The following is a 95,490-nucleotide window of genomic DNA, read 5'->3' on the forward strand; positions in this document are numbered from 1 at the left end:
TTGTGTACAATTCATCTGAAGTCCTCCTTGGCATGATGGTAGGTATTGTTTGACACCCCTGCATCATACCAAGAGGGCTTTTTTTGATCAAGTCCCCGGAAAAGCTCCTAACGGGAATGCTCCTTTTTTTGCTCGTTATGTATGCATGAAAACTTGTCCGCCGGCTGACGGCGGACAAGACAATCTTATTTTAGCATGTTCGCCCAGGATGCGCTACTTATGGAATGGCATTTTTTCACGTCTCGACCAAAAAACCCTCTTGCCGATTCGGCAAGAGGGGGGGTTTAGTCGAATTTATTCGGATCGCCGTCAAACGGCTCGTCCGCGACCTTAATCGACTCGGTCGGACAGCCTTCAAACGCGTCCATCATATCGTCAATTAAAATATCCGGCACTTCGACAATTCCTTGGTTGTCATCAAGGGTGACGTAGGCAATGCCGTCTTCGTCATAGTCGTAAATATCCGGAGCTGCTGCGCCGCACGCTCCGCAGGCGATGCATGTTTCTTTATCGACGATCGTATACTTTGGCATAAAGATCTAACCTCCCCAAGTTTATTGGAAACGGACGGGCCATCTCCGTGTTGCCTGCTCGGAAATGAACTTTCACTTTTATAATAAGACCGTTCGCCTCGCTTTTCAACTAAAAAATTGTTCTCCCGTATTTTTACACATATGCATGCCGTTTATTTTCGTTACAGAGGGCGGCTGCCAACCTCATATTTTTCGTGCCGACCAACCGGATAATTTTTGTTACAATAGAGGTGAGGGAGGAACAAGGATGCGGCAAGGCTATGCCCTAGTTTTGCTGGCGCACTGTTTGCGCCGGTTCGATGGCGAACGGACGCTGGCGGCGGTGTACCATTTATTTTCTGGAAAAAAGTCGGCTCAAACGTTGCAAGACAGCAGATGGTTTCGGCTTGAGCCGTTTTTTGGCACATGGAAAAATGTGACGATGGCCGAACTTGAGACGGCTGTACGGGAGCTCACTGAACGGCGGTTGGCCGCGCCGGGGGGCAACCGAACGTACAGGCTGACAGAGGCCGGAAAGCAATGGCTTGACGGGCGGGAAATGTCGCTTCCTCGCCATTTGAACGGCTGGCGTTATCACGACATAGACCGGCTGTTTTGGCAGCGGCTCTCTCTTGTTGGCCAGACGCTGTCCAATCTCGTTTACGGGCGGCGCTTTACGCCGATTTGCCGTGACGAGCGGACGCTTGAGTGGGTAAAGCAATATTTGCTCGCGAACGGCTCACGCCAAACGCTCACGGCCTCGTTCTACGAGGAGCTCATCCGGCTGCTTGAAGCCGTCTCCGAGGAAGAGGCGACAGTGTTTACGCTGCGGCTTACAAGCGCCGCGCGCATCGGCTGGACGGCGGAACAAATCGCTGCCTATTTGCAAACAGATGCGCTCTATGTGCAGTTCCAATTTCGCAACGTTCTTCATTATATGATGACGGAGGCTGAGGCTGGTCGCGCTCCGCTGATGGCGGAGCTGATGGCCGGGCTGGCGCCGGTGCAGCTGACGCAATCGGCGCGAAAAACGTACGAATGGCTGCAGAAAGGGAAAACAGTGGAAGAAATCGCGAAATTTCGCCGCCTGAAGCGGAGTACGGTTGAGGACCATATTGTCGAAATTGCTGCCAATGTGCCGGGCTTTTCGATCGCTCCGTTTGTGGCAGACGGGAAGGCGGTTTCGATCCAAGCGGCGGCGCGGGCGCTGGGGACGCGCAAGTTAAAGGATATTCGTGAGGCGCTCGGCGGTGCAGCGAGTTATTTTGAGATTCGTCTCGTTTTAGCAAAGGAAGTGGGACGTTGGATGAATTAATCAAAATATTGCGTGCGCAGTTTGGACATGCTTCATTCCGTCCGGGGCAACGGGAAGTGGTTGAAGACGTGCTTGCCGGACGTGATGTGTTGGCGATGCTGCCGACTGGAAGCGGCAAGTCGCTTTGCTACCAGCTGCCGGCGTATTTGCTCCCCGGAAGCGTGCTTATTGTCTCACCGCTCGTCTCGCTCATGGAAGACCAAGTCGAACAGTTGCGCCGTCGTGGGGAAAAACGGGTGATTGCTTTCCATAGCCTGCTCGATGCGGAAGAAAAATGGCAGGCGCTCGCCTCGCTGTCCGGTTTTCGCTTCATTTACACTTCGCCGGAAATGCTGCAATCAGCGAAGTTTTTAGCTGCGCTTGGACGCGCACACATTTCCCTGTTCGTCGTCGATGAGGCGCATTGTATTTCTCAATGGGGTTATGATTTCCGCCCGGACTTTTTAAAGCTGGGGGCGGTCCGGCGTGCCCTCGGCTTTCCACCGTGTCTGGCGCTGACGGCGACAGCGCCGCCGGAGGTGCGGAGCGATATCGTCCGCACGCTCGGGATGAAAAACGCCTGCTGCCATATTTATTCTGTTGATCGCCCGAACATCGCTTTAAAGGTCGAACATTGCCTGTCGACTGAGGAAAAAGCGGTGCGCTTAGCCAAATACGCGCAGCGGCTTGAGGGGCCGGGGATCGTTTACTTTTCGAGCCGTCAATGGGCGGAAGAAATGGCGCGCCGGCTTGAACAGAGCGGGGCGGGGCGGGTGGCGTATTACCATGCCGGCATGGACGGGGAGCAACGGCTGCTTGTGCAGCAACAATTTTTATATGGCCAGCTTGATCTCGTTTGTTGCACGAGCGCGTTTGGGATGGGTGTGAACAAAGAAAACGTCCGGTTCGTGCTCCATTTTCATATGCCGGCCCAGCTTGAGGCGTATGTGCAGGAAATCGGACGGGCTGGACGCGACGGGAAGCCAAGCCTGGCGGTGTTGTTTTATGCTGATGGCGATCGGGCTATCGCCCAGGCGGTGGCTGAAGCGGAGCTTCCCAACCTGAGCGCGCTGCGGGAATGGTTCCAGCGGCTGCCGGCGGACGCGGAGCGATGGAAGGCCGCCCTCGAAACGAGTGGATTTACGGACATACAAAAACGGCTCGTGGCGTATTTCTTAGAATGGGGACAAACGGCGGCGCCGAAACGCCCCGTCGTTGAGACGAAGGAACAGCTGTATGAAAGAGTGGCCGCCGCCATGGAGGCGCGGCGGCAATGGAAGCGAAAAAAGCTGCATGAAATGGACGGTTGGGTGCACACCTCTTCCTGCCGCCGCGCGGCAATGGTTCTTCCGTTCGGGGAGAAGCTGGCGGACAGGCCGGACGCTTGCTGCGACCATTGCGGTTTGCAGCCTGATGCCTATATGCGTGCCACCCGCCGCCTCGATGCGGCGCCGGTCCGCTACTGGCGTGAAGAGCTATGGCAGATGTTTTTCACCGGGAGGCGGCAAAATGAGGCGGCAAAGTGAACAAATTCGACAGATGACGGACCGTGAAGTGCTTTTTCATCTTTATTTGACGCAAGGGTTGTTGCTCGCTGTTGCCGGCGGCCTCTCGCCATTTTTGTTCGATTGGGCCGGGTGGCGCCGGCTTTGGCAGTTTCATCTGACCGATGTGCTGTTATACGGTGTGGGTGCGGCAGCGCTTGTGTTGGCGGTTGATTTTTTGGCCATGCGTTATTTGCCGAGAGACTGGCATGATGACGGCGGAGTGAACGAAAAAATTTTTCGCTCCCGCTCCATTCCTCATCTCTTTTTTTTATGCGGGCTGATTGCCGTCACCGAAGAATGGCTGTTTCGCGGCATCGTGCAAACACATTGGGGGCTTTGGGCAGCGAGTGTGATCTTTGCTGCGTTGCATATCCGGTATTTGGAAAAATGGTTTTTATTCTTTATGGTTATGGTGCTTAGCCTGTTTCTTGGCGTACTTTACGAACAGACCAACAGTTTATGGGTGACAGTGACCGCCCATTTTTTGATCGATTTTGTGCTTGCTTTACATATTCGATTAAACCGGAAGACGGAGGAGGAAAGGGAGTGAGGCGATGGAAGGAACGCCAAGACGCTTGGCGCGGAAAAAGCGGCCGACGTCCGATGCCGATGCGTCGCCATCACGCCTAAACAGGCGGCGGCAAAAAGAAGAACAAAAGCGAAAATACATACCGGCCCGCTTGTTGGCGCTTTTGTTTTTGGCGCTGCCGGCAGCGGTGCTGGCCATCCATCACGCCCGATCGGAGTCCGGGACGGTTACAGTCGTCCGCCACGAGGAAACTAGCAGCCGGGAAACGGTGCGCGTCATTCGGGCCGACGACGTCGAGGCAGCCGGACAAATGCCGAAACGGGAGCGACCGGCGGGCGAAAAGAATGTTGGCGAAGCGGACAGCAAGACGATCACACACATTGTTGCGCCGAACGAGACGCTATATAGCATCGCCATGAAATATTACGGCACGCCAAGCGCTATGGATATCATCAAAAAGGAAAACGGTTTGTCGACCAACCGGCTTGAGCCGGGGCAAATGCTGCGCATCCCGCTTCACGAAGAAAACTGAGCACAGACGCCCCTGTCATTCAAAAAATTGGTGGCCGGTGCTTCCCCTTTTGTTCTAACACCGCTGGCAACAGCATATGATGGGCAATAGAACAGGACAAGGGGGAGAGCACGATGGCCCATTTTCCAAGCGAATTTTCCCTCGATGAAGTGACAAAAGAAATGTTGCTTGCCGTTATTGAAAAAAAGAAAAAATGGGAGCGGCTCGAAAAGCGGACCACCCTTTTGCAAGCCGCCTCATTTGTCGGCCTGGCCGCTTTTCTTCTTTATGTTATGGTCCATGCGGCGGCCATTGCGACGTGGAGCGAGCGGTTTGCCTGGTTTTTTGCCGCGCCTGTCCACATTTTGATCCTGCTCCTGTTATGCACTGTGTATTGGGCGGCTGTTTATTACAAAGGAAAAAGCGAAAAGGCGGAAGATGATTTCCACGCTCTCCGCTGCGAAATTATTCAAAAAAGCATTGATTTATGGAAAGAAGAAGAGCAGTGGAACGGGCGTCATCGACTGTTTGAGTGGCTGAGGCGGGAGTACGACATTAACTTATATTATGAACACAGCTGAATGGGGACTCCATCCAGCTGTGTTCTGTTTAGAAAAATTTTTTCCGGTCCCGCTCCTCTTTTAAAATTTCGACCGCCTCGCGGAATCGTTGTGAATGGACGATCTCCCGCTCGCGCAAAAAGCGGAGTCCGTCATTTAAGTCCGGGTCGTCGCTCATATTGATAATCCATTGATAAGTCGCGCGCGCCTTCTCTTCGGCGGCGATGTCTTCGTACAAGTCAGTGATCGGGTCGCCTTTCGCTTGAATATACGTCGCCGTAAACGGGTTGCCGGCGGCGTTATGGTAAAAGAGGGCGCGCTCATGGTCGACATAATGGGGCTCAAGTCCGGCTTCCTTCAGCTGTTCCGGCGTCGCGTCTTTCGTCAGTTTGTACACCATCGTCGCGATCATTTCGAGATGGGCGAGCTCTTCGGTGCCGATATCGTTTAGCAATCCGATTACTTTCGATGGCAGCGTATAACGCTGGTTTAAGTAACGGAGCGCAGCGGCCAGCTCCCCGTCCGCTCCACCGTATTGTTCAATCAAATATTTGGCCAGCCGCGGGTTGCACGTGCTGACGCGGACCGGGTACTGTAATTTTTTTTCATAAATCCACATGATCCGTTCCTCCTTGCGCTCGTGATGGGTCGGCTACACTTGCCAAGGCCAAGGCGTGTCGTCCCAATTCCACGGGTAGTTCGAATAGCTATGGCCGAACTGCTCAAGCGGGCCGTAGGCGGCTTCAAACTGTTTTTTCAGTTGTTTCCGTCTTTGGGCGAGTTGGTTAAATTGTTGAATCGCTTGATAATCGGTTGGGTGGGTGTCTAAATAAAGCGTCAGCTCAACGAGGGCAAAGTCGACGGCTTGCAGCTCCTCAAGCTGCTCGTAATACTCCTTTGGCATTTGTTTCATGAGCCATCACCTTTTGTCTTCGTTTCGTAAGGGCTGTAATACGGGTCGTAAAACACTTGCCAGAGCGTTCCTTTCATTAACGCTTCACGCAGCGGAAACTGCGGCAAATTCGGCGGTTGGAAGCCGATGTATAAGTTTGGCGCAGTGACGTACGTTTTGACGCGGATCGGCGGACACGGGTCAAACGGGCTGATGTACGGCTCGTATTGTTTGCGCGTCGTAAACATAAAACCCCCCCTTTTTTTGGCAAAGTTCAGTCTATATGTATGACGGAGCCGTGTCGTTCATGCCTGTTTGTCATGACGAATAAGGAGAATAAAGCGAAGGAGGAAAACATGGGCCGCCTATCCATGACCGCTATGGCCGCTGTTTTATGCACGTATTTGTTTTTTCGTTGGTTGCCGCCGCTCGAACCGTTTTCACCGGCGCCGTTTTTGACAGAGCTGCTCTTTTCCCCGCTGCGGACATGGCTTGCGATCGCTTGTTTTTTGCTTGGCAGTGCCGCCAATGGGGCACTCATCCGTATGGTGATCATCGGGAGTATACGTCTGCTGTCCGGCCGTCGGTTCCGCGTTGGTGAATGGTTCGTGAGTATAGCGGCCCTTAGCCATTTTTATTGGGCGTTTCAGTTTCATTGGCAAACAGCGGCACTTTTTTTCGTTTTTTCCTTTCTTTATGGTATGATGACATTGAGAGATCGCCGGTTGACCGAAGGCGGCCGGCTTTAGCAGGAGGAAGTATGTTCATCGGGGGAGCGATCACGAGTTTTCTGTTTTTGCTTGGCTATATGTGGAAAGAAGCGCACAGCAACCGGGTCCGCCATGTGACGCTGTCGTTTCCTCATTTTCCTGACAATTGGCCGCAGCTTACGATTTTCTTTATTTCGGATATTCATCGGCGAATCGTTTCCTGTCGCATGCTTGAGACGGTGAAAGGAAAAGCCGATCTCGTCGTGATTGGCGGGGATTTGGCTGAAAAAGGGGTGCCGGCTGCGCGCGTCCGCGAAAACGTGCGCCGACTGCAGGCGGTCGCTCCCGTTTATTTTGTTTGGGGAAATAATGATGACGAAGTCCACTACGATCTTCAATCATTGCTCGAGGAAGAACGCGTCCATGTGCTCAAAAACAAAGCGGAAGTATGGGAGCGCGGCGGTGTGCCGGTCGCGCTCATCGGCGTCGGCGACGTAAGCCGGAAGGAGGCGGATATCGATCGGGCGCTTGAACACGTCCCGCCTCAATCATTTCGTATTTTGGTCTGCCATAATCCGGCGATCATGGCCCGTCTCGGAGAGGAACAGCACATTTCGCTTGTGTTGAGCGGCCATACACATGGTGGGCAAATCCGGTTGTTTTCGTTTGGGTTGTATGAGAAAGGGGGGATCAAATGGCACGGCAATACCGCGCTGTTTACGAGTAACGGCTACGGTACGACCGGGGTGCCGCTTCGCCTCGGAGCGCCTGCGGAGACCCATCTCATCACGATTGCCCCCGGAAAACCGACAACCGAGAAAAAATGCTTGTCTAAAACCGGGGAAACGATGTAAACTCATTAATAATAACAAACGAACCAATTGCGAGTTGCAACATACAATAACGGTAAGAGATGGCTCTGTAGGTAAGGAGGGGTGCCGATGCGTCTTGAGCGCTTAACCCACAACAAAATTAAAATCTTCTTGACGTTTGACGATTTGCTGGACCGCGGGTTGACGAAAGACGATTTATGGAAGGACACGTTTAAAGTCCATCAGTTGTTCCGCGATATGATCGAGGAGGCGAGCGAAGAGCTCGGCTTTGAGGTGAACGGGTCGATCGCGGTCGAAGTGTACTCTTTACCGGCACAGGGCATGGTCGTTATCGTCACGAACGAAGGCGACTACGACGACATCGAAGAAGAATTCGCCGACGATTACATTGAAATGCAAGTAACGCTCGATGAGAGCGATGACATATTTTACGAATTCCAAACGTTCGAAGATGTCATCCAGCTCGCCCATCGTTTGTATGCGGTCGGCTGCCTCGACGGCACGCTCTATTCGTACCAAGGCCGCTTTTACTTGCATGTTGCTGAAGAACCGCCGATTCCGCTCGACAACTTTGTCGCCTTGCTGGCCGAGTTCGGCAACCCGGCCACGATAACGATACACCGTGTGCAAGAATACGGGAAACAGTTGATCGAACGGCGCGCCATTAGGCAACTCGTTCATTATTTCCGGGCTAACTAGGGCGCAGCCAAGACTCCTTTCCATGGACAAGGAGTCTATTTTTTCGTGTGAAATGCTCCCCCCTGTAAGACGGTTTGCGTGTTTCATCATTTTCCTTTGCAGACGCCGACAGAAGGTGTATACTATGACATGGAAGGCGACAAACTATTATAGCGAGCTTATAGGAGGTTTACGTATGGCAGCCGATAAGCATACGGAAGAGAAGGGCCAACAATACGACGTGCTGGCGTCGACACAAATTGTTATACATAGAGCGTTGGAAAAGCTCGGCTATCCGGAAGAAGTGTATGAACTGTTAAAAGAGCCGATCCGCGTGCTGACCGTCCGCATTCCGGTGCGCATGGACGACGGGTCGGTGAAAATTTTTACCGGCTACCGGGCGCAGCATAACGATGCCGTCGGCCCGACGAAAGGCGGGGTGCGCTTCCATCCTGATGTCACCGAGCGTGAGGTGAAAGCGCTGTCGATTTGGATGAGCCTAAAATGCGGCATCGTCGATTTGCCGTATGGCGGCGGCAAAGGCGGCATTGTCTGCGACCCGCGCACGATGTCATTCCGCGAGCTTGAGCGCTTAAGCCGCGGTTATGTGCGCGCCATCAGCCAAATCGTCGGACCGTCCAAAGACATTCCGGCGCCGGATGTGTTTACGAACTCGCAAATTATGGCGTGGATGATGGATGAGTACAGCCGCATCCGCGAGTTCGATTCACCGGGCTTTATTACTGGAAAGCCGCTTGTCCTCGGCGGTTCGCACGGCCGGGAAACGGCGACGGCCAAAGGGGTGACGATTTGCATCCGGGAGGCGGCGAAAAAACGCGGCCTGTCGCTCGAAGGGGCGCGTGTCGTCGTCCAAGGGTTCGGCAACGCCGGCAGTTATTTGGCGAAGTTTATGCACGACGCCGGGGCGAAAGTTGTCGGCATTTCCGATGTATACGGCGCGCTGTACGACCCGAACGGGCTTGATATCGACTATTTGCTTGAGCGGCGCGACAGCTTTGGCACGGTGACGAAGCTGTTTAAAAATACGATTTCGAACAAAGAGCTGCTTGAACTTGAGTGCGACATTTTAGTGCCGGCGGCCATCGAAAACCAAATTACGGCCGAAAACGCCTCGCGCATTAAGGCAAGCATTGTCGTTGAGGCGGCAAACGGCCCGACGACGCTCGAAGCGACGGAAATTTTAACGCAACGCGGCATTTTGCTCGTCCCGGATGTGCTCGCAAGCGCCGGCGGCGTAACGGTGTCGTACTTTGAATGGGTGCAAAACAACCAAGGGTACTATTGGACGGAAGAGGAAGTCGAACAGCGGCTTGAAAAAGTGATGGTCAAGGCGTTTAACAATGTATATGACATGGCGCAAACGCGCCGCGTTGACATGCGTCTTGCCGCGTACATGGTCGGCGTCCGCAAAATGGCGGAAGCATGCCGGTTCCGCGGCTGGGTGTGAACGCAGCAAGCAGTGACGTTTGCAAGCTTGGGCGAAATCCCCTATCATAAGATAGGGGATTTTTTGCTTCGTGCGAGGTGACAAGAAACATGAAAGAAGAAAAAATTATTATCGTCGGCGGCGGGCCGTGCGGGTTGGCGGCGGCAATTGCCTTGCAGGACGTCGGATTTTCGCCGCTTGTGATCGAAAAAGGCAACATCGTCCATGCGATTTACCGCTTTCCGACCCATCAGACGTTTTTCAGCACGAGCGATCGGTTGGAAATCGGCGGGGTGCCGTTTATTACCGAAAACCGGAAGCCGACGAGAAACCAGGCGCTTGCGTATTATCGCGAAGTCGTCGTCCGTAAACAAGTGCGCGTCAACACGTTTGAAGAAGTGAAAACCGTTGAGCGGCAAGAAGGCGGGGCGTTTGTTGTTGAAACGACAAAAGGCGAGTATCGCGCCCAATACATCGTGGTTGCCACCGGGTATTACGACCATCCAAATTATATGAATGTGCCGGGGGAAGAACTGCCGAAAGTGATGCATTATTTCAAAGAAGCGCACCCGTACTTCAACACTGACTGCGTCGTGATCGGCGGGAAAAATTCGAGCGTCGACGCGGCGATGGAGCTTGTGAAGGCCGGGGCGCGCGTCACGGTGCTATATCGCGGGAGCGAATATTCCAAAAGCATCAAACCGTGGATTTTGCCAGAGTTTGATGCATTGGTGCGCAAGGGCGTCATTCGGATGGAATTTCACGCCCATGTGAAAGAAATTACGGAAGATGCCGTCGTTTACGAAGTCAACGGGGAAACAAAAACGATCAAAAACGATTTTGTGTTCGCCATGACCGGTTATCACCCGGACCATCGCTTTTTGATGAACATCGGCGTCCGCGTTGACCCGGAAAGCGGTCGGCCACATTATGACCCGGAAACGATGGAAACGAACGTGCCGGGGGTGTTTATCGCGGGAGTACTCGCCGCCGGCAATAATGCAAATGAAATCTTTATCGAAAACGGCCGTTTTCACGGAGATCATATCGCCGCCTGCATCGCCCGACGCGAACGCGGTACATCGGTTCGGAAACCGTTGTAGCGCACCGTTTCGGTGCGGCAGAAATCGCCGGGCATCATGTTTGAAACGAGAAAGCGAAGGTGACGAATGCGATGAAACGAAAAGTAGTGCTGCTGACGACCGGCGGCACGATCGCCAGCAAGCGGAATGAACGGTCCGGCCGCTTGCGTGCCGGGGCGTTAAGCGGGGAAGAACTTGCCGCCATGTGCCATTTGCCGAAAGAAATCGAGGTCAAAGTCGAAAGCGTGTTTCAGCTGCCGAGCATGCATTTGACGTTTGCGCATTGGCTTGAATTGAAAAAGCGGATTGAGGCGCATTTCGCTGATCCGTCTGTCGATGGCATCGTCGTCACCCACGGGACCGATGCGCTTGAGGAAACGGCGTACTTTCTAGATTTGACTGTGAATGACCCGCGAACGATTGTTGTTACCGGCTCGCAGCGGGCGCCGACGGATTTGGGAAGCGATGTGTATATCAACATCCGTCACGCCATTTATGCCGCGTGCGCCGAAACGCTGCGCGGGGCGGGGACGGTCGTTGTGTTTAACGAGCGCATTTTTGCCGCGAAATATGTGAAAAAAGAGCATGCTTCCAACATTCAAGGGTTTAACGCCTTTGGATTCGGTTATTTAGGCATTATTGACAACGACGAAGTGCACGTGTACCAAAAGCCAATCCGGCGTGAATATTACAACCTTGTGCGCCCACTTCCGCCCGTCGATATTGTGAAATGTTATGTGGAGGCGGATGGAAAATTTATTAAGGCGGCCCGCGAAAGCGGCGTTGCCGGCATCGTGCTTGAAGGAGTCGGCCGCGGGCAAGTGGCGCCAAACATGGTTGGTGAAATCGTCAAGGCGATCGAAGCCGGCATTCAAGTGGTCGTGACGACGAGCGCTGAGGAAGGGGCGGTGTATACGACGTACGACTACTTAGGAAGCGCGTATGACTTACATAAAAAAGGCGTGATTCTCGGCAGCGACTATGATGCCAAAAAGGCGCGCATCAAACTTGCCGTCGCCCTCGCTTCCGACGCAGCCATCGACGGCTTGTTTGCTTATTAGACAGGAAACTGTCTGGAAAATTCTCTTTTTTCCTCCTCGGTTTCATGGTACGATAGAGGTAAAACGATAGAGAAACGGGGATCGGGATGTTTTCGCTCATTTCCGCCGGCGTCGCCCCCGGGGTGGCGCTGCTCAGCTATTTTTATTTAAAGGACGAATATGAGGCCGAACCGTTGTCCTTTGTGTTGCGCATGTTTTTTTTCGGTGTTCTTCTCGTTTTTCCGATTATGTTCATTCAGTATGTGTTAGTGGAAGAAGAGATCATTTCGTCGCCGATGGCGGAGGCGTTTTTATCGGCGGCGCTGCTTGAAGAGTTTGTGAAATGGTTTATCATCTATTTTTTTGTGTACGACCATGATGAATTTGATGAGCCGTATGACGGCATTGTGTATAGCGCCAGCGTTTCGTTAGGATTTGCGACGCTCGAAAACATTTTGTATTTATTGGCCAACGGAGTGGAGACAGCTGTCAGCCGGGCGCTGTTGCCGGTGTCAAGCCATGCGTTGTTTGCCGTCATCATGGGATTTTATTTCGGCAAAGCGAAATTTGCTGTTCAAAAGCGTTGTTATTATTTGTGGGCGTCGTTTTTACTGCCGTTTTTCCTTCATGGCATGTATGACTGGATTTTGCTGGCCAAGAAGCAATGGGGCTATTACATTGGACCGTTTATGCTCGCTTTATGGTGGGTGGCGCTGCGCAAAGTGAAGCAGGCAAAAGGATACGCCCGCTGCCAGGCGACGCCGTCAGCGAGAGGAGCCGTTCGAAACGTAGAACTCCCTTAAAAAGGGGAGATAGTTGATATAGCAAAAAGTTGCAACGTGAAAAGGGGCGTCCGGAAGTCGAACAGGCGGCTTTCCGGACAGCCCCTTTTTCTTTTTTCTGCATAAAGAGGGAAAATCGGAGGAAAATAAGGATAAAAACGGCGATGGTCGACGGGAGGTTTGCATATGGTAAGGAAACTAATCATGTTCACCTTAATAGGCGCGTGGGTATGCCTGCATCCAGCGAGCCATGCCGCCGCCTTTTCCCCGCAGGTGATTCAGCGCGGGGCAGTTGGTGATGATGTCATTGAGTTGCAGGCGCGGTTGCAATATCTCGGTTTTTACAACGGCAAAATTGACGGCGTATTCGGTTGGCGCACGTATTGGGCGCTGCGCAACTTCCAATACGAATACGGCCTGCCGGTCGACGGATTGGCCGGGGAAGAAACAAAGCGGAAGCTTGTCAATGCATCCAAATATTATGAGGACTTCGTCAAAGAGCAAATCCGCCAAGGAAATGATTTCACCCATTATGGCGGCATCCCGCTCAGCCAGCAAGTGAAAAAACGCGGCGGCGGAGGGGGACGGACGGCGAAAACAACGGCGTCCAATGTGCCGAAAGGATTTTCGCAAAACGATATTCAGCTGATGGCGAACGCCGTTTACGGTGAAGCGCGGGGCGAGCCGTACATCGGGCAAGTGGCCGTGGCTGCGGTCATTTTAAACCGGCTTGAGCATCCGTCGTTCCCGGACACGGTCGCCGGCGTCATTTTTCAACCGGGCGCGTTCACCGCAGTCGCTGACGGCCAAATTTGGCTGACGCCGAACGAAACGGCGAGAAAAGCGGTGCTTGATGCCATCAACGGCTGGGATCCGAGCGGCGGGGCCATTTATTATTTCAACCCGGCGACAGCGACTAGCGATTGGATTTGGAGCCGGCCGCAAATCAAACGGATCGGCGACCATATTTTTTGCAAATAAAGGAGGGGACGGATATGCTGCGAACGATCTTAATTGCCGTGCTTGCCGTGGCGGTCATCGGCACCGGCTACTGGGGCTACCGCGAGCACTTGGAGAAAAACGCGATTTTAATCCACGCGGAAAACAACTACCAGCGCGCGTTCCACGATTTGGCCTATCAAATCGACTTGCTTCATGATAAGCTCGGCGCAACGCTGGCGATGAACTCGCATGCGTCATTGTCGCCGGCGCTTGCCGAGGTGTGGAAAATCGCATCGGAAGCCCACTCAGACGTCGGTCAGCTGCCGTTGTCGCTCTTGCCGTTTAACAAGACGCAAGAGTTTTTATCACAAATCGGCGAGTTCAGCTATCGGACAGCGGTGCGCGATTTGGAAGAGGAGCCGTTGACAAAGGAAGAGTACAAGACGCTGCAGGCGCTGTACAAAAACGCCGGCGCCATCCGCCAAGAGCTGCGCAATGTGCAACATTTAGTGCTTGAAAACAATTTGCGCTGGATGGACGTCGAGCTGGCGCTGGCAACAAATGACGAGAAAGGTGATAACATTATTATTGACGGCTTTAAGGCGGTCGAAAAAAATGTCGATACGTTCTCGAGTTCGTCAGAGTTTGGTCCGTCGTTTGTTGGTCTTGCCAATGAAGAAAAAGGGTTTGTCCGGGCGCAAGGCCGTCCGGTTTCCAAAGCCGAAGCGAAACGAATCGCCCGCGATTTCCTTGGCCTAAAGGGGACGGAGGAAATCAAGGTGACGGAAAGCGGCAAAGGGGCGGACGACCGCTTTTACAGTTTAACGATTCACGATCCGAAAACAAAAGGCGACATTTACATGGACATTACGAAAAACGGCGGCTACCCGATTTGGGCATTGAACAGCCGGCCGGTCGGCAAACCGAAGATCAGCCTGCATGAGGCGGCCAACCGCGGAATGGCATTTTTAAAACGGCATCAATTTACCGGATTTGAGCTGTACGACAGCACGCAATACGATAATGTCGCCGTGCTTACATTTGTTAAAAGTGAAAACGGCATCCGCATTTATCCGGAAGCCATCCAAATGAAAGTGGCGCTCGATAATGGTCGCATCGTCGGTTTTTCGGCGCGCGATTATTTGTCATCGTCGATCCCGCGCCCGTTGCCAAAACCGAAACTCACCGTCGAAGCGGCGAAGAAAAAGGTAAACCCGCAGTTAAAAGTGATGGAGCAACGCCAGGCGGTGATTATGAACGACTTGCAAAAACCGGTGCTTTGCTACGAGTTTTTAGGAACGCTTGACGGCGAGACGTACCAGCTGTTTATTAATGCGTCAACCGGTCTCGAAGAAAAAGTGGAAAGACTCGAAAGTGTCGAACCGAACTACGGGTGAGAGCAAAGGGAGGAAAGGCCAAGCATGGAGCCTTTCCTCTTTTTCATTCCCGCCGACCCGCAGGAAGATTGTATGGTATAATAGTCGTATGAAACGATATAGGTCGGCGGCATCATGGACGATTCGGCCGCTGGTCAAAAAGGGGCAAAATGGAAAAATGATGATGAAGATCGGGGATCGGATCCGGCTTGAGCCGCTCGACGGTTCGCCGCGGCAATATCGGAGCAAGACGCTTGCCATCGCTGACGGGGCGATCCATATTAGTTATCCTGTCGACGAACAAAGCGGAAAAACGGTGTATTTGTTAAACGGCATGCAATTTAAAGCGAGTTTTGTCGGTCAAGATGGGGGGTTATACATATTTGAGACGGAAGTGAAAGGGAAAGTGCGCGACCCGCTGCCAATGGTTGTCTTGGCTTATCCGGGCGACGAATATGTCATCCGCATCCAGCGCCGCCGTTATGTGCGGGTGAAGGCGAACGTCGATGCCGCCGTCCATCCGCTTGACGGTGAGTTCGCTCCATTTGTGACGATGACGGTCGATATTAGCGCGGGCGGAGCCGCGCTTCTCATTCCGCCGGCGCACGCACCGCTTCTTCACCCCGGCATGACGGTTGAGCTTTGGCTTGTGCTAACGATGCGCTCCGGTGAGTATCATTATATGAAAACGGAAGCAACGATCGTTCGCATGACCGCTCATGAGCAGGGCATCGCCAAAATGTCGGTCGAGTTCACCGCGCTCTCTCCCCAGGACCGTGCCCGGCTCATCCGCTACAGCTTCGAGCGGCAGCTTGACGAAAGGGGAAAACGATGGGAATAAATGAGCGGGCCATGTGGAATACTGCTAGAAAAAACGGAAGGCAGGATGGTTCGCCATGAAGCGGATCGAAGAGCTGTTATGGAAGCTTGTTGTGATCCAGGCGATTTGTCTCCTGATTGCCCAATGGCTTGTCTTGCACACGCCGGTGGCGCTCTATATCGGCAAAGTGTACGAATATGAAGGAGTCGCCAAGCCGGAAAAAACAGAAATGATCGAAACGGCCGTCGACCGCTGACGGCAAATATGGTACAATAAACACGAGAACATGCAGGGTTTTCCTGCATTTTTCTTTGTGCCGCCATTACATGATTCGATGAAGCAGGAGGAGTTATGGAACGACCAATTAGCATTGCGATCGATGGACCTGCGGCAGCAGGGAAAAGCACGGTCGCCAAACTTATTGCCAACCGCCTTTCTTATGTATATATCGATACCGGGGCGATGTATCGCGCGTTAACGTACCGGGCGCTTCAATGCGGCGTTGACGTTCACGATGAACAGGCGTTGCTGTCTTTGCTCCGTGATACATCTATTGAACTGAAGCCATCGCCGCAAGGGCAGCTCGTGTTCGTCAACGGCGAAGACATCACAGATATCATCCGCGGCGAGGCGGTGACGAATGCGGTATCGTTTGTCGCTCAGCATCCGCTCGTGCGTGAGGAGATGGTCGCCCGCCAGCGCGCCATGGCCAAAGGAGGCGGCGTTGTCATGGACGGACGCGACATCGGAACGAACGTGCTGCCGAATGCCGAAGTGAAAATTTTCTTAAAAGCTTCCGTTGAGGAACGGGCGCGGCGCCGTCACGAGGAAAATATCGCCCGCGGGTTTCCGTCTGACCTTGAAACGTTGAAAGAAGAAATTGCCCGCCGCGACCGGCTTGACTCGGAGCGGGAAACGGCACCGCTGCGCAAGGCGCCGGATGCCGTGGAAATCGACACGACGTCATTGTCGGTTGAGGAAGTGGCGGCGCGCATTATGGAAGTCGTCAACGAAAGGATTGGATGAGGGTGGATTTTTATTCGGTGGCCAGGGGAGCGGTAAAAAGCATATTAACTCCTTTGTACCGCATTCAAGTTACAGGGCTTGAACAATTTCCAAAAGAAGGCGCGGTGCTTCTTTGCACCAACCATATCAGCAACTTGGATCCGCCGGTCGTCGGCATTACAGCACCGCGGCCGATCCGGTTTATGGCGAAAGAGGAGCTGTTTCGCACCCCAGTTGTGAAAACGCTTGTGAAACACTTGCGCGCTTTTCCGGTTAAGCGCGGCATGAACGACCGCCAAGCGCTGCGCACGGGGCTTGAAGTGCTGAAACAAGGGGAGGTGCTCGGCATTTTTCCCGAAGGGACGCGCAGCAAGGACGGCCGGCTGAAGAAGGCGCTGCCTGGCGTCGGCTTTTTCGCCTTGCGCACCGATGCCGCCGTCGTTCCGTGTGCGATCATTGGCCCGTACCGCCCGTTTGTGCCGCTCAAAGTCGTGTACGGGGCGCCGATTGATATGACGCCGCTGCGCGAGCGGAAGGCGAGCCCGGAAGAAGCGGCCGATTACATTATGGACCATATCCGCCAGCTGCTTGAACAACATCAGCAAGCATTATAGTACATGTTGATTGAGAAAATATGGTATACTAATTAGAAAAGCGTCCTTATTTTGCCGACAGCCGGCCGCGGCCTCGGCGCGAGGCGCGCTTTTGCAGGATCGTCAGTCGATGAAGGAGGGGTTTTACGATGACAGAAGAGATGAATGTGCAAGTGAATGTGTACGAGGTGGGCGATACCGTCCGCGGCAAAGTGGTGAAGCTCGAAGACAAGCAAGTGCTTGTCGAAATCGAAAACAGCAAGCAAAGCGGCATCATTCCGATCAGCGAGCTGTCAAACTTGCATATTGAGAAGCCGAGCGATGCTGTCGCGGTCGGCGATGAAGTGACGGCCAGAGTAAAAAAAGTGGAAGAAGGCAAAGACGGGGAAGAAGGGCTGCTCATTTTATCTAAAAAAGCCGTCGACGCCGAGCGGGCGTGGGAAGAGCTTGAACGCAAATTTACAAGCGGCGAGACGTTCGAAACGGTCATTAAAGACATCGTCAAAGGCGGGCTTGTCGCCGATGTCGGCGTGCGCGGCTTCATCCCGGCCTCGCTTGTCGAGCCTCACTATGTCGAAGACTTTTCCGATTATAAAGGAAAAGCACTCGCCGTCAAAGTCGTTGAACTCGACCGCGAGAAAAACCGTGTCATTTTATCGCACCGGGCGGTCGTCGAGGAGGAGCAAGAGCGGCAACAAAAAGAGTTGCTTTCCCGTCTTGAGCCGGGGCAAGTGCTGGATGGCGTCGTCCGCCGCATTGCCGATTTCGGCGTCTTCGTCGATGTCGGCGGGTTTGACGGACTCGTACATATTTCCCAGCTTTCTCATACGCGTGTCGCCCATCCGTCCGAAGCGGTGAAAGAAGGCGATGCCGTAAAAGTGAAAGTGTTGGCTGTCGACCCGGAACAAGGCCGTCTGTCGCTGTCGATTAAAGAAGCGCTGCCGGGTCCGTGGGAAGGCATCAGTGAAAAAGTAAAACCCGGTGATGTCGTCACGGGAACCGTGAAGCGGCTCGCTTCATTCGGCGCGTTTGTGGAGATTTTTCCAGGAGTCGAAGGGTTGGTTCACGTATCGCAAATCGCCAACCGCCGCATCGGTTCGCCGCATGAAGTGCTGAAAGAAGGCGATGAAGTGAAGGCGAAAGTGCTCGATGTCAACGAGGCCGAGCACCGCATTTCCCTCAGCATCCGCGCGTTGCTTGAGGAGGAAACAGCCGCTCCGGCGGAAGATTACAGCCAATACACGAAAGCGGTGGAAACGCGCGGCTTCCAGCTCGGTGAAGTGATCGGCGAACAGTTGAAAAAATTAAAATAATGGACCGTCAAGCAACCCCGTCGTGGTGGCGCCTGCCATCACGACGGGGTTTTTGTTTTGTTCTCCCGACACTAGCAAAACTATACGGTTTTCCAGCGCCACGCTGTGGATCACCATAGCCGTGAAGCCCCTTACTTCCAAGCAAAATGAAAGGAGGGAGCCAACTGGGCTTTAAAGCGGCCATTATATTTTCCTTTGAAAACGGTCATTCTATAAAAGAGCAAGGAAAATACCCGTTTCGCGTCAATCCGTGCCCCCCGAAGCACGACAGGAAACAAAGTTCACCAGATTGCCTAACTTGAAAAATACTGATCTTAGTCCGGAGTCGCTGCTCCATGACCAGTTTGATCCATCAACGTGCACACGGCGAGGAAGAGGGGAAATGGCATGCGTTTTTTTCAAAGAAGAAAAAAAGGCAATCTGCCGCAGCTGGCGGCGGCAAAGCCCGGCGGCACACAAGACGCCCTAACGGCCGGCATCCATGATAATGTACAAAAGATAAAGAATATTTATAGAGATTGCATTGATGTCGTCTTCCGGTCTTTTCAAATCGCCGGAAATACAAGCGCGGTTTTGATTTATATTAACGGGCTCGTGAACATGGAAGAAATCAATGAAAATGTCCTCCGCCCGCTGATGAATCAACACTCGTCCGGCGGACAAGGTGCAACGCCCGCCGGGCAACTGTCTGTGACGGGCCTTCTCGAGCAACAATTGACCGTCGCGAAAGTCAACAAGGTGCAAACGATTGACGAGTGCATTCAGTCAATCGCCTCTGGCAACCCGGTGTTGCTCGTTGACGGACAAAGCGAAGGATTCGCCTTAGGGTTGTCCAAATGGGAAAAGCGAGCCATTGAAGAGCCCGTTGCCGAATCGGTGATTAGGGGTCCGCGCGAAGGATTCATTGAATCGTTGGAAACGAATCTTTCCTTATTGCGGCGTCGCATTCGCAGCCCGCTATTAAAAACGAAATCGGTCACCTTAGGCAAGTACACGAAAACAGAAGTCGTCATTTGTTATATGGAAGGCATTGCACCGGAGGCATTTGTCGCCGAAACGGAAAAAAGACTCGGGCGCATTGAATTGGACGGGGTGCTTGAAACCGGCTATCTTGAAGAGCTGATTGAAGATCATCCATACTCGCCGTTTCCACAAGTGTTAAATACAGAACGGTCGGATGTGGCGATTGCCAGTTTGCTTGAGGGACGCATTGTGATTGTACAAGATGGCAGCCCGTTCGTGTTAGTGATGCCGGTTTCGTTTTATTCTTTGCTCCAATCGAGCGAAGATTACTATCAGCGCACGTTGATCAGCACGCTCATTCGCTGGCTCAGGTATTTGTTTTTGTTGATTTCGTTGTTATTGCCATCAATATATATTGCGATTTTGACGTTTCACCAAGAAATGATTCCGACGAGCCTTTTATTAACGGTGGCGGCCTCGCGGGAACGGGTTCCGTTTCCGGCGCTCGTGGAAGCACTGATTATGGAAATCGTATTTGAAGCGTTGCGCGAAGCCGGTGTGCGGCTTCCGAAACAGACGGGGGCGGCGGTGAGCATCGTCGGGGCGCTTGTCATCGGCCAAGCGGCTGTTCAGGCCGGCCTTGTCTCCGCGCCGATGATTATGATTGTGGCGCTGACAGGGATTGCTTCGTTTGCGGTTCCGCGGTTTACAGCCGGGATTGCTTTGAGAATGTTGCGCTTTCCGATGATGTTTTTAGCCGGGTCGCTCGGGTTGCTTGGCATTATGCTCGGGGTGTTGCTAATTCTCATCCACATGGCCTCCCTTCGCTCCCTTGGCGTTCCGTATTTGAATGCCCATGTTCCGAACACGGACCATAAAGCGAAAGATGTGCTTGCCCGCACCCCGTGGTGGAAGCTGAACGCCTCCCCGCGCGTGAACGAGCGGCGGAATGAACGTCAAGGCTAAGGAGTGAAAAAGGATGGGAAATGGAAAAATCACGTCCGTGCAGATGATGTTGTTGTTGTATGCAACCGTTACTCCAACCGCTATTCTTCTCGTTCCGCAGGCGACCGCCCAGCATGCGAAACAAGATATGTGGCTGTCGCCGCTTTGGGCTTCAGTCATCGGTTTTTTAACCATATATGTTGTCGTTGAGTTGCACCGCCTTTATCCGAATAAAACGCTTATTGAATACAGTGTTGATATTGCCGGAACGTTTTTCGGCAAAATGATCGGACTGATGTTTATTTTGGTCCACATCCACGGAGCGGGGTTGGTCATTCGAGCTTATGGGGAGTTTATTGTCGGCCACTTTTTGTTTCATACACCGCTCAGTTTTGTGATGGGAACGATGGTGTTCGTTTGTGCTGTCGCCGTCCGCAGCGGAATGGAGGTGCTCGGGTGGCTGGCGAAAATCTTTGTGCCTCTTACGGTCGTTTGGTTTGTCATTATCGTGCTATTGTTGTTCCCGGATATGGATGGAAAAAATATGCTGCCGGTGTTTGAGAAAGGACTGTGGCCATCGATCAAAGGCTCAATTGTTCCGCAAGGATGGTTTAGCCAATGCGTGTTGGCCGCCTTTTTTCTCCCGTATCTTTTAGATCAGCGCAACGGGCGAAAATGGGGGCATATAGCCGTCGCATGTATTGCCGTGACATTGCTAATTACGAATGTGACAGCTTTATTCGTTTTAGGAAATGTGGTGGAAGACTTTATTTATCCGGTGATGACCGCTGCCCGTTACATCAGCGTCGCCGGCTTTCTCGAGCATGTTGAAGTCATCATCATGGCCATTTGGGTTGCCGGTGCGTTTTTAAAAATCGCTGTCTTTTATTATGCCGTCGTCCTGTCGCTAGCCCAGTGGCTCCGTATGGACGAATACAAACCGCTCGTTTTTGCCGTTGGCTTTTTCTTGTTTTTCGTTTCGATTTGGTCGGCGCGCGATGTCATGGAGCTCGGTCGGTTTGTCGGGACGGCTAACGCGTTTTACATCATGTTCACCGATACGGCAATCCCGTTGCTTCTGTTGTTGATGGCCAAATGGCGAAAACGGTCGGTTTTCCGTGTCACTGCCGCACAAGGGAAAAAAGAGCATCATGATCAGACCGGAGAAAAGGGAGGACAGCCATGATGATCGGAGGCAAAGCGCAACGGGCGGTTGCCCTTCTTCTCATCAGCATCAATCTCATCGTGCTGGGCGGCTGTTGGGATCGCAAGGAAGTGAATGATATCGCTCTCGTGCTTGGAATCGGCATTGATCAAGTGAAAAACGGCAAGATCAGGCTGACGGTAGAGATCGCTGTGCCGCGGGTCATCGGCGGGGGACAAGGGGCAGGCGGAGGCGGAGGAGGGGGCGGGCAAGGGGAAACGATCGTCCGGTCAGGGACGGGAATCACGATTGCCGACGCCATTGCCCAATTGCAGGAGCGGCTGCCCCGTCGCCTGTTTTGGGGGCATATGAAAGTGATCGTGTTTGGGGAAAGGATAGCGAAAGCCGGTATTCGTGAGCATCTTGACTTTTTAGTTCGCCATCCGCAAACCCGCATTCGTTCCAATGTGTTAGTCAGCAAAGGAACGGCGAAAGGTGTGCTTGAGCTGATTCCGCCCATTGAGCAAAGCTCATCGGAAGTGTTGCGGGAGATGGCTGAGTCAAGGACGCTGTTGCGCAAAACCGTGAAAGAAACGCTGCAAATGCTTAGCGGCGAAGCGGAAGCCGCCTTGCTCCCGATGGTGAAAGTGCTGCCGCCGGAAAAGGGGAAGAAAGAAATAGAGACGGTCGCGTTTATTTATGGTACAGCCATTTTTAAGAAAGATCGGATGGTTGGGCAAATTGATGATTATGCAACGCGCGGTGTGCTTTGGATCCGCAATGAAATCAAACAGGCTCATGTAACGGTGAAGATCCCCGGGGAAAAAGGAAGCATTACGTCGAGAATGATCCGTTCGCATACGGATATAGTGCCGAAATATGAGAAAGGGAGATGGAAAATCGTCGTCAATGTGACAACGGAAGATGACATTGTATTAAATGGAACAAAGTTGAACTTATTAAGCGAGAAGAACGTGAAGCGGGTGGAAAAACAGCTCGAGAAAGACATCGACCGGCGGATGCGGCACGCTCTAAATCAAGTGCAAAAAGAGATGAACGTCGATGTGTTCGGCTTTGCTGAGGCCATTCATAAAAAATATCCATGGCAATGGCGGCATCTGAAAAAGCGTTGGGACGATCTGTTTCCTGACTTGCCTGTCGAATTGAACACAACCGTGAGAGTGCGTCGGCCGGGAATGAACTTCCCTCCGCAAGGCTTGCCTGAACAAGAGGTGAAAACATCGTGAAAATTTGGCTGATGATCGGCATGGCGCTCATCGTGATCTTGATTTGGTGGTACGAATGGTCCCGGCTTGGCCGGGAGAAAAAAAAGGAGAAGGCGGCTGTCGCCGTTTTGCTTTGCCTGACCATGCTGCTGGGGGTCATATTGATCATCAATCCAGAACTTCCTGGACCGACGCAGGCGGTAAACTGGTTGTTCCGCCCTCTTGGAAAAATGTTAGAAAAGTAAAGGCGCTGCCTGTGCGGAACAAATAGGAGACGGCAAGGGAGTGGACGGTCATTGGAAAAAGGGAAAATCACATCCACACAAATGATGCTGCTGCTCTATCCGGCCATTGTGGCCACCGCTATTTTGCTCGTCCCGGGAGTGACGGCCCAGCACGCCGAGCAAGATATGTGGCTGTCACCGTTTTGGGCTTCGCTTATCGGCTTTTTGACCGTGCATCTGTCGGTTCAGCTGCACGGTCTTTATCCGAAAAAAACGCCGATTGAATACAGTGTGGAAATTTTGGGCTGGTTTTTCGGAAAACTAGTCGGGCTGCTTTTTTTGTTGTTTTATTTTCATGTTACGAGCATTATCATCCGCGAATATGGAGAGTTTGTCGTCGGCAACTTTTTGTTTCACACGCCCATTCAGTTTGTGATGGGAACGATGGTGTTCGTTTGCGCTGTCGCCGTCCGCAGCGGGGTGGAAGTGCTCGGCCGGCTGGCACAAATTCTTGTGCCCGTCGTCATTGTGTTGTTGGTCATTATTGTGCTCTTGTTGCTTCCGGATATCGACCCGGAAACGATGTTGCCGATGTTTGAAAACGGGCTTTGGCCGTCGATCATGGGGGCGGCCACTCCGCAAAGCTGGTTTAGTGAATGTTTTTTGATGGCGTTTTTGCTCCCGCATGTGATTGATGAAGATCATGGGCGAAAATGGGGAAATATCGGGGTCATCGCGGTCATGCTTACACTCTTTTTCACCAATTTAGTGACCCTTTTTGTGTTTGGAAACACTACCGGGCAGTTCGTATATCCGGTGATGAGCGTTGTCCGCTATATTAGCATCGCTGATTTTCTCGAACATGTCGAGGCGGTCGTCATGGCGCTTTGGGTTGTCGGTGTCTTTTTGAAAATTTGCGTCTTTTACTATGTGTCTGTGTCCGCTATGGCTCTTTGGCTCGGGCTGTCGCAATACAAGCCGCTCGTATTTGCGGCGGGATGTATGTTATGGCTTTGTTCCATCTGGTCGGCGCGAGATTTAATAGAGATGACCCATTTTTTAGGGACGAGCGGCTCATTTTATTTGACGTCTGTGCAGACAGTTATTCCGTTCATTCTTCTAGTCATCGCGAAATGGCGGAAACGGGCGGCTTCTTCTTCAACGGCCGCCTCGAACGGGCAAGAAAAGTAGCGCTTGCCGTCTTTTTAGCCATGAATGTAAAGCCGGCCGCATTCCTAAGCGGCCGGACTTTTTTTAGGATCTGTTCCGCCCGCGCGCTTCGTCCGGCGTATCAAGCCGGGCTGCGCCTTTGTAGGCGAACGACTGGTCGCGGTCTGACTCAACGCGCCGCGATTGTTTCAGCTTTTTCTCTTGCCGGTCTTTTCCCACCGCACCCCGCTCCTTTCTCTATGAATGTCATTTTTACTATGGCCGGGCGCTCTTTTTTCTATGCATGAATGAACGGTCGTAAAAGATGACATAATGGACATAATAAGGGGTGGAAAATGTGGAAGGGATTTATTTTTACTTCTTTTTTTGGTTCATATGGATTGTTGCCACCTTTTTTATGAAAAAGACGGGCGAACGGACGAAGCTGGCGGCGTTTGCCCTTGTGATGATCAGTTCCGCATCCTTGACGGTGGAAATCGGTGTTGTCCGCGCCCCACTGGCGTTTTTCATTCTTTTTTTATGTTCTTGTTATGCGGCCATTGAGCGGCGGCCGTGCAGTCTGCCGTTTCTGGCGCTGTCGGCGTCCGGCTTGGCGTTTGCCTACGCTGCTTTCCGCCTGCTCGCCTTGTTTGATCCGGTTTGGATTTGGCTTGACGGCCAGTGGATGCTCGCCTGGTGGCTCGTTATCGTCAGCGGCTTGTTTCACCGCCGTCTTGCCGCCCGCCTTCTTTGTTTGGCGCTTGGCGGCTGCCAAGGGGAAGCGGTATACGCCATCGCCATTCACCGCATGGCGCCCGGTTATGTGCTCGGTTCGTTCTCGTTTTTCGATGCAGCAGCCATCAGTGCGTCATGCTTGCTCATTTGGGAAATGATCCGTTTTCTGTCGCTCCAGCTTGAGGAAAAACGGCCTGTAAGGGGGACGAGACAGCCGTGAATGAATATACGTTTCCGATTTTATACGGCGTTGCTGTCGGGGTGCTAACGCGTCTTTATTTGTTGCGCACCGATTATCGGCAATATCCGACATACTTGCACGGGCGGACAATTCATATCGCGTTAGGGGCCATCGCCGCCGGCTTAGGGACAGTCGCTGTGCCGGCGATTATGGAGAAGGAGTTTGCGGCGATTACGTTTTTGGCCCTCGCGGCTTCGCAGTTTCGCGACGTGCGCAATATGGAGCGCAATACGTTAAATGAACTTGATCAGTACGAATTAGTGCCGCGCGGAAAAACATACATTGAAGGCATTGCCATTGTGTTTGAAGGGCGGAACTATTTAGTCATTTTCGTCTCCTTTTTATCGACGCTCTTTTATTTAGTGTGGAACGTTTGGGCGGCGCTCGCGGCCAGCGCCATCGGCATGATGGTGGCGCGACAGTTTATGAGCGGAAGCCGGCTGAAAGACATCGCCGATGTCAAGTATGTGAAGCCCCATTTTGAGGGGGCGGGTTTGTATGTCGACGACATTTATATTATGAACATCGGCTTGCCGGCGAGGAGGGAAGAAATTTTGCGCTATGGGATGGGCTTTATTTTAACACCGAAAAATTTCAACGCCCGTACGACGATCGCCAACCTTGGCCAGCGGCAGGCGATTTTGCACGATGTGTCGACGGCCCTCGGCATTTACCGCGATTCCGGGACGCCGGCGCTTGTGCCGCTGGCTAAACGTGATTTAAACGACGGGCGCGTCGGCATTTTCGTTTTGCCCCAAGTCGAGGATGTCGAGAAGGCGAAGGCGGTCATCGAGAACGTCCCGGTGTTGGAAAACGCCATCCGCATGCCGGGTGAGCGGCGCTGGAAGCGGAGAGGAGGGCGCGGTCATGACACATGAAAAAATGATTTTGGCGGTCATTACGATGAACGGTGAAACGGTCGCCGGGGGTGCGCCGATCTTTGTTTGCCGCACGAAGGAGGAAATGGAGCGAATCGCTGCCAATTTGGAGGCGATTTTGGACGGCATCGCCCATGAACTCGGCGACGGGCTGCTTGTGATCGTCAAGCATTAGGCGGTTGTTGGGCGGTCTGCTTTTTGATAAAATAAAGCAGTTGTAGCACGTTTTGGTTCCCCGCCCAGCACCTCCCCACATGTTGAAAGATGATGGGCGATAAAGGAGGATAATGCTGTGTGCCGGATGGCAAAGGCACGGATCGCCGGGCCTGCTTGACGGGAATGAACCTCTGTCTTGAAAAGAGGGTGTTTTGGCAAGAGCAAGCGAAGCAAAACTGAGAATAAAAGGGTGATAGCATGGCAAATCCAGTTGTGGCGATTGTCGGCCGGCCGAATGTGGGAAAATCAACGATTTTCAACCGCATTGTCGGAGAGCGCATTTCCATTGTCGAAGACGTGCCCGGTGTGACGCGCGACCGCATTTACAGCAGCGCCGAATGGCTGAACCATACGTTTTACTTAATCGACACCGGCGGCATTGACATCGGCGATGAGCCGCTGCTCGTACAAATTCGCCAGCAGGCGGAAATAGCCATTGATGAAGCCGATGTCATTATTTTTATGACGAACGGCCGCGACGGTGTGACAGCCGCCGATGAGGAAGTGGCGAAGCTATTGCGCCGGTCGAACAAGCCGGTCGTGCTCGCCGTGAACAAAATCGACAACCCGGAGATGCGTGAGTTAATTTACGATTTTTATGCGCTCGGCTTCGGGGAGCCGTACCCGATTTCCGGAGCGCATGGGACGGGGCTTGGCGATTTGCTTGACGCCGTCGCCCGCCATTTTCCAAAAGGGGCCGCCGAGGAGTATGAAGAGGACGTGATTAAGTTTTGCCTCATCGGCCGTCCGAACGTCGGCAAATCGTCGCTCGTCAACGCCATTTTAGGAGAAGAGCGGGTCATTGTCAGCGACATTGCCGGCACGACGAGGGACGCGGTGGACACGTCGTTTGTGCGCGAGGGCCAAGAATATGTTATGATTGATACGGCAGGAATGCGCAAGCGCGGAAAAATTTACGAAAGCACGGAAAAATATAGCGTGTTGCGTGCGCTAAGAGCCATTGAGCGTTCTGATGTTGTGCTCGTTGTCTTAAACGCGGAGGAAGGCATTATCGAACAAGATAAAAAAATCGCCGGATATGCGCATGAAGCCGGGCGCGGGGTGATTCTCGTCGTCAATAAATGGGACGCCGTCGAAAAAGACGACAAAACAATGGTCGAATTTGAACGGAAAATCCGCGATCATTTTCCGTTTTTGGACTATGCGCCGATTTTATTTGTGTCGGCGAAGACGAAACAGCGGCTCCATAAGCTGTTGCCGCTCGTGCAGCTTGTCAGCGACAACCATGCGATGCGCGTCCAGACGAACGTGCTCAATGAAGTCATTATGGATGCGGTGGCGATGAACCCGACGCCGACACATAACGGGCGGCGCCTCAAAATTTATTACATGACGCAAGTCGCCGTTAAGCCGCCGACGTTCGTCGCCTTTGTCAATGATCCGGACTTGATGCATTTTTCATACGAACGGTTTTTGGAAAACCGCATCCGCGATGCGTTTGGCTTCGAGGGCACACCGATCAAAATCATCGCCCGCCCGCGGAAATAAGAAACGCGGAGGCCGCGACAATCGGATAAAGGAAGTGGGAAACGATGGAAAACATCGCTGTATTGGGCGCCGGAAGCTGGGGGACGGCGCTGGCGCTCGTTCTGGCTGACAACGGGCACCGCGTTCGGCTTTGGGGGCAGCGGGCTGAACAGATCGAGGAAATCAACGAACAGCGGACAAATGAAAAGTATTTGCCGGGCGTTCGCCTGCCGGAAGCGATCGACGGCTATCATGATCTTTGCGCTGCGCTTGACGGCGTGTCCGTAGCGGTGCTCGCTGTGCCGACAAAAGCGATCCGCGACGTGCTGCAAAAAGCGCGCGTGTGCTTGGCGGCGCCGGTCACCGTGGTCGCCGTCAGCAAAGGAATCGAGCCGGGGACGCATAAGCGCGTGTCGGAAATGGTCGTCGAAGAAATGGGCGAATGGCTCGAGGACGTCGTTGTCCTTTCCGGGCCGAGCCATGCTGAGGAAGTGGTGCTCCGCCACCCGACGACGGTGGCGGTGTCATCGCCGAATATGGAGGCGGCGCGGCGCATTCAAGATTTATTTATGAACCGCCACTATTTTCGCGTGTATACGAATCCTGACTTAGTCGGCGTCGAAGTCGGCGGGGCGCTGAAAAATATTATCGCCTTGGCGGCCGGCATCAGCGACGGGCTCGGCTATGGGGATAATGCGAAAGCGGCGCTCATCACAAGAGGGCTCGCCGAGATTGCCCGCCTCGGCTGCGCGCTTGGTGCCAATCCGCTCACGTTTTCCGGGCTGGCCGGGGTCGGCGATTTGATTGTCACATGCACAAGCGTCCATTCCCGCAACTGGCGGGCCGGCCATATGCTTGGACAAGGGAAAAAACTGGATGATGTACTCGAAAGCATGGGGATGGCTGTCGAAGGGGTGCGGACAACAAAAGCAGCTTACGAGCTGGCGAAAAAACTCGGTGTGAAAATGCCGATTACCGAAGTGCTCTATGAAGTGCTGTTTGCCGGAAAAGATCCGAAGGAAGCGGTCGATTCGCTTATGGCGCGCGGAAAAAAGCAGGAAATGGACGATTTAATGAACATTTTTGCCGAACAGTAACGCCGAAAATAGGCGGATGGCGGTACAAGTCGTCCGTGTTTTGCATACAATATGACGAACCATCATCGGCTTGAGCTTCCGGAAGGGTATAAGGTGATGCTGAAGTAAAGAAAGCCCCGCTTTACTTCAGCTTTTTTTATGGCGATGCTATAATAATTGTTGTCGAAAAAAGGAGGAGCGTGTATGTCACCGGCTTTAGCAAAAATGTGGATCGCCATCGCCTCAATGGTGTTTATGTTTATTTCTGTCGGTTTCATTTATTTGAGCCGCTACAAAATCAACATTCGCTGGCTTCGCTTTTTGCTGGCGCTTGTCGCCTACGTCTTGTTGATTCTCGCCGGCATCATCATTATTTTTGTCGTGTTTAGTGGCCCGACACCGCAATAGGCAAAGGATGGAGGAGGTTATGAAACAAATCGCTTATTTGCTGTTGACTTGCTTGTTTCTCGTCCCGCTTTCCGGGTGTTTGTATCCGCAGGAACGGCTGAAACAAAATCAAATCCCTTACAAAGATCAAGTGGCGGCCGTCCAATCGGCGGTCGACGAATACCGGAAGGCGACCGGCGGACTGTTGCCGATTAAAACACGCGATATGAAAACACCAGTTTACTTAAAGTACCCAATTGATTTCCAAAAACTCGTTCCGCGCTACATGCAGGAACCGCCGGGAAACGCCTATGAAAGCGGGGGTGTCTTTCAATATGTGATTATTGATGCGGAAACGAACCCGACGGTCAAGCTCCTTGATTTGCGCTTGGCCGAGCGCATCCGCGATTTGAAGCTGCGGCTGAGGATGTATACGGACGAGCACCGTTATCCGCCATTTCAAGATGTCGCTGCGCCAGGTGTATTTACACTTGATTACAAAAAACTCGGCTACAAAGAGCCGCCGTATGCCGTCAGCCCGTTTTCCGGCAACAATTTGCCGTTTGTCATCGATGGCAGCGGGGAAATTTACATTGATTACCGTTCCGACCTGTACGCTGCCTTAAAAAAGTATCCACACCATTACAAGCCTGGCGATGACATTCGTGCCCTTTTGACAGATCATTCTCTCTTTGTACCGGCGTACTCCCTTCCGTATACCATCGATGCCAAAACGAACGAGCCGATTTTTTTCACGAAATGAGTCATCATCCCTTCTCTAGGAAAATACATTCTAGAGAAGGGATTTTTCATCGCTTTTTAGTCATAACCGAATAGGACAACATCATATGCATATAGTGTCCTATCATACTAGTTAATTCAGTTGTTTCTGATAACGACCGAAGGACTGGAGGGGAGTCATTTGGAAAAGGTCGATATTTTTAAAGATATCGCCGAGAGGACCGGCGGCGACATTTATCTAGGGGTTGTCGGCGCTGTCCGTACCGGAAAATCGACGTTTATTAAGCGGTTTATGGAGCTTGTTGTCATTCCGAACATTAAAAACGAAGCCGATAAAGCGCGCGCCCAAGACGAACTGCCGCAAAGCGCTGCCGGTAAAACAATTATGACGACGGAACCGAAATTCGTGCCAAACCAGGCGGTGACGGTGAAAGTCGATGACGGGCTTGAAGTCAACATTCGTCTTGTCGACTGCGTCGGCTATGCTGTGCCTGGCGCGAAAGGGTACGAAGATGAAAACGGCCCGCGGATGATCCATACCCCTTGGTATGAAGAGCCGATTCCGTTCCAAGAGGCGGCGGAAATCGGGACAAGGAAAGTCATCCAAGAACATTCAACGATCGGGGTCGTCATTACGACAGACGGCTCGATCGGGGAAATTCCGCGCCACGATTACGTAGAAGCCGAGGAGCGGGTCATTGGTGAGCTGAAGGAAGTCGGCAAGCCGTTTATTATGGTCGTCAACACTGTTCGGCCGCACCATCCGGAAACGGAAGCGCTCCGCCGCGAGCTTGCTGAAAAGTACGACATTCCGGTGCTCGCCATGAGTGTGGAGAGCATGCGCGAGGCCGATGTGTATAGCGTGCTTCGTGAAGCATTGTATGAATTCCCGGTGCTTGAGGTGAACGTTAACTTGCCGAGCTGGGTGATGGTGCTTCGTGAAGACCATTGGCTGCGTGAAAGTTATCAAGAGGCCGTGCGCGATACGGTGAAAGACATTAAGCGGCTGCGCGACGTCGACCGGGTCGTCCAGCAGTTTGCCGAGTATGACTTTATCGAAAAGGCGCAGCTTGCCGGCATTGAAATGGGGCAAGGGATTGCTGAAATCGACTTGTATGCGCCGGATGAGCTGTACGACCAAATTTTAAAAGAGATCGTCGGCGTCGAGATTCGCGGCAAAGACCATCTGCTTCAGCTTATGCAAGACTTCGCCCATGCAAAAGCGGAGTACGACCAAATTGCTGACGCGTTGAAGATGGTCAAACAAACAGGTTACGGCATTGCCGCGCCGGCGCTGTCCGACATGAGTCTTGACGAGCCGGAGATCATCCGTCAAGGGTCGCGCTTTGGCGTCCGCCTCAAGGCGGTCGCACCATCGATCCATATGATCAAAGTCGACGTCGAATCGGAATTTGCTCCGATTATCGGAACGGAAAAACAGAGCGAGGAGCTCGTCCGCTATTTAATGCAAGATTTTGAAGACGATCCGCTGTCGATTTGGAACTCCGACATTTTCGGCCGCTCGCTCAGCTCGATCGTCCGTGAAGGCATTCAGGCGAAACTCGCGCTCATGCCGGAAAACGCCCGCTACAAGCTGAAAGAAACGCTCGAACGCATCATCAACGAAGGTTCCGGCGGTCTCATCGCCATTATTTTATAGAAAAGCGGAGGCGCCGAGGTCAGCTCCCCAATCGGGGGGCTTTTTTTTGTCCGTTGATCTTTCACGGGAGAAAAAATCGCTGAAACCCTTGAGAAATAAGGATTGGCACTTGATTATGCGCATGGCGTTATGGTAATCTTTTATCTGAAATCGTTGTTTTGGTGAAATATGCCTAAACTTGGCCGTTTTGGCGAAAAAAATGTTGAATTATCGCGGTAAATTGGTTAAGATTAGGCATGTCACCGCATCTTGGCGGAAGGAAGCCAGTTCCTCCGCTTCCTCGGCCCCATGTTGAAGGGTCGGCGTTGAACGGCCAAGGGGGCGCCTCAACCGGCGGCGCAGGCGCATTTCCCGTCAGTCTTTCTGAACGAAAGTAGAATGATTGGCTGCACCGGTGCGGCGCTTGTTCTTTCATGCGCCAACCTTTTCGCCGCCAGAGCTGTTAACGTCTATGTATAGAAAGGCAGAAAAGTGTGCACAAATGGTAGTAAACAAGATGAACTCCCTTGGGAGGAGGTGAATGGCATGAACAAGACGGAATTGATCAACGCGGTAGCTGAAACAAGCGGTCTTTCCAAAAAGGATGCAACAAAAGCCGTTGATGCGGTATTTGATTCGATTACAGAAGCGCTGCGAAAAGGCGATAAAGTACAATTAATCGGCTTTGGGAACTTTGAAGTGCGCGAGCGCGCCGCCCGGAAAGGACGCAACCCGCAAACGGGCGAAGAAATGGAAATTCCGGCAAGCAAAGTTCCTGCATTCAAACCGGGCAAAGCATTAAAAGATGCTGTAAAATAAGCCTACATAGCCAAAGCAGGAGCTCAGGAGGGAAGGGCAGGTGATCACCCGCCCTTCTTTTTTGTTTTTTTTTGCTCCCTATGCTAGAATCGGATTACATGCAGCTTTTATGACGCAGGAGGATGTTGTTTGTATGCCAGAGATCAATTATGAGCAAATTGAATATGCAGTCCGCCTCATCCTAGAAGCGATCGGTGAGAATCCAAACCGCGAAGGGTTGATCGATACGCCGAAACGGGTGGCGAAAATGTATGCCGAAGTGTTCGCCGGGTTGCAGGAAGACCCGAAGCAGCATTTTCAAACGGTATTCAGCGAGGAGCACGAGGAGCTCGTGCTCGTCAAAGATATCCCGTTTTATTCGATGTGCGAACATCATTTAGTGCCGTTTTTCGGTGTTGCCCATGTCGCCTATATTCCGCGGGAAGGAAAAGTGACCGGGTTAAGTAAGCTCGCCCGGGCTGTCGAAGCGGTGGCGCGCCGCCCGCAACTGCAAGAGCGCATCACGGCGACGGTCGCCGATTCGATCGTCGAAGCGCTCGAACCGCACGGGGTCATGGTTGTGGTGGAGGCCGAGCATATGTGTATGACGATGCGCGGCGTAAAAAAACCGGGGGCGAAAACGGTCACAACAGCGGTGCGCGGCGTATTTGAAACGGACGCTAACGCCCGGTCCGAAATCCTTTCGTTAATTAAAGTGTAAGGAGGACAAACGATGTATACGAACACGGATTTTGTCGTCATTAAAGCGCTCGAAGACGGGGTGAACGTCATTGGGCTGACGCGCGGCGCGGATACAAGGTTTCACCATTCAGAAAAGCTCGATAAAGGCGAAGTGTTGATCGCCCAGTTCACGGAGCATACATCGGCGATTAAAGTGCGGGGCAAGGCGTATATTCAAACGCGTCATGGCACAATCGAATCGGAAGGGAAAAAGTAACCCGGCAAATTTCTAGCAAACTAGAGCGTTTTCGACAAAATTATGTTATAATTAAGTCCGTTATTGCGGTGCGGATATTTTTCGGGGACAAGGGTGATTCGTGTGAATGACATCATGGTGAAATTGGCGTCATTAAAGGAAGAAATCGAACAGCTGCTTGACCATCCGTATTTGCGCGAGCATATGCCGGCGCCGATTGTCGATGAAGACCGGCTGCTGTTGGCGCTGTCGATGCTTGCCGACGCTCCGGCGGCGCCGAACGAGGCGGATCGGTACATCATCGCCATGATGATTGTGCAGATCGCCCTTGATACCCATGACGAGGTGACGGATGGCGGCAATGACTTGCGGACGCGACAGCTTGTCGCCCTCGCCGGCGACTTGTACAGCGGGCTGTATTACGATTTGCTGGCGCGTTCGGGCGATATCGCGCTCATCCGTTCGTTCGCCGAGGCGATCCGCGACATTAACGAACAAAAAGTGCGTCTTTATGAAAAAAAGGCGGAGCGAATCGAGGCGCTGTTTGCGGCGGTCGGCACGATCGAATCAGCGTTGCTTGCAAAATTTGCCGACCGCATGGCGGTGCCGCAATGGGGGCAGTTTGCCTATCATTACTTGCTGCTGCGGCGCCTGCTCCCGGAGCGGGAAGCGTTCGTCCGTACCGGAACATCGGCGTTCTTTGAGCAAATGGCGCATATTGCGTTTCCGCGGGCGAAGGTGAGGACGAACGAGCAGCAGCGGTATTTGCTTCGCCTTTGCAACCGCTATATCGATCATTGCAAGGAAGCGCTGTTCGCGGCGAAATTGTCGCCGAACGGCCTGCTGCAGCTCCGTGTGACCGAGCTTTCCGGCGGATTTTCAGCCATCGCCAAAAAGACGGTGGAAGAAGGGTAGAATGATGCATCAATCAAAGGAAGAGCGAGTCCATCGTGTGTTTGAAAAAATTTCCGCTCATTATGATCGGATGAACTCTGTCATCAGCTTTCGCCGCCATTTAAAATGGCGCGAAGATGTGATGAGGCGGATGAATGTGCAAAAAGGGAAAAAAGCGCTCGATGTGTGCTGCGGGACGGCCGACTGGGCGATCGCTTTAGCCGAAGCGGTCGGACCGGAGGGGGAAGTGTACGGTCTTGATTTCAGCGAAAACATGTTAAAAGTCGGCGAGCAAAAGGTGAAAGAGCGAGGCTTGCGCAACGTGAAGCTCATTCATGGCAACGCCATGCAGCTGCCGTTTCCTGACAATTCGTTCGATTACGTGACAATTGGCTTCGGTTTGCGCAACGTCCCTGATTACATGACGGTGCTGAAAGAAATGCACCGCGTCACGAAGCCGGGCGGCATGACCGTCTGTTTGGAAACGTCGCAGCCGACGCTGTTCGGCTTCCGCGAGTTTTACTATTTTTATTTCCGGTTTATTATGCCGCTGTTCGGCAAGCTGTTGGCGAAAAGCTATGAGGAGTACTCATGGCTGCAAGAGTCGGCGCGTGAATTTCCAGGCCGGGATGAGTTGGCGGACATGTTTCGCGCCGCCGGCTTTGTCGATGTCGAAGTCAAACCGTACACGTTCGGCGTGGCGGCGATGCATTTAGGCTATAAACGATGAGTTAAGGTGAACATCATGAAGTTAAAGGCGATGTATTCGTTTTTAAGCGATGATTTGGCGGCGGTCGAACGAGAGCTCGAGCAGACCGTTCGGTCGGAATACGGGCCGCTTGGGGAGGCGTCGCTGCATTTATTGCAAGCGGGCGGAAAGCGGATCCGTCCCGTTTTTGTCTTGCTGGCCGCCCGTTTTGGCCATTATGATCCCGAGCGGATCAAACATGTAGCGGTAGCGCTCGAACTGATTCATATGGCATCGCTCGTCCATGACGATGTGATCGACGATGCCGACTTGCGCCGCGGTCGGCCGACGATCAAGGCGAAATGGAGCAACCGGTTTGCCATGTATGCGGGCGATTATTTGTTTGCCCGTTCGCTTGAACGAATGGCGAAACTTGACGACCCACGCGCTCACCAAGTGCTCGCGAAAACGATTGTCGAAGTATGCCGCGGAGAAATTGAACAAATTAAGGACAAATACCGGTTTGACCAGCCGCTTCGTACATATTTGCGGCGCATCCGCCGAAAAACGGCGCTGTTAATCGCTGCCAGTTGTCAGCTTGGAGCGCTTGCCGCCGGCGCTCCGGAATCGGTGGCCAAACGGCTGTATTGGTTTGGCCATTACGTCGGCATGTCGTTTCAAATTACGGATGACATCCTCGATTTTACCGGCACGGAAGAGCAGCTTGGCAAGCCGGCGGGAAGCGACTTGCAGCAAGGAAACATCACCCTCCCGGTGCTGTATGCGCTTTGTGATGAACGGATGAAAGCGGTGATCACCGCCGTCGGTCCGGAAACAGGGGCCGATGAAATGGCGGCTGTCATTTCCGCCATTAAGCGGACGGACGCCATTGACCGGTCGTACGCGCTAAGCGACCGCTACCTTGAAAAAGCGCTCCGTCTGCTCGGCGAATTGCCTGCCAATCAAGCGCGCACCCTGTTGCATGATCTTGCCCTCTACATCGGGAAAAGGGAGTATTAACGCTTTCAAGGACATTGTTGCCAATGGCGTGAAACAATGATACTATGGTGAAGGGGAACCCGTTTCCTCGTACATACGACAGTAGGGGTGGAGAGTCAATGACAGAACGGACATTTTTAATGGTAAAGCCAGACGGGGTTCAGCGCAATTTGATCGGCGAAATTGTCTCCCGCTTTGAAAAAAAGGGCTTTCAGCTTGTCGGCGCAAAGCTGATGCAAGTGTCGCGCGATCTGGCTGAACAGCATTACGCCGAACATAAAGAGCGCCCGTTTTTCGGCGAGCTAGTTGATTTTATTACATCGGGGCCGGTGTTTGCGATGGTGTGGGAAGGTGAAAACGTGATCGCCGCCGCCCGGCAAATGATGGGGAAAACGAACCCGCAAGACGCCGCACCGGGCACGATCCGCGGCGACTTCGGCTTGACGGTCGGCAAAAACGTCATTCACGGTTCCGACTCGCCGCAAAGCGCGGAGCGCGAAATCAACTTGTTCTTCAAAGAAGAAGAACTCGTTACGTATACGAAACTGATGAACGAATGGCTATATTAATTGCGAAGACCGGCCACAATCTGGCCGGTTTTTGCCATTTTATAGAGCAAGATGACATGATGAACGGGAGAGGGACAACGGTGATGGATGATTATGCGCAATTTATGGCGAAAGTGAAGCGAAAAACCGGTATCGATCTTTCACTGTACAAAGAGGCGCAAATGAAGCGGCGGCTGGCGTCGCTGTATACAAAAAAGGGGATGAGCAGTTTTGCTGAGCTGTTCGCCGCGATGGAAAAAAATCCGGAGCTATGGCATGAATGTTTAGATCGGATGACCATTAACGTATCCGAATTTTACCGCAATGCCAAACGGTGGGAGGTGCTCGAGCGCATCATTTTGCCGCGGCTGTTGGCGGAAAATCCGCGCCCAAAAGTATGGAGCGCCGCCTGCTCAACCGGCGAGGAGCCGTATACGCTCGCGATGGTGCTTGCGAAACACGTGCCGCTTCACCGTGTGTCGGTGTTGGCGACCGACATTGACGAAAATGCGCTCGCCCGTGCACGCTTCGGACTGTACAGCGAACGGTCGCTCGCCGAGCTGCCGGAGGAGATGAGAAAAAAGTTTTTTACGAAAGACGGGCAGTATTATAAAATAGATGAAAAGATCAAACAAACGGTCACGTTCCAAAAGCATAATTTGCTCGCCGATCCGTTTCCGCAACGATTGGATTTGATCGTTTGCCGCAATGTGCTCATTTATTTCACCGAAGAGGCGAAACGGGGGCTGTACCAAAAATTCCATGATGCGCTTCGGCCGGGCGGCGTGCTGTTTGTCGGCAGCACGGAGCAAATTTTCAATCCCGGTCTCTATGGGTTTGAAGTCGAGGAAACGTTTTTTTACCGGAGAAAATAGCGGGTTTCCCGCCTTTTTTTACAGAAACTATTTTCATTTTTTAAATTTATGATATATTTTTACATAAACGCGTTAAAGAACTGAAGGGAGAGACACACATGCGTTATTTGACGGCAGGGGAGTCGCACGGGCCGCAATTGACGGCTATTTTGGAGGGGGTGCCGGCCGGGCTCGAGCTTCGGGCTGAGCATATTAATAAAGAGCTGGCGCGTCGACAGAAAGGGTATGGGCGCGGCCGGCGCATGCAAATTGAAAAAGATGAGGTCAAAATCGTCGGCGGCGTCCGGCACGGCCAAACGCTCGGCTCGCCGATTGCCCTCGTTGTCGAGAACCGCGATTTTCAACATTGGCAAACGATTATGGCCGTCGGGCCGATTGATGACGAGACGGAAGTAAAGCGGAAAGTGACGCGCCCGCGCCCGGGCCACGCTGATTTAAACGGGGCTTTGAAATACGGGCATCGCGATATGCGCAATGTGCTCGAGCGCTCGTCAGCAAGGGAAACGACGGTGCGCGTAGCCGCCGGAGCGGTGGCGAAACGCATTTTGGAAGAGGTCGGCATCCGCGTCGCCGGACATGTGCTAGAAATCGGCGGGGTGCGCGCCGAGAAGCTTGATTACCGCTCGCTTGATGAATTGCAGGCAGTGACGGAGGAATCACCGGTGCGCTGTTTTGATGCCGAGGCGGGGCAAAAAATGATGGAAGCAATCGATTTGGCGAAGAAAAACGGCGATTCGATCGGCGGCATCGTTGAAGTGATCGTCGAAGGCGTTCCGGCCGGGGTCGGCAGCTACGTCCATTACGACCGGAAGCTCGATGCGAAAATCGCTGCGGCCATCGTCAGCATTAACGCCTTTAAAGGCGTCGAGTTCGGAATCGGATTTGAAGCGGCGCATCGCCCGGGAAGCGAAGTGCACGATGAAATTATTTGGAGCCCGGACCAAGGTTTTTCGCGCCGGACGAATCGGGCGGGCGGCTTTGAAGGCGGGATGACGACCGGGATGCCAATCGTCGTGCGCGGGGTGATGAAGCCGATTCCGACGTTGTACAAGCCGCTTGAGAGCGTCGACATCGACACGAAAGAACCGTTTACGGCGAGCATTGAGCGCTCGGACAGCTGCGCGGTGCCGGCGGCGAGCGTCGTCGCTGAGGCGGTCGTCGCCTGGGAAGTGGCGGCAGCGATCGTCAGTCAGTTCGGGCAAGACCGGATCGACTTGATCAAAGAAAACATTGAGCGCGCCCGCCGCTACGCAAGGGAGTTTTAATGATGATCGAACGGACGATTGAAACGGCAACAAAGCAATATCCGCTCCTTTTAGGCGACGGGGCGGCCCGCGCATTGCCGCGCCTCCTCCGGGCGCTTGCCTGCCCGCCGGGGACGAAACTGTTTATTGTCACCGACGATGCAGTGGCGCCTCTTTATTTGGATGAGGTGCGTGCCATGCTTGCCGCCGCTGATTATGACGTGTACGCCTACATCATTCCAAGCGGCGAGGCGGCGAAGTCGTTTGACAACTATTACGCCTGCCAGACGGCGGCGCTTCAGTGCGGCCTTGACCGCCGCTCGGTCATGATTGCGCTTGGCGGCGGCGTCGTCGGCGATTTAGCCGGCTTTGTCGCGGCCACTTATATGCGCGGCATCCGCTACATTCAAATGCCGACGACACTTTTGGCTCATGACAGCGCCGTCGGCGGCAAAGTAGCGATCAACCATCCGCTTGGCAAAAATATGATCGGCGCCTTCCATCAACCGGAAGCGGTTGTGTATGATACGGCTTTTTTGCGCACGCTGCCTGAGCGCGAGCTCCGGTCGGGATTTGCCGAAGTCATCAAGCATGCGCTCATCCGCGACCGCCGCTTTTACGACTGGCTGCGGGCGGAAGTGAAGACGCTCGCCGATTTGCAAGGGGAGAAACTCGCTTACTGCATTGAAAAAGGCATCGACATTAAGGCGTCCGTCGTGCGCGAAGATGAAAAAGAAACCGGGGTGCGCGCCCATTTGAATTTCGGCCATACGCTCGGTCATGCGCTTGAAAGTGAACTCGGCTACGGCACGCTTACGCACGGCGAGGCGGTTGCGATCGGCATGCTGTTTGCCGTGTTTGTCAGCGAACGGCTTTATGGCCGCTCGTTTGCCGAGCACCGCTTCGCCGACTGGTTTGCCGGGTACGGGTTTCCGGTGTCGCTGCCGGCAACGGTGGAAGCCGGCCGGCTGCTTGAGAAAATGAAAGGCGACAAAAAAGCGTACGCCGGGACGGTGCGAATGGTGCTCTTGCGCGAGATCGGCGATGTCGAAGTCGTGGAACTCGAAGACGACAAGCTGCTCGCGTGGTTGGAGAAGTTTGCCGGACAGGGGGGAGGACGATGATTCGCGGCATTCGCGGAGCAATTACGGTTGAGCGAAATGAGGCTGAAGAGATTGTGGCCGCAACGGAAGCGCTCGTGCGCGAAATGATTCAGGCGAACGGGGTCGTCGCCGACGACGTTTCGTTTGTGCTCATTTCCGTTACCGATGACATCACCGCCGCGTTTCCGGCGCAAGCGCTGCGCCGGATTGACGGCTGGACGTACGTGCCGGTCATGTGCACAAGAGAAATTCCGGTGCCCGGCTCATTGCCGCGCTGCATTCGCGTCATGATGACGGTGGCGACAGAGAAAAAGCAAGAGGAGATTTGCCATGTGTACTTAAAGGATGCGGCCGTGCTGCGCCCGGATTTATCGTTGACAAAAAAAACAGAAATGTAATATAGTTAAAATAACTTCTTTGCCCGCCGACGGATGGGGCTGGAAGAAGCAGAGCAAGAGCTGAGAACGAGTGTAGGGTAGATGAGAATGAGCGAGTTTAGCTGAGGTGAGCGTTGGTTTCCATTCGCTGACATCTGCCCAAAGACGGCTGTCTTTGGGCGTTTTCTTTCCCCATTTCCGCCTCATAAACCCTCATTCTCCGCCCATTGATCATGAGGGGAGGAGAAGGGATGTCCATCGATAGGCTGGCCGCTTTTTTAGCGGATGCCAACGAGTTTCGCACCATCCCGATTGTGCGCAAATTTTTAGCCGATGTTATTGAACCGCTTGGAGTATTTGCCAACTTGCATGATGAGGCTGTGTTTTTGCTTGAAAGCAAAGATGACGAGTCGCCGTGGGCGCGCTATTCGTTTATCGGCGTAGCGCCGTTTTTGACGCTTGAGAGCGAGACAGGGGAAACGTTTTTGCTCAAAGACGAAAACGGAAACGAGCAAATGGCGGCGTCGACGTTGAAAGAGGCGTTTCAAGCGGTTGAGCAGACGCTTCGCGTCAAGCCGCTCGCCGAAACGGTGCCGTTTACGGGCGGTGCAGTCGGCTTTTTAGGCTATGACTTTATTTCCGCCATTGAAAAAGTTCCCCGTCATCGTGCTCGCGATCTAGCTGTGAAAGCCGGGTATTTCGTATTTTGTGAGTCGCTGTTCGCTTTTGACCACGAAAAGCGTGAGTTGTCGCTCATCCATTATATCCGGTTGAAGGGTCATGAAACGGTGCATGAGAAAATAGAGATGTACCGCGCTGCCGAGCAACGCCTCGCCGCACTGGCGGCGAAGGCGGTGCGCCCTCGAATCGAGCAGCCGCTGCTGCCGGCAGAGGGGGAAGCCGGGCGGATCGTCTCGTTTGCCGAAGCTGTGTCAAATTATGAAAAAGAACAATTTTTGCAAGACGTAGAAACGGCAAAACAGTATATTGCGGCCGGTGATGTGTTTCAAGTGGTCTTGTCGCAGCGCTTTTGCATGCCGGTTCGCGCGGGCGGCTTTGCCGTCTATCGGCTGCTTCGCCATATTAATCCGTCGCCATACATGTTTTATTTCCGGTTTGATGATATCGAAATTGTCGGCAGTTCTCCGGAAAAGCTCATCCAAGTGCGCAACCGACGTGTTGAAATCGATCCGATCGCCGGAACGAGGCGGCGCGGGCGGTCGCCGGAAGAGGACGAGAAGCTTGCCGATGAGCTGTCCAATGACCCGAAGGAACGGGCCGAGCATTATATGCTCGTCGATTTGGCACGCAATGATATCGGCCGCGTAGCAAAATATGGAACTGTCAAGACGCCGGTCTTAATGGAAATCGGAAAATTTTCCCACGTGATGCATTTAATTTCGAAAGTCGTCGGCGAGCTCAATGATGACGTCCACCCGATCGATGCGCTGCTCGCCGCTTTCCCGGCCGGGACGGTGAGCGGAGCACCGAAAGTGCGGGCAATGCAAATTTTACAAGAGCTTGAGCCGACCGCCCGCGGGTTGTACGCCGGGGCGATCGCGTACATCGGCTTTGACGGCAATATTGATTCGTGCATCGCCATTCGGACGGCGGTTCTCAAAGATGGCTATGTATACGTGCAGGCCGGCGCCGGCATCGTCGCCGACTCCGTCCCGGAACTTGAGTGGAAAGAGACGCGCAATAAAGCAAGCGCCTTAATGAACGCCATTGAACAAGCGGAACGATTATTGGCTAAAGGGGAGAGGATCGTATGTTAAAACGGCTGCTTTCCAAATGTGCAGAAGGGAAAACGTTGACAGAAGAAGAAGCATATGAGGCGATGGCCGCCGTCATGGATGGAGAGGCGACAGACAGCCAAATCGCGAGTTTGTTGTCGATGCTGCGCCTGCGTGGGGAGACAATCGATGAACTGACAGGGTTTGTGCGGGCAATGCGTGACCGGATGATGGCGATTGATGTCGGCAATGATGTGATTGACACGTGTGGCACAGGCGGCGACGGAGCGGCGACGTTCAACGTTTCAACAGCCGCGGCGATCGTTATTTCCTCGCTCGGCGTCAAAGTTGCCAAACACGGCAACCGCGCTGTCTCGTCAAAAAGCGGCAGCGCTGACGTGCTTGAGCGGCTCGGCATTGACATTCAATCGTCGCCGGACGCTGCCAAACAGGCGTTGGAAACGAAAGGGTTAACGTTTTTGTTCGCCCCCTTGTATCATGCAGCCATGAAACATGCCAGCGGGCCGCGAAAAGAAATCGGCTTTCGCACCGTTTTTAACTTGATCGGTCCGCTCGCCAATCCGGCGCGTTGCAAGCGGCAAGTCGTCGGTGTCTATTCGACCCGCTACGCCGAGAAATTGGCGGAAACGATGCGCCGTCTCGGTTCGGAACATGTGCTGTTCGTCACCGGCCGCGACGGGCTTGATGAGTGCAGCATTGCTGCAGAAACCGATGTTGTTGAATTGAAAGGTGGGGAGATCCGCCGCTTTGTGATCACACCGGAAGAAGTCGGGTTGCCGCGCGGTGAGCTCGCTGATGTGCAAGTGCGTAATCCGGAAGAAAGCGCCGCATTGCTTGAAGCGGTCATGACCGCAACGGCGCCGGCGAGCGCCATGAATATCGTCGCCTTAAACGCCGGCGTCGCCTTGTACGCGGCCGGCAAGGCCGGGACGATCGCCGATGGGGTGGCGATGGCGAAGGACGCCATTTTGTCCAAAACGGCGTACGAACAGCTGCAGCGTCTGCGTGTAAAGGAAGTGATCCACGGTGCTTGAGCAAATTTTAGCAACCAAACGGGAAGAGATGGAAACGTTGACCATGCCTGAACCGTTGCCGGAGCCGAAGCGTCGTCCGTTTGCCGCGGCGCTACGCCGGCCGCGGCGGGCGCTCGGCCTGATCGCTGAAGTGAAAAAAGCGTCGCCGTCAAAAGGTCTCATCCGCGCTGATTTTGATCCGGCGGCCATCGCTAAGGCGTACGAGCGCGCCGGGGCCGATGCGATCAGCGTGTTGACGGATGAACGCTATTTTCAAGGGCACCGCGACTATTTGCGCCTCGTGAAAGAAACCGTAAACATTCCGGTGCTGCGCAAAGATTTCATCATTGACCGCCGGCAAGTGGAAGAAAGCGCCCGGCTTGGGGCGGATGCGATTTTATTGATCGGCGAAGCGCTGCCGACGGAAACGCTCAAAGCGCTCTACGACGAGGCGTACAGCATCGGGCTTGAATGCTTAGTAGAAGTGCATGCGAAAGAGACACTAGAGCGCGTGTTAGATCGGTTTACGCCGGAAGTAGTCGGCATTAACAACCGCGATTTGCACACGTTTATTACAACACTTGAGGCGACAAAAACACTCGCTTCCCTCATTCCGCCGTCGTGCGTCATCGTCAGCGAAAGCGGGATCGGTTCATACAGTGATGTGCAGACGGTCCGTTCATATGGGGCACAGGCGATGCTTGTCGGCGAGTCGCTCATGCGCCAAGCCGATGTTGAGCGGGCGGTATACCGGCTGTTCGGAGAGGATGATGGCAATGGTCCGGCTTAAATATTGCGGCAACCGCTCGGCAGATGATGTGCAAATCGCGCTCGCGAGTGGAGCTGATTATCTTGGCTTTATTTTCGCTGAAAGCAAGCGGCGCGTCTCGCCCGCTGAGGTGAAGCGCTGGCTGGCGTCAGCGCCGCTTGGCGGCAAACAGCTTGTCGGAGTGTTCGTCAATGCCGCGGCGGAGCAAATCGCTGCTGTGGCCGCTGCCGTGCCGCTTCATATCATCCAATGCCATGGCCGGGAAACGCCAGCGGAGCTGCAAGCGGTCAAAGAGGTGACCGGCCTGCCGGCTTGGAAGGCGATTCATCACGGCAGCGGGGCGCTTGACGCCATGCGGCAATACGCCGGAATTGTTGACGGCTACGTTGTCGACAGTCGCGTCGCCGGCGCGTGGGGAGGGACAGGTGTCTCCTTTGACTGGGAGGCGGTGCCGCGCTATTTGGAAGAGGCGGCGCGCCAAGGCGTGCCGTGCTTTATCGCCGGCGGCATCACGCCGGACAATGTCGAACGGCTGCTCGCCTATCGTCCCACCGGCATCGACATTAGCAGCGGCATTGAAACGGACGGGCGCAAAGACCCGGCCAAGATGAAGCAGATTGAAGCAAAAATCAAACAATGTTCTCAAGAAACAGCATGGGAAGGGCGTTAAAAGGTGTGACGTGCCTCGGCGGCGCAGCGACGCTGCACCGCCAACGGACAAGCACATGCCGCCCTTCCTCCGCCCTGAATGCGTAATATTATGTTGATTCTCGGAAAAAGAAGGTGGCTTTGATGATGGAACACGTTCCGAATGAGCGCGGCCGATTTGGTGATTTCGGCGGCAAGTTTGTCCCGGAGACGCTCATGCTTCCGCTTGAGGAAATTGAAACCGAACTGGACAAAGCGCTCGCTGATGAGTCGTTCAGGCAGGAATATATTCATATTTTGCAGCATTACTCCGGACGGCCGACCCCGCTGACGTTTGCGCCGAATTTGACACGGCAGCTCGGCGGCGCGAAAATTTATTTAAAGCGCGAAGATTTAAACCATACCGGCGCCCATAAAATTAACAACGCCATCGGTCAGGCGCTTTTGGCGAAACGGATGGGCAAGAAAAAGCTGATCGCCGAAACCGGCGCCGGTCAGCATGGAGTGGCGGCTGCGACCGTGGCGGCCCATTTCGGCATGGACTGCATCGTCTTTATGGGGGAAGAGGACATTCAGCGGCAAGAGTTGAACGTCTTTCGCATGAAGCTGCTCGGCGCCGAAGTCGTACCGGTGTTAAGCGGCAACCGGACGTTAAAAGATGCGACGAATGAGGCGATTCGCTATTGGGTCGCCCATTGCGACGACCATTTTTACATGATCGGCTCGGTGGTCGGTCCGCATCCGTACCCGAAAATGGTGCGCGAGTTTCAGCGCATCATTGGCGATGAGGCAAAAGAACAGTTTCTCGCCCGCGAAGGGCGTCTGCCGGATGTCGTTGTCGCTTGCGTTGGCGGCGGCAGCAACGCCATCGGCATGTTTTATCCGTTTTTGCAAGATGACGTCCGTCTCGTCGGCGTGGAAGCGGCCGGCAAAGGTGTTGACACCCCGCACCATGCGGCGACGATTACGAAAGGAACAAAAGGCGTCATCCACGGGGCGATGACATACTTGTTGCAGGACGAATACGGGCAAATTGTCGAGCCGTATTCGATCTCGGCCGGCCTCGACTACCCCGGCGTCGGCCCGGAACATGCGTATTTAGCGAGCATCGGCCGCGTTTGCTATGAAAGCGTGACTGATGCGGAAGCGGTCGCTGCGTTTCAGCTGCTGGCGCAAACCGAAGGCATCATTCCGGCCATCGAATCAGCCCATGCCGTGGCGAAAGCCGTCGAGCTCGCCCGAGGGATGTCGCCGGATGAAACGGTGCTCATTTGCCTGTCCGGCCGCGGCGATAAAGACGTGCAAACGATGATGCGCCATCTCGGTGCGAAGGAAGGTGAAGACATTGCAACTGCCCGCTGATCGACCGCTGTTTATCCCGTTTATCGTTGCCGGGGACCCGTCCGCCGACTTGACCGTTGACCTCGCTTTGGCGCTGCAAGACGCCGGCGCTGACGTTTTGGAACTTGGCGTGCCGTATTCCGATCCGCTCGCCGACGGGCCGACGATCCAGCGCGCCGCCGCAAGGGCGCTCGCCGGGAACATGACGCTGCCGAAAGCCATTCGGCTTGTCGCCGAGATGCGAAAAAAAGGGGTAACCATTCCGATTATTCTCTTTACGTATTACAATCCTGTGTTACAATTAGGAGAAGAACCCTTTTTTGCTTTAGCGCGGGAAAATGGCGCCGACGGCGTGCTCATTCCCGATTTGCCGTTTGAGGAGAGCGGCCCGCTCCGGGCGCTTGGCGAGCGGTTCGGCCTTCCGCTTATTTCGCTCGTCGCCCCGACGTCAAAGCAGCGGATCGAGCGGATCGCCTCAGCGGCGCAAGGGTTTTTGTATTGCGTTTCCTCGCTTGGCGTCACCGGCGTACGCGAGACATTGCCGGAATCGCTCGGCGATTTCCTAGAGGAAGTAAAACGGCATAGCCGCGTTCCGGTCGCCGTCGGATTTGGCATTTCGACACCGAAACAAGTGGCCATGCTGAAAGAGGTGTGTGACGGCGTCATCGTCGGCAGCGCGCTCGTCCAAAAAGTGGAACGGCTTGCTGAACGTCTGTTGGCGCCGGAAGAAAAGGAAGCGGCCCTCGCCGAGTTTGCCGCCTATGCCCGTTCGCTCGCCGCGCCGCTTCACGCGCCGTGTTCTTCGCGCTAAAAGTTCCGACTTAAAGGAGTTGGCGATATTCATGCAAGTGAAGGAGCAACTTCGGGGGCTTCCCCCGTACCAGCCGGGAAAATCGATTGAGGAAGTGAAGCGGGAATACGGCCTTTCGGATATTATCAAACTCGCTTCCAATGAAAATCCGTACGGCTCGTCGCCGGCGGCGAAGTCCGCCATCACCGCTGAGCTTGACCGCCTTGCCGTCTACCCGGACGGCTATGCGCGCACGCTGCGCGAAAAGGTGGCGAAGCATCTTAGCGTCAAGGAAACGCAGCTTTTGTTTGGCAACGGCTCGGATGAGGTCGTGCAAATTTTTTGCCGCGCCTTTTTGGAGCCGGGCACGAACACGGTGATGGCGACGCCAACGTTTCCTCAATACCGCCATAACGCGGTCATCGAGCGGGCCGAAGTGCGCGAAGTGCCGCTTGTCGATGGGCGCCATGATTTGGAGGCGATGCTTAACGCCGTCGACGAAAACACGCGCATTGTGTGGATTTGCAACCCGAACAACCCGACAGGCACATATGTAAATGAAGCGGAGCTGCGCGCTTTTTTGGATCGCGTGCCGCCGCACGTGCTGGTTGTCTTGGACGAGGCGTATTACGAATACGCGACTGCGGCCGACTATCCACAAACCGTGCCGCTCTTACACGAATACGAACAGCTTGTCATTATGCGCACGTTCTCGAAGGCGTACGGGCTCGCCGCGCTCCGCGTCGGCTACGGCATCGCCAGCGAGGCGCTCATCCGCGCTGTTGAACCGGCTCGCGAGCCGTTTAACACGTCGACCGTCGCCCAAGCGGCCGCGGCGGCCGCCCTTGATGACCAGGCGTTCATCCGCACCTGCGTCGAACAAAACCATGCCGAGTTGGAGCGGTATTACCGCTTTTGCGCGGAACACGGTCTGAAGTACTATCCGTCGCAAACGAACTTTTTGTTTATCGACTTCGGCATTGACGGCGATGAGGTGTTCCAATATTTGCTCGAGCGGGGCATTATCGTCCGCTCCGGCCGGGCGCTCGGTTTGCCGACCGGCGTGCGCATCACCGTCGGCACGAAAGAGCAAAACGACCGGGTGCTTGAAACGATTTCGCACATGCTTCGCGAAAAACAGCTCGCCTGACCGGTTTGACGGCGGACCGGTCGGGAAGGCCAGCCCGTTGCTTGCGGCAAGCAGCGGGTACATTTTTACATAAAGAAGGTGGGACGGTTGCAAGGAAACGTGTTTGTTGTCGGTCTCGGTTTGATCGGCGGGTCGATTGCGTTAGCCATTAAAAAGGCGCATCCAGAGGCAGTGATCATCGGCTATGACGTCAACAGCCATCAGCTCGGTTTGGCACGCTCACTCAAAGTGATTGATGAAGCCGTCCATTCCGTAGAAGACGGGCTCGAACAGGCCGATTTGATTGTTCTCGCCACCCCGGTCATGCAGACGGAGGCGTTGCTTTTGTCCATGCCGCTTGAGCGGCTAAAACGCGGCGCCATCGTCACCGATGTCGGCAGCACGAAGCAGCGCATCGTTCAAGGCGCCCGCCGCCTTTTGGATCACGGCGTGGCCTTTATCGGCGGCCATCCGATGGCCGGGTCGCATAAAAGCGGTGTAGCCGCGGCGCGCGCGCATTTGTTTGAAAACGCCTTTTACATTTTGACGCCGACGGACAGCGTGCCGCCGCAGCAGATCGGGCGGCTGAAACAATGGCTTTCCGGAACGAAAGCACAGTTTGTCGTCTTAACGCCGGAACAGCATGACCGCATCACCGGGGTGATCAGCCATTTTCCGCACTTGATTGCAGCAAGTCTTGTCCATCAGGCGCGTGAGTATGAAAACGAGAACGCCCTCGTCAGCCGGCTCGCAGCCGGCGGTTTCCGTGATATTACCCGCATCGCGTCAAGCAATCCAGAAATGTGGCGCGACATTTTTATCCATAATAAGTGCGAGCTGCTCGCGCTTTTTGACCGCTGGATCGCTGAAATGGGACGGCTGCGCTCGTTTGTCGAGGAGGAAAACAGCATCGCCATTTATCATTACTTTCTTGAAGCAAAACAATTTCGCGACGGATTGCCGGTGCGGGCAAAAGGGGCGATTCCGTCGTTTTACGATTTGTATGTTGACGTACCCGACTACCCGGGCGTCATTTCCGAAGTGACCGGCTATTTGGCCGAGGAAAACATCAGCATTACAAATATTCGCATTATCGAGACGCGCGAGGAAATTTACGGGGTGCTTCGCCTCAGTTTCCAAAGCGAAGAGGATCGGGCGCGGGCGAAAGCGTGCCTCGCCAAGCATACGAACTATGCGACATATGAAGGATAGCAACGAAAAACAGTGGAGGGATGTTGCATGCAGCTGCCAACGAACGTGTCATCGCTCCGGGGGACGCTTGAAGTGCCCGGCGACAAATCGATTTCCCACCGCGCCGTCATGCTTGGGGCGCTCGCTTCCGGCCGGACGGTCATTGATCACTTTCTGCCCGGGGCCGATTGTTTAAGCACGATCGATTGTTTCCGCAAACTTGGCGTCGACATTCGCCAGGACGGGACGCATGTCACGGTTGAAGGGGCGGGGCCCGGTGGGCTTCGCGAGCCAAGTGCAGTGCTTGATGTCGGCAACTCCGGTACAACGGCGCGCCTGCTCCTTGGCATTTTGGCCGGCCAGCCGTTTCACACTTGCCTTGTTGGCGACGAGTCAATTGCCAAACGGCCCATGGCGCGGGTGACGAAGCCGCTTCGTGAGATGGGTGCGCACATTGACGGGCGCGATGGGGGCAATTATACACCGCTTGCGATCCGCGGCGGGGAGCTTCGTCCGCTCCACTACACCTCGCCGGTGGCGAGCGCCCAAGTGAAATCGGCCATTTTGCTCGCCGGCTTGTTTGCCGACGGGGTGACGTCTGTTACTGAACCGCACCGTTCGCGCGACCATACAGAGCGAATGATCCGGCTGTTTGGCGGTGAAGTGAACATCGACGGCTTAACCATCTCGGTGGCCGGCCCGCAGTCTTTATGCGGGACACACATTTACGTTCCCGGTGATATTTCATCGGCCGCTTTTTTCCTTGTAGCCGGCGCCATTGTACCAAACAGCGAAATTACGCTGAAAAATGTCGGCTTAAATCCGACGCGGACCGGTATTATCGATGTGCTCACACAAATGGGGGCTGACATGACGATCGAACATGTCCGCCATGAAGATACGGAACCAGTCGGCGATATCACGATTCGGACATCGGCGCTCCAAGCTGTGGAAATTGGCGGCGACTTGATTCCAAGGCTGATCGATGAAATCCCCATCATGGCCTTATTGGCAACGCAGGCGGAAGGGACAACCGTCATTAAAGATGCCAGTGAATTGAAAGTGAAAGAAACAAACCGGATCGATACCGTTGTCACCGAGCTGAAAAAATTTGGCGCCGATATTGAAGCGACCGATGACGGGATGATCATCCGCGGCAAAACGCCGCTTGTGGCTGATCGGATTGTGGTTGACAGCCACGGAGATCACCGGATCGGCATGATGCTTGCCATCGCCGCCTGCTGTGCGAAAGGAGAAATCCGCCTCGAGCGTCCGGAAGCGGTCGTGGTCTCCTATCCAACCTTTTTTGCTGATCTTCGTTCTTTGCTGTAGCCTCAAACGCCCCCGCCCCAAGCGGGCGGGCGGTCATATTTTGCCTTGTTCCTTCATATGTTGTCAATAAGCGGACCGGCTTCTCCGTTCTTTTTGAAAGCGGATACATTTGCTGAACCCGGCTGAGACGGCGCACGAGCGCGGCGAGCGGTTCGGTTGCTGAAACGGCCATTGTTGATTATGATTAAGTTATCCCGTTGCAGCAATACATAAATAGTCGGGCAGCGTGGGGGCGGCCATGCCGTCCCGCCAGGCAACGGATCTGCCGTTATAAGAGAGGTTGGCGAGCATGACACGTGTTGAACAAATCATTCACCTAGTAGAAAGTGGAAATATTGATCAAGCGTTGGCGCTTGTGCCAAAGGTGAAAAAATACGGAAACGACGAAGAGAAATATGCGCTTGCTGATTGCTTGTATGCATGGGGAATGCCGGAAGAGGCCAAAGAGCTGCTTGAGGAGTTGGCCGTCCGCTACCCGGACGATGGCGATGTCCGCTTGTTTTTGGCGGAAGTGTATACCGAGCTTGAGGCTGAAGAGGAAGCGCTCGCCATTTTGGCTGAGGTCGGCGAAGATGATCCGCAGTTTGTCCGGGCGTGCTTGCTCGCCGCTGATTTATATGAAATGCAAGGGTTGGCGGAAGTGAGCGAGCAAAAGCTCCGTCAAGCGTATAAAAAGGCCCCCGATGAGCCTGTTGTTCAATTCGCCTTGGCTGAATTGTATTTTTCGCTCGGTGAATATGCGAAAAGTGTGCCGTTTTACGAACAAGTGCAAAAAAATGTGCGCGAGATGGCCGGTGTTCTCGTTGCCGAACGGCTTGCCGAGGCGCTCACCCGCATCGGAGAGTTTGAGGCGGCCCTTCCGCATTATGAGAAGGCGCTTGAGCAAAAAACGGACAGCCGGACGCTGTTCGCTTACGGGTTCACCGCTTTGCAGGCCGGTTATGTGCAAACGGCCATCGACAAGCTCAGCGCCTTAAAAGAACTTGATCCGGACTACACCCCTCTTTACTTATATTTGGCGAAGGCATATGAACAGGAAGGGCAGCTTCGAAAGAGCTATGAAACAGCGCACGAAGGAATCCGCATTGATGAATGGAACAAAGAGCTTCGCCTTTACGCCGGTAAGCTTGCGCTGAAACTCAACAAACCGGCCGAAGCGGAAAAACAGCTGAAAAAGGCGCTTGAAATCGATGGCGGCTATGTTGAAGCGCTGACGGCGTTATCGGCGCTTTGGCTTCATGAGCAGCGCTATGAGGAGGTCGTGTCGCTCCTCGAGCGGGCGATGGCCGACGGCGAGTACGATCCGCAGTTTGAGTGGGATTTAGGGCGCGCCAAACACCGGTTGGAGATGTATGACGATGCATTAAACCATTACGCTGAGGCATATAATTTCTTTAAGTATAACGTCGATTTTCTCGAAGAGTACGGATATTTTCTCATCGAGGAAGGAAATCGGGCCGGAGCGAGAGAAATATTTCAACAAATCGTTGCTCTCGACCCGGGCCATGCGGAAGCGGCCGAGATGTTGCTTGGGCTCGAGGAGTAGGGGAGAAGCGGTGATCGAACCTCTTTCTTGGAAACCGATAGAGGGGGAAGCGCATAATGACGTACGTATCCGTCAATGAAAAAAAAGAGTTTATCCGTTGGTTTTTAAGCCACTACCAACTGAAGCGGCGCGAATGCGTCTGGATTTTAAACTATTTAATGAGCCATGATCAGTTGATGCAAAAGGTGCATTTTGTCGAGAACGCCCAATATTGCCCGCGCGGCATTGTGATGTCGACCCATTGTGTCGATGATGTGCCGTTTCGTTTTTACAAAGGAAATGTGATGACAACCGATGCAGAGAAATCATTCCATGATATCCGTTTGAACCGTGACGAAGACATTTACATCCAGCTTAATTTTCGCGCTTCTTTTCATTCGCCGCAATATGTCGCTGTGCTTGAGGAAAATCCGTACGCGCCAAAACAAGCGCAGGTGAGCGAAAACGATCAACGCCTCGCCGAGCAATTTTTGGAACGGTCCATTTATGAGTTTCGGCGCGCACGGCTGATGAAACTGATCGATGAGGCGCTCGACCGCCATGATGAAGAGGCGTTCCGCCGGCTGACCGATGAGCTGAACAAATTGTAACACCTTGCCGCAGGCAAGGTTTTTCTTTTGCCGAAAAATATGGTAAGGTGATAAGGAACAAACTTTATGGCAAAGGGGAGTAACGATGAAATGGACAAGCGGGGACGTCGCCACCTACGAAAAAGAGCGCGACTATATTGATACGGCGCTTATTCCGCTTTTGCCGGTGTCAATTCGTCAAGGGGCGAGACGGCTTGCTTCCGGCGGGGAGCTTGTCGGGCTCGTGGCCGCCGAGGCTGAGCGGCAGCTGAGAGGCCGTGTCTTTTTGCTGCCGGCGTTTGTGTATTTTGCCGACGAGCCGCGGGCATCGCTGGCAGAGCGGCTGGCAGATTGGACAAGCCGGCTTGAACAGGAGGGGATGAAGCATGTGTTTTACGTGACGTGTGACCGGGCGTGGCAAGAGGAGGCGGCGAAAGCCGACCGCGTTTGGCTTGTTCCCGCCGTTCCGCTCGAGAGCATGGACGAGTCGTATAAGCATGAGCTCGTCCACGGGCAGGCGGCCGAGCTCATCCGCTTTTTCGTCAACCGCTGGACGAAAGACTAGGCAAAGCAAAGTCCCACGTTTTGCCGTTTGTGATATTGACCTTGTCCAGCAATTGAGCTATCATTAGAATGTCCTAGTTTTCCATATGTGTTATACATACAACTGTCCGGTGTGGACTTGACTTTGCATAGAGGGGGGAAAACGATGAGCGACAACAAACATCGCGTAACGAGACGTCAATTTTTAAACTACACGCTGACCGGCGTCGGCGGCTTCATGGCAGCCGGGATGCTCATGCCGATGCTCCGCTTTGCTTTCGACCCGATCTTGAAAGATACGGCAGGTACGGATATGGTCGCGGTAGCGGACGTCAAAGAGCTGACGACGGAACCAAAGCGCTTTGACTTTAAGGTGAAGGTGAAAGACGCTTGGTACGAGTCGGAAGAGCCGAGATCAGCTTGGGTGTACAAGGATGAAAAAGGCGATATCATCGCTCTGTCGCCGATTTGTAAACACCTTGGCTGTACGGTCGACTGGAATACGGATAAAAAGCATCCGAACCACTTTTTCTGTCCATGCCACTACGGGCTCTATACGAAAGATGGCACGAACGTTCCGGGGACGCCGCCGATGCACCCACTGGATCGCTATGAGTATCAAGTGAAAGACGGGAAGCTGTATTTAGGCAAAGCGAAACCAAGAGGGGAGGCGTAACGCGTGTTAAACAAGCTGTATGACTGGGTTGATGAACGCTTGGATATTACGCCTTTATGGCGGGATATTGCCGATCACGAAGTTCCGGAACATGTCAACCCGGCCCATCATTTTTCCGCCTTTGTCTACTGTTTTGGCGGGCTGACGTTTTTTGTCACGGTTATTCAAATTTTGTCTGGGATGTTTTTGACGATGTATTACGTCCCGGACATTAAAAATGCGTGGGAATCGGTCTACTACTTGCAAAATGAAGTGGCGTTCGGCCAAATCGTGCGCGGCATGCATCACTGGGGGGCGAGCCTCGTCATCGTCATGATGTTTTTACATACGCTGCGCGTCTTTTTCCAAGGAGCGTATAAAAAGCCGCGCGAGATGAACTGGATCGTCGGCGTGTTAATCTTCATGGTCATGATGGGTCTCGGCTTTACCGGCTACTTGTTGCCGTGGGATATGAAAGCGCTGTTCGCGACAAAAGTCGGTCTGCAAATCGCGGAAGCGACGCCGCTCATCGGTCCGGCGATCAAAACGTTGCTGGCCGGGGATCCGGAAATTGTCGGCGCCCAAACGCTGGCGCGGTTCTTTGCGATTCATGTCTTCTTCTTGCCGGCCGCTTTGCTCGGCTTGATGGCAGCGCACTTTTTAATGATTCGCAGACAAGGCATTTCCGGTCCGCTATGATCGGTCGGCTGAACGTTCTGAGGCGATAGAAAAAAGGAGGGAATCACGCAATGCATCGCGGAAAAGGAATGAAGTTCGTCGGCGATTCCCGTATTCCCGCGGTAAGAAAACCGAATATTCCGAAGGACTATTCGGAATACCCCGGGAAAACGGAAGTGTTTTGGCCGAACTTCCTGTTGAAGGAATGGCTTGTCGGTTCGGTCTTTCTCGTCGGTTTTTTATGCCTGACGGTCGCCCACCCGTCGCCGCTTGAGAGAATCGCCGACCCGACGGACACGACGTATGTGCCGCTGCCTGACTGGTATTTCTTGTTCTTATACCAATTGCTCAAATATTCGTACGCGTCCGGTCCGTATACGGTTATCGGCGCGATCGTCATGCCGGGCTTGGCGTTTGCCGCTTTGCTGCTGGCGCCGTTTTTGGACCGCGGCCCGCAGCGCCGTCCATGGAAGCGCCCGGTCGCGACCGGGATGATGCTGTTGGCGCTCGCTTCGATCGTTTATTTGACATGGGAGTCGGTCGTCACGCATGACTGGAAGAAGGCGGCCGAGCAAGGGAAAATTCGTGCGGAAGTGGAAATTGATACGAACGCCGAAGGGTACAAAATCGCTCAGGCGAATACGTGTACGTCATGCCATGGGCAAAACTTATCCGGAGGCGCCGGTCCGTCGCTCATCGGCACCGGTTTGACGCCGGAGGAGATTGCGAAAATCGCCAAGGAAGGGCAAGGCAGCATGCCGGCCGGCATTTTCAAAGGCACGGATGAAGAGTTGAAAAAAATGGCGGAATTCATCGCCGGCTTAAAAGCGGAATAATCGTTCCGTCACGGAAAAGCTGACTCGCGTTAGTCAGCTTTTTTCGTGCCCACATTGAATGGAGACGAGGTGCAAACGATGGCATGGATTTATGCGATATTCGCCTCTCGGCCGGTTGTTTGGCTGCTGTTGATCGTCAACGCCGCCGGCACTGTTTACGGCTATTATTGGTACCGCTATCAGCTTGCGGACACACCGCCTGTCTTTTTGCCCTTTGTTCCCGACAGCCCGACGGCGAGCCTTTTTTTTCTCATCGTCCTCGGCGCTTGGCTGGCTGGCCGGCGGGTGCCGCTGTTTGAAGCGCTGGCACTTGTGACACTTGTCAAATACGGGATTTGGGCGGTTGTCATGAACGTGCTCGTTTGGCGTGTCACCGGAACGCTCGATTGGGCGGGATGGATGCTCATCGTTTCACACGGAGCTATGGCGGTCGAAGGCATGCTGTACGCCCCGCTTTACCGGTTTCGCCCCGTTCATCTCGCCTTGGCGGCGGTTTGGACGCTGCATAATGACGTCATCGATTACGTGTTTGGCATGATGCCGCGCTATCATATGTTGGCCGATTATGCTGGCCAAATCGGCTATTTTACGTTCTGGCTGAGCATGGCTTCCATCGCTGTTGCGTATTGGCTCGGCATCCGCGTGCAGCGGCAGCCGTTTTTTCCTCCCTCCCGGACAGCGGTGGAATAGGCGCAAAGGAAGAACAATTTGGGCTGCGGCTTGATGGCAGTTGCTTGGTCTACTCTTGTCCACTCCTTCATACATTGTAATAGTGAATGAGGGAGGGACGATGATGAAACGAATCGGGCTGGCCATGTTGTTATCGCTCGCCTTTTTATGGCCAGCGCCCGTTGGCGCGGCCGGACAAACGAATGAGTGGGAACAGCTTGACGACATTTCCGACGAGGCGCTGCAATTGGGAAAAAATGAGCGTTTTACTGAAGCCAAAGACGTACTCCTTTATTTTTCTGAGCGGTTTTTCGCCCTTGGGGCGAGGGAACGGTTGAAATCGGCTGACGAGCTGAGGGCGGTGACTGTGACGCACGAACATGCGGTAAAGGCCATGACAGCATCGATTCCGGAAGAGGACAAAATTGCTGCTCTCGCACAGTTCCGTCTTGTAGTCGACGCCGTCCAATCGACGTATCAGCCGCTCTGGTCAGAGATGGAGCCGGCTCTCATGGAGGCGCTCGCCGCGATGGAACAAGCGGCGGAACGTGGGGAAAGGGAGGCATATGAGGCTGCCTTTCGCCAGTTTATTGACCGTTATACATTAATTGAGCCGAGTGTGAAAATCGATGTGCCGCCGAAAGCAGCTAAAAAGGTTGACAGCAATCTTGAAGCGCTGCAGGCCGCCTCGTTTTGGCAGCTTGCCAAAAGCGAGCAACGCGAGCGGCTTGCCGCCGCGCGCCGCGATGTCGAGGCGCTGTTTGACGGGGTGAAAAAAGACGAAGCCGACCCGTCGCTCATTTGGGTGATGATTTCGACCGGCGGAGTGATCGTGTTGACGCTGACGTATGTCGGTTGGCGGAAGTACAAAGGCGAAAAGGAAGAAAAGCGGACGCGGCAGCCGGAAGAATAGATGCCAACTGGCGTTCGGAGGGGAGATGGTTTCCCCTCCTTTTCATTTTGCCGGCCGCATGACATCCGGCAAGCGTGGGAATATGTCGTCTATGCGAGCGCTGTTTTGGCTTTTATTGCTCAAGCGGCCGTTTTTGTTCATCAAGCGTAAATCCTTCGCCGAGCACATCGTGCACATCGGTGACCGCGACAAAGGCGTGCGGGTCGACGGACATAATGACGTTTTTTAAGCGTGGCAGCTCGTTTTTGGCGACGACGCAATATAAGACGTCGCGATCGCGTTTCGTATATGAGCCGCGTCCTTTTAATACGGTGACGCCACGTTCCATTTCCGTCAAAATGCGATTCGCGATTTCCTCGCTTTTTTCTGAGATGATCGTCGCCCCTTTCGCCGCGTAGCCGCCCTCTTGCATAAAATCAATGACTCGGGCGGCGATGAAGACGGCGACTAACGTATACATCGCCTCGCGGTACGAAAGGTAAAGAAGAAGCGACAATGTAATGACGGCGGCATCAAAGGCAAACATTGTTTTGCCCATGCTGATGCTTTTATATTTATAGACGAGGCGGGCGATAATGTCGACGCCCCCGGTCGTGCCGCCGTAGCGGAAAATGATGCCGAGGCCGACGCCGATGAACACCCCGGCAAACAGTGCCGCGAGCGTCATATCATGCCGCAGTGGCATATGAATCATATAGCGTTGAAAAATGGATAAAAACATAGAAACAGCGACAGTACCGAGAACGGTATAAAGAAACGTCTGGCGGCCGAGCAGCTTCCAGCCGACAAAAAAGAGCGGGATGTTCAGCGCCAAGTTGGTGACGGCCGGGTCAAAACCAAACAAAAAATAAAGAAGAAGGGTGATGCCCGTAAAACCGCCTTCCGCTAAATTGTTTTGCATATTGAAATGAACGAGTCCGAAGGCGAAAATAGCGGCACCAAGCAAAATAAACAAACTGTTTTTCACCTTTAAGCCGAAAATCATATCGTCCCTCCGTCCGCAAAAATAGTCGGCGTCTTCATTATAGAGGAACTTGTCTGCACAGGCAATCATGGCCGAAAACGGGCTGAATTGGCGGCCGACGAAAACATTTGTCAAATGCGCCGCTTTTCGCTAACATGGAAACAGACGAGGTGATGGCCATGCAGGGAAAAACGATGAAGCAAATGCAACAGGAAGTGGACGAATATATCGGGCAGTTTCAAGAAGGCTATTTCAGCCCGCTCGCCATGCTCGCGCGGCTGACCGAAGAGCTTGGCGAACTGGCGCGCGAAATCAATCACCATTACGGGGAAAAGCCGAAAAAAGCGACCGAACAGGAAAAAACAGTAGAAGAAGAGCTTGGCGATTTGTTGTTCGTGCTTATTTGTTTCGCCAATTCGCTCGGCATTGATTTGCAGACGGCGCACGACCGGGTGATGGACAAGTTTCGCACCCGTGACCGCGACCGCTGGACGCGAAAGGAGGAAGAGTCATGACAATTCGCATCGTGATCGCCGGGCCGCGCGGCCGCATGGGCCGTGAGGCGGTGGCGCTCGTGCAAAGAACGGACCATTTCGAACTGGCCGCGGTCATCGACCGCCGCTATGACGGACAAAATTTGGCTGACCTCGACGGGTTTGCCGGCATCAACGCCCCGATTTACACGGATGCCGCCCGCTGTTTTGCCGAGGTGAAGCCGGATGTGCTCATCGATTTAACGACGCCCGAGGTCGGAAAACAACATGCCGAACTGGCGCTGCGCTACGGCGTTCGTCCGGTCGTCGGCACGACCGGGTTTACGCCTGAAGATATCGAGCGTCTGACGGAGATTGCTGAGGGGAAAGAAATCGGCGCCATCATTGCCCCGAACTTTGCCGTTGGCGCGGTGTTGATGATGAAATTTGCCCGCATGGCGGCCAAATATTTCACCGATGTGGAAATTATCGAATTGCATCACGATCAAAAGCTTGATGCCCCATCCGGAACGGCGCTGAAAACAGCGCAACTGATCGCCGAGGTGCGCCCGTCGAAAAAACAAGGCCATCCGGACGAAACAGAAACGCTTGCCGGCGCGCGAGGCGCTTCTTACGACGGCATTCCGATCCACAGCGTCCGCCTGCCGGGGTTTGTCGCCCATCAGGAAGTCATTTTCGGCGGTGACGGACAGACGCTGACGATCCGCCATGATTCGCTTGACCGCCGCTCATTCATGTCGGGAGTCAAACTGGCGGTCGAAACGGTTATGCACTTACATACGCTTGTCTACGGGCTTGAACATATTTTAGAATAGCGCGAACAGCGCAAACGGGGAGAGAAAAAGATGAAAATTGCGTTAATTGCCCATGATGAAAAAAAGGCGGAGATGGTCGCGTTTGCGACCGCCTATGCGCCTGTGTTGGCCAACCATGAACTGTACGCCACCGGTACGACCGGCTTGCGCATTCAAGAGGCGACCGGCCTCGCCATCCACCGCTTCCAGTCCGGACCGTACGGGGGCGATCAGGAAATCGGGGCGATGATCGCCCGCAACGAGATGGATCTCGTCATTTTTTTCCGCGACCCGCTCACCGCCCAGCCGCACGAACCGGACATTAGTGCGCTGATGCGCCTTTGCGACGTTTATGCGGTGCCGCTTGCGACGAACATAGGGACGGCGGAGCTGCTCATTCGCGGATTGGAGCGCGGCGATTTGGCATGGCGCAACATCGTCCGCGGCCGGGCAAAAAGCGAGGAGGAAAAGGAAACAGAAAGGTGACGGCGATGGTGGAAACGTGCGATCTGTTGGTGTTTGGCGCCCATCCAGACGATGTTGAAATCGGCATGGGCGGGACGATCGCTAAATATGTGCGGCGCGGATACCGCGCTGTCATTTGCGATTTAACGAAGGCAGAGCTATCGTCCAACGGCACGGTCGACGAGCGGCAGAAAGAGGCGGCTGAGGCGGCCCGTCGGCTCGGCGTGGCGCTGCGGCTCAACCTCGGGCTGCCGGACCGCGGCCTTTCCGTCGAGGAAGAGGCGATTCGCCGCATCGTAACGGTTGTCCGCCGCTATCGTCCGCAGCTTGTATTCGCCCCTTATTGGATCGACCGCCATCCGGACCACGGGCGATGCGCCCGCCTTGTCGAGGAAGCGGTTTTTTCCGCCGGCATCCGCCGCTATGGCGCCGGGGAGCTTGGGGATGCGCACCGCGTCCGCGCCATGTATTATTACATGATCAACGCGTTTGAACGGCCGCATTTTCTGATCGATATTAGCGAGACGATCGGTGACAAGCTGGCGAGCCTGCGCGCGTACGAAAGCCAGTTTGAAAAGCGGCCCGGTTCGGTTGACACGCCGCTTACAAACAACTACATCGAGATGATCGAAAGCAGAGAACGTTGGTTCGGCCAACAAATCGGCGCAGCGTACGCCGAAGGCTTTTTGACAAAAACACCTATCCATCTTTTCGACTTATTTGAGGGAGCGCGATGAAGCTGAAAATAGGAATCGTCTGTTATCCGACGGTCGGAGGCTCAGGGGTCGTTGCGACGGAGCTCGGCAAGCTGCTGGCTGAAAAAGGACATGAAATTCATTTTATTTCATCAAGCATGCCGTTTCGGTTGAACAAGGTATATGGAAACATTTACTACCATGAAGTGAGCGTCAACCAATATTCTGTCTTTCAATACCCGCCGTACGATTTGGCGTTAGCGAGCAAAATCGCGGAGGTGGCGAAGCGGGAACGGCTCGATGTGCTTCATGCCCATTACGCTGTTCCGCATGCCGTCTGCGCCGTGCTGGCGCGGCAAATGGTCGGCGAGCTGCCGATTGTCACAACGCTGCACGGCACCGACATTACCGTATTGGGCTATGATCCGTCACTTTCTGATATGATCAAGTTCGGCATCGAGCAGTCGGACGTCGTCACGGCGGTGTCTGACGCCCTCGTTCGACAGACATACGAACTGCTTGAGGTGCAAAAACCGATTCATACGGTTTACAATTTTGTGGATGAACGCGTCTACCGCCGCCGGGAGGCGGGCCATTTACGGCGGGAGTACGGCATCGGCGAAACGGAAAATGTCATCATTCACGTCTCCAATTTTCGGAAAGTGAAGCGCGTGCCTGATGTGGTGCGCGCGTTTGCCATCGTGCGCCGGCACGTGCCGGCCAAGCTGTTGCTTGTTGGCGACGGTCCGGAAATGACCGTCGTCTGCCGGCTTGTCAAAGAGCTCGGACTGAACGGCGATGTCCGGTTTTTAGGGAAACAGGACAAACTGGAAGAGCTGTATTCGATCAGTGATGTGATGATGCTCTTGTCGGAAAAGGAAAGTTTCGGGCTCGTCCTGCTCGAGGCGATGGCGTGCGGCGTTCCGTGCATCGGCACGGCGATCGGGGGCATTCCGGAAGTGATTGAAGATGGAAAAAGCGGGTTTTTATGCCCGCTTGGCGATGTTGAAGAAGCGGCCAGGCGGGCGCTTATGCTGCTGTCCGATCGCCGCCTTCATCAAATGATGGCCGAGCAGGCCGTGCAAACGGTCGAGCAAAAATTTCGTTCGTCTGATATCGTCGGGCAGTATGAACAACTGTATGCTTTGCTGGCGGCAAGGAAGGTGAGAGGATGAAACCGCCGTTCCGACAGGCGCTTGGGATCATCCAGCGGCTAAAGCAGCATGGCCATGAGGCGTATTTCGTCGGCGGTGCGGTGCGCGACTTGTTGCTCGGGCGCCCGATCGGCGACGTCGATATTGCGACAGGCGCTTTGCCGGAGGAAGTGATGGCAATTTTTCCGAAAACGATTGATGTCGGCTCGAAACACGGCACGGTCGTCGTTGTCCATGAAGGAAAAGCATATGAAGTGACAACGTTTCGCACGGATGGCGATTATGAAGACTACCGCCGTCCGGAGTCGGTGACGTTTGTCCGCTCGCTCGAGGAAGACTTAAAACGGCGCGATTTTACGATGAATGCCATGGCCATGGACGAACACGGGACGGTCATTGACCCGTTCGGGGGACAAGAAGCGATCGAAAAGCGGATCATTCGCACTGTCGGCGAAGCGGGCGCACGGTTTCGTGAAGATGCGCTCCGCATGATGCGGGCCGTCCGCTTTGTCAGCCAACTTGGCTTTTCACTCGCCATGGATACGAAGCAGGCCATCGTTGCCAACGCGCCGCTTCTCTCCCACATTTCAGTCGAGCGGATGACGATGGAGATGGAAAAGTTGCTTGCCGGCCCGTTTGCCGCCGAAGCGCTGCCGCTTTTGGCCGAAACAAGGTTGTCGACTTATTTGCCGAAACTGGCCGAAAAAGACGAGCCGCTGCGCCGGGCCGCCGCATACGAATGGCCGTGGCTCACGGCGCGCGAAGAACGGTGGGCGCTTTTGTGCCAAGTGTTCAGCATCAAGGAAAGCCGTCCATTTTTGCGCGCGTGGAAGCTGCCGAACAAAGTGATCGATGAAGCCGGTGCCATTTTGGCGGCGCTCGCCGCTGTCCCTGAACCGGCTGCGTGGACGAATGAGCAGCTGTTTTTGGCCGGCCTCAAGCGGGCGCTCTCGGTTGAAACGGTGCGTGCCGCTTTGACCGGAAAGCCGCCGGGGCCGCAACATGACGAGTTGCGCCGCCACTTTGCCGCTTTGCCGATCAAAACGAAAGGGGAGCTGGCGGTCAACGGAAAAGAGATCATTGAGTGGATCGGAAAACCGGCCGGTCCGTGGGTGAAAGAGATGCTGGACGCCACATGGCGGGCGGTCGTCAACGGCGAAGTTGAAAACGAGAAGGAGCGGATTTACGCATGGCTCATGGAGCGCAGTCGGACACAAGAAAAAAATTGTTAGAACTGTTTGCCGAAGCAAACGGCGAGTTTCTGTCCGGGCAAAAGATCAGCGAGCAGCTCGGCTGTTCGCGGGCGGCCGTATGGAAACACATCGAGGAGCTGCGCAAAGAAGGGTTTGAACTCGAGGCGGTGCGCCGCCTTGGTTATCGGATCGTGAGCACGCCGGATAAGGTGACGGCAAACGAAATCCAGCTTGGCTTGAAAACCGAAACGCTCGGCCATACGATCCATTTTTTTGAGGAGGTCGATTCGACGCAGCGCATCGCGGCGAAGCTGGCCTATGAGGGGGCGCCGGAAGGGACGCTTGTCGTCGCCGAGGAGCAAAAAGCCGGGCGCGGACGCCTGGACCGGAAATGGTTTTCCCCCCAAGGGACCGGCATTTGGATGAGTTTGATTTTGCGGCCGCCCATCCCGCCCCAGCAGGCGCCGCAGCTGACGCTGCTTGTTGCGGTGGCCATCAGCCAAGCCATTCAAGAAGTAACCGGGCTTGTCCCGGATATTAAATGGCCAAACGATATTTTGCTTCATGGCAAGAAATGCGTCGGTATTTTAACCGAATTGCAAGCCGATCCTGACCGCGTCCGTTCGGTCATCGTCGGCATCGGCATTAACGTCAATCAGACGGGTGCGCAATTTCCCGAGGACATCCGCGCCATCGCCACATCGCTCGCCATGGAAAAAGGAGAGCGCATCAAGCGTGCGCCGCTCATCCAAGAAATTTTACTCCGAATCGAGCGGTTATATAAGCAATATTTGGCGCATGGCTTCCGCCCGGTGAAGCTCCTTTGGGAAGGGTACGCCGTATCGATCGGCAAGCCGGTGACAGCAAGAACATTAGGCGGCGCAATTCGCGGCATCGCCCGCGGCATTACCGATGACGGGTTGCTGATCCTCGAGGATGAGCACCATCAGCTCCATTATATTCATTCAGCCGATATTCAACTGTAAATTCCCACTAGAAAAATTGTGACAATTTTGTTAAAATACAAGACGAGGAAAAGGGCAGTATCTTTGTCGAAAAGAACTGCACCGGGCCGTCAACACGAATAAATGAGGATGATCTGCCTTGATCCTTGCCGAAGGACTAGGACAGAGGGGTGAACGAAACCGACGGAGGTTGATGGCGTCCTTCTTTCTCAAGGCGGGAAAGAAGGGCGTTTTGCTTCGGTCGCGTCATCTCCTCTGCAATTAAAGGGGAGGGAATAAAGGTGAAGACGAAAACGGATTTTTTCCGCATGAAGCAGGCGGACGAGCCCATTGTGATGGTGACCGCCTACGACTTTCCGTCGGCGAAGCTTGCTGAACAAGCTGGGGTGGATATGATTTTAGTCGGCGACTCGCTCGGCATGGTCGTGCTTGGCTACGATTCGACCATTCCGGTGACAGTCGATGATATGATCCATCATACGAAGGCAGTCCGCCGCGGCGCGCCGAGCACGTTTATCGTCACCGACATGCCGTTTATGTCGTATCACGCGTCCAAAGAGGAGGCGCTGCAAAACGCCCGGCGCATTATGCAACAATCGGGGGCAAATGCGGTCAAAGTCGAAGGGGCGGATGAAGTCGTTGAGATTATCGCTGCACTGACGAAAGCGGGCGTGCCGGTCGTTGCCCATCTGGGGCTGACGCCGCAGTCGGTCGGCGTCCTTGGCGGCTACAAAGTGCAAGGCAAAGATGCGGAAAGCGCGAAAAAGCTCATGAATGATGCGAAGCAGTGCGAGCAGGCAGGAGCGATCGGCCTCGTCCTGGAGTGTGTACCGAAGCAGCTTGCAGCTGCCATCTCCCGCGAACTTCATATTCCGGTCATCGGCATCGGGGCCGGCGCGGATGTCGACGGCCAGGTGCTCGTTTATCACGACCTGCTTGGCTACGGTGTCAGCCGTGTCCCGAAGTTTGTCAAACAATACGCCATCATTCAAGATGTCATCGTCGAGGCGTTGGCCAACTATGTCGCCGATGTCAAACTGCGCCAGTTTCCGGAGCCGGCACATGCGTTTGCGATGAAGGAAGAAGAATGGGTGGCATTATACGGAGGAAGACAATCATGATCGTCGTTGACCGCATTGCGGCGATGCAGGCGTTGATCAGCCAACACCGCCGCGAAGGAAAAACGATCGGGTTCGTCCCGACGATGGGCTATTTGCACGAAGGGCATGCCGCCCTTATCGAGCGGGCGCGTCAAGAAAATGACATCGTCGTCTTAAGCGTTTTTGTCAACCCGCTTCAGTTTGGACCGAATGAAGATTTTGCCCGCTATCCGCGCGATTTTGCCCGCGACCGGCAAATCGCCGAACAGCATGGGGTTGATGTTTTGTTTCATCCGGAGGCAGGCGAGATGTACCCGGGGCCGCTCACGGTGCAAGCTGTCGTGAAAGCGCGCACCGATGTGTTGTGCGGACGGTCAAGGCCCGGCCATTTCGACGGCGTGGCGACCGTGCTTACGAAGCTGTTTCATATCGTCATGCCTGACCGCGCCTATTTTGGGCTAAAAGACGCCCAACAAGTGGCCGTTGTCGACGGCTTGATCCGCGACTTCAACTTTCCGATCGAGCTCGTGCCGGTACCGACGGTCCGCGAGGCCGACGGGTTGGCGAAAAGTTCACGCAATGTTTATTTATCGCCGCAGGAGCGGAAGGAGGCGCCGGCGCTTTATCAAGCGCTGCGGTCGGCAGCGGCGGCTGTCGACCGCGGGGAGCGGAGCGCTGCCGCCATCCGCCGCCTTGTACGCGAGCATATTGAGGCGCATACGCATGCGGAAATCGATTATGTCGAAGTTTGTTCGTACCCGGATTTAACGCCGCTTGAAACACTTCATGGAACGGTGCTTGTCGCGGTTGCCGTCCGGTTTGCGAGCGCCCGCTTGATCGACAATATCATCCTCGAGCTGCCCAAGGCGCATAAACAAGAAGATTGAGGGGGGGATCACCCGTGTTTCGTACGCTTATGAATGCCAAAATTCACCGCGCCCGTGTAACGGAAGCCAATTTGGATTACGTCGGCAGCATTACGATCGATGAAGATATTTTAGATGCGGTCGGCATGGTCGCTAATGAAAAAGTGCAGGTGGTCAACAATAATAATGGAGCCCGTTTTGAGACGTACATCATTCCCGGCGAGCGCGGCAGCGGCGTCTTTTGCCTGAACGGCGCCGCCGCCCGCCTCGTGCAAAAAGGGGACATCATTATCGTCATTTCGTATGCGCTCGTTCCGGAAGAAAAGATCGCCGCGCATCGGCCGAAAATCGCCATTATGGACGAACACAACCGCATCGCGCAGCTCATTGCTGAAGAGCCGGCACATACGATTTTATAATGGGGCAAAAAGGGGCTTTCCGCCCCTTTTCGTTTTGAGGTGATCGTTTATGGCAATGCGCTTTGTCATTGTCGACTTAGAGACAACTGGAAACGGACCGAAAAAAGGCGACCGGATCATCCAACTTGGCATGGCGGTGGTGGAAGAAGGCTTGATCGTCGAGCGGTTTGCCAGCTTTTTTAACCCCGAACAGCCGATTCCACCGTTCGTCCAACAGCTGACGAACATTGATGAACAGACGGTTGAGGGAGCACCGCTGTTTGCCGATAAGGCAAGCGAGATCACAGCTATGATGGAGGGCGCATATTTTGTCGCCCACAACATTGATTTTGACTTGCCGTTTTTGCAAGCCGAGCTCGAACGAGCCGGGTGGCCGCCGTTTGCCGGGCCGGCGATCGATACGGTCGAACTTGCCCGCATCGTGCTGCCGACGGTCGAAAGCTATAAGCTTGGCGATTTGGCGAAGCGGCTCGGCCTCCGCCATGACCGCCCGCATCAAGCGGACAGCGATGCGGAAGTGACCGCCAAACTGTTCGTTGCCCTGCTCGATCGGTTGCGCCGTCTGCCGCTGCTGACGCTTAAGCAGCTGCGCCGCCTTGCCCGCCATTTGAAAAGCGATATTTACTCGCTTCTTGACGCCGTTATCGCCGAAAAACAGCAGGAAGCACCAACGGACCGTACGGTTGCCGTCTACCGCGGCATCGCGCTAAAAAAGCCGGCTTTCAAGCGGGACGGCGCAAAACTGGAGCCGGACGATGACGGGCAGCGTCTTCCCTCAGCCTCATTTGCCGCCTTTTATGAACAGGCGCCGCCCCTTCCGCTTCCCGGCTACAAGCGGCGTGAAGGGCAGTGGGACATGATGCAGCTTGTTTATGAGGCGCTGTCCACGTCCCAGCATGCGCTCATTGAGGCGGGGACGGGTCTTGGCAAATCGCTTGCCTACTTTATTCCGGCGGCCTTTTTTGCCTGCGAGCGACAAGAGCGGGTTGTCATCAGCACCTATACGCTCCAGCTGCAGGAGCAGCTCATCCGCCGTGACTTGCCGGTGCTGAAGCAAATTGTGCCGTTCACGCTCCGTGTCGCTGTTTTGAAAGGGAAGCAAAACTATCTTTCCCTCGACAAGTTTGCTTCATTTTTGCCTGAGCCAAGCGATACGTACGATGCGGTGCTTTTGAAATGTCAGTTGCTCGTCTGGCTGCTTGAGACAGAGACCGGCGATCTGGATGAATTGAACGTATCATCCGGCGCCCGTCTGTTGTTGTCGGCGCTCGCCATCGGCGAGGAGGAAGACGGCGGACGGCATCATTTTTTTGCGCAGGCGAAACAGCGCGCTGAACAGGCCGATATGGTCATTACAAACCATGCGTTTTTGCTTCATGATCTGACTGCCTCGACGCCGCTTCTGCCGGCATTTCGCCATCTCATCATCGATGAGGCGCACCGGCTTGAGGATGTCGCTGCCCGCTATTTTGGCGACCGGATCGACTACGTGTCATTTCGCCTGTTAACCGCCAAAATGGCACAAACGTTTACGAAATGGATGGAAGCGGGGCAAAGCGAAGGAAAAGACATCCTCGCCCGTTGCCAACAGCAGCTTGAAAAACTGCAATTTGAAGGTGATGAGCTGTTCCGTTTGTTGCGCCGCTATGCGCTGGCGAGAAAGCCGGCGCGGGCCGGACGTTGTCGTTGTCGCTTTTCACCGGCAGACGAGGGCGGGAGGATGTGGCAGGCGGCCATTGAGTTATGCTGGCGTCTGCGCGATTTGGCGGCGGCGCTGTTGGCAGAGGCCAAGCCGCTTCTGCCGGCCGCCATGACCGATGATACAACACCGTCTGCTTCGCTGGCGGCCGATCTTGCGACGTTGAATCAGCAAATGGACGCCCTTGTCCGGCTGTTGACCGAAGCAGAGCCGGAGACCGTCCGCTGGATCGAAGCCGATGAAAAAGGGGCGGCGAACGCGGTCCGGCTTTATTCGCAACCTGTCGATCTCGCGGATTTTTTTGCCGATCGGCTGTTTATAAAAAAACGGAGCGTTATTTTGACGTCCGCGACACTTGCCGTTCGCGGCCGATTCGCCTACATGTTGTCGCGTTTTGGCCTGGACGATTTTTACCCGCTCTGCCGTTCGTTTCCGGCGCCATTTCGCTATAAGGAGCAAGTGGCACTTTTTGTGCCGGCCGATATGCCGCTTGTTTCCGCTGTGCCGCTCGGAGCCTACGCCGAAGCGGCGGCCGCGGCTGTGTTGGCGATCGCCCGCCATGTTGGCCGGCGGGTGCTTGTGTTGTTCCCGTCGTATGAACTGTTGAAAATGACGGCGGAAGCGCTGAAAACCGAAGAAGCAGACGAGCCGTTTGTTTTGATCGCTCAAGGGGTGCAAAGCGGCAGTCCGGCCAAGCTCTTGCGAACATTTTTGCAGTTTGACCACGCCGTGCTGTTCGGGACGAGCAGTTTTTGGGAAGGGATTGATTTGCCGGGTTCGGCGCTCGATGCGCTTATTATCGCCCGTTTGCCGTTTGCGCCTCCGGATGATCCGGTGATGGAGGCGAAAAGTGAACGGATTCGCGCCGGCGGCGGCGACCCGTTTTACGAGTTGTCGCTCCCTGAGGCGGTGCTCCGCTTTAAACAAGGGTTCGGCCGCCTCATCCGCACCGAGCATGACAAAGGCGTCGTGTTTGTACTTGACCGCCGGTTGACCGCTGCGTCATACGGGGCCGATTTTCTCGCCTCCCTCCCGCCGCTGTCGGTATATGAAGGAACGCTTTCCGAGCTGCTTAGCATAGCCGATGCATGGCTTTCATGAAACGAGCGCTGTAAGCGGCGGGTTCATTTTAGAAAGCGGGAGGACGGCCGGACAAGGCAGAAGCTCCGTTTGGATCAGGCAAGGAAGGCAAATGGCTTTGCTTTTACCATTCTGAACCGGGAAAGCCCCCACTTTTACGCATTGCCGTTGGTGGGAGAGCGTTCAAAAAGCGGATGGCTTGTGGAAGGAGAAAGTTTCGTCGCCATCAAACAGCGCTCTCATAAATAGGAATGAAACGGTGCAATCTAAAGATGGCAACCGGCAAAAAAAAAACGCCCCGCGCGCGGCGGGGATGGAAAGAAGCAAATTTGCATTGGCGGTGTAGGCGGGCAAATTTGTTATGAAATGGTCGGACAAACCTGCTATAATAGGGAAGAAGCACAACTGCGATGGCAGCTTGCGGCCTCGCCGTTTGGCTTCGCGGGCTCGGCCGCTGAGGCGTGAAGAAGCGCAACTGAGATAATCATCTTACTGTATTTGTATTGTTGCCGGAGCCGCCGGCGTGTATAAGTAACAAAATTTGCGCCGCACAGGAGGAAGCAACGAAAATGGAAAGCAAAATTGAAGTGCTCGCCACCGTCAAAATCCAGCATTCCGAGGATTTGTACAAAATTGTCGATTGCTTGAATCGCACGTTGAAACGGAACAATTTGATGTTTGGCCTTGCCTTGGATGAAAACGACAAACGCCAGGCGGTCTTTACGATTTATCGGACGTGATCGCCATGAAAAAGTGGGGATGGCTCGCCCTGATTTTGGTTAGTTTTCTCATTTGGCAGGCGTGGTCGATTTACGGTGAGGCGATGGAGCCAAAACGGTCAATGACGGAAAAAGCGTTGGCGCGGGCGAGAGAAGCAGCCGGGCTCGTCGACGTGAAAGAAGTCTATACATATTATGGCGATGAAGCATGCACTGTATTCATCGGCCGAACGGAGCAAGGGGAAACGGACATCGTCGTCTGGGTGCCGGAAAAAGAGGGGGATATTGTCGTCAAGAGCGCGGACAGCGGCATTAGCGAAGCGGAAGCGCGCGCTATTTTGCAACGTGACCGGCGTCCGCAACAAGTGATTGATGTGACGCTTGGCATGGAAAAAGGCGTGCCTCTCTGGGAGTTGACATATATTGATGCGGAAGGAAGGTATTCATTTTATTACCTCCATTTCGCGGACGGCGCCTTCCTAAAGAGGTACAGTTTTCAACGTTGAGCAGATGAGGGGGAAGAAACGATGAAACTGGCAAAACGGGTGGCGTCGCTGACGCCATCGGCCACATTGGCCATTACGGCGAAGGCAAAAGAACTGAAAGCGGCCGGGCATGATGTGATTGGCCTTGGAGCCGGCGAACCGGATTTCAATACGCCGCAGCATATTCTTGATGCCGCCATAAAAGCGATGAACGAAGGGCATACAAAATATACGCCATCCGGTGGGCTGCCGGCGCTGAAGGCGGAAATCATCAAAAAGTTTGCCCGCGACCAAGGGCTTGAGTATGAGCCGGCGGAAGTGATTGTCTGCGTCGGGGCAAAGCACGCCCTGTACACGCTGTTCCAAGTGTTGCTCGATGAAGGCGATGAAGTGATCATTCCGACGCCGTATTGGGTGAGCTATCCGGAACAAGTGAAGCTGGCGGGCGGCGTTCCGGTTTATGTCGAAGGGCTGGAACAAAACGACTTTAAAATTACGCCGGAGCAACTCAAACAGGCGATCACGCCGCGGACGAAGGCGGTCATCATCAACTCGCCGAGCAACCCGACCGGCATGATTTATACGGCCGAAGAGTTGAAGGCGCTTGGTGAAGTGTGCCTGACGCATGGCGTACTGATCGTTTCAGACGAAATTTATGAAAAATTGATTTATGGCGGAGCGAAACATGTGTCGATCGCCGAGTTGGCGCCGGAGCTGAAAGCGCAGACGGTCATCATCAACGGCGTGTCGAAGTCGCATTCGATGACAGGATGGCGCATCGGCTATGCGGCGGGGCCGAAAGACATCATTAAGGCGATGACTGATTTGGCGAGCCATAGCACATCCAACCCGACGTCGATCGCCCAATACGCGGCCATTGCCGCCTACAGCGGTCCGGAGGAGCCGGTCGAACAAATGCGTCAGGCGTTTGAACGGCGGCTTACCATCATTTACGACAAGCTTGTGCAAATTCCAGGCTTTACGTGCGTCAAGCCGCAAGGGGCGTTTTACTTGTTCCCGAACGCCCGCAAAGCAGCCGCGATGGCCGGCTGCCGCACGGTCGATGAGTTCGTCGCCGCCCTGCTTGAGGAAGCGAAAGTCGCACTCGTGCCTGGGTCCGGGTTTGGGGCGCCGGATAACGTTCGCTTGTCATACGCCACATCGCTCGATGCATTAGAAACGGCGGTTGAACGCATCCACCGGTTTATGGAAGCGCGCGCTTAACAAGCGGCGGCTTTGCCACAAGCAAAGCCGCTTTTTCCACGCCCGCTGCGGCGGCGGTTTCGCGAGGATTTGCGGCGTTCGCCGACAGCCGCCGTTGCGGGGCGTCCGGCGCCGGTTTTTGCGGCTGTGCCCAGCCGGCCAGGAGATGGATTGCCCCTTGGCCGTTGCCGCCGTTTCGGCAGAACGGTATAATAGCGAATGATGGACGTGTCGATTATTGGAGGGAATGTGTACGTGAAAACGACGATTGCTGAAGTGAACCAACATGTAGGTCAAGAAGTGACGATCGGCGCCTGGTTGGCGAACAAGCGCTCAAGCGGAAAAATCGCCTTTTTGCAGCTGCGTGACGGAACGGGCTTTATTCAAGGCGTAGTTGAAAAGGCAAACGTCTCGGAAGAGGTCTTTCAACGCGCGAAAGCGCTGACGCAAGAAACGTCGCTGTATGTAACCGGCACGGTGCGCGTTGACGAACGATCGCCATTTGGTTATGAGCTGTCGGTTACGAACTTGGAGGTGATCGATGAAGCGGTCGATTACCCGATTACGCCAAAAGAGCACGGTGTCGAATTTTTAATGGACCATCGCCACCTTTGGCTTCGTTCCCGGCGCCAACACGCGATCATGAAAATTCGCAACGAACTCATCCGCGCGACGTACGAATTTTTTAACAACCGCGGTTTCGTTAAAGTCGATGCGCCGATTTTGACCGGCAGCGCGCCGGAAGGAACGACCGAGCTGTTCCATACGAGATATTTTGATGAGGACGCCTATTTGTCGCAAAGCGGCCAGTTGTATATGGAGGCAGCGGCGATGGCGCTCGGCAAAGTGTTTTCGTTCGGTCCGACATTCCGCGCCGAAAAGTCAAAAACGCGCCGGCATTTGATCGAATTTTGGATGGTTGAGCCCGAAATGGCGTTTTATGAGTTTGAAGACAATTTACGGCTGCAAGAAGAGTATGTTTCCCACCTCGTGCAATCGGTGCTTAGTCGCTGCCGGCTCGAGCTTGGCCGCCTTGAGCGCGACGTCGCCAAACTTGAGTTGGTCAAGCCGCCGTTTCCGCGCCTGACGTATGATGAAGCGCTCAAGCTTTTGCACGATAAAGGGTTTACTGACATCGAATGGGGTGACGACTTTGGTGCGCCGCATGAGACGGCGATTGCGGAAAGCTTTGACAAGCCCGTGTTTATCACCCATTACCCGACGTCATTAAAGCCATTTTATATGCAGCCGGATCCAAGCCGCCCGGATGTCGTGCTATGCGCTGATTTAATCGCGCCGGAAGGATACGGGGAAATTATCGGCGGTTCCGAGCGCATTCATGATTATGAACTGCTAAAGCAGCGCCTCGAGGAGCATCATTTGCCGCTTGAAGCATATGAATGGTATTTAGATTTGCGTAAATACGGTTCCGTGCCGCACTCCGGATTCGGGCTCGGCCTTGAGCGCACCGTCGCCTGGATTTGCGGTGTGGAGCATGTGCGCGAAACGATTCCGTTCCCGCGGTTGCTCAACCGTTTATATCCATAAAAAAACCCCCTGCAAAAAGGGGGTTTTTTCGCCATTGTCATGTTATACTATAGTTGAGGTGCATCGGCATGGAAAAGAAAAAGGTGGCCGAATGGTTGGCGCAAGGAAGTGTCGTCATTCCGAAACTGTTGCTGAATCATTACAAGCGGCTCGGCTTGAACGAAGGGGAGCTCGTCTTGCTTTTGCATATGCAATCATTTTTGGAAGAAGGCGTCACATTCCCGACACCGGCCGAGCTGGCTGAGAAAATGACCGTTCCGGCGGCGGAATGTATGGAGATGATGCGGCGGCTTTTGCAAAAAGGAATGGTCGCCATTGAGGAACATACGGACGAACGTGGCGTTCGCAGTGAAAAATATACACTTGAGCCGCTTTGGGAGCAGTTGGTGCACCATTTGTACGTGCAGGAAGTCAAGAACGGGCAAAGCGTCCAGCAGGAAGAAGAGGAAAGTTTGTATACGATATTTGAGCAGGAATTTGGCCGTCCGCTTTCTCCATTTGAGTGCGAAACGCTTGCGATGTGGATCGACCAAGACGGCCATGAGCCGGCCATCATCAAGGCGGCGCTGCGCGAGGCGGTGCTGTCAGGGAAATTGAATTTCCGCTACATCGACCGCATTTTGTTTGAGTGGAAAAAGAACGGCATCCGCACGATCGAGCAGGCGCACGATTACGGCAAAAAATTCCGCAAACCGAAGCCGTCCGCCCGTCCGGCGAAACAGGCGACAGGAGAATTTAAGCAGACGATTCCGTTTTTTAACTGGCTTGACCCGTAAACGAGAGCATGGTCTCTCGTTTTTGTTTGGCCAAAATGAACGGGGGATCAACCGTTGTGAAAGGAGGAGGAGGCCGGTGTTGACGAAACAGCAAATTCGCTATTGTCTCGATGAGATGGCGAACATGTTTCCGGATGCCCATTGCGAGCTTGTACACCGCAACCCGTTTGAACTGTTGATCGCGGTCGTCTTATCGGCGCAGTGCACCGATGCGCTTGTCAATAAAGTGACGAAGCGGCTATTTGAAAAATATCGGACGCCACACGACTACATCGCTGTGCCGCTTGAAGAGCTGGAGCAGGACATCCGTTCGATCGGTTTATACCGGAACAAGGCGAAAAACATTCAAAAGCTGTGCGCGATGTTAATAGAGGAGTATAACGGCGAAGTGCCGCGCGACCGCGACGAATTGATGAAGTTGCCGGGTGTAGGACGGAAGACGGCGAACGTCGTTGCCTCCGTCGCGTTTGGCGTGCCGGCCATTGCTGTTGATACGCACGTCGAGCGCGTCAGCAAACGGCTCGGCTTTTGCCGCTGGAACGACTCGGTTCTTGAGGTTGAACAAACGCTGATGAAAAAAATTCCGAAAGCGGAATGGTCGATCACCCATCACCGGATGATTTTTTTTGGCCGCTACCATTGCAAGGCGCAGGCACCCCAGTGCCCGGTATGTCCGCTTCTTCATTTATGCCGCGAAGGGAAAAAGAGGATGCGAAAGAGGGAGAACGATCGTGCGCGTGCCGACTGAATGGGCCCATCCGCTTTTTTTCCCGGACGGGCATATGCCTGACGCGCTTCCTGAGGAGCCGTTCCCGCGCCTTTTTAAGCATGTGCCGTTTTATTATGATATCGTCCCGCCCTTCCCGCCGCCATGGGAGGCGTTCGAACAGTCGCTGCCGGCGCTCATTGCTCTTTGGCATGAAGAAAAGGTGGAACTTGAGCGCTGTTTTGCCCGGCGCGACCGCCGCGCTGCCCGCGGTCCGATCGTGCGTGGGTTGGCGTATTTGCTGTCGGCGCTCTGCTGGCTGAATGGACGGCCGATGGCGAACGTTGTGGATTGGATGGATACGGTGGCGGCGCTGCCGCATAAACCGGTCAACGCCGTTGAGCGGCTGCAGTTTATTTTTGCCGGTCCCGATCGATATCTGTCATTTGTTCAGCTCAATGAACTGTTTGCCGAAACGGAGAAGCTTGCCCATAAGCAAATCGCCATAAAAAAGCGGATGGCCCGATAAAGCCATCCGCTTTTTTGAAGCAGGCGATCTCACTGGCGATTCCCATTTTTCATGCCAGCGTTGTAGCCGTTTCCTGATTGTGGATTGGTTGGCGTTGTTGGCGGCGTTGTGCCATCATCGCCATTCTCTTGGCCGGTCCCTTCGTCTCCGTCATTGCCATCGTCTCCGCCGTCATCACTGTTTTCATTATCGTTGCCGTTGTTTTGGTTGTTTCCATTGTTGCCATTGGTATTGTTACCGTTATTGTTATTTTCGTTTGTTCCGTTATTCCCGTTGCCGGCGCCGTTGTTGTCATCATCGCCAGATTCATCATCCGGCGTCGGCGGCTGTTCACCGCCAGGGATGCGGACGCTTGTGATGGCTGGCTTGCTTATCCGATCGTCTTCTTTTGCATAGACGGCGATCGTATATGAAGCGCCCGGCGTCACGTTCGTGATCGTCACGCCGACATCTTTGGTCGTGATTGTTTCCGTATGGCCTTGATCATCTTTGACGCGCACTTCAAAGATTGTATTGTCGGTCTGTTCGTTATACGACCAAGAGACGGAAATCGTGTTTGCCGCCCCGTCGTATGAGGCCGTTAAGTCTTTGACTGCCGGCAGCTCTTTCGGTTCGTCTTTGGCGACTTCCGTCGGCTGAGTGCCACGCACGAACAGTTCATACGTAATTTCGTCTGCCGGCGTATATTTGCTTGCCAGTTTCGGCGGATTCGTGCCTTTTTTAATCGGCAGCTTCACGACGCTGTCCGGTCGTTCAAATTCCCCGCTGCCGTCGTCGATCTCGGAGATAAGCGCTCTAAACAGCGAGCGTGAAATTCTTTGTTCTGTCTTGTCGAGCGATGCCGTGCTGCTTTTTTTGCTAAAGCCGGTCCAAACGGCGGCGGTATAGTTTGGCGTATAGCCGACAAACCAGCTGTCCGGCACATCGCCCTCCGATAAACCAAACTGGGCGCCGGACGGACCGTAGTTGGTCGTTCCCGTTTTGCCGGCCAGCTCAAGCCCCGGAATGTTGGCGCTTTGCCCTGTGCCGGAGCGAACGACCGATTTCAGCATATCGGTAATCATATAGGCCGTGTAGTCGTGCATGACCCGCTTCGGCTTTGGCTTCAAATCCATTTCCGTGCCATCCGGGAAGACGATTTTGGTCACGGCGTATGGCTTTGTATATACGCCGTTGTTGCCGAAGGCGCTATAGGCGCCGGCCATTTGCAACGGCGACACGTAGCGCTTGACACCGCCGATCGAGTACGCTTCCTCTACTTCGTTAAAGCCCATGCCGAGCCGGTTGGCAAACTCTTTCGCCCGTTCCTTGCCGACCGCTTGGAACGTTTTTAACGCCGGGATGTTGCGCGACCAAGTCAGCGCATAACGCATCGTCACCGGTCCGGCGTATCTCCGGTCAGCGTTGCGGATCGGCGTGCCGTCCGAATACGTGTATGGCTCGTCAACGATAATGTGCGCGGTTGACCATTTTAAATATTCAATGGCTGGCCCGTAGTCCAAAATCGGTTTAATCGCCGAACCGGGCTGGCCGACCGGCTGAATGGCGTAGTTGAAGCCGAACTCGACGTGATCGCGGTTGCGACCGCCACCTAAGGCGCGAATGGCGCCTGTTTTCGTGTCGATGAGGGCAATAGCCGACTGCAAATCTTTTTTACCAGTAAAGTATTGGTCGGAGTTTAATAGGTTTTCGACGTATGACTGCGCCTCTTGATCAAGCGTTGTGTAAATTTTCAGCCCATCTTCAAAAACGTTAACGTTCGCTTTATCGGTCACTTCTTTGATCACTTCGTCAATAAAGGCATCATACGGCACGGAGCTTTGCGGTTTTTTTCGTTCGGTAAGCATCGATTTGATCGGCACTTGTTTCGCCTTTTCCGCCTCTTCTTGGCTGATAAAGCCGTGTTTCGCCATGAGCGATAAGACGGTATCGCGCCGTTTTTTCGCCGCTTCCGGGTGGTCGTACGGATTGTACCGGTTCGGACTTTGCGGCATGCCGGCTAAGAGCGCTGCCTCGGGGAGCGTCAACTCTTTTAAATTCGTCTTGCCGAAGTAATACTCCGCCGCCCGGGCGACGCCGTAAATGCCGTCCGAATAATAAATTTTGTTCAAGTACATTTCCAAAATTTCTTGCTTTGAATACTTTTGCTCAAGCTGCAAGGCGAGCCACGCTTCCTGCGCTTTTCGCTCCAACGTTTTTTTCGACGACAGGAACGTCATTTTTACCACTTGCTGCGTGATGGTGCTGCCGCCTTCCGCTCCGAATCCTTCTTGAATATTAGCGATGACGGCGCCGGCCAGACGAACAATGTCGATGCCGTGATGTTCATAAAAGCGGGCGTCTTCGGTTGCCAACACGGCATTTTCGAGCACTTTAGGCACATCTTTATACGAAATATACGTCCGCTTGTAGCCGCCGAGTTCGGCGACTTTCTTTCCGTCCATATCGTATATGGTGGAAGAGAGCGGATCTTTGATTTTCGCCTCGTCAAGCGGAGGGGCGTCCTTGACGAAGTAGGCAAACGCCGCTACGCCGCTCGCCGCTCCGATCACAATCATAAGCAAAATCGCAATGGCGATCGTTCTCAACCACGATACTCCTTTTTTCTTTTTCCCTTTCTTTTGTTTCGCTTGTTTCGCTGCCTGCTTTCGTTCTACACGAGAACGATATTCACCAGACATAAGCAAATCCTGCCTTTCTTACAAGTTTTCACCTCAAACGGTGAAGTACACGTTTTCTACTACATTAATATAATCAATTCTCGGCTGGTAGCCAAGCGGGATGTAATGCCCGCATCGCTCGATCTCCCGCTTCGGAATGGACTTCCGCCCGCCGGCTTCCTGTTCATTCCAGCAGGCAATTAAATGGGAGGCATCAAGCAAATACGTTTCATTGAGCACAGAAAAGCGTAAAATGGCAAAGCAAATGCCGCCGTGGGCGATGACTTGCTCCATATGGCGGATTTGGTGGGCATGGAAATTTTTCAGCGGAAACGCCGTCTTGTTCTTTGTTTCCTTCGCTTCAAAGTCGATGTATTTGCCGCGATAGACGCCGTTGTAGTCCGTTGTGGACGCCTGTCGGAAGTATGCCTCTTTAATGACGGCGGCGCTCCGTTTCGGATAGTCGACGCGGACGATTTGCACCGGGGTCGGCTTTTTGTGGATGACGGCGATGCCGCGCTCCCGATAATATTCATTCGTCGCGTTTAAGTCGTCTTCGAGCGTCATGCCGCGGTTGGCATAATCGGCCGCCCGTTGGCGCGCCGTGTTTGGTCTGTTTCCGCGATACTCTTTTCCGCCCGGGTATTTGAGTGCCATCGCGTTCATCTCCTTTGAATGGTTTTTATTATACCATACGCTTAAGCAATATGCGCCCTTTTTCTTTTCCGACGGGGAGTTGTCGAATTGCGGCTGCTCCCCGCTTTCTTTGCCGAATCCGTTCTACTTTTGTCGCTGCGGCAGGGAGTTGTTCCCTTCGCCGCGAATGGAATATCATCATGCCAGAAATGGGGGAGAAGGAATGGAGAAACGGCTGATCAAAAAAGAAGAAATTGAAAAGCAGCTTCAGGAAATTGTTACGCTCATTGAGCAAGTGGATGCCAAAATGGAAAAAGTGATTGCCGATGTGATTGAAGAGCGTTATGTCCAGAACAAGGAGCAGCTCGGACATCTTGAGGGGCGGATCGCCGGCGTAGAACAGCGGTTCGGTGAGGGGAAAGAAGCAGTCGAGCTGCCGTTTTCATCCAAACTGTATTTGGTGTAAAACCGGCCGATATGATATGATGAAACATATACAAACAGCGGCAAACGGCCGGCGAATATTCCGGATCCATAGTTGCATGGAACGTCGTTCAAACTGAGTTCATCGATATACGCAAGGGGGGCGCCATGGAAGAAGAGCTTAAAGCGCTGACGGAACAGCTTCACGAGTACAATGAGCGGCTGCTGGCGATCGCCCGGCGCACCCGCGAGCGGGACGAGGAGCCGGATTTTTTTGCGGAAGTCAAACCGCTCGCGGAGGAAGTGCAGGCGGCAGCCGAACGGTGGCAAGAGGCCGCTTTCCGCTGGATTCACCAAGCGCAGCCGAAATATGTTCACAAGCGGCAAATAGAGGCTGCGGTCGATCATATGGCCAAACTGAGCGTTGAAGCATTTTATCCATCCGTTCCCGCCCGCCGCGTCAAACAATACAGCCAAGCGGTCGCTTACACGCTGGCACTTGTCAAGGAGAGGCTTGGTGAGACAACTTAGGCGGGAAAGAATCGCGCTTTGCCTTGAAACCGAAAAGCTGTCCCCTTTGCCGAGGGAGACAGCTTTTTCTTTTACGTATCTTTTCCTGTTGTGATCGAGACGGGGCCGCCCTCCGCGGTAGCGGTGGTGTTGATCTCATATTCGACCCGTTCGGTATGTTTCGGCGGCACTGGTTGGCCATGTTTCGGTTTTTCGTGGTCATGGCCTTTTCGCTTATGGTTGAAATGCACGCCTCGGCCCATTGCCCAACACCCCCTTTCTATTACGATGGGGCGTTTGGGTGGGAAATATGCAAAAAAAAGAAGGGAAAAGCTCCCTTGAGGTCTAAAGTCCGGCGTATTCTCCTGCTTCATCCGGTTGACAGGCGCCGGCTTTTTCAAGTTCACGCACTAGGTCGCGGTACTCAGCGAGCGAAACCTCCCCGCGCAAATAAAGGCGGCGGGCAAAATCGAGCAGTTCGTTTGCCTCAGCCGGTTCACAATGTTTGACCGCCATGAACTTATGTTTCAATTCAGTGATGCTCATAGATGCTTTTCCCCCTTCCCCTTTTTTACATCGTACCATGAAAATAAGGGGGAAAATCGATTTCCGAAAATTAAAACTTCCGACAAGAGGTGACATGTCCGTGCGCACGCCGCCGGGTATTTACACATATACTAGTGGCAGCCTATCCCCGTTGCCTGCAATGGGGAAATCGACGATCAAAAATGGGGGAGAACGATCATGTACCGTTATCCGCGCCCGGTTTCGCCGCCGTCCTTCCATGGGCCATACAGCCTAGGGGGGCAGTGGCCTTATTTCGACTATTGGTCTTCATACGTTCCGTCCGCGACGGTTTATTGGCCTCACGCTTCGCCACCCCATGCCGCTATGCCTTCGCACCCGATGCCGTATCCGAAGCCGGGGCCGCTGTTGCCGCCGCCGCGCCCGTCCTTTCTCGCCCAGTTTAAAAACAGCGACGGGACGTATGATATCAACAAAATGATGAACACGATGGGACAGATGATCAATACGGTCAATCAAGTGAACGGCATGTTAAAAGGGCTGCTCAACACGTTTCAAAAATGAGAAAGCTCGCTCCCCTGCTCTGTCGGGGGAGCGGCTTTCGCATCGTTACGTGAGCAGTTCGTACACTTCGTTCAGCTGATAGACGCGTTCGTAATCGCGCTCGTCCATCGCATAACGGATTTCATGGGGCAAAATGCGGTCCAAAAAAGCACTTTCTTCTTGCGATAAGTCGCGGACAAACTCCCCCTCGCCCTGATACGGTTTACTGATTAGCTTTTGGTAGATGCGTTTTGGTGTGTCATCGTGATGATCCAAGTAGTTGGACAAAATTTCCCGCAAATAAGCGAGCGTTTGTTCCATCAAGGTTCGCCTCCTTCAAAAAAAGAAGCAAACGTTCGGCTGACGTTTGTTTTGCCTTCTGCATACGGGTTTTCTTCCGTCACGCGGTCTGGATCGAGCTTCGTTTTGATGACAAGCCGCGGCTCATCGGACGGCTCATTGATCAGCCGGTCGTTCAGCTGTTTAAAATCGGGCAGTTTCGCCATTCATTTTGCACCTCCTACCCGTAGCGTAGCTTACCAAGGGGAAAAGTATGTATCCCTCGTTTATGCTGCGGAAAAACGCGCAACCTAATGGCAAACGGCAAGGGGGTGATCAACGGTGACGAACCGCAACGACAACCGGAAACGGAAAAATAAATACCCAAACAACCGCGAAGAAATTGCCAAAGAGTGGGACATCCAAAAAGATCCGACGCCAGAAAACAACAACCGATACGGAAGCCCATCGCACAAACAATAGAAGCCCGATAGGAAAAAAGCCGCTCCCGACATGGGGAACGGCCTTTTTGATGGCTTGGATGAACGGAAGGTGCTCCTTTGTATTTAGTCGATATCGATGTATTTCCGCTTTTGCGGCAGACGAATGACGAGTGCACCGTTTTGGAACGAAGCTTTCACTTCGTGTTCGGCTACCGGATATGGAAACGGAATCATCCTCGTCACGCGCCGCCGCTGCTGGCGCCGCTCGTATACATGGCCGCTGTCGTCCGACGATTCGATCGTTTCATGGTGATCGATGACAAGCTGCAGCCCATCTTCATGCCACTGCAAGCTAATTTGGTCCCGCTTGATGTCCGGCAGGCGGACGATGATTTGATAGTCGCGCTTCGTTTCTTTCACCTCGATCGGGATATACGCCGCAGCAAATGTTTGCGCGAAGTAGTCATCAAGCGTTTCAAACAATTTTTGCAGCGGCCGTTCATCAAACCATTGGTTTACCATTTTCCGCAAATGATGGAACGGGTGATCCCCTCCCTCGCCAGCCGGTGGCTGAAACGATCCGTTCATTGCGCTCCCCCTCTTTCCGTTTGTGAAGTGGCAAGTTTCCTCCGGCTGCCTGTAGTTCCGATCGCCTGAATGGCTGGCAGCTACGGAGGCGATCCGATTCATTGTCAATGTATGTACGGACGGCGAGAAAAGTCACTTTCCGCATTTTTTAGCGTTTTTTCATGCGGTTTTAACCCGGTTGGAATATAATGACACCACTTTCCATGACCATGCGCACAAATGACGCTGCCGGCCAACAGGCAGTGGGAAGGGAGAGGGCGTGATGCATTGGATTCATTGGTTAGTGATGCTGTTTTTTTCTGGAACGGCTGTATCGCTTCTTTCTTATCAAGCGTTTGAAATTGTTCAGGCAATTGTGGACTGGTTTGTGGACCGCCACTCGTGAGCGGCGGCCGGACGGCTGCCGCTCGATATGCGGGAGCTTACGGATCTGGCGGGGCGGGAGCGGCCGGTGGCGCCCGGTTTTCGTCGCCGGCCGCCCTGTTGGTGATTGGCTTTTACGTTGTCTGTAGTAAAATGAAAGTGGGAAACGGCACAAGGCGGGTTCTTGGCCCGATAGAGGAAAGGCATGCAAGAGAGGGGACATAACCAATGAATGGAAGGATTTTATTGATTGAAGATGAGGCCGGCTTGGCCCGGTTTTTAGAGCTTGATTTAACACATGAAGGGTTTGATGTGCACGTGTGCAGCGACGGTCGTGAAGGGGTGGAGCTTGCCCTTGCCGAACCGTGGGATTTGATTTTGCTTGATGTCATGCTGCCGCGCTTAAACGGGATGGAAGTATGCCGCCGCATCCGGGCGGCCAAATCAACGCCGATTATCATGATCACCGCACGCGACAGCGTATTTGACCGTGTCATGGGACTTGACAACGGAGCGGATGACTATATTGTCAAGCCGTTTGCCATTGAAGAGCTGTTTGCCCGCATCCGCGCCTTATTCCGCCGCGTTCACCCTGAATCGGATGGGCAAGTGTTGGCGTTTAAAGATCTAGTCGTTGACACGCAGGCGCGCACGGTGAAAAAAGGGGATGAGTTGATCGAGCTGACGAAACGTGAATACGACTTGCTTGTTGCTTTCATGCAAAATATCAACGTCGTCTTGACGCGCGATGTGCTGCTTGATAAAGTGTGGGGGTTTGACACCGAAGTGGAGACGAACGTTGTGGATGTTTATGTCCGCTATTTGCGGCAAAAGCTCGATAAGCACGATAAGGAGCGGTATATCCAAACGGTGCGCGGCGCCGGATATGTGATGCGGCCATGAAGCGCTTCCGCATCCGCAGGCTTTCGCTGAAAGGGAAGCTGACCGTTTTGTCTGCCGGGGCGATTTTTATTACGTACTTTGTTTTTACCTTTTTGCAATACCATATTGTCAAGCAATGGCTGCTGAACGAAGAGGAAAAAACAATGGAACAAACGGTGGCGGAAATTGAAACATATTACGCAGAAAAACGTAATGTATCATGGGAAGATATTCGCCGCAGCCGTTCGTTTTTGGAAAAGTTGAATGAGCGCTATCAGCTCATTCGTGTTACCGACCACGACGGAAACGTCGTCGTCTCCGTTTCCAATGGCGCTGCGGTGTCGCTGTTGCCGGGAGGCGTGCCCGACAAGCTGAAAATGGATGAGCACTTCGTCAACAACGAACGGTTTTTGCTGCTTCGTCAACCGCTTCATATTGGAAATTTGCGCGGGACGATTGAAATTGCCCGCCGGCTGACGAAATTCCAACAGGTGACGAACACTTTGTTTGCCATCATGACAGTGATCGGGGTGGTGGCTATGGCAGCGAGCGCACTCGCCGGACGGCTTGTGGCGCAAAGCTTCATCCGGCCGCTGAAAACGTTGGCGCAAACGATGGCGGCCATCAAAAACAACGGGCTGAAGCAGCGCATCGATGTGCCTTCGGCGCGTGATGAAATCGCCGAGCTCATGCTTATGTTCAACAACATGATGGATGACATTGAACGCTCATTCGCCATGCAGCGGCAGTTTGTCGAAGATGCATCCCACGAACTGCGTACACCGCTCGCCATTTTACAAGGACATCTTTCGTTGCTGCAGCGATGGGGCAAACATAATCGTGATATTTTGGAAGAATCGCTCGAGGCGGCGACGAAAGAGGCGGAACGGTTGAAGCGGCTCGTCCTTGAGCTTCTTGACTTGTCGCGGGCTGAAGCGATTACAGTCCCGAAAGAAGTGACGCCGGTCAATGCCGTTGCTGCCATCGGACAAGTAGTGGAAAATTTCCGCGTATTGCACCCGGATTTTGAATTTATTGTCGATCGGCCGGAAAGGGCGCCGGCGCGTGTGGCGATTGCAAAACATCATTTTGAACAATTGCTGTTCATTTTGCTTGACAATGCGGTAAAATATTCTCAGCACGTTAAAAAAATCGCTCTTTCATTGCGTGAGGAAGGATCGTTTGTGACGGTCGCCGTCCGCGATTATGGCATCGGCATTCCGCAAGAAGAGCTGCAAAACGTTTTTTTGCGCTTTTATCGCGTCGACAAGGCGCGCAGCCGCGAACAAGGCGGCGCTGGACTCGGACTTTCGATCGCCAAGGAAATGATCGATAAATACGGTGGGCACATTATGATGGAAAGCGAAGTCGGCCGGGGAACAACGGTTAAGCTCGCCATTCCGAAAGCGGAATAGGAGAGGAGTTGAGACAATGGGGCATCTTCATGAAGAAGAGACAGCGGGCAAAAAAGCGATTCACCATGTCGTCGAGAAGTTCCGCAAACGCGGGGTGAAAATTGCGACATGCAAACCGCGGACAATGATGTCGCTGTCATGCTTAGACGACGTCGACAAAATGAGAGGATAAACCGGGGAGAACGCAATGGAGACGAGACAACAAATTATTCCGGCCATGAAAACGATGAAGCAATTTGATGCCTTTTTGGCGAGCGGTTATCAAGTCGGGGTGCTGCTTGAAGTACATGTCGCCCAATTAAAAAGTGTCTTTGCTTATGCACGCCGGCACGGCAAGCAGCTCATTGTCCACGCCGACTTGGTGCAAGGGCTGAGCCATGATGAGCATGCTGCGGAATATCTTTGCCAAGAGTTCCGTCCGCATGGACTCATTTCGACGAAGGCGGGCATCATTATGAAGGCGCGGCAAAAACATGTACTCGCCGTGCAGCGCATCTTTTTGCTCGATTCGCACGCGTTGGAGAAAAGCTATCAGCTGATCGCCAAAACGAACCCCGATTCCATTGAAGTCATCCCGGGGGCGATGCCGCACATCATCCGTGAAGTGAAAGAGCGGACCGGAAAGCCGATTTACGCCGGCGGCCTCATCCGCACCCCGGACGATGTCGAGCGGGCGTTAGAAGCCGGCGCAGCAGCGGTGACGACGTCCAATGAAACGTTATGGCGCCACTATGATCGCTAGCCTTGGTGCAGCGAAATGCATTTCGCAAATGATTTCGCCTTCATTGGAGTAGCCAAATCAGCATTAGTCTGTTATAATGAACTTAACAAGTTAATCATCAGTCAGGAGACATGGAGAGACCATGCATGCATGGTAGGCGAGATGCTTATCGTGTTTGTCATGGTCTCTTTTTGTCTTTTTCACACAGGAGGGAATGTTCATGGCATTTTCAAGCAAGCAGCGGAGCGATATTTTTCAGGCGATGAGCGGAAAACGATACGATCTTCTGATTGTCGGCGGGGGGATCACCGGCGCCGGCATCGCCCTTGACGCCGCCTCGCGCGGCATGACCGTGGCGCTTGTGGAAATGCAAGACTTTGCGGCCGGGACATCGAGCCGCTCAACGAAGCTTGTCCACGGGGGATTGCGCTATTTGAAGCAGTTCGAAGTGAAAATGGTCGCCGAAGTCGGGCGCGAACGGGCGATCGTCTATGAAAACGGCCCGCACGTCACGACGCCGGAATGGATGCTGCTGCCGATTTATCGCGATGGGACGTTCGGCAAATGGAGCACATCGGTCGGACTCTGGCTGTACGACCGATTGGCCGGGGTCAAACGGAGCGAACGGCGGACGATGCTCACCGCCAAGCAGGCGCTGGCCAAAGAGCCGCTGTTGAAGCGGGACGGCTTACTCGGCGGCGGCTATTACGTTGAATACCGGACCGACGACGCCCGCTTGACGATCGAAGTGATCAAAAAAGCGGCTGAACTTGGCGCCGATGTCATCAACTATACAAAAGCGGAACAGTTTTTATACGACGAACGCGGCCGCATCATTGGCGCCCGCTGCCGCGACATGCTCGGCGGCCTTTCATACGACATCCGTGCCAAAAAGGTCGTGAACGCCGCCGGACCGTGGGTCGATGCCGTCCGCGACCAAGACGGCTCAAAAACGGGCAAGCGGCTCCGGCTCACAAAAGGCGTCCATATCGTCATCGATCAAAAGCGGTTTCCGCTGAACCAAGCGATTTATTTTGATACGCCGGACGGCCGGATGGTGTTTGCCATTCCGCGCGACGGAAAAACGTACGTCGGCACGACCGACACGTTTTACGACGACGACCCGGCCCATCCGGCGATGACGGAGGAAGACCGCGACTATTTATTGAAAGCGATCCGGTTCATGTTCCCAGCGGTCGGCATCACCGCCGCCGATGTCGAGTCGAGCTGGGCTGGCGTCCGCCCGCTTATTTATGAAGAAGGGAAAGACCCGTCGGAGATTTCCCGCAAAGACGAAATTTGGACATCGCCGACCGGCCTCATCACGATCGCCGGCGGCAAACTGACCGGCTACCGGAAAATGGCGGAAACTGTCGTTGACCTCGTCGCCAAACAATTGGAAAAAGAAGAGGGAAAAACGTTCCGCCCGTGCCAAACGAAGCAGCTGCCAATTTCCGGAGGCGACATCGGCGGCTCGCACCGGCTGCCGGCCTTCACCGCCGAAAAAGCGAAAGAAGCGGCGCGCTATGGCCTGACAGAAGAACAAGGGGCGCGGCTGGCAAAACAGTACGGCACGAATGTCGACCGCCTCTTTGCCTTAAGCAGCCAGTACGACCGTTCAACAGGCTTAATGCGCGAAACGTTCGTCCGCCTCGTCTACGCCATCGAGGAAGAAATGGCCGCCAAACCGACGGATTACTTCATCCGCCGCACCGGCGCGCTGTTGTTTGACATCGACGCCGTCCGGCGGGAAAAAGAAGCCGTTATGGCCTTTATGGCGCGGTACTTGCATTGGACGAAGGAAGAGCGCGACATCTATGCGAAAGAGCTCGACCGGGAGCTGCGGCAGGCAACGTTGGCGACAGGGGGCGACGATCGACAGATCATCAATCAATAAAACCGGAAACAGCAACACCTCGGCAAGAAAGCGGATGAAAAAGCGCCCATGTTTGGGCGCTTTTTTGATAGATTTTTTCGTAAAAATTAAGTAAAATTGTTTGTACAATGGTGAAAGAGAGGGAGTAGGATGACAATTACATACAATCCGCAAAAGAAGCAGTTCCATTTACAGACAGGCGGGTCGAGTTACGTGATGCAACTCGTCCGCTCCGGCTATTTGGCGCATGTCTATTGGGGAAAAACAGTGCGCGCTGTTCGGGGCGCAGGGGCATTTTCGCGGCTAGATCGCGCGTTTTCCCCCAACCCTGACCCATCCGACCGCACGTTTTCGCTCGATACGCTGCCGCAAGAATATCCAGCCTATGGGAATACCGACTTCCGCGCTCCGGCGTATCAAGTGCAACTGGAAAACGGCTCGACGGTAACGGATTTGCGCTACAAAACGCATCGCATTTTCAAGGGGAAGCCAAAGCTTGATGGGCTGCCGGCGACGTATGTTGAGCACGAACAAGAAGCGGAGACACTTGAAATTGTCCTTGAAGATAAGCTGATTGGCCTAGAGGTCACGTTGCAGTATACAGCGTATGAAAAGTGGAACGTCATCACGCGCGCAGCCCGTTTCGAAAACAAGGGGCGTGAACGTTTAAAGCTGTTGCGGGCGTTAAGCATGAGCGTCGATTTCCCGTCTGCCGATTATGACTGGATCCATCTTCCCGGGGCGTGGGGGCGCGAGCGCTGGATCGAGCGCCGCCCGCTTGTGACCGGTGTGCAAGCGGCCGAAAGCCGCCGCGGTGCGAGCAGCCACCAACAAAATCCGTTTATCGCGCTCGCTGCCAAAAACGCTGATGAGCACCAAGGAGACGTGTATGGGTTCAGCCTTGTGTACAGCGGCAGTTTCCTTGCCCAAATTGAGGTCGACCAATTCCATACAGCCCGCGTGTCGATGGGCATCAATCCGTTTGATTTCACATGGCTGCTTCAGCCGGGAGAGTCGTTCCAAACGCCGGAAGTCGTTATGGTCTACTCCGATCAAGGGTTAAACGGAATGTCGCAAACGTACCACGAATTGTACCGCACCCGCCTGGCGCGCGGCGCATTTCGCGACCGGGAACGTCCGATTTTGATTAATAACTGGGAAGCGACGTACTTTGATTTCAATGAAGAAAAGATCATGGATATCGCCAAAACGGCGGCGCAACTGGGCATCGAACTGTTTGTGCTTGACGACGGCTGGTTTGGCGAACGCGACGACGACCGCCGGTCACTCGGCGATTGGACCGTCAACCGGCGCAAGCTTCCAAACGGCTTGGGCGGGTTGGCGAAACAAGTGAACGAACTCGGGCTGCAGTTCGGCTTATGGATTGAGCCGGAAATGGTGTCGCCAAACAGCGAGCTGTACCGGAAACATCCCGACTGGTGTCTCCATGTGCCGAACCGCCCGCGCTCTGAAGGACGGAACCAGCTTGTGCTCGATTATTCCCGCCAAGACGTGTGCGACTATATGATTGAAACGATCTCGAACGTGCTTGCGAGCGCCCCCATCACTTATGTGAAATGGGACATGAACCGCCATATGACGGAAATTGGCTCCTCCGCCCTGCCGCCCGAGCGCCAGCGCGAAACGGCGCACCGCTATATGCTTGGGCTCTATCGCGTGATGGACGAGATCACCTCGCGCTTTCCGCACATTTTGTTTGAAAGCTGCTCCGGAGGCGGAGGGCGGTTTGACCCGGGGATTCTCTATTATATGCCGCAAACATGGACGAGCGACAACACTGACGCTGTCTCGCGCCTGAAAATCCAGTACGGTACAAGCCTCGTTTACCCAGTGAGCGCCATGGGCGCCCACGTCTCGGCCGTGCCGAACCACCAAGTCGGGCGGGTGACGTCCCTCAAGACGCGCGGCCATGTGGCGATGTCAGGCAACTTCGGCTATGAGCTCAATATCACGAAATTGACGGAAACAGAAAAACAAATCATTAAGGAACAAGTCGCGTTTTACAAAGATGTGCGCCGCCTCGTCCAGTTCGGCACGTTTTATCGGCTGCTCAGCCCGTTTGAAGGCAACGAGGCGGCGTGGATGTTCGTCTCGGAAGATCAGTCGGAAGCGCTCGTCGCCTACTTCCGTGTTCTGGCGGAAGCGAACGCGCCGCTGTCATACTTGCGGCTCAAAGGGCTTGACCCGAATCAAGACTATGAAATCGAAGGCCTTGGCGTCTACGGCGGCGACGAGCTGATGTATGCCGGAGTGGCGGTGCCGCACCGCTTGGGCGATTTTATCAGCATGATGTGGCGATTGAAAGCTGTTCGATGATAGGGGGAATGATGCGGCCTGAGCGGATGCATCAGGGCGAAACAAACAAATTGAACCCGGCATGTTAGATGCCGGGTTCAAACTGTTTAAGCTTCTCGATAATGCGCCGCTTCCGATAAAGCATCTTCCCGGTTTCGGCGATGTCTTCCATAAACGATTTGTTAAACAGTGAACCGAACACGACCCCGATGATCGGCACGGCTTGAAACAGCTTTTTCCATCCGTATTGGTCGCGGAACGTCATCATCACTTCCCGCCATCCTTGCAGCTCGGAAAAGACGTGACTGCGCGTTTCGGAAAACGACGCAAGTTCCTCTAAAATCGCTTTTTTTCCGACGATGTCCGCGGCCGCAAACTGCAGGCATTTGACGACGAACACGCGCTCTTCTTTTTCCTTCGGGTCATATCCGTACACGATGGCGATCTCTTGCAGCGTTTTCAGCGCCAACCCAAGCAGCGCCGGAATGTCCAAGGCCAGCGTCAGCGCCCCGCCGACCCCGGTCGCCGCCCCTTGCAGCTGGGCGAACGTGACGCGCGCCTCAATCAATTCGTCGCAAACGCGATCCATCGTCTCAAGCGACAAGTGCGGCACTTCAGCAAGCGAAGTAACGCCAAGCCGCTCGAGCACGCTCTCTTGTTTCACCAAATAGTGCCCTCCGCTTTGAATATAGCTGCCCAACTCATCAAGCAACTGCCCGAGTTTTCGATGGACGGCTTTTGGCGTCAGCTTATCAAGCACTTGAAACGGCAAGCGGCCGAGCTTTTCCCAAAACCATAGGTCTTTTTGCGAGTGTTCCCAGTGGGTGATGGTTTGGAGTTCTTGTTTCAACATCTGTCGCGTTTCCATCTCCGCTCCGCCTCCTTCCTATATTAAGGTGAATAAATGTTCAAACGATTATACGTATTAAAAAAGATTTCGTTTCGCCGTTGATTTTTAGTAAACTATTAACTAAAATATTTACTATAAAGACTTGAAGGAGGCCCTTCCATGATCCCTACCTTAAAACAGCAATTTATCGAACTTTTCGGCGGCTTGGGCGAAGGCATCCGCACCTTCTTCGCCCCCGGCCGCGTCAATTTGATTGGCGAGCATACGGATTACAACGGCGGGCATGTGCTGCCGTGCGCGCTCGAGATCGGCACGTATGCGCTCGTCCGACAGACAGATAAGCCGCTTGTCCGCTTTTATTCGCAAAACTTCCCGGAAACGGGAGTGATCACGGTCTCTTACGGCGACTTGTCGTACCGGAGCGAGCACGGCTGGGCGAACTACCCGAAAGGGATTTTGGCCGCGTTTCAAGCGCTCGGTTCGCCGGAGACCGGATTGGATATTTTGTATTACGGCACGATCCCAAACGGCGCCGGGCTGTCGTCATCGGCGTCGATTGAGCTTGTGACCGCGGTGATGCTCAACAAGCTGTTCGGGCGCGGGCTTGATCAGTTGGAACTTGTGAAAATGAGCCAAAACGTAGAAAATAAATACATCGGCGTCAATTGCGGCATTATGGATCAGTTTGCCGTCGGCATGGGAAAACAACATTGCGCCATCCTATTAAACTGCCAAACGCTTGAGTACCGCTATTTGCCATTGGTGCTTGACGATTGTGCGATCGTCATCGCCAACACGAACAAAAAGCGCGGCTTGGCGGACTCGGCGTACAACGAGCGGCGGGCGACGTGCGAGGCGGCGCTTGCGAAGCTGCAAAACGTGCTTGACATCGCTTCGCTCGGCGAGCTGACGAGCGCGGAGCTGGATGCGTGCGCCCATCTTCTTTCCCCGCTCGAACAAAAGCGGGCCCGCCATGCGGTGATGGAAAACGAGCGGACATTGGAAGCCGCACGGGCGCTTGAACGAGGAGACCTCGTCCGCTTTGGCGAGTTGATGAAGCAGTCGCATTTGTCGCTGCGCGATGACTATGAAGTAACCGGAGTCGAACTTGATACGCTCGTGGAGGCCGCATGGGCGCACGAAGGGACGGTCGGGGCGCGCATGACCGGAGCCGGATTCGGCGGTTGCACGGTGAACATTGTAAAAAAAGCCTATATTCAAGACTTCATTGAACGGGTCGGAAACGCGTATGTCGAAAAAATCGGGTACGAAGCAAGCTTTTATGTCGTTGAAGTTGGTGACGGGGCGAAAGAACTCACGGAACTGGAGGAGATGAGCCGATGATTTTAATTTGCGGTGGGGCGGGGTATATTGGCAGCCATGCGGTATACCGCCTGATCGAAAAAGTCGAGAACGTGGTCGTGGTGGATAACTTACAGACGGGGCACAAAGAGGCGGTTCACCCGGAGGCGGTGTTTTGCCAAGGCGATATTCGCGACCGCGAGTTTTTGCGCGAGGTGTTTCGCCAGTATGACATTGAGGCGGTCATTCATTTTGCGGCAAATTCATTGGTCGGCGAAAGCATGGAAGAGCCGCTGAAGTATTACGACAACAATGTGTACGGGACACAAGTGTTGCTTGAAGTGATGAAGGAATTTGGCGTCAAACAAATCGTCTTTTCCTCCACCGCCGCGGTGTACGGGGAACCGAAACAAATCCCGATCGTCGAAACCGATCCGACCGAACCGACGAACGCGTATGGAGAAACAAAGCTCTCGATGGAAAAAATGATGAAATGGGCCGACCGCGCTTACGGCATCCGTTCAATTTCGCTCCGCTACTTCAATGTCGCCGGGGCGTACGGGACAACGATCGGCGAGGACCATGACCCGGAGACGCATCTCATTCCGTTGATTTTGAAAGTGCCGCTCGGCCAGCGCGAAGAGATCGCCATTTTCGGCGATGATTACGATACGCCGGACGGCACGTGCATCCGCGACTACATTCATGTGCTTGATCTTGTTGATGCCCACGTTTTGGCGCTTGAGAAACTGCGAAGCGGGGCGAAAAGCAGTGTATACAATTTAGGCAACGGCAACGGCTTCAGCGTCAAAGAAGTGATCGAAGCGGCGCGGCAAGTGACTGGGCACCCGATTCCCGCCCGCGTCATGGCGCGGCGTCCGGGCGATCCGGCGAAACTTGTCGCTTCATCGGAAAAGGCGAAGCGCGAGCTCGGGTGGGAGCCGAAATATCCATCCATTACAGACATCGTTGCCTCGGCGTGGGAATGGCATCAAGCACGGCCAAACGGCTATCGGGGTGTGTGAGCGATGGAACGAATTTGGACGGCGATTGAACAACTGATCGATTATGCGAAAAAGCACGGCCTTCTTCCCGAGGAAGATGTCGTCTATGCGCGCAACCGCCTGCTTGCGGCGCTTAAGCTCACCGAGTGGCAGCCGGTTGAGGCCAAAGATGTTCCTTTGGCCTCGCCTGCTCCGGTGTTGGATGTCATTATCGATTGGGCATATGAACAACGATTGTTGGAAACGAATACAACGACCGAGCGCGATATATGGGATGCGAAACTGATGGACTGCGTCATGCCGCGGCCGTCGGAAGTGATCCGCGCCTTTTACGAACGATACCGCCGCGACCCGCAAGAGGCGACGGACTGGTTTTATGCGCTGAGCCAAGCGTCCAACTACATCCAAACGGCGCGCATCGCCCAAAACCAACAATGGAAAGTGCCGACTGTCTACGGCGAGCTCGATATCACGATCAATTTGGCGAAGCCGGAAAAAGATCCGAAGGAAATCGCCAAACGAAAAGAGATGCCATCATCCTCGTATCCAAAGTGTGTGCTGTGCAAAGAAAATGAAGGGTATGAAGGAACGTGGTGCCATCCGGCTCGTTCCAATCACAGGGTCGTCCCGATCGCGCTCTTAGGTGAACAGTGGTATTTCCAATATTCTCCCTACGTGTACTATAATGAACATTGCATCGTCTTCCATGCCGAACACGTGCCGATGAAAATGGAGCGGAAGACGCTCGAGCGTTTGCTTGAGTTCGTCGACAAGTTTCCGCACTACTTCATCGGTTCGAACGCTGATTTGCCGATTGTCGGCGGTTCGATTTTAGCGCATGACCATTTCCAAGGCGGGCGCTATACGTTTGCGATGGAAAAGGCGGAGATTGAAGAGCATATCCCCCTTCCATCGTTTCCGTCCGTCACCGCCGGCATTGTGCGCTGGCCGATGTCCGTGATCCGTCTGACCGGGCCAAAAGCGGACGTGTTGGAAGCGGCAGTGCGCCTGTATGAGGCATGGCGGACGTACAGCGACCCAAGTGTCGGGATTATCGCCCGCAGCGGTGATGTTCCGCACAACACGATCACCCCGATCGCCCGGCGCCGGGGCGGTTTATTTGAATTGGACATCGTGTTGCGCAACAACCGGACGTCAGCGGAACATCCGTACGGCATTTTTCATCCGCACGAAGAACTGCATCATATTAAAAAAGAGAACATTGGTCTCATTGAAGTAATGGGGCTGGCGGTGCTGCCGGGACGGCTGGCGGCGGAACTTGAGACGCTGGCTTCGTACCTCGTGCATGGAACGAAAAAAGAAGACTGGGACGAGGCGATGCTGAAACATTGGGATTGGTGTGAAGCCATTCGCCTTGGTTATCCGGACATCACGAACGACAACGTTCACGACTTATTGCGCTATGAAGTTGGCCAACGCTTTGTCACCGTGTTGGAACATGCCGGGGTATTTAAACGGGATCAAAACGGGAAAGAGGCGTTTCGCCGCTTTATGCGCCACGCGGTGGAGCGCATGTCGTCCTTTGTATAAATGCGGCGAAAAAACGCGTTTCATATGAAACATAAGGAAGGGATCGCAAACAGACTATGGCCACGTTAAAAGAAATTGCCGAGAAAGTCGGCGTCTCGGTGGCGACCGTGTCGCGCGTGCTCAACTATGACACGACGCTGTCTGTCTCTGATGAAACGAGAAGACGCATTTTTGAAGTCGCCCAAGAGCTCAACTACAAAACGTTGCGGGAACGAAACCAACAGGCGAGAGAGTCGTTTCGCTTCGGGCTCATCCACTGGTATTCCGAGCGCCAGGAAATCGATGACCCGTATTATATGGCGATCCGCCTCGGGGTGGAAAAAGAATGTTTTGAGCGCGGTATTGAACTCGTCAAACTGTTTAAGCAAAACGGCGTTTACCCGACCGAGCGGATGGAGGGGCTTGACGGCGTCATCGCCGTCGGGAAGTTTGGGCCCAAAGAAGTCAGCGCCTTCGCTTCGAGTGCGAAGCAGATCGTATTTGTCGACTGCTCGCCTGATGAGCGGCGGTTCGACTCGGTCGTCATTGACCTGCGCCAGGCGACGATCACCGTGTTGGACTATTTGCTTGAAATGGGGCATACGGAAATCGGGTACATCGGCGGCCGCGAATATGTCGACGAAGGGACGCCAATCCGCGACGAGCGCGAGGCGGCGTTTTACGAATATTTATATTTAAAAGGAATGTACAATCCGCGCTATGTATCGATCGGCGCCTTCACCGCCGAGGACGGCTACCGGCTGATGAAAGAAGCTGTCTCAAGCGGGGACTTGCCGACGGCATTTTTCATCGCCAGCGACTCGATGGCGATCGGCGCCTTGCGCGCGCTTCATGAAGCCGGAATCGCTGTACCTGAGGATGTAGCGGTTGTCGGATTCAATGATCTGCCGACGGCTGCGTTTCTTCACCCGCCGCTTTCTACCGTAAAAGTATACACGGAGTTTATGGGTGAAACGTCTGTTGAGCTGCTTGTTGAGCGGTTGACGACGAAGCGGGCGATATGCAAGAAAGTGGTTGTGCCGACAGACCTTGTGATCCGCACAAGCAGTGGGGCCAATCGAAAAGGGAGACCATAACGTCTCCCTTTTTGGTCGTTTAATGAAACTCGATGTCGACCCGTTTTTTCGTTCCGGCGGTTGTTTTCGGGATATGAATGTCCAACACGCCGTTTTTGTACGTCGCGCGAATGTTGTCCGCCGCCGCATCGGCCGGCAGTGTGATCGACCGTTGGAAGCGGCCGAAAAAGCGCTCGCGCCGATGCATTTGTTCCTCACGAATGTTTTGGTTGCGCTGAATGGTACCGCTGATCGTCAACACGTTATTGTGCACATCAATGTGCACATCCTCTTTCCGCTCGAGCCCCGGCAAATCGCACGAAACGACGTACTCGTTTTCCGTTTCATGCATGTCCATGCGCGGCATCCAGTGCTGTTCGTCCATCTGGGCAAACAGCGACGGAAAGTCGCTTGTAAAGAAGCGGTTCATATCTCGGCGGATCGTTTCTAAATGACGGAATGGGTCGTAAGGAATTAACGCCATCGTCGCCATCCTCCTTTTTTATGATAAAATCGTTTTCCGTTCGGTAGTGTGAACAAACCATCATCATTTTATGTATGATTTGTCCGCAACTGTTCCATTACGGCCAAATAAATATCAAGAAGTTCCAACTTCAGGCGATCCGGCAGACCGGAAGCGGCAATGCGTTTGACCGCATAGTGAAACTTCACTTCAGGCGTTTGGCGCACGCGCGGATGTGTCCACTCGTCGCGCAGCTCCTGCCTGATCGTTTCGTATAAAAGAGCTTTGCTATTCTGTTCATCGAGCGTCTCCGCTGTAATCGAACGGTTCGGCCAAAGGCGGCGGTAGGCGTCAAGCAAAACGGGAAATGAATGATTCATCGCAGCCATCCCTCCTTCGTTGATGCTCGTTTTTTGGCTTATTACATTCATTATAGTTGATGTGAGCAGCCATTGCAGGAGGACAGTCTGCAACATTGCGGATGGAAATTCCAGTTGACATAGAAAGTCGGGCGTAATATAATCACAATCACCGTTTCGCCAAGGTACAATGCCACAAGGCAAACGGCAACGGAATCGAAACAAAAAAACTGTTGACAAATGATCAATAACATGTATAATAAAATATTGCCGCGACGGAATAAACACGATAAACGCGGTGGAAACAAAGCGGTGAAAACAACGCTTGACACTTTGAAAGGTTTGTTTATAATAATAGTTGTCGTTAAGCTACAAAAGCAGTTTCTTGTTCCTTGAAAACTGAACGAAACGAAGCGCGAGCGTTTCGACACCTTCGGTGTCGACGCTAATGAAGCCAATCAACTTTCTTTTGGAGAGTTTGATCCTGGCTCAGGACGAACGCTGGCGGCGTG

The 95,490-nt window shown here is 54.0% G+C and carries 109 protein-coding genes; 93 read left to right on the forward strand and 16 right to left on the reverse strand.

The window, feature by feature from the left end; all coding sequences use genetic code 11:
• Window positions 1-284: 284 nt before the first annotated feature.
• Window positions 285-533 (reverse strand): ferredoxin, encoded by a 249-nt coding sequence (locus ACTVDO_RS11335; RefSeq protein ID WP_008879661.1) that lies wholly within the window; start codon window positions 531-533, stop codon window positions 285-287.
• A gap of 247 nt (window positions 534-780) precedes the next feature.
• Between ACTVDO_RS11335 and ACTVDO_RS11340 the strand changes: the two genes are divergently transcribed.
• The 5 genes from ACTVDO_RS11340 to ACTVDO_RS11360 all read left to right on the forward strand — a co-directional run bounded on the left by ACTVDO_RS11340 (window position 781) and on the right by ACTVDO_RS11360 (window position 4,974).
• Window positions 781-1,827, forward strand: a complete 1,047-nt coding sequence (locus ACTVDO_RS11340; RefSeq protein ID WP_020960366.1) for a helix-turn-helix domain-containing protein — start codon at window positions 781-783, stop codon at window positions 1,825-1,827.
• A complete protein-coding gene (locus ACTVDO_RS11345; protein WP_442901559.1) occupies window positions 1,815-3,332 on the forward strand; it encodes a RecQ family ATP-dependent DNA helicase in 1,518 nt (505 codons plus the stop codon). Before ACTVDO_RS11340 ends, ACTVDO_RS11345 begins: the two co-directional genes overlap by 13 nt.
• Complete coding sequence (locus ACTVDO_RS11350; protein ID WP_020960364.1) at window positions 3,316-3,903, forward strand: CPBP family intramembrane glutamic endopeptidase; 588 nt, start codon at window positions 3,316-3,318, stop codon at window positions 3,901-3,903. The genes ACTVDO_RS11345 and ACTVDO_RS11350 overlap by 17 nt, the downstream gene beginning before the upstream one ends.
• 4 nt (window positions 3,904-3,907) lie before the next feature.
• Window positions 3,908-4,414, forward strand: a complete 507-nt coding sequence (locus ACTVDO_RS11355; RefSeq protein WP_020960363.1) for a LysM peptidoglycan-binding domain-containing protein — start codon at window positions 3,908-3,910, stop codon at window positions 4,412-4,414.
• Between the two features lie 113 nt (window positions 4,415-4,527).
• On the forward strand, window positions 4,528-4,974 hold the full coding sequence (locus ACTVDO_RS11360; protein ID WP_020960362.1) for a YpbF family protein: 447 nt from the start codon (window positions 4,528-4,530) through the stop codon (window positions 4,972-4,974).
• A 28-nt stretch (window positions 4,975-5,002) separates the two neighbouring features.
• On the opposite strand, the gene ACTVDO_RS11365 is transcribed toward ACTVDO_RS11360, so the two are convergent.
• Genes ACTVDO_RS11365 through ACTVDO_RS11375 form a run of 3 tightly spaced genes read right to left on the reverse strand, consistent with a single transcriptional unit; the run spans window position 5,003 to window position 6,093 of the window.
• Entirely contained in the window at window positions 5,003-5,572 is a 570-nt protein-coding gene (locus ACTVDO_RS11365; protein WP_020960361.1) for a manganese catalase family protein, read from the reverse strand.
• Window positions 5,573-5,605: 33 nt separating this feature from the next.
• Window positions 5,606-5,866 carry a spore coat protein CotJB gene (locus ACTVDO_RS11370; protein WP_020960360.1) on the reverse strand — a complete coding sequence of 87 codons (261 nt, stop codon included), beginning with the start codon at window positions 5,864-5,866 and terminating at the stop codon, window positions 5,606-5,608.
• Window positions 5,863-6,093: a spore coat associated protein CotJA gene (locus ACTVDO_RS11375; RefSeq protein WP_020960359.1), complete on the reverse strand. Its 231-nt coding sequence runs from the start codon at window positions 6,091-6,093 to the stop codon at window positions 5,863-5,865. Before ACTVDO_RS11375 ends, ACTVDO_RS11370 begins: the two co-directional genes overlap by 4 nt.
• Window positions 6,094-6,201: 108 nt before the next feature.
• Between ACTVDO_RS11375 and ACTVDO_RS11380 the strand changes: the two genes are divergently transcribed.
• The 19 genes from ACTVDO_RS11380 (at window position 6,202) to ACTVDO_RS11470 (ending at window position 24,159) form a co-directional block, all read left to right on the forward strand.
• Window positions 6,202-6,594, forward strand: coding sequence for a hypothetical protein (locus tag ACTVDO_RS11380; RefSeq protein WP_020960358.1), 393 nt, complete (start codon window positions 6,202-6,204; stop codon window positions 6,592-6,594).
• 11 nt (window positions 6,595-6,605) lie between these two features.
• Window positions 6,606-7,409: a metallophosphoesterase gene (locus tag ACTVDO_RS11385; RefSeq protein WP_020960357.1), complete on the forward strand. Its 804-nt coding sequence runs from the start codon at window positions 6,606-6,608 to the stop codon at window positions 7,407-7,409.
• An 87-nt stretch (window positions 7,410-7,496) separates the two neighbouring features.
• Window positions 7,497-8,087 carry a genetic competence negative regulator gene (locus ACTVDO_RS11390; RefSeq protein ID WP_020960356.1) on the forward strand — a complete coding sequence of 197 codons (591 nt, stop codon included), beginning with the start codon at window positions 7,497-7,499 and terminating at the stop codon, window positions 8,085-8,087.
• 175 nt (window positions 8,088-8,262) lie between these two features.
• Entirely contained in the window at window positions 8,263-9,534 is a 1,272-nt protein-coding gene (locus tag ACTVDO_RS11395) for a Glu/Leu/Phe/Val family dehydrogenase (protein ID WP_020960355.1), read from the forward strand.
• A gap of 89 nt (window positions 9,535-9,623) precedes the next feature.
• Window positions 9,624-10,616 carry a YpdA family putative bacillithiol disulfide reductase gene (locus ACTVDO_RS11400; protein ID WP_442901560.1) on the forward strand — a complete coding sequence of 331 codons (993 nt, stop codon included), beginning with the start codon at window positions 9,624-9,626 and terminating at the stop codon, window positions 10,614-10,616.
• A gap of 71 nt (window positions 10,617-10,687) precedes the next feature.
• Window positions 10,688-11,656 (forward strand): asparaginase, encoded by a 969-nt coding sequence (locus tag ACTVDO_RS11405; RefSeq protein ID WP_020960353.1) that lies wholly within the window; start codon window positions 10,688-10,690, stop codon window positions 11,654-11,656.
• Window positions 11,657-11,742: 86 nt separating this feature from the next.
• Window positions 11,743-12,438, forward strand: a complete 696-nt coding sequence (prsW, locus tag ACTVDO_RS11410) for a glutamic-type intramembrane protease PrsW (RefSeq protein WP_020960352.1) — start codon at window positions 11,743-11,745, stop codon at window positions 12,436-12,438.
• Between the two features lie 165 nt (window positions 12,439-12,603).
• Window positions 12,604-13,398 (forward strand): spore cortex-lytic enzyme, encoded by a 795-nt coding sequence (gene sleB, locus ACTVDO_RS11415; protein WP_023817669.1) that lies wholly within the window; start codon window positions 12,604-12,606, stop codon window positions 13,396-13,398.
• A gap of 14 nt (window positions 13,399-13,412) precedes the next feature.
• Window positions 13,413-14,756, forward strand: coding sequence for a germination protein YpeB (gene ypeB, locus ACTVDO_RS11420; RefSeq protein WP_442901561.1), 1,344 nt, complete (start codon window positions 13,413-13,415; stop codon window positions 14,754-14,756).
• A 160-nt stretch (window positions 14,757-14,916) separates the two neighbouring features.
• The gene (locus ACTVDO_RS11425; protein ID WP_442901584.1) at window positions 14,917-15,576 is read left to right on the forward strand and encodes a flagellar brake protein; all 660 of its coding nucleotides are present in this window, start codon (window positions 14,917-14,919) and stop codon (window positions 15,574-15,576) included.
• Window positions 15,577-15,631: 55 nt separating this feature from the next.
• The gene (locus tag ACTVDO_RS11430) at window positions 15,632-15,811 is read left to right on the forward strand and encodes a YpfB family protein (RefSeq protein WP_020960348.1); all 180 of its coding nucleotides are present in this window, start codon (window positions 15,632-15,634) and stop codon (window positions 15,809-15,811) included.
• A gap of 95 nt (window positions 15,812-15,906) precedes the next feature.
• Entirely contained in the window at window positions 15,907-16,581 is a 675-nt protein-coding gene (gene cmk / locus ACTVDO_RS11435) for a (d)CMP kinase (RefSeq protein ID WP_442901562.1), read from the forward strand.
• Window positions 16,578-17,174, forward strand: a complete 597-nt coding sequence (locus ACTVDO_RS11440; RefSeq protein ID WP_442901563.1) for a lysophospholipid acyltransferase family protein — start codon at window positions 16,578-16,580, stop codon at window positions 17,172-17,174. Before cmk ends, ACTVDO_RS11440 begins: the two co-directional genes overlap by 4 nt.
• Window positions 17,175-17,302: 128 nt before the next feature.
• Window positions 17,303-18,466, forward strand: coding sequence for a 30S ribosomal protein S1 (gene rpsA, locus ACTVDO_RS11445; protein ID WP_442901564.1), 1,164 nt, complete (start codon window positions 17,303-17,305; stop codon window positions 18,464-18,466).
• 387 nt (window positions 18,467-18,853) lie between these two features.
• The gene (locus tag ACTVDO_RS11450) at window positions 18,854-20,395 is read left to right on the forward strand and encodes a spore germination protein (RefSeq protein WP_442901565.1); all 1,542 of its coding nucleotides are present in this window, start codon (window positions 18,854-18,856) and stop codon (window positions 20,393-20,395) included.
• 13 nt (window positions 20,396-20,408) lie between these two features.
• Window positions 20,409-21,560, forward strand: a complete 1,152-nt coding sequence (locus ACTVDO_RS11455) for a GerAB/ArcD/ProY family transporter (RefSeq protein ID WP_020960342.1) — start codon at window positions 20,409-20,411, stop codon at window positions 21,558-21,560.
• On the forward strand, window positions 21,557-22,765 hold the full coding sequence (locus ACTVDO_RS11460; RefSeq protein WP_020960341.1) for a Ger(x)C family spore germination protein: 1,209 nt from the start codon (window positions 21,557-21,559) through the stop codon (window positions 22,763-22,765). The genes ACTVDO_RS11455 and ACTVDO_RS11460 overlap by 4 nt, the downstream gene beginning before the upstream one ends.
• On the forward strand, window positions 22,762-22,989 hold the full coding sequence (locus ACTVDO_RS11465) for a hypothetical protein (RefSeq protein WP_020960340.1): 228 nt from the start codon (window positions 22,762-22,764) through the stop codon (window positions 22,987-22,989). Before ACTVDO_RS11460 ends, ACTVDO_RS11465 begins: the two co-directional genes overlap by 4 nt.
• 51 nt (window positions 22,990-23,040) lie before the next feature.
• Window positions 23,041-24,159: a GerAB/ArcD/ProY family transporter gene (locus tag ACTVDO_RS11470; RefSeq protein ID WP_442901566.1), complete on the forward strand. Its 1,119-nt coding sequence runs from the start codon at window positions 23,041-23,043 to the stop codon at window positions 24,157-24,159.
• A 63-nt stretch (window positions 24,160-24,222) separates the two neighbouring features.
• Here the strand turns inward: ACTVDO_RS11470 and ACTVDO_RS11475 are convergent, their stop codons facing one another.
• Complete coding sequence (locus tag ACTVDO_RS11475; RefSeq protein WP_020960338.1) at window positions 24,223-24,357, reverse strand: YpzI family protein; 135 nt, start codon at window positions 24,355-24,357, stop codon at window positions 24,223-24,225.
• Between the two features lie 118 nt (window positions 24,358-24,475).
• Between ACTVDO_RS11475 and ACTVDO_RS11480 the strand changes: the two genes are divergently transcribed.
• From ACTVDO_RS11480 to ypjB, 36 genes are all read left to right on the forward strand, one after another.
• Entirely contained in the window at window positions 24,476-25,072 is a 597-nt protein-coding gene (locus ACTVDO_RS11480) for a YphA family membrane protein (RefSeq protein ID WP_020960337.1), read from the forward strand.
• A complete protein-coding gene (locus ACTVDO_RS11485) occupies window positions 25,069-25,971 on the forward strand; it encodes a YIEGIA family protein (protein WP_020960336.1) in 903 nt (300 codons plus the stop codon). Before ACTVDO_RS11480 ends, ACTVDO_RS11485 begins: the two co-directional genes overlap by 4 nt.
• On the forward strand, window positions 25,961-26,146 hold the full coding sequence (locus ACTVDO_RS11490; RefSeq protein ID WP_020960335.1) for a capping complex subunit for YIEGIA: 186 nt from the start codon (window positions 25,961-25,963) through the stop codon (window positions 26,144-26,146). Before ACTVDO_RS11485 ends, ACTVDO_RS11490 begins: the two co-directional genes overlap by 11 nt.
• A gap of 239 nt (window positions 26,147-26,385) precedes the next feature.
• Window positions 26,386-27,696, forward strand: a complete 1,311-nt coding sequence (der, locus tag ACTVDO_RS11495) for a ribosome biogenesis GTPase Der (protein WP_020960333.1) — start codon at window positions 26,386-26,388, stop codon at window positions 27,694-27,696.
• Window positions 27,697-27,740: 44 nt separating this feature from the next.
• Window positions 27,741-28,772: an NAD(P)H-dependent glycerol-3-phosphate dehydrogenase gene (locus ACTVDO_RS11500; protein ID WP_442901567.1), complete on the forward strand. Its 1,032-nt coding sequence runs from the start codon at window positions 27,741-27,743 to the stop codon at window positions 28,770-28,772.
• Between the two features lie 183 nt (window positions 28,773-28,955).
• Entirely contained in the window at window positions 28,956-29,159 is a 204-nt protein-coding gene (locus ACTVDO_RS11505; protein ID WP_020960331.1) for a DUF2768 domain-containing protein, read from the forward strand.
• 19 nt (window positions 29,160-29,178) lie between these two features.
• Window positions 29,179-29,901, forward strand: a complete 723-nt coding sequence (locus ACTVDO_RS11510) for a hypothetical protein (protein ID WP_442901568.1) — start codon at window positions 29,179-29,181, stop codon at window positions 29,899-29,901.
• 159 nt (window positions 29,902-30,060) lie between these two features.
• The gene (gene spoIVA, locus ACTVDO_RS11515) at window positions 30,061-31,539 is read left to right on the forward strand and encodes a stage IV sporulation protein A (protein ID WP_020960329.1); all 1,479 of its coding nucleotides are present in this window, start codon (window positions 30,061-30,063) and stop codon (window positions 31,537-31,539) included.
• Window positions 31,540-32,064: 525 nt separating this feature from the next.
• Window positions 32,065-32,337, forward strand: a complete 273-nt coding sequence (locus ACTVDO_RS11520) for an HU family DNA-binding protein (RefSeq protein ID WP_008879623.1) — start codon at window positions 32,065-32,067, stop codon at window positions 32,335-32,337.
• Between the two features lie 133 nt (window positions 32,338-32,470).
• Window positions 32,471-33,037: a GTP cyclohydrolase I FolE gene (folE, locus tag ACTVDO_RS11525; protein WP_020960328.1), complete on the forward strand. Its 567-nt coding sequence runs from the start codon at window positions 32,471-32,473 to the stop codon at window positions 33,035-33,037.
• Between the two features lie 12 nt (window positions 33,038-33,049).
• Window positions 33,050-33,274, forward strand: a complete 225-nt coding sequence (gene mtrB, locus ACTVDO_RS11530) for a trp RNA-binding attenuation protein MtrB (RefSeq protein WP_442901569.1) — start codon at window positions 33,050-33,052, stop codon at window positions 33,272-33,274.
• 114 nt (window positions 33,275-33,388) lie between these two features.
• Window positions 33,389-34,168, forward strand: a complete 780-nt coding sequence (locus ACTVDO_RS11535; protein WP_051391594.1) for a heptaprenyl diphosphate synthase component 1 — start codon at window positions 33,389-33,391, stop codon at window positions 34,166-34,168.
• A gap of 4 nt (window positions 34,169-34,172) precedes the next feature.
• Window positions 34,173-34,877 carry a demethylmenaquinone methyltransferase gene (gene menG, locus ACTVDO_RS11540; protein WP_020960325.1) on the forward strand — a complete coding sequence of 235 codons (705 nt, stop codon included), beginning with the start codon at window positions 34,173-34,175 and terminating at the stop codon, window positions 34,875-34,877.
• Window positions 34,878-34,892: 15 nt separating this feature from the next.
• Window positions 34,893-35,855, forward strand: coding sequence for a heptaprenyl diphosphate synthase component II (gene hepT / locus ACTVDO_RS11545; protein WP_020960324.1), 963 nt, complete (start codon window positions 34,893-34,895; stop codon window positions 35,853-35,855).
• Between the two features lie 98 nt (window positions 35,856-35,953).
• Window positions 35,954-36,403: a nucleoside-diphosphate kinase gene (gene ndk, locus ACTVDO_RS11550; RefSeq protein WP_020960323.1), complete on the forward strand. Its 450-nt coding sequence runs from the start codon at window positions 35,954-35,956 to the stop codon at window positions 36,401-36,403.
• Window positions 36,404-36,486: 83 nt separating this feature from the next.
• On the forward strand, window positions 36,487-37,257 hold the full coding sequence (locus tag ACTVDO_RS11555; RefSeq protein ID WP_020960322.1) for a CheR family methyltransferase: 771 nt from the start codon (window positions 36,487-36,489) through the stop codon (window positions 37,255-37,257).
• A 98-nt stretch (window positions 37,258-37,355) separates the two neighbouring features.
• Entirely contained in the window at window positions 37,356-38,522 is a 1,167-nt protein-coding gene (gene aroC / locus ACTVDO_RS11560; RefSeq protein WP_020960321.1) for a chorismate synthase, read from the forward strand.
• Between the two features lie 2 nt (window positions 38,523-38,524).
• Entirely contained in the window at window positions 38,525-39,625 is a 1,101-nt protein-coding gene (gene aroB / locus ACTVDO_RS11565; protein WP_041267771.1) for a 3-dehydroquinate synthase, read from the forward strand.
• Entirely contained in the window at window positions 39,622-40,002 is a 381-nt protein-coding gene (gene aroH, locus ACTVDO_RS11570; protein ID WP_020960319.1) for a chorismate mutase, read from the forward strand. Before aroB ends, aroH begins: the two co-directional genes overlap by 4 nt.
• A 230-nt stretch (window positions 40,003-40,232) precedes the next feature.
• Complete coding sequence (gene trpE / locus ACTVDO_RS11575) at window positions 40,233-41,759, forward strand: anthranilate synthase component I (RefSeq protein WP_020960318.1); 1,527 nt, start codon at window positions 40,233-40,235, stop codon at window positions 41,757-41,759.
• The gene (gene trpD, locus ACTVDO_RS11580) at window positions 41,753-42,772 is read left to right on the forward strand and encodes an anthranilate phosphoribosyltransferase (RefSeq protein ID WP_020960317.1); all 1,020 of its coding nucleotides are present in this window, start codon (window positions 41,753-41,755) and stop codon (window positions 42,770-42,772) included. The genes trpE and trpD overlap by 7 nt, the downstream gene beginning before the upstream one ends.
• Window positions 42,765-43,541 carry an indole-3-glycerol phosphate synthase TrpC gene (gene trpC / locus ACTVDO_RS11585; RefSeq protein WP_442901570.1) on the forward strand — a complete coding sequence of 259 codons (777 nt, stop codon included), beginning with the start codon at window positions 42,765-42,767 and terminating at the stop codon, window positions 43,539-43,541. Before trpD ends, trpC begins: the two co-directional genes overlap by 8 nt.
• Window positions 43,528-44,190, forward strand: a complete 663-nt coding sequence (locus ACTVDO_RS11590; protein WP_442901571.1) for a phosphoribosylanthranilate isomerase — start codon at window positions 43,528-43,530, stop codon at window positions 44,188-44,190. The genes trpC and ACTVDO_RS11590 overlap by 14 nt, the downstream gene beginning before the upstream one ends.
• Window positions 44,191-44,315: 125 nt before the next feature.
• Window positions 44,316-45,530 carry a tryptophan synthase subunit beta gene (trpB, locus tag ACTVDO_RS11595; protein ID WP_020960314.1) on the forward strand — a complete coding sequence of 405 codons (1,215 nt, stop codon included), beginning with the start codon at window positions 44,316-44,318 and terminating at the stop codon, window positions 45,528-45,530.
• Window positions 45,505-46,320 carry a tryptophan synthase subunit alpha gene (gene trpA, locus ACTVDO_RS11600; protein ID WP_200865265.1) on the forward strand — a complete coding sequence of 272 codons (816 nt, stop codon included), beginning with the start codon at window positions 45,505-45,507 and terminating at the stop codon, window positions 46,318-46,320. The genes trpB and trpA overlap by 26 nt, the downstream gene beginning before the upstream one ends.
• Window positions 46,321-46,351: 31 nt before the next feature.
• On the forward strand, window positions 46,352-47,449 hold the full coding sequence (hisC, locus tag ACTVDO_RS11605) for a histidinol-phosphate transaminase (protein ID WP_020960312.1): 1,098 nt from the start codon (window positions 46,352-46,354) through the stop codon (window positions 47,447-47,449).
• An 87-nt stretch (window positions 47,450-47,536) separates the two neighbouring features.
• On the forward strand, window positions 47,537-48,640 hold the full coding sequence (locus ACTVDO_RS11610; protein WP_442901572.1) for a prephenate dehydrogenase: 1,104 nt from the start codon (window positions 47,537-47,539) through the stop codon (window positions 48,638-48,640).
• 27 nt (window positions 48,641-48,667) lie between these two features.
• Window positions 48,668-49,951, forward strand: coding sequence for a 3-phosphoshikimate 1-carboxyvinyltransferase (gene aroA, locus ACTVDO_RS11615; RefSeq protein ID WP_442901573.1), 1,284 nt, complete (start codon window positions 48,668-48,670; stop codon window positions 49,949-49,951).
• 289 nt (window positions 49,952-50,240) lie between these two features.
• The gene (locus ACTVDO_RS11620) at window positions 50,241-51,497 is read left to right on the forward strand and encodes a tetratricopeptide repeat protein (RefSeq protein WP_442901574.1); all 1,257 of its coding nucleotides are present in this window, start codon (window positions 50,241-50,243) and stop codon (window positions 51,495-51,497) included.
• A 56-nt stretch (window positions 51,498-51,553) separates the two neighbouring features.
• Window positions 51,554-52,087 carry a ReoY family proteolytic degradation factor gene (locus ACTVDO_RS11625; protein ID WP_020960308.1) on the forward strand — a complete coding sequence of 178 codons (534 nt, stop codon included), beginning with the start codon at window positions 51,554-51,556 and terminating at the stop codon, window positions 52,085-52,087.
• Between the two features lie 85 nt (window positions 52,088-52,172).
• Window positions 52,173-52,631, forward strand: a complete 459-nt coding sequence (locus ACTVDO_RS11630; RefSeq protein ID WP_020960307.1) for a YpiF family protein — start codon at window positions 52,173-52,175, stop codon at window positions 52,629-52,631.
• Between the two features lie 144 nt (window positions 52,632-52,775).
• Window positions 52,776-53,285 (forward strand): menaquinol-cytochrome c reductase iron-sulfur subunit, encoded by a 510-nt coding sequence (qcrA, locus tag ACTVDO_RS11635; RefSeq protein ID WP_020960306.1) that lies wholly within the window; start codon window positions 52,776-52,778, stop codon window positions 53,283-53,285.
• A 3-nt stretch (window positions 53,286-53,288) separates the two neighbouring features.
• The gene (gene qcrB / locus ACTVDO_RS11640) at window positions 53,289-53,963 is read left to right on the forward strand and encodes a menaquinol-cytochrome c reductase cytochrome b subunit (RefSeq protein WP_020960305.1); all 675 of its coding nucleotides are present in this window, start codon (window positions 53,289-53,291) and stop codon (window positions 53,961-53,963) included.
• 50 nt (window positions 53,964-54,013) lie between these two features.
• Window positions 54,014-54,778 (forward strand): menaquinol-cytochrome c reductase cytochrome b/c subunit, encoded by a 765-nt coding sequence (locus ACTVDO_RS11645; RefSeq protein WP_020960304.1) that lies wholly within the window; start codon window positions 54,014-54,016, stop codon window positions 54,776-54,778.
• 78 nt (window positions 54,779-54,856) lie between these two features.
• Entirely contained in the window at window positions 54,857-55,468 is a 612-nt protein-coding gene (locus ACTVDO_RS11650) for a DUF1405 domain-containing protein (RefSeq protein WP_020960303.1), read from the forward strand.
• 103 nt (window positions 55,469-55,571) lie between these two features.
• Window positions 55,572-56,360, forward strand: a complete 789-nt coding sequence (gene ypjB / locus ACTVDO_RS11655) for a sporulation protein YpjB (RefSeq protein WP_020960302.1) — start codon at window positions 55,572-55,574, stop codon at window positions 56,358-56,360.
• Window positions 56,361-56,472: 112 nt separating this feature from the next.
• Here the strand turns inward: ypjB and ACTVDO_RS11660 are convergent, their stop codons facing one another.
• Entirely contained in the window at window positions 56,473-57,345 is an 873-nt protein-coding gene (locus ACTVDO_RS11660) for a YitT family protein (RefSeq protein ID WP_023817666.1), read from the reverse strand.
• 158 nt (window positions 57,346-57,503) lie between these two features.
• Between ACTVDO_RS11660 and ACTVDO_RS11665 the strand changes: the two genes are divergently transcribed.
• The 18 genes from ACTVDO_RS11665 to ACTVDO_RS11750 all read left to right on the forward strand — a co-directional run bounded on the left by ACTVDO_RS11665 (window position 57,504) and on the right by ACTVDO_RS11750 (window position 74,214).
• Window positions 57,504-57,839 (forward strand): nucleotide pyrophosphohydrolase, encoded by a 336-nt coding sequence (locus tag ACTVDO_RS11665; protein ID WP_020960300.1) that lies wholly within the window; start codon window positions 57,504-57,506, stop codon window positions 57,837-57,839.
• Window positions 57,836-58,633 carry a 4-hydroxy-tetrahydrodipicolinate reductase gene (dapB, locus tag ACTVDO_RS11670; protein WP_020960299.1) on the forward strand — a complete coding sequence of 266 codons (798 nt, stop codon included), beginning with the start codon at window positions 57,836-57,838 and terminating at the stop codon, window positions 58,631-58,633. Before ACTVDO_RS11665 ends, dapB begins: the two co-directional genes overlap by 4 nt.
• A 30-nt stretch (window positions 58,634-58,663) precedes the next feature.
• Window positions 58,664-59,098 (forward strand): methylglyoxal synthase, encoded by a 435-nt coding sequence (gene mgsA / locus ACTVDO_RS11675; RefSeq protein WP_020960298.1) that lies wholly within the window; start codon window positions 58,664-58,666, stop codon window positions 59,096-59,098.
• Window positions 59,099-59,103: 5 nt separating this feature from the next.
• Window positions 59,104-59,814, forward strand: a complete 711-nt coding sequence (gene bshB1 / locus ACTVDO_RS11680) for a bacillithiol biosynthesis deacetylase BshB1 (RefSeq protein WP_041267944.1) — start codon at window positions 59,104-59,106, stop codon at window positions 59,812-59,814.
• Complete coding sequence (gene bshA, locus ACTVDO_RS11685; RefSeq protein WP_020960296.1) at window positions 59,811-60,947, forward strand: N-acetyl-alpha-D-glucosaminyl L-malate synthase BshA; 1,137 nt, start codon at window positions 59,811-59,813, stop codon at window positions 60,945-60,947. The genes bshB1 and bshA overlap by 4 nt, the downstream gene beginning before the upstream one ends.
• Window positions 60,944-62,158 (forward strand): CCA tRNA nucleotidyltransferase, encoded by a 1,215-nt coding sequence (locus ACTVDO_RS11690; protein ID WP_442901575.1) that lies wholly within the window; start codon window positions 60,944-60,946, stop codon window positions 62,156-62,158. The genes bshA and ACTVDO_RS11690 overlap by 4 nt, the downstream gene beginning before the upstream one ends.
• Window positions 62,116-63,105, forward strand: a complete 990-nt coding sequence (locus ACTVDO_RS11695; RefSeq protein ID WP_020960294.1) for a bifunctional biotin--[acetyl-CoA-carboxylase] synthetase/biotin operon repressor — start codon at window positions 62,116-62,118, stop codon at window positions 63,103-63,105. Before ACTVDO_RS11690 ends, ACTVDO_RS11695 begins: the two co-directional genes overlap by 43 nt.
• Before the next feature lie 260 nt (window positions 63,106-63,365).
• On the forward strand, window positions 63,366-64,205 hold the full coding sequence (panB, locus tag ACTVDO_RS11700) for a 3-methyl-2-oxobutanoate hydroxymethyltransferase (protein WP_020960293.1): 840 nt from the start codon (window positions 63,366-63,368) through the stop codon (window positions 64,203-64,205).
• The gene (gene panC / locus ACTVDO_RS11705) at window positions 64,202-65,071 is read left to right on the forward strand and encodes a pantoate--beta-alanine ligase (RefSeq protein WP_020960292.1); all 870 of its coding nucleotides are present in this window, start codon (window positions 64,202-64,204) and stop codon (window positions 65,069-65,071) included. The genes panB and panC overlap by 4 nt, the downstream gene beginning before the upstream one ends.
• A 14-nt stretch (window positions 65,072-65,085) precedes the next feature.
• Window positions 65,086-65,469 carry an aspartate 1-decarboxylase gene (gene panD / locus ACTVDO_RS11710; RefSeq protein WP_020960291.1) on the forward strand — a complete coding sequence of 128 codons (384 nt, stop codon included), beginning with the start codon at window positions 65,086-65,088 and terminating at the stop codon, window positions 65,467-65,469.
• Between the two features lie 49 nt (window positions 65,470-65,518).
• On the forward strand, window positions 65,519-68,269 hold the full coding sequence (gene dinG / locus ACTVDO_RS11715) for an ATP-dependent DNA helicase DinG (protein ID WP_020960290.1): 2,751 nt from the start codon (window positions 65,519-65,521) through the stop codon (window positions 68,267-68,269).
• Between the two features lie 548 nt (window positions 68,270-68,817).
• Window positions 68,818-68,988 (forward strand): YpmA family protein, encoded by a 171-nt coding sequence (locus tag ACTVDO_RS11720; RefSeq protein WP_020960288.1) that lies wholly within the window; start codon window positions 68,818-68,820, stop codon window positions 68,986-68,988.
• Window positions 68,989-68,993: 5 nt separating this feature from the next.
• Complete coding sequence (locus ACTVDO_RS11725; RefSeq protein ID WP_020960287.1) at window positions 68,994-69,473, forward strand: cell wall elongation regulator TseB-like domain-containing protein; 480 nt, start codon at window positions 68,994-68,996, stop codon at window positions 69,471-69,473.
• A gap of 21 nt (window positions 69,474-69,494) precedes the next feature.
• Window positions 69,495-70,676: a pyridoxal phosphate-dependent aminotransferase gene (locus ACTVDO_RS11730; RefSeq protein ID WP_020960286.1), complete on the forward strand. Its 1,182-nt coding sequence runs from the start codon at window positions 69,495-69,497 to the stop codon at window positions 70,674-70,676.
• Between the two features lie 234 nt (window positions 70,677-70,910).
• Window positions 70,911-72,203, forward strand: a complete 1,293-nt coding sequence (gene asnS / locus ACTVDO_RS11735; RefSeq protein ID WP_442901576.1) for an asparagine--tRNA ligase — start codon at window positions 70,911-70,913, stop codon at window positions 72,201-72,203.
• Between the two features lie 68 nt (window positions 72,204-72,271).
• Entirely contained in the window at window positions 72,272-72,979 is a 708-nt protein-coding gene (locus ACTVDO_RS11740) for a DnaD domain-containing protein (RefSeq protein WP_020960284.1), read from the forward strand.
• 76 nt (window positions 72,980-73,055) lie between these two features.
• A complete protein-coding gene (gene nth, locus ACTVDO_RS11745; RefSeq protein WP_020960283.1) occupies window positions 73,056-73,727 on the forward strand; it encodes an endonuclease III in 672 nt (223 codons plus the stop codon).
• On the forward strand, window positions 73,711-74,214 hold the full coding sequence (locus ACTVDO_RS11750) for a YpoC family protein (RefSeq protein ID WP_442901577.1): 504 nt from the start codon (window positions 73,711-73,713) through the stop codon (window positions 74,212-74,214). The genes nth and ACTVDO_RS11750 overlap by 17 nt, the downstream gene beginning before the upstream one ends.
• Before the next feature lie 29 nt (window positions 74,215-74,243).
• On the opposite strand, the gene ACTVDO_RS11755 is transcribed toward ACTVDO_RS11750, so the two are convergent.
• Window positions 74,244-76,895, reverse strand: a complete 2,652-nt coding sequence (locus tag ACTVDO_RS11755) for a PBP1A family penicillin-binding protein (RefSeq protein ID WP_442901578.1) — start codon at window positions 76,893-76,895, stop codon at window positions 74,244-74,246.
• Between the two features lie 33 nt (window positions 76,896-76,928).
• Window positions 76,929-77,531: a Holliday junction resolvase RecU gene (gene recU / locus ACTVDO_RS11760; protein ID WP_020960279.1), complete on the reverse strand. Its 603-nt coding sequence runs from the start codon at window positions 77,529-77,531 to the stop codon at window positions 76,929-76,931.
• Window positions 77,532-77,733: 202 nt separating this feature from the next.
• On the opposite strand from recU, the gene ACTVDO_RS11765 reads away from it, so the two are divergent.
• Complete coding sequence (locus tag ACTVDO_RS11765; RefSeq protein WP_020960278.1) at window positions 77,734-77,976, forward strand: hypothetical protein; 243 nt, start codon at window positions 77,734-77,736, stop codon at window positions 77,974-77,976.
• A 125-nt stretch (window positions 77,977-78,101) separates the two neighbouring features.
• Window positions 78,102-78,464: a YppE family protein gene (locus ACTVDO_RS11770; protein ID WP_020960277.1), complete on the forward strand. Its 363-nt coding sequence runs from the start codon at window positions 78,102-78,104 to the stop codon at window positions 78,462-78,464.
• A gap of 71 nt (window positions 78,465-78,535) precedes the next feature.
• Here ACTVDO_RS11770 and ACTVDO_RS11775 read toward each other — a convergent pair whose 3' ends face one another.
• Together ACTVDO_RS11775 and ACTVDO_RS11780 are read right to left on the reverse strand one after the other, a co-directional pair.
• Window positions 78,536-78,706 carry a hypothetical protein gene (locus ACTVDO_RS11775; protein ID WP_020960276.1) on the reverse strand — a complete coding sequence of 57 codons (171 nt, stop codon included), beginning with the start codon at window positions 78,704-78,706 and terminating at the stop codon, window positions 78,536-78,538.
• An 82-nt stretch (window positions 78,707-78,788) separates the two neighbouring features.
• Window positions 78,789-78,989: a YppF family protein gene (locus ACTVDO_RS11780; protein WP_020960275.1), complete on the reverse strand. Its 201-nt coding sequence runs from the start codon at window positions 78,987-78,989 to the stop codon at window positions 78,789-78,791.
• Between the two features lie 198 nt (window positions 78,990-79,187).
• Here ACTVDO_RS11780 and ACTVDO_RS11785 point away from each other — a divergent pair, with 198 nt between their 5' ends.
• Window positions 79,188-79,532 (forward strand): YppG family protein, encoded by a 345-nt coding sequence (locus ACTVDO_RS11785; protein WP_020960274.1) that lies wholly within the window; start codon window positions 79,188-79,190, stop codon window positions 79,530-79,532.
• A 45-nt stretch (window positions 79,533-79,577) separates the two neighbouring features.
• On the opposite strand, the gene ACTVDO_RS11790 is transcribed toward ACTVDO_RS11785, so the two are convergent.
• Entirely contained in the window at window positions 79,578-79,832 is a 255-nt protein-coding gene (locus ACTVDO_RS11790) for a sigma-G-dependent sporulation-specific acid-soluble spore protein CsgA (RefSeq protein ID WP_020960273.1), read from the reverse strand.
• Window positions 79,832-80,017, reverse strand: coding sequence for a hypothetical protein (locus tag ACTVDO_RS11795; RefSeq protein ID WP_020960272.1), 186 nt, complete (start codon window positions 80,015-80,017; stop codon window positions 79,832-79,834). Before ACTVDO_RS11795 ends, ACTVDO_RS11790 begins: the two co-directional genes overlap by 1 nt.
• Window positions 80,018-80,132: 115 nt before the next feature.
• On the opposite strand from ACTVDO_RS11795, the gene ACTVDO_RS11800 reads away from it, so the two are divergent.
• Entirely contained in the window at window positions 80,133-80,273 is a 141-nt protein-coding gene (locus ACTVDO_RS11800) for a hypothetical protein (protein WP_020960271.1), read from the forward strand.
• Window positions 80,274-80,356: 83 nt separating this feature from the next.
• Here the strand turns inward: ACTVDO_RS11800 and ACTVDO_RS11805 are convergent, their stop codons facing one another.
• Window positions 80,357-80,821, reverse strand: a complete 465-nt coding sequence (locus ACTVDO_RS11805; RefSeq protein ID WP_020960270.1) for an Hsp20/alpha crystallin family protein — start codon at window positions 80,819-80,821, stop codon at window positions 80,357-80,359.
• A gap of 262 nt (window positions 80,822-81,083) precedes the next feature.
• On the opposite strand from ACTVDO_RS11805, the gene ACTVDO_RS11810 reads away from it, so the two are divergent.
• From ACTVDO_RS11810 to ACTVDO_RS11840, 7 genes are all read left to right on the forward strand, one after another.
• Window positions 81,084-81,206: a hypothetical protein gene (locus tag ACTVDO_RS11810; RefSeq protein ID WP_020960269.1), complete on the forward strand. Its 123-nt coding sequence runs from the start codon at window positions 81,084-81,086 to the stop codon at window positions 81,204-81,206.
• Window positions 81,207-81,412: 206 nt separating this feature from the next.
• Window positions 81,413-82,087 (forward strand): response regulator transcription factor, encoded by a 675-nt coding sequence (locus tag ACTVDO_RS11815; protein ID WP_020960268.1) that lies wholly within the window; start codon window positions 81,413-81,415, stop codon window positions 82,085-82,087.
• Window positions 82,084-83,481 (forward strand): HAMP domain-containing sensor histidine kinase, encoded by a 1,398-nt coding sequence (locus tag ACTVDO_RS11820; RefSeq protein WP_020960267.1) that lies wholly within the window; start codon window positions 82,084-82,086, stop codon window positions 83,479-83,481. Before ACTVDO_RS11815 ends, ACTVDO_RS11820 begins: the two co-directional genes overlap by 4 nt.
• A gap of 16 nt (window positions 83,482-83,497) precedes the next feature.
• Window positions 83,498-83,653 carry a hypothetical protein gene (locus ACTVDO_RS11825; protein WP_020960266.1) on the forward strand — a complete coding sequence of 52 codons (156 nt, stop codon included), beginning with the start codon at window positions 83,498-83,500 and terminating at the stop codon, window positions 83,651-83,653.
• 15 nt (window positions 83,654-83,668) lie between these two features.
• On the forward strand, window positions 83,669-84,223 hold the full coding sequence (locus tag ACTVDO_RS11830) for a glycerol-3-phosphate responsive antiterminator (protein WP_020960265.1): 555 nt from the start codon (window positions 83,669-83,671) through the stop codon (window positions 84,221-84,223).
• Window positions 84,224-84,422: 199 nt separating this feature from the next.
• The gene (locus ACTVDO_RS11835) at window positions 84,423-86,099 is read left to right on the forward strand and encodes a glycerol-3-phosphate dehydrogenase/oxidase (protein ID WP_442901579.1); all 1,677 of its coding nucleotides are present in this window, start codon (window positions 84,423-84,425) and stop codon (window positions 86,097-86,099) included.
• Window positions 86,100-86,228: 129 nt separating this feature from the next.
• Window positions 86,229-88,415, forward strand: coding sequence for an alpha-galactosidase (locus tag ACTVDO_RS11840; RefSeq protein ID WP_442901580.1), 2,187 nt, complete (start codon window positions 86,229-86,231; stop codon window positions 88,413-88,415).
• Between the two features lie 64 nt (window positions 88,416-88,479).
• Here ACTVDO_RS11840 and ACTVDO_RS11845 read toward each other — a convergent pair whose 3' ends face one another.
• Window positions 88,480-89,262: an EcsC family protein gene (locus ACTVDO_RS11845; RefSeq protein WP_442901581.1), complete on the reverse strand. Its 783-nt coding sequence runs from the start codon at window positions 89,260-89,262 to the stop codon at window positions 88,480-88,482.
• Between the two features lie 141 nt (window positions 89,263-89,403).
• Here ACTVDO_RS11845 and ACTVDO_RS11850 point away from each other — a divergent pair, with 141 nt between their 5' ends.
• From ACTVDO_RS11850 to ACTVDO_RS11865, 4 genes are read left to right on the forward strand one after another with little or no spacing between them, the layout of a single operon-like run.
• Entirely contained in the window at window positions 89,404-90,588 is a 1,185-nt protein-coding gene (locus ACTVDO_RS11850; RefSeq protein ID WP_442901582.1) for a galactokinase, read from the forward strand.
• A complete protein-coding gene (gene galE / locus ACTVDO_RS11855; RefSeq protein ID WP_020960260.1) occupies window positions 90,585-91,571 on the forward strand; it encodes a UDP-glucose 4-epimerase GalE in 987 nt (328 codons plus the stop codon). The genes ACTVDO_RS11850 and galE overlap by 4 nt, the downstream gene beginning before the upstream one ends.
• A gap of 3 nt (window positions 91,572-91,574) precedes the next feature.
• Complete coding sequence (gene galT / locus ACTVDO_RS11860; protein WP_442901583.1) at window positions 91,575-93,101, forward strand: UDP-glucose--hexose-1-phosphate uridylyltransferase; 1,527 nt, start codon at window positions 91,575-91,577, stop codon at window positions 93,099-93,101.
• A gap of 56 nt (window positions 93,102-93,157) precedes the next feature.
• Window positions 93,158-94,177, forward strand: a complete 1,020-nt coding sequence (locus ACTVDO_RS11865) for a LacI family DNA-binding transcriptional regulator (protein WP_020960258.1) — start codon at window positions 93,158-93,160, stop codon at window positions 94,175-94,177.
• Between the two features lie 19 nt (window positions 94,178-94,196).
• Here ACTVDO_RS11865 and ACTVDO_RS11870 read toward each other — a convergent pair whose 3' ends face one another.
• Both ACTVDO_RS11870 and ACTVDO_RS11875 read right to left on the reverse strand, forming a co-directional pair.
• The gene (locus tag ACTVDO_RS11870; RefSeq protein ID WP_020960257.1) at window positions 94,197-94,640 is read right to left on the reverse strand and encodes an Hsp20/alpha crystallin family protein; all 444 of its coding nucleotides are present in this window, start codon (window positions 94,638-94,640) and stop codon (window positions 94,197-94,199) included.
• Window positions 94,641-94,708: 68 nt separating this feature from the next.
• Window positions 94,709-94,999, reverse strand: a complete 291-nt coding sequence (locus ACTVDO_RS11875) for a hypothetical protein (RefSeq protein WP_020960256.1) — start codon at window positions 94,997-94,999, stop codon at window positions 94,709-94,711.
• Window positions 95,000-95,490: the final 491 nt, after the last annotated feature.

Origin of the sequence: Geobacillus sp. BK01 (assembly GCF_052220245.1) — a bacterium.
In the GTDB taxonomy this organism is placed as follows: Bacteria; Bacillota; Bacilli; order Bacillales; family Anoxybacillaceae; genus Geobacillus.

Bases quoted from the DNA above. Each gene is read 5' to 3' on its own strand.
- ACTVDO_RS11340 (WP_020960366.1), top strand. From the start codon at position 781: ATGCGGCAAGGCTATGCCCTAGTTTTGCTGGCGCACTGTTTGCGCCGG.
- ACTVDO_RS11660 (WP_023817666.1), bottom strand. From the start codon at position 57,345: ATGATTTTCGGCTTAAAGGTGAAAAACAGTTTGTTTATTTTGCTTGGT.
- ACTVDO_RS11820 (WP_020960267.1), top strand. From the start codon at position 82,084: ATGAAGCGCTTCCGCATCCGCAGGCTTTCGCTGAAAGGGAAGCTGACC.
- dapB (WP_020960299.1), top strand. From the start codon at position 57,836: ATGACAATTCGCATCGTGATCGCCGGGCCGCGCGGCCGCATGGGCCGT.
- ACTVDO_RS11390 (WP_020960356.1), top strand. From the start codon at position 7,497: ATGCGTCTTGAGCGCTTAACCCACAACAAAATTAAAATCTTCTTGACG.
- ACTVDO_RS11865 (WP_020960258.1), top strand. From the start codon at position 93,158: ATGGCCACGTTAAAAGAAATTGCCGAGAAAGTCGGCGTCTCGGTGGCG.
- ACTVDO_RS11650 (WP_020960303.1), top strand. From the start codon at position 54,857: ATGGCATGGATTTATGCGATATTCGCCTCTCGGCCGGTTGTTTGGCTG.
- galT (WP_442901583.1), top strand. From the start codon at position 91,575: ATGGAACGAATTTGGACGGCGATTGAACAACTGATCGATTATGCGAAA.
- trpB (WP_020960314.1), top strand. From the start codon at position 44,316: ATGGAACACGTTCCGAATGAGCGCGGCCGATTTGGTGATTTCGGCGGC.
- ACTVDO_RS11490 (WP_020960335.1), top strand. From the start codon at position 25,961: ATGACACATGAAAAAATGATTTTGGCGGTCATTACGATGAACGGTGAA.
- trpE (WP_020960318.1), top strand. From the start codon at position 40,233: ATGTCCATCGATAGGCTGGCCGCTTTTTTAGCGGATGCCAACGAGTTT.
- panC (WP_020960292.1), top strand. From the start codon at position 64,202: ATGATCGTCGTTGACCGCATTGCGGCGATGCAGGCGTTGATCAGCCAA.
- ACTVDO_RS11805 (WP_020960270.1), bottom strand. From the start codon at position 80,821: ATGAACGGATCGTTTCAGCCACCGGCTGGCGAGGGAGGGGATCACCCG.
- ACTVDO_RS11720 (WP_020960288.1), top strand. From the start codon at position 68,818: ATGGAAAGCAAAATTGAAGTGCTCGCCACCGTCAAAATCCAGCATTCC.
- ACTVDO_RS11620 (WP_442901574.1), top strand. From the start codon at position 50,241: ATGACACGTGTTGAACAAATCATTCACCTAGTAGAAAGTGGAAATATT.
- aroC (WP_020960321.1), top strand. From the start codon at position 37,356: ATGCGTTATTTGACGGCAGGGGAGTCGCACGGGCCGCAATTGACGGCT.
- mtrB (WP_442901569.1), top strand. From the start codon at position 33,050: ATGTATACGAACACGGATTTTGTCGTCATTAAAGCGCTCGAAGACGGG.
- ACTVDO_RS11400 (WP_442901560.1), top strand. From the start codon at position 9,624: ATGAAAGAAGAAAAAATTATTATCGTCGGCGGCGGGCCGTGCGGGTTG.
- ACTVDO_RS11840 (WP_442901580.1), top strand. From the start codon at position 86,229: ATGACAATTACATACAATCCGCAAAAGAAGCAGTTCCATTTACAGACA.
- ACTVDO_RS11430 (WP_020960348.1), top strand. From the start codon at position 15,632: ATGAAGCGGATCGAAGAGCTGTTATGGAAGCTTGTTGTGATCCAGGCG.
- ACTVDO_RS11500 (WP_442901567.1), top strand. From the start codon at position 27,741: ATGGAAAACATCGCTGTATTGGGCGCCGGAAGCTGGGGGACGGCGCTG.
- ACTVDO_RS11740 (WP_020960284.1), top strand. From the start codon at position 72,272: ATGGAAAAGAAAAAGGTGGCCGAATGGTTGGCGCAAGGAAGTGTCGTC.
- ACTVDO_RS11845 (WP_442901581.1), bottom strand. From the start codon at position 89,262: ATGGAAACGCGACAGATGTTGAAACAAGAACTCCAAACCATCACCCAC.
- ACTVDO_RS11665 (WP_020960300.1), top strand. From the start codon at position 57,504: ATGCAGGGAAAAACGATGAAGCAAATGCAACAGGAAGTGGACGAATAT.
- ndk (WP_020960323.1), top strand. From the start codon at position 35,954: ATGACAGAACGGACATTTTTAATGGTAAAGCCAGACGGGGTTCAGCGC.
- ACTVDO_RS11395 (WP_020960355.1), top strand. From the start codon at position 8,263: ATGGCAGCCGATAAGCATACGGAAGAGAAGGGCCAACAATACGACGTG.
- cmk (WP_442901562.1), top strand. From the start codon at position 15,907: ATGGAACGACCAATTAGCATTGCGATCGATGGACCTGCGGCAGCAGGG.
- ACTVDO_RS11790 (WP_020960273.1), bottom strand. From the start codon at position 79,832: ATGGAACAAACGCTCGCTTATTTGCGGGAAATTTTGTCCAACTACTTG.
- ACTVDO_RS11375 (WP_020960359.1), bottom strand. From the start codon at position 6,093: ATGTTTACGACGCGCAAACAATACGAGCCGTACATCAGCCCGTTTGAC.
- ACTVDO_RS11425 (WP_442901584.1), top strand. From the start codon at position 14,917: ATGATGAAGATCGGGGATCGGATCCGGCTTGAGCCGCTCGACGGTTCG.
- folE (WP_020960328.1), top strand. From the start codon at position 32,471: ATGCCAGAGATCAATTATGAGCAAATTGAATATGCAGTCCGCCTCATC.
- ACTVDO_RS11830 (WP_020960265.1), top strand. From the start codon at position 83,669: ATGGAGACGAGACAACAAATTATTCCGGCCATGAAAACGATGAAGCAA.
- ACTVDO_RS11690 (WP_442901575.1), top strand. From the start codon at position 60,944: ATGAAACCGCCGTTCCGACAGGCGCTTGGGATCATCCAGCGGCTAAAG.
- ACTVDO_RS11360 (WP_020960362.1), top strand. From the start codon at position 4,528: ATGGCCCATTTTCCAAGCGAATTTTCCCTCGATGAAGTGACAAAAGAA.
- ACTVDO_RS11455 (WP_020960342.1), top strand. From the start codon at position 20,409: ATGGGAAATGGAAAAATCACGTCCGTGCAGATGATGTTGTTGTTGTAT.
- recU (WP_020960279.1), bottom strand. From the start codon at position 77,531: ATGGCACTCAAATACCCGGGCGGAAAAGAGTATCGCGGAAACAGACCA.
- aroB (WP_041267771.1), top strand. From the start codon at position 38,525: ATGATCGAACGGACGATTGAAACGGCAACAAAGCAATATCCGCTCCTT.
- mgsA (WP_020960298.1), top strand. From the start codon at position 58,664: ATGAAAATTGCGTTAATTGCCCATGATGAAAAAAAGGCGGAGATGGTC.
- ACTVDO_RS11730 (WP_020960286.1), top strand. From the start codon at position 69,495: ATGAAACTGGCAAAACGGGTGGCGTCGCTGACGCCATCGGCCACATTG.
- ACTVDO_RS11510 (WP_442901568.1), top strand. From the start codon at position 29,179: ATGAAACAAATCGCTTATTTGCTGTTGACTTGCTTGTTTCTCGTCCCG.
- ACTVDO_RS11775 (WP_020960276.1), bottom strand. From the start codon at position 78,706: ATGGGCCGAGGCGTGCATTTCAACCATAAGCGAAAAGGCCATGACCAC.
- ACTVDO_RS11450 (WP_442901565.1), top strand. From the start codon at position 18,854: ATGCGTTTTTTTCAAAGAAGAAAAAAAGGCAATCTGCCGCAGCTGGCG.
- ACTVDO_RS11555 (WP_020960322.1), top strand. From the start codon at position 36,487: ATGGATGATTATGCGCAATTTATGGCGAAAGTGAAGCGAAAAACCGGT.
- ACTVDO_RS11385 (WP_020960357.1), top strand. From the start codon at position 6,606: ATGTTCATCGGGGGAGCGATCACGAGTTTTCTGTTTTTGCTTGGCTAT.
- ACTVDO_RS11370 (WP_020960360.1), bottom strand. From the start codon at position 5,866: ATGAAACAAATGCCAAAGGAGTATTACGAGCAGCTTGAGGAGCTGCAA.
- ACTVDO_RS11335 (WP_008879661.1), bottom strand. From the start codon at position 533: ATGCCAAAGTATACGATCGTCGATAAAGAAACATGCATCGCCTGCGGA.
- ACTVDO_RS11505 (WP_020960331.1), top strand. From the start codon at position 28,956: ATGTCACCGGCTTTAGCAAAAATGTGGATCGCCATCGCCTCAATGGTG.
- ACTVDO_RS11590 (WP_442901571.1), top strand. From the start codon at position 43,528: ATGGTCCGGCTTAAATATTGCGGCAACCGCTCGGCAGATGATGTGCAA.
- ACTVDO_RS11630 (WP_020960307.1), top strand. From the start codon at position 52,173: ATGAAATGGACAAGCGGGGACGTCGCCACCTACGAAAAAGAGCGCGAC.
- ACTVDO_RS11850 (WP_442901582.1), top strand. From the start codon at position 89,404: ATGATCCCTACCTTAAAACAGCAATTTATCGAACTTTTCGGCGGCTTG.
- ACTVDO_RS11365 (WP_020960361.1), bottom strand. From the start codon at position 5,572: ATGTGGATTTATGAAAAAAAATTACAGTACCCGGTCCGCGTCAGCACG.
- ACTVDO_RS11645 (WP_020960304.1), top strand. From the start codon at position 54,014: ATGCATCGCGGAAAAGGAATGAAGTTCGTCGGCGATTCCCGTATTCCC.
- ypjB (WP_020960302.1), top strand. From the start codon at position 55,572: ATGAAACGAATCGGGCTGGCCATGTTGTTATCGCTCGCCTTTTTATGG.
- ACTVDO_RS11825 (WP_020960266.1), top strand. From the start codon at position 83,498: ATGGGGCATCTTCATGAAGAAGAGACAGCGGGCAAAAAAGCGATTCAC.
- ACTVDO_RS11695 (WP_020960294.1), top strand. From the start codon at position 62,116: ATGGCTCATGGAGCGCAGTCGGACACAAGAAAAAAATTGTTAGAACTG.
- rpsA (WP_442901564.1), top strand. From the start codon at position 17,303: ATGACAGAAGAGATGAATGTGCAAGTGAATGTGTACGAGGTGGGCGAT.
- bshB1 (WP_041267944.1), top strand. From the start codon at position 59,104: ATGGTGGAAACGTGCGATCTGTTGGTGTTTGGCGCCCATCCAGACGAT.
- ACTVDO_RS11765 (WP_020960278.1), top strand. From the start codon at position 77,734: ATGGAGAAACGGCTGATCAAAAAAGAAGAAATTGAAAAGCAGCTTCAG.
- galE (WP_020960260.1), top strand. From the start codon at position 90,585: ATGATTTTAATTTGCGGTGGGGCGGGGTATATTGGCAGCCATGCGGTA.
- menG (WP_020960325.1), top strand. From the start codon at position 34,173: ATGCATCAATCAAAGGAAGAGCGAGTCCATCGTGTGTTTGAAAAAATT.
- ACTVDO_RS11440 (WP_442901563.1), top strand. From the start codon at position 16,578: ATGAGGGTGGATTTTTATTCGGTGGCCAGGGGAGCGGTAAAAAGCATA.
- ACTVDO_RS11780 (WP_020960275.1), bottom strand. From the start codon at position 78,989: ATGAGCATCACTGAATTGAAACATAAGTTCATGGCGGTCAAACATTGT.
- ACTVDO_RS11770 (WP_020960277.1), top strand. From the start codon at position 78,102: ATGGAAGAAGAGCTTAAAGCGCTGACGGAACAGCTTCACGAGTACAAT.
- ACTVDO_RS11755 (WP_442901578.1), bottom strand. From the start codon at position 76,895: ATGTCTGGTGAATATCGTTCTCGTGTAGAACGAAAGCAGGCAGCGAAA.
- ACTVDO_RS11815 (WP_020960268.1), top strand. From the start codon at position 81,413: ATGAATGGAAGGATTTTATTGATTGAAGATGAGGCCGGCTTGGCCCGG.
- ACTVDO_RS11520 (WP_008879623.1), top strand. From the start codon at position 32,065: ATGAACAAGACGGAATTGATCAACGCGGTAGCTGAAACAAGCGGTCTT.
- prsW (WP_020960352.1), top strand. From the start codon at position 11,743: ATGTTTTCGCTCATTTCCGCCGGCGTCGCCCCCGGGGTGGCGCTGCTC.
- ACTVDO_RS11875 (WP_020960256.1), bottom strand. From the start codon at position 94,999: ATGAATCATTCATTTCCCGTTTTGCTTGACGCCTACCGCCGCCTTTGG.
- ACTVDO_RS11810 (WP_020960269.1), top strand. From the start codon at position 81,084: ATGCATTGGATTCATTGGTTAGTGATGCTGTTTTTTTCTGGAACGGCT.
- ACTVDO_RS11625 (WP_020960308.1), top strand. From the start codon at position 51,554: ATGACGTACGTATCCGTCAATGAAAAAAAAGAGTTTATCCGTTGGTTT.
- trpD (WP_020960317.1), top strand. From the start codon at position 41,753: ATGTTAAAACGGCTGCTTTCCAAATGTGCAGAAGGGAAAACGTTGACA.
- dinG (WP_020960290.1), top strand. From the start codon at position 65,519: ATGGCAATGCGCTTTGTCATTGTCGACTTAGAGACAACTGGAAACGGA.
- ACTVDO_RS11405 (WP_020960353.1), top strand. From the start codon at position 10,688: ATGAAACGAAAAGTAGTGCTGCTGACGACCGGCGGCACGATCGCCAGC.
- ACTVDO_RS11535 (WP_051391594.1), top strand. From the start codon at position 33,389: ATGGTGAAATTGGCGTCATTAAAGGAAGAAATCGAACAGCTGCTTGAC.
- ACTVDO_RS11795 (WP_020960272.1), bottom strand. From the start codon at position 80,017: ATGGCGAAACTGCCCGATTTTAAACAGCTGAACGACCGGCTGATCAAT.
- ACTVDO_RS11725 (WP_020960287.1), top strand. From the start codon at position 68,994: ATGAAAAAGTGGGGATGGCTCGCCCTGATTTTGGTTAGTTTTCTCATT.
- hepT (WP_020960324.1), top strand. From the start codon at position 34,893: ATGAAGTTAAAGGCGATGTATTCGTTTTTAAGCGATGATTTGGCGGCG.
- sleB (WP_023817669.1), top strand. From the start codon at position 12,604: ATGGTAAGGAAACTAATCATGTTCACCTTAATAGGCGCGTGGGTATGC.
- qcrA (WP_020960306.1), top strand. From the start codon at position 52,776: ATGAGCGACAACAAACATCGCGTAACGAGACGTCAATTTTTAAACTAC.
- ACTVDO_RS11870 (WP_020960257.1), bottom strand. From the start codon at position 94,640: ATGGCGTTAATTCCTTACGACCCATTCCGTCATTTAGAAACGATCCGC.
- aroA (WP_442901573.1), top strand. From the start codon at position 48,668: ATGCAGCTGCCAACGAACGTGTCATCGCTCCGGGGGACGCTTGAAGTG.
- ACTVDO_RS11835 (WP_442901579.1), top strand. From the start codon at position 84,423: ATGGCATTTTCAAGCAAGCAGCGGAGCGATATTTTTCAGGCGATGAGC.
- ACTVDO_RS11380 (WP_020960358.1), top strand. From the start codon at position 6,202: ATGGGCCGCCTATCCATGACCGCTATGGCCGCTGTTTTATGCACGTAT.
- ACTVDO_RS11350 (WP_020960364.1), top strand. From the start codon at position 3,316: ATGAGGCGGCAAAGTGAACAAATTCGACAGATGACGGACCGTGAAGTG.
- bshA (WP_020960296.1), top strand. From the start codon at position 59,811: ATGAAGCTGAAAATAGGAATCGTCTGTTATCCGACGGTCGGAGGCTCA.
- ypeB (WP_442901561.1), top strand. From the start codon at position 13,413: ATGCTGCGAACGATCTTAATTGCCGTGCTTGCCGTGGCGGTCATCGGC.
- aroH (WP_020960319.1), top strand. From the start codon at position 39,622: ATGATTCGCGGCATTCGCGGAGCAATTACGGTTGAGCGAAATGAGGCT.
- ACTVDO_RS11460 (WP_020960341.1), top strand. From the start codon at position 21,557: ATGATGATCGGAGGCAAAGCGCAACGGGCGGTTGCCCTTCTTCTCATC.
- der (WP_020960333.1), top strand. From the start codon at position 26,386: ATGGCAAATCCAGTTGTGGCGATTGTCGGCCGGCCGAATGTGGGAAAA.
- ACTVDO_RS11355 (WP_020960363.1), top strand. From the start codon at position 3,908: ATGGAAGGAACGCCAAGACGCTTGGCGCGGAAAAAGCGGCCGACGTCC.
- hisC (WP_020960312.1), top strand. From the start codon at position 46,352: ATGCAAGTGAAGGAGCAACTTCGGGGGCTTCCCCCGTACCAGCCGGGA.
- ACTVDO_RS11785 (WP_020960274.1), top strand. From the start codon at position 79,188: ATGTACCGTTATCCGCGCCCGGTTTCGCCGCCGTCCTTCCATGGGCCA.